The 113,787-nt window shown below is 73.6% G+C and carries 96 protein-coding genes and 5 tRNA genes (2 of these 101 only partly in view); 37 read left to right on the forward strand and 64 right to left on the reverse strand.

Annotated elements, in window-relative coordinates; all coding sequences use genetic code 11:
• The 4 genes from IE219_RS03895 to IE219_RS32205 all read left to right on the forward strand — a co-directional run.
• Positions 1–659, forward strand: the 3' portion of a protein-coding gene (locus IE219_RS03895) for a hypothetical protein (RefSeq protein WP_308434007.1). The gene continues 460 nt to the left of window position 1, outside the view; only the last 659 of its 1,119 coding nucleotides appear in the window; its start codon lies beyond the left edge, outside the window; its stop codon occupies positions 657–659.
• Positions 656–1,846, forward strand: coding sequence for an effector-associated domain 2-containing protein (locus IE219_RS03900; protein ID WP_189975089.1), 1,191 nt, complete (start codon positions 656–658; stop codon positions 1,844–1,846). Before IE219_RS03895 ends, IE219_RS03900 begins: the two co-directional genes overlap by 4 nt.
• 77 nt (positions 1,847–1,923) lie before the next feature.
• Positions 1,924–2,118, forward strand: a complete 195-nt coding sequence (locus tag IE219_RS03905; RefSeq protein ID WP_189975090.1) for an FxSxx-COOH-like cyclophane-containing RiPP peptide — start codon at positions 1,924–1,926, stop codon at positions 2,116–2,118.
• A gap of 24 nt (positions 2,119–2,142) precedes the next feature.
• Positions 2,143–3,960 carry an HEXXH motif domain-containing protein gene (locus IE219_RS32205; RefSeq protein WP_189975091.1) on the forward strand — a complete coding sequence of 606 codons (1,818 nt, stop codon included), beginning with the start codon at positions 2,143–2,145 and terminating at the stop codon, positions 3,958–3,960.
• A 101-nt stretch (positions 3,961–4,061) separates the two neighbouring features.
• Here the strand turns inward: IE219_RS32205 and IE219_RS03915 are convergent.
• The 3 genes from IE219_RS03915 to IE219_RS03925 all read right to left on the reverse strand — a co-directional run bounded on the left by IE219_RS03915 (position 4,062) and on the right by IE219_RS03925 (position 4,456).
• A tRNA-Ile gene (locus IE219_RS03915) sits at positions 4,062–4,138 on the reverse strand.
• 167 nt (positions 4,139–4,305) lie between these two features.
• Positions 4,306–4,378 (reverse strand) — tRNA-Asn (locus IE219_RS03920).
• 5 nt (positions 4,379–4,383) lie between these two features.
• Positions 4,384–4,456: transfer RNA gene (locus IE219_RS03925), tRNA-Asn, on the reverse strand.
• Between the two features lie 135 nt (positions 4,457–4,591).
• Between IE219_RS03925 and IE219_RS03930 the strand changes: the two genes are divergently transcribed.
• The 4 genes from IE219_RS03930 (at position 4,592) to IE219_RS03945 (ending at position 10,161) form a co-directional block, all read left to right on the forward strand.
• Positions 4,592–4,906: a YtxH domain-containing protein gene (locus IE219_RS03930; protein ID WP_189975092.1), complete on the forward strand. Its 315-nt coding sequence runs from the start codon at positions 4,592–4,594 to the stop codon at positions 4,904–4,906.
• Positions 4,907–4,942: 36 nt separating this feature from the next.
• The gene (locus IE219_RS03935) at positions 4,943–6,379 is read left to right on the forward strand and encodes an FGGY family carbohydrate kinase (protein WP_189975093.1); all 1,437 of its coding nucleotides are present in this window, start codon (positions 4,943–4,945) and stop codon (positions 6,377–6,379) included.
• A 120-nt stretch (positions 6,380–6,499) separates the two neighbouring features.
• Positions 6,500–8,233, forward strand: coding sequence for an ABC transporter ATP-binding protein (locus IE219_RS03940; protein WP_189975094.1), 1,734 nt, complete (start codon positions 6,500–6,502; stop codon positions 8,231–8,233).
• On the forward strand, positions 8,233–10,161 hold the full coding sequence (locus tag IE219_RS03945) for an ABC transporter ATP-binding protein (protein WP_189975095.1): 1,929 nt from the start codon (positions 8,233–8,235) through the stop codon (positions 10,159–10,161). The genes IE219_RS03940 and IE219_RS03945 overlap by 1 nt, the downstream gene beginning before the upstream one ends.
• A gap of 56 nt (positions 10,162–10,217) precedes the next feature.
• Here IE219_RS03945 and IE219_RS03950 read toward each other — a convergent pair whose 3' ends face one another.
• The 6 genes from IE219_RS03950 to IE219_RS03975 all read right to left on the reverse strand — a co-directional run bounded on the left by IE219_RS03950 (position 10,218) and on the right by IE219_RS03975 (position 17,877).
• Positions 10,218–11,249 (reverse strand): RNA polymerase sigma factor, encoded by a 1,032-nt coding sequence (locus IE219_RS03950; RefSeq protein ID WP_189975096.1) that lies wholly within the window; start codon positions 11,247–11,249, stop codon positions 10,218–10,220.
• 128 nt (positions 11,250–11,377) lie between these two features.
• Positions 11,378–13,261 carry a DNA primase gene (gene dnaG / locus IE219_RS03955; protein ID WP_189975097.1) on the reverse strand — a complete coding sequence of 628 codons (1,884 nt, stop codon included), beginning with the start codon at positions 13,259–13,261 and terminating at the stop codon, positions 11,378–11,380.
• A gap of 17 nt (positions 13,262–13,278) precedes the next feature.
• Positions 13,279–14,538, reverse strand: coding sequence for an NAD(P)/FAD-dependent oxidoreductase (locus IE219_RS03960; RefSeq protein WP_189975098.1), 1,260 nt, complete (start codon positions 14,536–14,538; stop codon positions 13,279–13,281).
• Between the two features lie 150 nt (positions 14,539–14,688).
• Positions 14,689–16,062, reverse strand: coding sequence for a deoxyguanosinetriphosphate triphosphohydrolase (locus IE219_RS03965; RefSeq protein WP_189975099.1), 1,374 nt, complete (start codon positions 16,060–16,062; stop codon positions 14,689–14,691).
• Positions 16,063–16,097: 35 nt separating this feature from the next.
• Positions 16,098–16,913 (reverse strand): sirohydrochlorin chelatase, encoded by an 816-nt coding sequence (locus tag IE219_RS03970; RefSeq protein WP_189975100.1) that lies wholly within the window; start codon positions 16,911–16,913, stop codon positions 16,098–16,100.
• A gap of 184 nt (positions 16,914–17,097) precedes the next feature.
• On the reverse strand, positions 17,098–17,877 hold the full coding sequence (locus IE219_RS03975; RefSeq protein ID WP_308434008.1) for a hypothetical protein: 780 nt from the start codon (positions 17,875–17,877) through the stop codon (positions 17,098–17,100).
• Between the two features lie 75 nt (positions 17,878–17,952).
• On the opposite strand from IE219_RS03975, the gene IE219_RS03980 reads away from it, so the two are divergent.
• The 3 genes from IE219_RS03980 (at position 17,953) to IE219_RS03990 (ending at position 21,560) form a co-directional block, all read left to right on the forward strand.
• Positions 17,953–18,687: an aquaporin gene (locus IE219_RS03980; protein ID WP_189975101.1), complete on the forward strand. Its 735-nt coding sequence runs from the start codon at positions 17,953–17,955 to the stop codon at positions 18,685–18,687.
• A gap of 32 nt (positions 18,688–18,719) precedes the next feature.
• The gene (locus tag IE219_RS03985) at positions 18,720–19,406 is read left to right on the forward strand and encodes a SanA/YdcF family protein (protein WP_189975102.1); all 687 of its coding nucleotides are present in this window, start codon (positions 18,720–18,722) and stop codon (positions 19,404–19,406) included.
• A gap of 72 nt (positions 19,407–19,478) precedes the next feature.
• On the forward strand, positions 19,479–21,560 hold the full coding sequence (locus IE219_RS03990; protein WP_189975103.1) for a molybdopterin oxidoreductase family protein: 2,082 nt from the start codon (positions 19,479–19,481) through the stop codon (positions 21,558–21,560).
• Positions 21,561–21,859: 299 nt separating this feature from the next.
• On the opposite strand, the gene IE219_RS03995 is transcribed toward IE219_RS03990, so the two are convergent.
• The gene (locus IE219_RS03995; RefSeq protein ID WP_189975104.1) at positions 21,860–22,450 is read right to left on the reverse strand and encodes an NADPH-dependent FMN reductase; all 591 of its coding nucleotides are present in this window, start codon (positions 22,448–22,450) and stop codon (positions 21,860–21,862) included.
• Positions 22,451–22,601: 151 nt separating this feature from the next.
• A complete protein-coding gene (locus tag IE219_RS04000) occupies positions 22,602–23,576 on the reverse strand; it encodes a glycosyltransferase family 2 protein (protein ID WP_189975105.1) in 975 nt (324 codons plus the stop codon).
• Between the two features lie 144 nt (positions 23,577–23,720).
• Here IE219_RS04000 and IE219_RS04005 point away from each other — a divergent pair, with 144 nt between their 5' ends.
• From IE219_RS04005 to IE219_RS04015, 3 genes are all read left to right on the forward strand, one after another.
• Positions 23,721–25,757 carry a GtrA family protein gene (locus IE219_RS04005; protein ID WP_189975106.1) on the forward strand — a complete coding sequence of 679 codons (2,037 nt, stop codon included), beginning with the start codon at positions 23,721–23,723 and terminating at the stop codon, positions 25,755–25,757.
• Between the two features lie 240 nt (positions 25,758–25,997).
• Entirely contained in the window at positions 25,998–26,540 is a 543-nt protein-coding gene (locus IE219_RS04010; protein WP_189975107.1) for a GVDTG sorting domain-containing protein, read from the forward strand.
• 89 nt (positions 26,541–26,629) lie between these two features.
• Positions 26,630–27,250, forward strand: a complete 621-nt coding sequence (locus IE219_RS04015; RefSeq protein ID WP_189975108.1) for a class F sortase — start codon at positions 26,630–26,632, stop codon at positions 27,248–27,250.
• A 22-nt stretch (positions 27,251–27,272) separates the two neighbouring features.
• Here the strand turns inward: IE219_RS04015 and IE219_RS04020 are convergent, their stop codons facing one another.
• From IE219_RS04020 to IE219_RS04030, 3 genes are read right to left on the reverse strand one after another with little or no spacing between them, the layout of a single operon-like run.
• Positions 27,273–28,058, reverse strand: coding sequence for a sulfite exporter TauE/SafE family protein (locus tag IE219_RS04020; protein WP_189975109.1), 786 nt, complete (start codon positions 28,056–28,058; stop codon positions 27,273–27,275).
• Between the two features lie 49 nt (positions 28,059–28,107).
• Positions 28,108–28,329 carry a hypothetical protein gene (locus tag IE219_RS04025; protein WP_189975110.1) on the reverse strand — a complete coding sequence of 74 codons (222 nt, stop codon included), beginning with the start codon at positions 28,327–28,329 and terminating at the stop codon, positions 28,108–28,110.
• A complete protein-coding gene (locus tag IE219_RS04030) occupies positions 28,322–29,971 on the reverse strand; it encodes a ferredoxin reductase family protein (protein ID WP_229849578.1) in 1,650 nt (549 codons plus the stop codon). The genes IE219_RS04025 and IE219_RS04030 overlap by 8 nt, the downstream gene beginning before the upstream one ends.
• A 405-nt stretch (positions 29,972–30,376) precedes the next feature.
• Between IE219_RS04030 and IE219_RS04035 the strand changes: the two genes are divergently transcribed.
• The 3 genes from IE219_RS04035 to nirD are packed head-to-tail and all read left to right on the forward strand — an operon-like array spanning position 30,377 to position 34,400.
• Positions 30,377–31,564 carry an NAD(P)/FAD-dependent oxidoreductase gene (locus IE219_RS04035; protein ID WP_189975111.1) on the forward strand — a complete coding sequence of 396 codons (1,188 nt, stop codon included), beginning with the start codon at positions 30,377–30,379 and terminating at the stop codon, positions 31,562–31,564.
• Entirely contained in the window at positions 31,564–34,074 is a 2,511-nt protein-coding gene (nirB, locus tag IE219_RS04040; protein ID WP_189975112.1) for a nitrite reductase large subunit NirB, read from the forward strand. Before IE219_RS04035 ends, nirB begins: the two co-directional genes overlap by 1 nt.
• Positions 34,071–34,400: a nitrite reductase small subunit NirD gene (gene nirD, locus IE219_RS04045; protein WP_189975113.1), complete on the forward strand. Its 330-nt coding sequence runs from the start codon at positions 34,071–34,073 to the stop codon at positions 34,398–34,400. Before nirB ends, nirD begins: the two co-directional genes overlap by 4 nt.
• A 38-nt stretch (positions 34,401–34,438) precedes the next feature.
• Here nirD and IE219_RS04050 read toward each other — a convergent pair whose 3' ends face one another.
• Positions 34,439–34,855, reverse strand: coding sequence for a VOC family protein (locus IE219_RS04050; protein WP_189975114.1), 417 nt, complete (start codon positions 34,853–34,855; stop codon positions 34,439–34,441).
• 201 nt (positions 34,856–35,056) lie between these two features.
• Entirely contained in the window at positions 35,057–35,524 is a 468-nt protein-coding gene (locus tag IE219_RS04055; RefSeq protein WP_189975115.1) for a group III truncated hemoglobin, read from the reverse strand.
• A 181-nt stretch (positions 35,525–35,705) separates the two neighbouring features.
• On the opposite strand from IE219_RS04055, the gene IE219_RS04060 reads away from it, so the two are divergent.
• On the forward strand, positions 35,706–36,902 hold the full coding sequence (locus IE219_RS04060) for a PhoX family protein (protein WP_189975116.1): 1,197 nt from the start codon (positions 35,706–35,708) through the stop codon (positions 36,900–36,902).
• On the opposite strand, the gene IE219_RS04065 is transcribed toward IE219_RS04060, so the two are convergent.
• From IE219_RS04065 to dusB, 3 genes are all read right to left on the reverse strand, one after another.
• Complete coding sequence (locus IE219_RS04065; protein ID WP_189975117.1) at positions 36,872–37,888, reverse strand: ArsR/SmtB family transcription factor; 1,017 nt, start codon at positions 37,886–37,888, stop codon at positions 36,872–36,874. The two genes, IE219_RS04060 and IE219_RS04065, sit on opposite strands and share 31 nt — an antisense overlap.
• Before the next feature lie 558 nt (positions 37,889–38,446).
• Positions 38,447–41,158, reverse strand: a complete 2,712-nt coding sequence (ppdK, locus tag IE219_RS04070; RefSeq protein ID WP_189975118.1) for a pyruvate, phosphate dikinase — start codon at positions 41,156–41,158, stop codon at positions 38,447–38,449.
• A 357-nt stretch (positions 41,159–41,515) separates the two neighbouring features.
• Positions 41,516–42,652 carry a tRNA dihydrouridine synthase DusB gene (gene dusB / locus IE219_RS04075; RefSeq protein WP_189975119.1) on the reverse strand — a complete coding sequence of 379 codons (1,137 nt, stop codon included), beginning with the start codon at positions 42,650–42,652 and terminating at the stop codon, positions 41,516–41,518.
• A 53-nt stretch (positions 42,653–42,705) separates the two neighbouring features.
• Between dusB and IE219_RS04080 the strand changes: the two genes are divergently transcribed.
• Positions 42,706–44,112: an MFS transporter gene (locus IE219_RS04080; RefSeq protein ID WP_189975120.1), complete on the forward strand. Its 1,407-nt coding sequence runs from the start codon at positions 42,706–42,708 to the stop codon at positions 44,110–44,112.
• A 121-nt stretch (positions 44,113–44,233) separates the two neighbouring features.
• Here the strand turns inward: IE219_RS04080 and IE219_RS04085 are convergent, their stop codons facing one another.
• Positions 44,234–44,407, reverse strand: a complete 174-nt coding sequence (locus tag IE219_RS04085) for a DUF6243 family protein (protein ID WP_189975121.1) — start codon at positions 44,405–44,407, stop codon at positions 44,234–44,236.
• A gap of 282 nt (positions 44,408–44,689) precedes the next feature.
• On the opposite strand from IE219_RS04085, the gene IE219_RS04090 reads away from it, so the two are divergent.
• From IE219_RS04090 to IE219_RS04100, 3 genes are all read left to right on the forward strand, one after another.
• On the forward strand, positions 44,690–45,697 hold the full coding sequence (locus IE219_RS04090; RefSeq protein ID WP_189975122.1) for an aldo/keto reductase: 1,008 nt from the start codon (positions 44,690–44,692) through the stop codon (positions 45,695–45,697).
• A gap of 16 nt (positions 45,698–45,713) precedes the next feature.
• Complete coding sequence (locus tag IE219_RS04095; protein ID WP_189975123.1) at positions 45,714–46,304, forward strand: TetR/AcrR family transcriptional regulator; 591 nt, start codon at positions 45,714–45,716, stop codon at positions 46,302–46,304.
• Between the two features lie 124 nt (positions 46,305–46,428).
• Positions 46,429–47,133 (forward strand): VC0807 family protein, encoded by a 705-nt coding sequence (locus IE219_RS04100; RefSeq protein WP_189975124.1) that lies wholly within the window; start codon positions 46,429–46,431, stop codon positions 47,131–47,133.
• A 93-nt stretch (positions 47,134–47,226) separates the two neighbouring features.
• On the opposite strand, the gene IE219_RS04105 is transcribed toward IE219_RS04100, so the two are convergent.
• On the reverse strand, positions 47,227–48,609 hold the full coding sequence (locus IE219_RS04105; protein WP_189975125.1) for a glycine--tRNA ligase: 1,383 nt from the start codon (positions 48,607–48,609) through the stop codon (positions 47,227–47,229).
• Positions 48,610–48,833: 224 nt separating this feature from the next.
• On the opposite strand from IE219_RS04105, the gene IE219_RS04110 reads away from it, so the two are divergent.
• Genes IE219_RS04110 through IE219_RS04125 form a run of 4 tightly spaced genes read left to right on the forward strand, consistent with a single transcriptional unit; the run spans position 48,834 to position 52,002 of the window.
• Positions 48,834–49,844 carry a metal ABC transporter solute-binding protein, Zn/Mn family gene (locus IE219_RS04110; protein ID WP_189975126.1) on the forward strand — a complete coding sequence of 337 codons (1,011 nt, stop codon included), beginning with the start codon at positions 48,834–48,836 and terminating at the stop codon, positions 49,842–49,844.
• A complete protein-coding gene (locus tag IE219_RS04115; RefSeq protein WP_189975127.1) occupies positions 49,841–50,632 on the forward strand; it encodes a metal ABC transporter ATP-binding protein in 792 nt (263 codons plus the stop codon). The genes IE219_RS04110 and IE219_RS04115 overlap by 4 nt, the downstream gene beginning before the upstream one ends.
• Before the next feature lie 2 nt (positions 50,633–50,634).
• Entirely contained in the window at positions 50,635–51,531 is an 897-nt protein-coding gene (locus tag IE219_RS04120; RefSeq protein ID WP_189975128.1) for a metal ABC transporter permease, read from the forward strand.
• A 60-nt stretch (positions 51,532–51,591) separates the two neighbouring features.
• Positions 51,592–52,002 (forward strand): Fur family transcriptional regulator, encoded by a 411-nt coding sequence (locus IE219_RS04125; protein WP_189975129.1) that lies wholly within the window; start codon positions 51,592–51,594, stop codon positions 52,000–52,002.
• 85 nt (positions 52,003–52,087) lie between these two features.
• On the opposite strand, the gene IE219_RS04130 is transcribed toward IE219_RS04125, so the two are convergent.
• The 4 genes from IE219_RS04130 to IE219_RS04145 form a co-directional block, all read right to left on the reverse strand.
• The gene (locus IE219_RS04130) at positions 52,088–52,594 is read right to left on the reverse strand and encodes a YcxB family protein (protein ID WP_189975130.1); all 507 of its coding nucleotides are present in this window, start codon (positions 52,592–52,594) and stop codon (positions 52,088–52,090) included.
• Positions 52,595–52,615: 21 nt separating this feature from the next.
• On the reverse strand, positions 52,616–53,440 hold the full coding sequence (locus IE219_RS04135) for an isoprenyl transferase (protein WP_189975131.1): 825 nt from the start codon (positions 53,438–53,440) through the stop codon (positions 52,616–52,618).
• A 12-nt stretch (positions 53,441–53,452) separates the two neighbouring features.
• Positions 53,453–54,202: a DNA repair protein RecO gene (recO, locus tag IE219_RS04140; protein WP_189975132.1), complete on the reverse strand. Its 750-nt coding sequence runs from the start codon at positions 54,200–54,202 to the stop codon at positions 53,453–53,455.
• A 186-nt stretch (positions 54,203–54,388) separates the two neighbouring features.
• Positions 54,389–54,604, reverse strand: coding sequence for a hypothetical protein (locus tag IE219_RS04145; protein WP_189975133.1), 216 nt, complete (start codon positions 54,602–54,604; stop codon positions 54,389–54,391).
• A 601-nt stretch (positions 54,605–55,205) separates the two neighbouring features.
• Between IE219_RS04145 and IE219_RS04150 the strand changes: the two genes are divergently transcribed.
• Positions 55,206–55,574, forward strand: coding sequence for a hypothetical protein (locus tag IE219_RS04150; RefSeq protein WP_189975134.1), 369 nt, complete (start codon positions 55,206–55,208; stop codon positions 55,572–55,574).
• 217 nt (positions 55,575–55,791) lie between these two features.
• The gene (locus IE219_RS04155) at positions 55,792–57,159 is read left to right on the forward strand and encodes an FAD-dependent oxidoreductase (protein WP_189975135.1); all 1,368 of its coding nucleotides are present in this window, start codon (positions 55,792–55,794) and stop codon (positions 57,157–57,159) included.
• 69 nt (positions 57,160–57,228) lie between these two features.
• On the opposite strand, the gene IE219_RS04160 is transcribed toward IE219_RS04155, so the two are convergent.
• The 3 genes from IE219_RS04160 to leuA form a co-directional block, all read right to left on the reverse strand.
• Complete coding sequence (locus IE219_RS04160) at positions 57,229–57,921, reverse strand: TerB family tellurite resistance protein (RefSeq protein WP_189975136.1); 693 nt, start codon at positions 57,919–57,921, stop codon at positions 57,229–57,231.
• Between the two features lie 127 nt (positions 57,922–58,048).
• Entirely contained in the window at positions 58,049–59,380 is a 1,332-nt protein-coding gene (locus tag IE219_RS04165) for a choice-of-anchor A family protein (RefSeq protein WP_189975137.1), read from the reverse strand.
• Positions 59,381–59,607: 227 nt separating this feature from the next.
• On the reverse strand, positions 59,608–61,371 hold the full coding sequence (gene leuA, locus IE219_RS04170; protein ID WP_189975138.1) for a 2-isopropylmalate synthase: 1,764 nt from the start codon (positions 61,369–61,371) through the stop codon (positions 59,608–59,610).
• Positions 61,372–61,663: 292 nt separating this feature from the next.
• Between leuA and IE219_RS04175 the strand changes: the two genes are divergently transcribed.
• Positions 61,664–62,704 (forward strand): M4 family metallopeptidase, encoded by a 1,041-nt coding sequence (locus tag IE219_RS04175; RefSeq protein ID WP_189975139.1) that lies wholly within the window; start codon positions 61,664–61,666, stop codon positions 62,702–62,704.
• A gap of 21 nt (positions 62,705–62,725) precedes the next feature.
• On the forward strand, positions 62,726–62,977 hold the full coding sequence (locus tag IE219_RS04180; protein ID WP_189975140.1) for a protealysin inhibitor emfourin: 252 nt from the start codon (positions 62,726–62,728) through the stop codon (positions 62,975–62,977).
• A 32-nt stretch (positions 62,978–63,009) separates the two neighbouring features.
• Here IE219_RS04180 and era read toward each other — a convergent pair whose 3' ends face one another.
• The 6 genes from era to IE219_RS04210 form a co-directional block, all read right to left on the reverse strand.
• Positions 63,010–63,972, reverse strand: coding sequence for a GTPase Era (gene era, locus IE219_RS04185; RefSeq protein WP_189975141.1), 963 nt, complete (start codon positions 63,970–63,972; stop codon positions 63,010–63,012).
• A 29-nt stretch (positions 63,973–64,001) separates the two neighbouring features.
• Positions 64,002–64,946, reverse strand: a complete 945-nt coding sequence (locus IE219_RS04190) for a WxL protein peptidoglycan domain-containing protein (protein ID WP_189975142.1) — start codon at positions 64,944–64,946, stop codon at positions 64,002–64,004.
• Between the two features lie 89 nt (positions 64,947–65,035).
• Entirely contained in the window at positions 65,036–66,376 is a 1,341-nt protein-coding gene (locus IE219_RS04195) for a beta-xylosidase (protein WP_189975143.1), read from the reverse strand.
• Positions 66,377–66,574: 198 nt separating this feature from the next.
• On the reverse strand, positions 66,575–67,057 hold the full coding sequence (locus IE219_RS04200; RefSeq protein ID WP_189975144.1) for a hypothetical protein: 483 nt from the start codon (positions 67,055–67,057) through the stop codon (positions 66,575–66,577).
• A gap of 197 nt (positions 67,058–67,254) precedes the next feature.
• On the reverse strand, positions 67,255–67,617 hold the full coding sequence (locus IE219_RS04205) for a cytidine deaminase-like protein (RefSeq protein ID WP_189975145.1): 363 nt from the start codon (positions 67,615–67,617) through the stop codon (positions 67,255–67,257).
• A gap of 27 nt (positions 67,618–67,644) precedes the next feature.
• Positions 67,645–68,529 carry a helix-turn-helix transcriptional regulator gene (locus IE219_RS04210; RefSeq protein WP_229849579.1) on the reverse strand — a complete coding sequence of 295 codons (885 nt, stop codon included), beginning with the start codon at positions 68,527–68,529 and terminating at the stop codon, positions 67,645–67,647.
• A 91-nt stretch (positions 68,530–68,620) separates the two neighbouring features.
• Here IE219_RS04210 and IE219_RS04215 point away from each other — a divergent pair, with 91 nt between their 5' ends.
• Entirely contained in the window at positions 68,621–70,030 is a 1,410-nt protein-coding gene (locus tag IE219_RS04215; RefSeq protein WP_189975147.1) for an MFS transporter, read from the forward strand.
• A 7-nt stretch (positions 70,031–70,037) separates the two neighbouring features.
• Here the strand turns inward: IE219_RS04215 and IE219_RS04220 are convergent, their stop codons facing one another.
• From IE219_RS04220 to IE219_RS04240, 5 genes are all read right to left on the reverse strand, one after another.
• Positions 70,038–70,391: an MmcQ/YjbR family DNA-binding protein gene (locus IE219_RS04220; protein ID WP_189975148.1), complete on the reverse strand. Its 354-nt coding sequence runs from the start codon at positions 70,389–70,391 to the stop codon at positions 70,038–70,040.
• Positions 70,388–71,692, reverse strand: a complete 1,305-nt coding sequence (locus IE219_RS04225; RefSeq protein WP_189975149.1) for a hemolysin family protein — start codon at positions 71,690–71,692, stop codon at positions 70,388–70,390. Before IE219_RS04225 ends, IE219_RS04220 begins: the two co-directional genes overlap by 4 nt.
• Before the next feature lie 13 nt (positions 71,693–71,705).
• Positions 71,706–72,203: an rRNA maturation RNase YbeY gene (gene ybeY / locus IE219_RS04230; RefSeq protein WP_189975150.1), complete on the reverse strand. Its 498-nt coding sequence runs from the start codon at positions 72,201–72,203 to the stop codon at positions 71,706–71,708.
• Positions 72,204–72,215: 12 nt separating this feature from the next.
• Entirely contained in the window at positions 72,216–73,253 is a 1,038-nt protein-coding gene (locus IE219_RS04235; RefSeq protein ID WP_189975151.1) for a PhoH family protein, read from the reverse strand.
• A 105-nt stretch (positions 73,254–73,358) separates the two neighbouring features.
• Complete coding sequence (locus IE219_RS04240) at positions 73,359–74,423, reverse strand: PfkB family carbohydrate kinase (protein WP_189975496.1); 1,065 nt, start codon at positions 74,421–74,423, stop codon at positions 73,359–73,361.
• 363 nt (positions 74,424–74,786) lie between these two features.
• On the opposite strand from IE219_RS04240, the gene IE219_RS04245 reads away from it, so the two are divergent.
• Positions 74,787–76,124, forward strand: coding sequence for an MFS transporter (locus IE219_RS04245; RefSeq protein ID WP_189975152.1), 1,338 nt, complete (start codon positions 74,787–74,789; stop codon positions 76,122–76,124).
• Between the two features lie 55 nt (positions 76,125–76,179).
• Here IE219_RS04245 and IE219_RS04250 read toward each other — a convergent pair whose 3' ends face one another.
• The 9 genes from IE219_RS04250 to hrcA form a co-directional block, all read right to left on the reverse strand.
• Entirely contained in the window at positions 76,180–77,169 is a 990-nt protein-coding gene (locus IE219_RS04250; RefSeq protein WP_189975497.1) for an adenosine deaminase, read from the reverse strand.
• 2 nt (positions 77,170–77,171) lie between these two features.
• A complete protein-coding gene (locus IE219_RS04255) occupies positions 77,172–78,077 on the reverse strand; it encodes a ribonuclease Z (protein WP_189975153.1) in 906 nt (301 codons plus the stop codon).
• A 6-nt stretch (positions 78,078–78,083) separates the two neighbouring features.
• Positions 78,084–78,443, reverse strand: a complete 360-nt coding sequence (locus IE219_RS04260) for a histidine triad nucleotide-binding protein (RefSeq protein WP_189975154.1) — start codon at positions 78,441–78,443, stop codon at positions 78,084–78,086.
• 228 nt (positions 78,444–78,671) lie between these two features.
• A complete protein-coding gene (locus IE219_RS04265) occupies positions 78,672–79,772 on the reverse strand; it encodes a tetratricopeptide repeat protein (RefSeq protein WP_189975155.1) in 1,101 nt (366 codons plus the stop codon).
• A complete protein-coding gene (locus tag IE219_RS04270) occupies positions 79,769–81,112 on the reverse strand; it encodes an ATP-binding protein (protein WP_189975156.1) in 1,344 nt (447 codons plus the stop codon). Before IE219_RS04270 ends, IE219_RS04265 begins: the two co-directional genes overlap by 4 nt.
• Positions 81,113–81,319: 207 nt before the next feature.
• The gene (locus IE219_RS04275) at positions 81,320–82,063 is read right to left on the reverse strand and encodes a 16S rRNA (uracil(1498)-N(3))-methyltransferase (RefSeq protein WP_189975157.1); all 744 of its coding nucleotides are present in this window, start codon (positions 82,061–82,063) and stop codon (positions 81,320–81,322) included.
• On the reverse strand, positions 82,060–83,139 hold the full coding sequence (locus tag IE219_RS04280) for a nitronate monooxygenase (RefSeq protein ID WP_189975158.1): 1,080 nt from the start codon (positions 83,137–83,139) through the stop codon (positions 82,060–82,062). Before IE219_RS04280 ends, IE219_RS04275 begins: the two co-directional genes overlap by 4 nt.
• 230 nt (positions 83,140–83,369) lie before the next feature.
• Entirely contained in the window at positions 83,370–84,509 is a 1,140-nt protein-coding gene (dnaJ, locus tag IE219_RS04285) for a molecular chaperone DnaJ (RefSeq protein WP_189975159.1), read from the reverse strand.
• Positions 84,510–85,529 carry a heat-inducible transcriptional repressor HrcA gene (gene hrcA / locus IE219_RS04290; RefSeq protein ID WP_189975160.1) on the reverse strand — a complete coding sequence of 340 codons (1,020 nt, stop codon included), beginning with the start codon at positions 85,527–85,529 and terminating at the stop codon, positions 84,510–84,512.
• 136 nt (positions 85,530–85,665) lie between these two features.
• Here hrcA and IE219_RS04295 point away from each other — a divergent pair, with 136 nt between their 5' ends.
• Both IE219_RS04295 and IE219_RS04300 read left to right on the forward strand, forming a co-directional pair.
• Entirely contained in the window at positions 85,666–86,394 is a 729-nt protein-coding gene (locus IE219_RS04295; protein WP_189975161.1) for an MBL fold metallo-hydrolase, read from the forward strand.
• A gap of 10 nt (positions 86,395–86,404) precedes the next feature.
• Complete coding sequence (locus IE219_RS04300; protein ID WP_189975162.1) at positions 86,405–87,211, forward strand: DUF3097 domain-containing protein; 807 nt, start codon at positions 86,405–86,407, stop codon at positions 87,209–87,211.
• Between the two features lie 12 nt (positions 87,212–87,223).
• Here IE219_RS04300 and hemW read toward each other — a convergent pair whose 3' ends face one another.
• From hemW to lepA, 4 genes are all read right to left on the reverse strand, one after another.
• The gene (gene hemW / locus IE219_RS04305) at positions 87,224–88,465 is read right to left on the reverse strand and encodes a radical SAM family heme chaperone HemW (protein ID WP_189975163.1); all 1,242 of its coding nucleotides are present in this window, start codon (positions 88,463–88,465) and stop codon (positions 87,224–87,226) included.
• A 61-nt stretch (positions 88,466–88,526) separates the two neighbouring features.
• The gene (locus IE219_RS04310) at positions 88,527–94,115 is read right to left on the reverse strand and encodes a PDDEXK-like endonuclease domain-containing protein (protein ID WP_189975164.1); all 5,589 of its coding nucleotides are present in this window, start codon (positions 94,113–94,115) and stop codon (positions 88,527–88,529) included.
• Positions 94,116–94,241: 126 nt separating this feature from the next.
• Positions 94,242–96,119 carry an AMP-dependent synthetase/ligase gene (locus IE219_RS04315; protein ID WP_189975165.1) on the reverse strand — a complete coding sequence of 626 codons (1,878 nt, stop codon included), beginning with the start codon at positions 96,117–96,119 and terminating at the stop codon, positions 94,242–94,244.
• Between the two features lie 204 nt (positions 96,120–96,323).
• The gene (gene lepA, locus IE219_RS04320) at positions 96,324–98,192 is read right to left on the reverse strand and encodes a translation elongation factor 4 (protein WP_189975166.1); all 1,869 of its coding nucleotides are present in this window, start codon (positions 98,190–98,192) and stop codon (positions 96,324–96,326) included.
• A 238-nt stretch (positions 98,193–98,430) separates the two neighbouring features.
• Here lepA and rpsT point away from each other — a divergent pair, with 238 nt between their 5' ends.
• Positions 98,431–98,697 (forward strand): 30S ribosomal protein S20, encoded by a 267-nt coding sequence (rpsT, locus tag IE219_RS04325; protein WP_093876150.1) that lies wholly within the window; start codon positions 98,431–98,433, stop codon positions 98,695–98,697.
• Positions 98,698–99,076: 379 nt separating this feature from the next.
• Here the strand turns inward: rpsT and holA are convergent, their stop codons facing one another.
• Positions 99,077–100,066, reverse strand: coding sequence for a DNA polymerase III subunit delta (holA, locus tag IE219_RS04330; RefSeq protein ID WP_189975167.1), 990 nt, complete (start codon positions 100,064–100,066; stop codon positions 99,077–99,079).
• Between the two features lie 55 nt (positions 100,067–100,121).
• On the opposite strand from holA, the gene IE219_RS04335 reads away from it, so the two are divergent.
• Positions 100,122–100,364, forward strand: coding sequence for a hypothetical protein (locus tag IE219_RS04335; protein WP_189975168.1), 243 nt, complete (start codon positions 100,122–100,124; stop codon positions 100,362–100,364).
• 16 nt (positions 100,365–100,380) lie between these two features.
• Here IE219_RS04335 and IE219_RS04340 read toward each other — a convergent pair whose 3' ends face one another.
• From IE219_RS04340 to IE219_RS04390, 11 genes are all read right to left on the reverse strand, one after another.
• The gene (locus tag IE219_RS04340; RefSeq protein WP_189975169.1) at positions 100,381–101,271 is read right to left on the reverse strand and encodes a YceI family protein; all 891 of its coding nucleotides are present in this window, start codon (positions 101,269–101,271) and stop codon (positions 100,381–100,383) included.
• Positions 101,272–101,375: 104 nt separating this feature from the next.
• Entirely contained in the window at positions 101,376–102,239 is an 864-nt protein-coding gene (locus IE219_RS04345; protein WP_189975170.1) for an arylamine N-acetyltransferase family protein, read from the reverse strand.
• A 70-nt stretch (positions 102,240–102,309) separates the two neighbouring features.
• The gene (locus IE219_RS04350; protein WP_189975171.1) at positions 102,310–103,572 is read right to left on the reverse strand and encodes an MFS transporter; all 1,263 of its coding nucleotides are present in this window, start codon (positions 103,570–103,572) and stop codon (positions 102,310–102,312) included.
• Positions 103,573–103,597: 25 nt separating this feature from the next.
• On the reverse strand, positions 103,598–104,260 hold the full coding sequence (locus IE219_RS04355; protein ID WP_189975172.1) for a helix-turn-helix domain-containing protein: 663 nt from the start codon (positions 104,258–104,260) through the stop codon (positions 103,598–103,600).
• 133 nt (positions 104,261–104,393) lie between these two features.
• Positions 104,394–106,940, reverse strand: a complete 2,547-nt coding sequence (locus IE219_RS04360; protein WP_229849580.1) for a ComEC/Rec2 family competence protein — start codon at positions 106,938–106,940, stop codon at positions 104,394–104,396.
• A gap of 71 nt (positions 106,941–107,011) precedes the next feature.
• Positions 107,012–107,857, reverse strand: coding sequence for a ComEA family DNA-binding protein (locus IE219_RS04365; protein ID WP_189975173.1), 846 nt, complete (start codon positions 107,855–107,857; stop codon positions 107,012–107,014).
• A gap of 108 nt (positions 107,858–107,965) precedes the next feature.
• Positions 107,966–108,811 carry a DegV family protein gene (locus tag IE219_RS04370; protein ID WP_189975174.1) on the reverse strand — a complete coding sequence of 282 codons (846 nt, stop codon included), beginning with the start codon at positions 108,809–108,811 and terminating at the stop codon, positions 107,966–107,968.
• Positions 108,812–108,915: 104 nt separating this feature from the next.
• Entirely contained in the window at positions 108,916–109,659 is a 744-nt protein-coding gene (locus tag IE219_RS04375; RefSeq protein ID WP_189975175.1) for a hypothetical protein, read from the reverse strand.
• Positions 109,660–109,837: 178 nt separating this feature from the next.
• Complete coding sequence (gene leuS / locus IE219_RS04380; RefSeq protein WP_189975176.1) at positions 109,838–112,705, reverse strand: leucine--tRNA ligase; 2,868 nt, start codon at positions 112,703–112,705, stop codon at positions 109,838–109,840.
• A 267-nt stretch (positions 112,706–112,972) separates the two neighbouring features.
• Positions 112,973–113,045, reverse strand: a tRNA-Ala gene (locus tag IE219_RS04385).
• Positions 113,046–113,115: 70 nt separating this feature from the next.
• Positions 113,116–113,188: transfer RNA gene (locus IE219_RS04390), tRNA-Ala, on the reverse strand.
• 132 nt (positions 113,189–113,320) lie between these two features.
• On the opposite strand from IE219_RS04390, the gene IE219_RS04395 reads away from it, so the two are divergent.
• A protein-coding gene (locus IE219_RS04395) for a glycosyltransferase 87 family protein (RefSeq protein WP_189975177.1) crosses the window boundary here: on the forward strand, positions 113,321–113,787 show its start. The gene runs 829 nt beyond the window's last position; only the first 467 of its 1,296 coding nucleotides appear in the window; its start codon is at positions 113,321–113,323; its stop codon lies beyond the right edge, outside the window.

Consider the following 113,787-nt stretch of genomic DNA (forward strand, 5'->3'; position numbering starts at 1 on the left):
TGCGCCGCCGGGCCGCCCGGGACGGCGCGGCCCCGGCGCTCGACGGCGCCGCGCGCGACGCGGCCGTGGAGCGGATCGCCGCCCTGCTGCCCGGGGAGCCGGACGGGACGCACCGGGGGCCGGTGGCGCGGCGGGCGAAGCGGCTGGCCGGCCGGCTGGCGCTGGGCCTGGCCTCGGCGCAGGTGGTGAAGCGGCGTTCGGCGCTCACCGACGCGGCCCACCCGGCCGCCGGGGACGTCCTGCTCTACCTGGCCCGGGGCGAGGCGCTCCGGGCGGTCGTGGAGGAGGCGGTGCGGGCCGCCGAGCCGCCGGTCGTCCTGCTCGCGCACAGCCTGGGCGGCATCGCCTGCCTGGACCTGCTGGCGCTGCGGGAGCTGCCGGAGGTGGAGCTGCTGGTCACCGTCGGCTCGCAGGCGCCGTTCCTGTACGAGCTGGGGGCGCTGCCGAGCCTGGAGCACGGCAGTCCGCTGCCCGCCCGCGTACCGCGCTGGATCAACGTGTACGACCGGCGCGACCTCTTGAGCTACGTCGGCGCCGGGGTCTTCCCCGGGCGGGTGGAGGACGTGGCGCTCGACGGGCGGCAGCCGTTCCCGCTCGCGCACAGCGCCTACTTCGGCAATCCGGAGCTGTACCGCCTGCTCGCGGCGGAGCTGCCGTGACGGCGGCCCGCCCGGAGCGGACGCACGCGCTGGTCGTCGGCGTCGAGCGGTACGCGGCGGGGGCGGCCTGGGACCTGCCGGGGCCCGCCGCCGACGCCCGCCGCTTCACCGCCTGGCTGCGCGGGCGCGGCGTGCCCGCCGCCCAGATCTCGCTGCTCCTGGAGCCGCTGCCCGGGGCGGGCGGGCCCGAGGTGGACGTGCCCGCGGGCCCGGCCGGGCGGGAGGCCGTGCAGGAGGTGCTGACGCGCCGGCTGCCGGCCCGGGAGGGCGATCTGCTCTGGGTGTTCTGGGGCGGCCACGGCGTCACCGACCCGCGCGGGCACCGGCGCCTCTTCTACGCCGACGCGGGCCCGGACGACCGGCGCAACCTCGATCTGGACGCGTGGCTGACCGCCTTCACCACCGACCTGGTGCCCGGCTTCGCCCGGCAGATCTGGCTGGTGGACTCCTGCCAGACCTTCGTCGAGGACCTCGGCTTCGCCCGTACGCTGCCCGCCGAGGTGCCGCCGGGCGGCGACCGGCTGCCGGGCCGCGAGCAGTTCGCGCTGCTGGCCTCGGGGCCGGGGCAGCGGGCGGCCAACGATCCGGCGGCGCAGACCGGGGCCTTCTCCCGGGCCGTCCTGGAGGGGCTGGCCGGGTCGGACGGCGCGGCGTGGCCGCCCGACATGGCGGCGCTCGCGGACGGGGTGGTCGGCGCCTTCACCGGCGGCGGGCAGCGGCCCACCTCGCTGCGGTACCAGACCTGGGCGGGCGACGTCCGCCGCTACGAGGCCCCCGCCCCGTCCGTACCCCCGGCGCCGCCCGCACCGGCCGTCCCCGCCGCTTCCGCCGCGCCGCCCGTCGCCTCCGCCGTGCGGACGGCGGTGCGGGCGGTGCCGGACGCGGCGGTGCGGGCACTGGTGGACCTGCTCGCCTCCTGGCCGAGCATGACCGACCAGAACCACCGCCAACTCGTCCTCGGCATGCTCCCGGTGGAGCTGGCCGGTGCCGTCCCCCGGCTGCCGGCGGCGCGCACCGACATCCTCAGCATCGTACGGACCTGCCGGCACCACCCGGGGGGCCTGACCGCCCTCGTGGAGGCCGTCTCCTTCCTCGAACCCGGCTCCCTGGAGCAGGGCGCGCTGGCGGAGTGGGCGGCGCGCTGGCTCCCTCCGGAAGAAGCGGAACAGGGGGGCGCACCCGCCTGATCACGCCCTTCCGGAAGCCAGGAGGCTGCGCCATCATGAAGACAAACGGGGTTCACGGGCATGGCAGGGGGATGTCGATGCACACGTCCGACACGTCCACGGGGCAGGAGTACCTGGGGTCCGAGCTGATCGACCTCAGCGAGGTGCCGCTCGCCGACCTGCGGACACAGAGTCCGCGGCTGCACGCCCGCTCGCTGGAGCGGCTGCTGCGCCAGGTCGAGCGTCCCCGGATCAACTTCGCCGGAGACCCGGGGCCCGGCCGGGCCGACTGACCGTCCGCCCCCGGGAGGAGATCCGTGCAGACCGACGGACGCCACGAAGACGCCGGTACCACGCACCATCTCGTTCCCTCGGCGCACTTCGACGCCCTGGCCTCGGGCCGGGGCGGAGCCGACACGATCCGCTTCCTGCGGACGACCGAGTACAGCAGGCGGCTCCTGCTGCTCCGGGCCCTGCTCGACACGGCGGCCAGGACCCCGGACGCGCTGGGGCCGCTGCCGTCCGTGGACAGCGCCTGGGAGACGCTGACGGCCGCCCAGGAGCGGGCCCCTGAGGAGTTCCGGGAGCTGCTGCTGCACCCGCAGACCGGGGTCTGGCTGGGGCACGGGCTGCGGCGGCTGCACCACACGGCCTGGGGCGACGGCCCGGTCTGGACCGACCTCGGCCACCTGCACGCGGTGTGCGCCGTCGCCGCGCTGCGCGCCGGGCTGCCGCTGCGCACCGCCGTGCCGCTGCGGGACGGTTCCGCGATGTTCCCCACCCTCGGTCTGGCCCGGCTGCCGGGGCGCCCGCGCTGGGGCACGGCGGACGTGGTGGTGGCCGGCGGCCGGCTGCGGATCGGCCCGCACGGCGCCCCCGTCGGCCCGCCCGCGCCCGGCGGGGACGGCGGGGAGCCGGCCGACGCCCCCGGTTGGGCGCCGCTGCGCCGGCTGCGCGCGCGGGCGGCGCGGCGGCGGCTGGACGTCTGGCTGGACGACGTCGGGCCCTACCGGGACCTCAGCGAGCCGCTGCCGCCCCGGCGGCTCTCCCCGGCCGGGGCCGCCCGCTGGCAGGACCGCTTCGCGCGGGCCGTCACCGTGCTCCAGGAGACCGACCCGGAGACGGCCGGGGCCCTCGCCGAGGGGTTACGGAGCCTGACGCCGGTCCCGCCGTCGCCGCACGGGGTGGTGCTGAGCGCCTCCTCGGGCGACGCCTTCGGCGGGGTGCTGACCACGCTGCCGCCGGACCCGGTGACCTTCGCGGTGACCCTGGTCCACGAGTTCCAGCACACCAAACTGGGCGCGCTGCTCCACCTGCTGACGCTGGAACGGGACGGCGGCGCCGAGCGGCACCACGCCCCCTGGCGGGACGATCCCCGGCCGCTGGGCGGGCTGCTCCAGGGGGCGTACGCCTTCCTGGGGATCACCGACTTCTGGGCCCGCTACCTGGGGCGGGCGCCCCGGGCCGAACGGGCCGCCGCGGAGTTCGAGTTCGCCCTCGGCCGGCGGCAGACCCGCGAGGCCGTCCTGACGCTGGCCGCCGATCCCGCGCTGACCGCGCACGGGCGCCGCTTCGTGGCGGGCATGGCGGCCCGGCTCGACGCGCTGCCGGCCGCCGCGCGGGTCCGGCCGGGCGCCGACGCGCTGGCCGCGCTGGCCGCCACCGACCACCGCACCGAGTGGCGGATCCGGCACCTGGTCCCCGCCCCCGAGGACGTCCGCGCCCTGGCCCGCGCCTTCGTCACCGGCGCCCCCGCCGAGGGCACCGGCACCGGCGCCCCGGCCGTCGTCCCGGACCCCACCCCGCGCTGGGCGCACGCCCGCACCGGGCTGATCCGGCACGCCCTCGCCCCCGGCGCCCCCGCGCCCGCCGCCTCGCCCGCCGACCGGGCGCTGCTCGCCGGCGACCCGTCCGCCGCCGGCGCCTACGCCCGCCTGCTGGCCGCGGACCCCGAGTGCCCCGACGCCTGGACGGGCCTGGTCCTCTCCCTCGCCACCGCCGACCCGGCCGCCCGCCCGCTCCTCCACCGCCCCGAACTGCTCCGCCCGCTCCACCGCGAGCTCCGCCTCCTGGGCCGCCCCACTCCCCCGGCCCGCCTGGCCCACTGGCTGGTTTCCGGCGGTCCGTCCGGGTGAGAACCCGGCGTGTCGCGGACGCGGCGCCCGGGCCGGAGGGGCACGGTGGAGCACGAAAAAGCCCGCGTCCGCAGGTGAATCCTTCCTGCGGACACGGGCAGTGGTGGGGCGGGTGGGACTCGAACCCACGGCCGACGGATTATGAGTCCGCTGCTCTAACCGGCTGAGCTACCGCCCCCGACGCTGACGCCGCGTACACGTGTACGCGCCGTCTGCCGCAGCATAGCCGCTCATACGATCTCTTGCCTCGGATGATCGACGCTGCTCGACCAGGAAGACTTCGGCCGGAAGCGGATGGTTCCCCGGAACGCGAAAAAGGACCCGGAAGGGTCCTTTTTCGCTCTGCTCCCCCGACTGGACTCGAACCAGTAACCCTCCGGTTAACAGCCGAATGCTCTGCCAATTGAGCTACAGGGGATCGCGCTCCCCCGACTGGACTCGAACCAGTAACCTGCCGGTTAACAGCCGGCTGCTCTGCCAATTGAGCTACAGGGGATTGCTGCGTTGCACCGAACGGTCCTGCCCGGGGGTTCCCGGGCGGCGGGCGCTCGCTGCGAGACATACATTAGCGCAAGCAGGGGGGTGCTCCGCCAATCGGTATCCCCAGGACCCTTGAGGGAAGGATCGCAGCGTGCGGTACAAGCTGACGTTCGCCGCGGGTCTCGCGCTCGGTTACGTGATCGGTACGCGCGCCGGGCGCGAGCGCTACGAGCGGATGAAGACGGCGGCCCGCGACCTCGCCCGGAACCCGGCCGTGCGCAACGCCGCCGAGTCCGCCGCCCAGACCGGCCGGCAGTTCGCCGGGAAGGCCGCGCACGCCGTGGGCGACAAGGTGGGCGACCGGCTGCCGTCGTCCGTGACCGACCGGGTGTCCGCCCTGCGCGGACGCGCCCACGCCAACGGGCAGGTCACCGAGGACGACGACTGGGGCACCAGCAACACCTGACCCGCGAACGCCCGGCGTGCGGCAGAATCGGGTGTCATGGGGATAGTCGCGGGACTCGACAGTTCTTCGGACGCCACGCGCATCGTGGTCTGTGACACGGACACCGGCGCGGTACTGCGGCAGGGCCATGCCCCGCACCCGGTCGATCCGAAGACCGCGGACATCGATCCGCAGACCTGGCTGCTCTCGCTCGGGGAGGCCGCCACCGGCGGGCTCCTCGAAGGCGTGGAGGCCATCGGCGTCGCCGCGCAGGCGCACGGCGTGGTGCCGCTCGACGCGCAGGGCGGCCTGGTCCGGCCCGCGCTGGTCGGCAACGACAAGCGGGCCCAGGTCGCGGCCGCCGACCTGATCGAGGCGCTCGGCGGGCGGGAGGCGTGGGCCGAGGCCGTCGGCACCGTCCCGCAGTCCGGCCTCCCGGTCGCGAAGCTGCGCTGGCTGGCCCGTACCGAACCCGAGCACGCCCGGCGGGTGGCCGCCGTCCTCCAGCCGCACGACTGGCTGGTCTGGCAGCTGCTCGGCCGGCCGACCCGCCGCACCACCGACCGGGGCGCCGCCTCCGGCACCGGCTACTGGTCCGCCCGCACCGGCACCTACCGCCCCGACCTGGTCGAACTGGCCCTGGGCCACCAGGTCGCGCTGCCCGAGGTGCTCGGTCCCGCCGAGCCCGCCGGGACCACCCCGGAGGGGCTGCTGATCTCGGCCGGCACCGGCGAGACCATGGCCGCCGCCTTCGGCCTCGGCCTGGGGCCGGGCGACGCGGTCGTCTCGCTCGGCGCCTCCGGTTCGGTGATGGCCGTCCACCACGAGGCGCTCACCGAGCCGGGCGGCGCGATCACCTCGTACGCCGACGCCACCGGACGGCACCTGCCGGTCGTCTCCGTGACCAACGCGGTGCGGACGCTGCGCGGCACCGCCGAGATGCTCGGACTGCCCTCCCTGGAGGAGCTGTCCGCCCTCGCCCTGAAGTCCACCCCGGGCGCGTCCGGGCTCGTGCTGCTGCCCTACCTGGAGGGCGAGCGGGTGCCGAACCTGCCGCACGCCGCCGGCACCCTGAGCGGGCTGCGCCGCGAGTCGATGAAGCCCGAGCACCTGGCGCGGGCCGCCTTCGAGGGCATGCTCTGCGGGCTCGCCGATGCGCTGGACGTGGTGCGCGGCCGGGGCGTCGAGGTGCGGCGGATCTTCCTGCTCGGCGCGGCCGGCGCGCTGGCCGCCGTGCAGGCGCTGGCCCCGGCGGTCTTCGGCACGCAGGTCGTCGTCCCCCAGCCGGCCGACTACGCGGCGCTCGGCGCCGCCCGGCAGGCGGCCTGGGCGCTGGGCGCGGCGCGCGGCACCCTGTCGCCGTCGGCTCCCCCGGCCTGGCAGGGGGCCGCCGCCCAGATCCTGGAGCCGGGCGAGGAGCTGGCGGCGGGCCGGGCGGTGCGCCAGCAGTACGCGGCGACCCGGGACCAGCTCCACCCGGGGGCCTTCGCCTGAGGGGCGGAACCGTCTCCGGCGGAACCCGCCGGGGACGGTTCGTAAAGTCTTGCCCAGGGCTCGGCCGGACGCCCCAAACTCAGTCGTAACGGCGCGGGCCCTCGGGCGATAGTGGGAATCGTGCTCATAAGACTTCTCCGAACCCACCTGCGGCCCTATCGAAAACCCATCGCCCTGCTCGTCCTGCTCCAGTTCCTGGCGACCTGCGCGAGCCTCTACCTGCCGACCCTGAACGCGGACATCATCGACGACGGCGTCGTCGAGGGGGACACCGGCTACATCCTGCGGTTCGGCGCGCTGATGATCGGCGTCTCCGTGGTGCAGGTGCTCTGCAACATCGGCGCCGTGTACTACGGCGCGCGGACCGCCTCGGCGGTCGGCCGGGACGTGCGCGGCGCCGTCTACGACCGGGTGCAGTCCTTCTCCGCCCGCGAGCTGGGGCAGTTCGGCGCGCCCTCGCTGATCACCCGGACCACCAACGACGTACAGCAGGTCCAGATGCTGGTCCTGATGGCGTTCACCCTGATGGTCTCCGCGCCCATCATGTGTGTCGGCGGCATCGTGATGGCCCTCGGCCAGGACGTGCCGCTGTCGGGCGTGCTGCTCGCGGTGGTGCCGGTGCTCGGCATCGCGGTCTCGCTGATCGTCCGGCGGATGCGGCCCCTCTTCCGGACCATGCAGGAGCGGCTGGACACGGTGAACCGGGTGCTGCGCGAGCAGATCACCGGCAACCGCGTGATCCGGGCCTTCGTGAAGGACGGGTACGAGGAGGAGCGCTTCCGGGGTGCCAACGGCGAGCTGACCGACGTGTCGGTGGCGACCGGCCGGCTGATGGCGCTGATGTTCCCGACCGTGATGACGGTGGTGAACGTCTCCAGCGTGGCCGTGGTCTGGTTCGGCGCGCACCGCATCGACAGCGGCGGGATGGAGATCGGCGCGCTGACCGCCTTCCTGGCCTATCTGATGCAGATCGTGATGTCGGTGATGATGGCCACCTTCATGTTCATGATGGTGCCCCGGGCCGAGGTCTGCGCCGAGCGCATCGAGGAGGTCCTGGGGACCTCGTCGAGCGTGGTGCCGCCCGCGGAGCCGGTGACCTCGCTGGACCGGCGCGGCCATCTGGAGGTCAGGGGCGCGGACTTCCGCTACCCGGGTGCCGAGGAGTCGGTGCTGCGCGAGGTGGAGCTGGTGGCGCGGCCGGGCGAGACCACCGCGATCATCGGCTCGACCGGCAGCGGCAAGTCGACGCTGCTCGGCCTGGTGCCCCGGCTGTTCGACGTGACCGGCGGCGAGGTCCTCGTCGACGGGGTGGACGTGCGGACGCTGGACCCGGCGCTGATGGCCCGGACGGTGGGGCTCGTCCCGCAGAAGCCGTACCTCTTCTCGGGGACGATCGCCTCGAACCTGCGGTACGGGAAGCCGGACGCGAGCGACGAGGAGTTGTGGCACGCCCTGGAGGTGGCCCAGGCCGCCGACTTCGTACGGAAGCTGGAGCACGGTCTGGAGGCGCCCGTCGCCCAGGGCGGCACCAATGTGTCCGGCGGCCAGCGGCAGCGGCTCGCGATCGCGCGGACGCTGGTGCAGCGGCCGGAGATCTACCTCTTCGACGACTCCTTCTCGGCGCTCGACTACGAGACGGACGCCCGGCTGCGGGCCGCGCTCTCCGAGGAGACCTCGGACTCCACCGTGGTGATCGTCGCCCAGCGGGTGTCGACCATCCGGGACGCCGACCGGATCGTGGTCCTGGACGAGGGCCGGGTCGTCGGCACCGGACGGCACCACGAGCTGATGGCGGAGAACGAGACGTACCGGGAGATCGTGCTCTCCCAGCTGACCGAGGCGGAGGCAGCCTGATGGCCGGTCCTGGCGGACGCATGATGGCCGGGGGCGCCCCGGGTGAGCGGTCGATGGACTTCAAGGGGTCGTCGAAGCGGCTGCTGCGGCAGCTCGCGCCGGAGCGCACCGGGCTCTGGGTGATGCTGCTCGCCGGCGTGCTGTCGGTGGCGGCCTCGGTGGTCGGCCCGAAGATCCTGGGCCGGGCGACGGACCTGATCTTCGCGGGCGTGGTCGGGCGGCGGCTGCCCGAGGGGGTGACGAAGGACCAGGCGCTGGCGAAGCTGCGCGCGGACGGCGAGGGCGGCATGGCCGACATGCTGTCCGGGGTCGACTTCACGCCCGGTCACGGCATCGACTTCGGCGCGGTCGGCGAGGTGCTGCTGATCGCGCTCGGCGTGTACGTGGCGGCGGGGCTGCTGATGCTGGTCTCCACCCGCATGTCGATCATGGTGATCAACCGGACGGTCTTCCGGATGCGGGAGGACGTCCAGACGAAGCTGGCGCGGCTGCCGCTGTCGTACTTCGACCGGGCGAAGCGCGGCGAGGTGCTGTCGCGGGCGACCAACGACATCGACAACATCTCGCAGACGCTCCAGCAGTCGATGGGCCAGCTGGTCAACTCGCTGCTGACGATCGTCGGCGTGCTGGCGATGATGTTCTGGATCTCGCCGCTGCTGGCGCTCGTCGCGCTGGTGACGGTGCCGGTGTCGGTGGTGGTCGCGGCGAAGATCGGCAAGCGCTCGCAGCCGCACTTCGTGCAGCAGTGGAAGTCGACGGGCGCGCTCAACGCGCACGTGGAGGAGATGTACACCGGGCACACCCTGGTGAAGGTCTTCGGCCGGCAGGACGAGGCCGCCGAGGGCTTCCGCGAGCAGAACGAGGCGCTGTACCAGGCCGGTTTCAAGGCCCAGTTCAACAGCGGCATGATGCAGCCGGTGATGTTCTTCGTCTCGAACATCAACTACGTGCTGGTCGCGGTCGTCGGCGGGCTGCGGGTGGCGAGCGGTTCGCTCTCCATCGGTGACGTGCAGGCGTTCATCCAGTACTCGCGCCAGTTCTCGATGCCGCTGACGCAGGTGGCGTCGATGGCGAACCTGGTGCAGTCGGGCGTGGCCTCGGCGGAGCGGATCTTCGAGCTGCTCGACGCCGAGGAGCAGGAGCCGGACGCGCCGGTCTCCGGGCGGAAGCGGGACTTCAAGGGGAAGGTGGCCCTGGAGCACGTCTCGTTCCGCTACGAGGCCGACAAGCCGCTCATCGAGGACCTGTCGCTCACCGTGGAGCCGGGCCAGACGGTCGCGATCGTCGGTCCGACCGGGGCGGGCAAGACGACGCTGGTCAACCTCCTCATGCGGTTCTACGAGGTGACGGGCGGCCGGATCACGCTGGACGGGACGGACGTCGCGTCGATGCCCCGGGAGGAGCTGCGGGCCGGGATCGGCATGGTCCTCCAGGACACCTGGCTGTTCGGCGGGACGATCGCGGAGAACATCGCGTACGGCGCGACCCGCGAGGTGAGCCGGGCGGAGATCGAGGAGGCCGCGCGGGCGGCGCACGCGGACCGCTTCGTGCGCACCCTGCCCGAGGGGTACGACACGGTCATCGACGACGACGGGGCGGGGGTCAGCGCGGGCGAGAAGCAGCTGATCACCATCGCGCGGGCGTTCCTGTCCGACCCGGTGATCCTGGTCCTCGACGAGGCGACGAGTTCGGTGGACACCCGGACCGAGGTGCTGATCCAGAAGGCGATGGCCCGGCTGGCCCAGGGCCGTACCTCCTTCGTGATCGCGCACCGGCTCTCCACCATCCGGGACGCGGACGTGATCCTGGTGATGGAGAACGGCTCGATCGTGGAGCAGGGCACGCACGAGGAGCTGCTCGTCTCGGGCGGTGCCTACGCGCGGCTGTACGCGGCGCAGTTCGCGGAGGCGGTCGCCGAGGTCGACTGACCCGGCGGTCGCCGTACGGACGGCCCGTGTCGCACCCGGTGCGGCACGGGCCGTCCTCAGTCGAGGTAGCCGCGCAGCTGGTCGGCGTAGGCGTGGTGACGGAGCTTGCCCAGGGTCTTCGACTCGATCTGGCGGATGCGTTCGCGCGTCACCCCGAAGATCTGCCCTATCTCCTCCAGGGTGCGGGGCCGGCCGTCCGCGAGGCCGTAGCGGAGCTGGACGACCTTGCGCTCCCGCTCGTTCAGGGTGGACAGGACGTCCTCCAGGTGCCGGCGGAGCAGCAGGAAGGCGGCGGACTCGACGGGCGAGGCGGCGTCGCCGTCCTCGATGAGGTCGCCGAGGGCCACGTCGTCCTCCTCGCCGACCGGGGTGTGCAGCGAGACCGGCTCCTGGGCGAGCCGCAGCACCTCGCCGACGCGCTCCGGGGCGAGGTCCAGGTGGATGGCGACCTCCTCGGCGGTGGGCTCCCTCCCCCACTCCTGGAGCAGTCCGCGCTGGACCCGGACGACCCGGTTGATCAGCTCGACGACGTGGACCGGGACCCGGATGGTGCGGGCCTGGTCGGCCAGGGCCCGGGACATCGCCTGGCGGATCCACCAGGTGGCGTAGGTGGAGAACTTGTAGCCCCGCGCGTAGTCGAACTTCTCGACGGCCCTGATCAGGCCGAGGTTGCCCTCCTGGACGAGGTCGAGCATGGTCAGGCCCCGGCCGACGTACCGCTTGGCGATCGAGACGACGAGCCGGAGGTTGGCCTCGATCAGCTTCCGCTTGGCGATCCGGCCGAGCACCACGAGCCGGTCGAGGTCGTACGCCAGCCGGGAGTCGAGGTCGGGGGTGAGGGCCAGCTTCTCCTCCGCGAAGAGGCCGGCCTCGACGCGGCGGGCCAGCTCGACCTCCTCCTCGGCGGTGAGCAGCGGGATGCGGCCGATCTCGCGGAGGTACTGGCGGAAGAGGTCGGCGGAGGCACCGCCCCCGAAGTCGCCGGTGCGGCGGCGCTGGGCCGGCACCTCGGGCGCCCCGGACGCCCCGGCCTCCGGAGGGAGTCCGTCCCGCTCGTCCGGTTCGGTGGTCTGGATCTCGGTCTGCACGACGGGCGACCTCCAGGAGGGGCGGAAGGGCTCCGTCACCCAGTGTGGGGTACGACACATCGGCGCACGAGGGGCGTGCGGTGACTTTCTGGTTCCGCCCGGTGACGGGCGGGGCGGCCCGGCCGGGGTCAGAGGGCGGCGGCGCCGTGCGACTGGAGGGCCACCTTGTACTGCTGGAGGACGTACAGCTCCTGCGATGCGGCGGTCACCTGGTCCGGGTGGGTGTGTCCCAGCCGCTTCAGCGCGGCGTTGAGCTGGTCGATGCGGCGGTCCACCGCGCGCAGCCGGACCGCGACGAGCTGCGTGGCCGCGTAGACCTCGTCCACGCCCTTGGCCACGAAGATCGCTTCGACGACGAGCTCCCGCACGAGGGCGCGGACCGTGTCGTCGGGCGCGGCTTCGAGGACGGCGTCCACGTAGTCGGCGGGGGCGCCGTCGGCGCCGCCGGCGTCCTGGATGCACTGGCGGACGGCGGCGTAGGGCGGTGCGGTGAACTCGTCCACCCCGTACGCGTCGAAGAAGGGGGAGACCAGTTCGGGCTGCTGGAGCGCCAGCTTCAGGAGTTCGCGCTCGGTGCGGTGGGCGGGGCTGCGCAGGTTGAGCGCGGGTCCGGCGACGGCCTCGGGGGCCCGCACGTCGTCGTAGGTGCGCTGCCGGACGGGCCGCGGGGCGTCCCCCTTGCCGCGCTGCCACTGGGAGATCTGGCTGACCCGCCGCACGACGAACTGGTCCTCCATGATGCCGAGCAGCCCCGCGAGCTTGACCGCGACCCGCTGGCGCACGGACGGGTCCTTCAGCTTCGCGACGACCGGGGCGGCCTCGTTCAGGGCGGCGGCCTGGCCCGCCGGGGTGTCGAGGTCGTAGCGGTCGACGATCTGGCGGAGGGCGAACTCGAAGAGGGGGGTGCGGGGCTCGGCCAGTTCGGCGACGGCCCCGTCGCCCTTGGCGAGCCGCAGCTCGCAGGGGTCCATGCCGTCGGGGGCGATGGCGATGTACGTCTCGGCGGCGAACTTCTGGTCGTCCTCGAAGGCGCGCAGGGCGGCCTTCTGGCCGGCGGCGTCGCCGTCGAAGGTGAAGATGACGCGGGCCGAGCCGTTGTCCATCAGGAGCCGGCGCAGGATCTTGATGTGGTCGCCGCCGAAGGCGGTGCCGCAGGTGGCGATGGCGGTGGTGACGCCGGCCAGGTGGCAGGCCATGACGTCGGTGTAGCCCTCGACGACGACGGCCCGGCTGCTCTTGGCGATCTCCTTCTTGGCGAGGTCGATGCCGTAGAGGACCTGGGACTTCTTGTAGACCGGCGTCTCGGGGGTGTTGAGGTACTTGGGGCCGTTGTCGTCCTCGCGCAGGCGGCGGGCGCCGAAGCCGACGATCTCGCCGCCGACGTCCCGGATCGGCCACATCAGGCGGCCCCGGAAACGGTCGATGGGGCCGCGCCGGCCGTCCTGGGAGAGGCCGGAGAGGATCAGCTCCTTGTCGGAGAAGCCCTTGCCGCGCAGGAAGCGGGTGAGGTGGTCCCAGCCGGCCGGGGAGTAGCCGACGCCGAAGTGGGCGGCGGCGGCCCGGTCGAAGCCGCGCTCGGCGAGGAACCTGCGGCCGATCTCGGCCTCGGGAGAGTCGAGTTGGCCGGCGTAGTAGTCGGCGGCGAACTTGTGGGCCTCGATCAGGCGGATGCGCTCGCCGCGCTGGTGGCCGGGGTTGTAGCCGCCCTCCTCGTAGCGGAGGGTGATGCCGGCCTTGGCGGCGAGGCGCTCGACCGTCTCCGAGAAGGAGAGGTGGTCGATCTTCATCACGAAGGCGATGGTGTCGCCGCCCTCCTGGCAGCCGAAGCAGTGGAAGAGTCCCTTGCTCGGGCTGACCTGGAAGGAGGGCGACTTCTCGTCGTGGAAGGGGCAGAGCCCCTTGAGGTTCCCGCCGCCGGCGTTGCGGAGCTGGAGGTACTCGGACACCACGGAGTCGATCGGGACCGCGTCCCGGACCGCCTTCACGTCGTCATCGTTGATCCTGCCTGCCACGCGGGAAGTCTACGTGGTCAGAGGAGGCTCTCCAGGGCCACGGAGGGGTCGCAGAGGGCGTCCGGGTCCACGGTGGCGCGGGAGCGGATGAGCTTCTGGATGGGGTCTGTGACGTCCCACACGTTCACGTTCATGCCGGCGATCACCCGGCCGCCGTTCAGCCAGAAGGCGATGAACTCGCGCTTGCCGGTGTCGCCGCGCACCACGACCTGGTCGTACGAGCCGGGCGGCGCCCAGCCGGAGTACTCCATGCCCAGGTCGTACTGGTCGGTGAAGAAGTACGGCACCCGGTCGTAGGAGACGTCCCGGCCGAGCATGGCGCGGGCGGCGGCGGGCCCGCCGTTGAGGGCGTTGGACCAGTGCTCGACGCGGATGCGGTGGTGCAGGAAGGGGTGCTCGGCGGCGGCGACGTCGCCGGCGGCGTAGATGTCGGGGTCGGAGGTGCGCAGCGAGGCGTCGACGGCGATGCCGCCGCCGTCGGCGCGGTCGACGAGGGCGAGTCCGGCGTTCTCGGCGAGGGCGGCGCGGGGGGCGGCGCCGACGGCGACGAGGACGGCGTGGGCGGGGTGCTCCTCGCCGTCGTCGGTGCGCACCGCGAGGACCATGCCGTCCTGGCCGGTGAACTCCTGGATGCGGGCGCCGAAGTGGAAGCGGACGCCGTGCGCGGTGTGCAGGTCGGCGAAGAGCTGGCCCAGTTCGGGGCCGAGGACCCGGTGGAGCGGGGTGGGGTCGGGCTCGACGACGGTGACCTCTGCGCCGTAGGTGCGGGCGGCGGCGGCGACCTCCAGGCCGATCCAGCCGGCGCCGGCGATGACCAGGTGGCCGTTGTCCCGGCCGAGGGCCTTCAGCTCGTGGCGGAGCCGCTCGGCGTGGGAGAGGCGGCGCAGGTGGTGCACGCCGGCGAGGCCGGTGCCGGGGACGTCCAGGCGGCGCGGCTCGGAGCCGGTGGCGAGGAGGAGCTTGTCGTAGCGCAGGACGGTGCCGTCGCCGAGGCGGACGGTGTGGGCGTCGCGGTCGAGGCCGGTGACGGTCTGGCCGAGGTGGAGCTCGATGTCGTGGCTCGCGTACCAGGCCGGGTCGTGGACGAGGGCGTCGGTGCGGTCCTTCTCGCCGAGGAGGTACCCCTTGGAGAGCGGGGGGCGCTCGTAGGGGTACTCGCGTTCGTCGCAGACGAGGATGACCCGTCCGCTGAACCCCTCGGCGCGGAGCGTCTCCGCCGCCTTGGCCCCGGCCAGGCCCCCGCCGACGATGACGAAGGTCTGATCTGCGTCGACCACGTTGATTCCTCCTCGTTGCGACCGGTTCTCTACGCTACGCCCCCGGGCCCGGCCCTGGTCGCACCGCCTCGGGACGCGCATGCGAGGGTCCCGCACCGTGCGGGAAGGCGGAAGGGGGCGAACGGCCCCCGGGTCCCGGGCGGGCGGCCCTCAGGGGCGGGGGTGGCGCAGGCGGTGGTGGAGGGTGCGGGCGGAGGCGTCGGTGAGGGAGGCGATCTGGTCGACGATCACCCGCATGCGGGAACGGTCGTCGGGCGCGTCGGCGAAGAGGGCGCGGAACTGCGGTTCGAGCCCGTCGGGGGCGCGGGCGACGAGCGCCTCGGCGAGTTCGGCGACGATGATCCGCTGGTCGGCGCGGAGCGCCTCCTGCTCGGCGCGCTGCATCACGTACCGGTCGGCGACGGCCTTGAGGACGGCGCACTCGTTGCGCGTCTCGCGGGGGACGACGAGCTCGGCGCCGTAGCGGGTGAGGCGGCCGGAGCCTCCCCCGGAGCCCGAGCGGCCCGGGCGGGGCCCCCACGCCTGCCTCGTGGCGGCCTCGGCGGCGAGGCAGAAGCGGCCGATGAGCTGGCTGGTGGCGTCCTTGAGGCGGGCCTGGGCGACGGCGGAGCCGTCGTAGCCGTGCGGCCACCAGTCCTGGGCGAGGAGGCGGTCGAGGGCCTCGGCGAGCTCGGCGGGGTCGGTGTCCCCGGGGACGTAGCGGCCGATGGCGACGGCGAAGACGTCGGCGCGCTCGGGTCCGGCGTACAGCAGATCGGGGTCGATGTGGCCGGCGCGCAGGCCGTCCTCGACGTCGTGGACGGAGTAGGCGACGTCGTCGGACCAGTCCATGACCTGGGCCTCGAAGCAGGTGCGGCCGTCGGGGACGCCGCGCCGGACCCATTCGAAGACGGGCAGGTCGTCCTCGTAGACGCCGAACTTGGGCGAGGCGGGGTCGGTGGGGTGGCCGCCGCGCGGCCAGGGGTACTTGGTGGCGGCGTCGAGGGCGGCGCGGGTGAGGTTGAGTCCGACGCTGACGGGGGCGCCGTCGGGGCCGGGGACGAAGCGCTTGGGCTCGATGCGGGTGAGGAGGCGGAGCGACTGGGCGTTGCCCTCGAAGCCGCCGCAGTCCTTGGCGACGTCGTTGAGCGCCTGCTCGCCGTTGTGCCCGAAGGGCGGGTGGCCCATGTCGTGGGCGAGGCAGGCGGTCTCGACGAGGTCGGGGTCGCAGCCGAGGGCGGCGCCCAGCTCGCGGCCGACCTGGGCGCACTCCAGGGAGTGGGTGAGCCGGGTGCGGGGGCTGGCGTCCCAGGCGTGGACGGGGGTCTCCCCCGCCGGGGCGAAGCCGAACGCCTGGGGGAGGGTGCCGGGGGTGACGACTTGGGTCTTCCCGGCGAGCCGGCGCAGGGCGGCGGAGTGCAGCACGCGGGCGCGGTCGCGCTGGAAGGCGGTGCGGCCGGGCCGTTTGTCGGGCTCGGCCGCCCAGCGCTCGGTGGCGGTCGGGTCGTAGCCCGGGGTCTCGCTGGTGCCGTCGTAGCCTGCCATGCCTCGACGGTAACGGGCGGCGCCGACAAAAGGGGTCAGATGGCGGCGAGTTCCCGCGCGGGGCGGGTGGTGCGGGTGCGGTCGTAGCGGTGCAGGACGAGGCGGGCCAGGTCCGGGTGGGCGCCGAGCGGGGCGGCGGCGATCCAGGGGGCGTGGGCGGCGGCGCGGGCGGCGAAGAGGCCGGGGGCGGTGAAGCAGGAGGCGAGGGCGGCCCGGGGGCGGCCCCGGGCGGCGAGCGCGGCGAGGGCGCCGGGGACGTCGGGGACGGCGGCGGGCAGGACGGGGACGGGGGCGCCGTCGCCGCCGAGGCGGGCGCCGAGGGCGGCGGCGGTGCGGCGCAGGACGGCGGCGGAGCGGGGGTCGCGGGAGCCGGCGGAGGCGAGGACGACGCCGGTGGTGCGGGAGGCGGCGTCGGCGGGGGTCCAGCCCGCCTCGGCCAGCCGTCCGGCGAGGGCCTCGACGAGCAGCGGATGCGGGCCGAGGGGTCCGGCGGCGCGGGCCCGCAGACCGGGCACGGCGGCGAGCGCGGCGGGCAGGTCGTGGCCGGTGTGGTGGCCGGGGGCGAGCAGGAGGGGGACGAGGACGGCCTCGCGGCCCTCGGCGGCGAGCGCTTCGAGCGCCGGGGCGAGGAGCGGGGCGTTCAGCTCGATGTGGGCGAGCCGGACGTCGAGTCCGGGCCGCAGCGCCCGGACGCGGTCGAGCAGCCGCCCGAGGACGGCCCGCGCCCGGGGGTCCCGGCTGCCGTGCCCGACGGCGAGGAGCACGGGCCCGGACCCTCCGGGCGGGGCGGAAACGGCGGGGCCGGCGGGGACGGTAGGCGTGCGGGGGACGGCGGTACGGGACGGGTGCATGGGGGCCTCCTGGCCGGACTTCTCCGGCGGGGCGCCGTACGGACGCACCCGCCGGGGCCGGAGGCCGGACCGGCTCCGCCGTGTGCCGATCCTGGCGGGGCCGTGTTGCCGGCCCGTTGCGCGGCGGTCACGGCCGCCCGCCGGGACCGCGCGCGGGTGTTTCGGCTCCCTCACGGCCGCCGGGTCAGGCGAGCCAGACGCGGAGCGGGCCGAGGGGGCGCAGCCCGGCGGCGAGGGCGGCGGCGAGGTCGTCGCCGGACTCGTAGCCGACGACGGGGAGGGCGGGGTCGGCGGCGGCGAGGACGGCGGCCCAGACGGCGCCGGGCTCCGTGCCGTCGGCGGCGAAGAGGTTGGAGACGCCGGTGGCTCTGGCGCCGGTGGAGAGGACGGCGCCGCCGAGGATCCGCCCGCCGGGCCCCGGGACGGCGAGGACGGTGACGGACGGGTCGTCGAGGAGGTCCGGGCGGAAGAGGGCGGCCTCCGCCGCGTCGCCGCCGCTCCAGGCGAGGGCCCAGGCGGCGAGGTCGGCGGGGGTGCCGGCGCGGACGGCCGGGGCGGCGGCGGGCCCGGCGGGGGCGCCCGCCGGGCGGCCGATCCAGGTGGCGTCGAAGAGGGGGCGGAAGCCCTCGGGGGCGAGGTCGAGGCGGGCGTACGCGTCCTTCACCGAGGCGCCGGGCGCGGTCCGGTCGATGCCCGCGAGGACGTCGGCGGCGGTCGCGTCGCCGGTGAGGGAGACGGCGTCCGGGTAGTAGAGGGGGGTGCGGCGGGGGCTGGTCCAGGCCCGGGGGCCCTCGGCGGTGGCGAGACCGTGGGCCCGGCACATGCTCGCGCACCAGACGGCGTTGTTCCGCACGGCGACGGCCAGCAGCGCGCCGACGTCCGGGGGCCCGTCGGCGGTCGGCGGCGCGGAGGTGCCCGGTGCGGAAGTCGGCGGTTCGGTGGGGTGGAGTTCTTCGTCGGTCACCGGCGGATCGTACGGAAGGAGCACCCCTCTCCTCCCCTCTTTTATCCTTCCGAATCACGGAATATCTTTTCCATTATGAGAATGCCTCCCGCGCCGCTCCCCCGGCGCGTCGCCGCCGAGTTCACCGGCACCGCCGCCCTCGTCGCCGTGATCGTCGGCTCCGGCATCCGCGCCGACCTGCTCAGCGGGGACCTCGGGGTCCGGCTGCTCGGCAACGCCGCCGCCTCCGCGATCGGCCTCGGCCTGCTCATCGCCCTGCTCGGGCCGGTCTCCGGCGCCCACCTCAACCCGGTCGTCACCCTCTCCGCGTGGTGGGACCGCCGCCGGGAGCCGGGCGGGGACGGGGGCCGCGAGGTCCTCGCCTACCTCGCCGCCCAGCTCGCCGGGGCCGTCGGCGGCGCGCTGCTCGCCGAGGCGATGTTCGGCCGGGCCCCCGGCGGCTCCTGGCCGGCCGGACCGGCCGCCTCCCCGCACCTGCTGCTCGGCGAGGCGGTCGCCACCGCCGGTCTGGTCCTCGTCGTGCGCGGACCGGCGCGCGTCGGCCGTCCCGGGCTCGCGCCGGTCGCGGTCGCCGGGTACGTCGGCGCGGCGATCTGGTTCACCTCCTCCGGCGCCTTCGCCAACCCGGCGGCGACCGTGGGCCGTTCCCTCACCGACTCCTTCACCGGCATCGCCCCCGCCTCGGTACCGGCCTACGCCGCCGCCCAGTTCCTCGGCCTGCTGCTCGGCACGGGGCTGGCGGGTGTGCTGTACGGCACGGTTCGCGCCGGGGCAGAACCGGAACCGGCCCCCGCGCGTCGGACCGGGTGACAGCCCGTCCCCGAGCTCCTGGAGACCCCGCGATGCAGCTCCGCCTCCCCCGTACCGTCCGGGCCCGGCGCCGCACCGTCCAGGCCGTGATGGCGGCCGCCGTGCTGGCGCTCGCCCCGGCGACGTGGATGCACGCGGCGGCCGCGGGGAAGCTGCGGACCACCGCCGACGTGCCCGCCGCGGACGTCGCCGTCGTCTTCGGGGCCGGTCTGTGGCAGGGCCGCCCCACCCCGTACCTGGCGCACCGGCTCGACGCCGCCGCCGAGCTGTACCGCACCGGGAAGGTGAAGGTCCTCCTGGTCACCGGCGACAACAGCCGCACCGAGTACGACGAGCCGGGCGCCATGCGCGCCTACCTGGCGGAGCGGGGCGTGCCGGACGGGAAGGTCGTCAGCGACTACGCGGGCTTCGACACCTGGGACAGCTGCGTGCGGGCCCGGGAGGTCTTCGGCGTGGACCGGGCCGTCCTCGTCACCCAGGACTTCCACATCAAGCGGGCGGTGGCGCTGTGCGAGCGGGCCGGGGTCGCCTCGTACGGGGTCGGGGTCGCCGAACCGCAGGACTCCACCTGGTACTACGGCACCACCCGGGAGCTGTTCGCGGCCGGGAAGGCGGCCCTGGACGCGGCCGTCCGGCCCGCCCCGCGCTTCCTCGGCCCGCACGAGCCGGGGGTCACCGAGGCCCTCGCGGCGGCCGCCTCACCCACCGCGCCGCGCTGATCCCGGCACCTGGCACCGTCCCCGTAATACGGCGGGCGCCCCGGCGTAACACGCCCGGCGCACCCTCGTGGCATGTCCGACACCGCCGCCGTCCCCACCCACTGCCCCTACTGCGCCCTCCAGTGCGGCATGGGCCTGCGCCCGACCGGGGGCGCGCAGCCGCCCGTCGAGGTCGTGGAGCGGGCCTCCTTCCCGGTCAACCGGGGCGCCTTGTGCGGCAAGGGCCGTACCGCCCCCGCCGTGCTCTCCTCCCGGGTCCGGCTCACCGGGCCGCTGGTCCGCGACCCCGCCACCGGGGATCTGGCGCCCGCCTCCTGGGAGGAGGCGCTGGACGCGGTCGCGCGGGGGCTGCGGCGGACCCGGGACGGGCACGGGCCGGACGCGGTGGGGGTCTTCGGCGGCGGCGGGCTCACCAACGAGAAGGCGTACGCGCTCGGCAAATTCGCCCGGCTGGTCCTGGCCACCTCGCAGATCGACTACAACGGCCGCTTCTGCATGTCCTCGGCGGCCGCCGCCCACCAGCGGGCCTTCGGCCTCGACCGGGGGCTGCCGTTCCCGCTGGAGGACGTCCCCCGCACCGGCTGCGTGATCCTGGTCGGCTCCAATCCGGCCGAGACCATGCCGCCGGCCCTGCGCCACTTCACCGAACTCCGGGAGAACGGCGGGAAGCTGATCGTCGTGGACCCGCGCCGCACCCGCACCGCCGAGCTGGCCGACCTGCACCTGGCGCCCCGGCCCGGCACCGATCTGGCGCTCGCCCTGGGCCTGTTGCACCTGGTGGTCGCCGAGGGCCGGGTCGACGAGGCGTTCGTCGCGGAGCGCACCACCGGCTGGGAGGCGGCCCGCGCCCCGGTCATGGCCCACTGGCCGGAGCAGGTCGAGCGGATCACCGGGGTGCCGGTGCCGCGCCTGCGGGAGGCGGTCGCGCTGTTCTGCGACGCGGACAGCTCCATGGTGCTGACCGCCCGCGGCCCCGAGCAGCAGTCCAAGGGCACCGACACCGTGGGCGCCTGGATCAACCTCTGCCTGGCCACCGGCCGGGCGGGCCGGCCGCTGTCCGGATACGGCTGCCTCACCGGGCAGGGCAACGGGCAGGGCGGCCGCGAGCACGGCCAGAAGGCCGACCAGCTGCCCGGCTACCGCAAGCTCGACGACCCCGCCGCCCGCGCCCACGTCGCCGGGGTGTGGGGGGTGGCGCCGGAGTCGCTGCCGGGGCCGGGGCGGAGCGCGTACGAGCTGCTCGACGCGCTCGGCGGCGAGGTGCGGGCGCTGCTCCTGATGGGCTCCAACCCGGTCGTCTCCGCGCCGCACGCCGCGCACGTCGAGGAGCGGCTGCGGTCGCTGGACTTCCTGGCCGTCGCCGACGTGGTCCTCTCCGAGACCGCCGCCCTCGCCGACGTGGTGCTGCCGGTGACGCAGTGGGCGGAGGAGACGGGCACGACGACGAACCTGGAGGGCAGGGTGCTGCTGCGGCGGCGCGCCCTCGACCCGCCGCCGGGGGTGCGGACCGATCTGGAGGTGCTGCACGGGCTGGCCGCGCGGCTCGGCTGGGAGAAGGGCTTCCCCACCGACCCGGAGGAGGTCTTCGAGGAGCTGCGGCGGGCCTCCGCGGGCGGGCCCGCCGACTACGCGGGCATCGACTACCGGCGGATCGCGGCGGAGGACGGCGTGTTCTGGCCCTGTCCCGCCGAGGACCATCCGGGCACGCCCCGGCTGTTCCTCGACCGGTTCGCGACCGCCGACGGGCGGGCCCGGTTCGTGCCGGTGACGCACCGTCCGGCGGCCGAGGAGCCCGACGCCGCCTATCCGGTGGTGCTGACCACCGGCCGGGTCGTCGCGCAGTACCAGTCGGGGGCGCAGACCCGGCGGGTGGCGGAGCTGAACGCGGCGGCTCCGGGGCCGTTCGTGGAGCTGCATCCGCGGCTGGCCGCGCGGATCGGGGTCGCGGAGGGCGAGCCGGTCGCGGTGGTGTCGCGGCGCGGGCGGGCGGTGGCGCCGGCCCGGATCACCGGCGCGATCCGCCCGGACACCGTCTTCATGCCCTTCCACTGGCCCGGGGAGGGACGGGCGAACACGGTGGTGAACCCGGCGCTGGACCCGGTCTCCCGGATGCCCGAGTTCAAGGTGTGCGCGGTCCGCCTGGAGCGCGCCTGAGCCCGGTCCCCGCCCGGGTGAGGGGCTTCCCGGGGTGAGGCGTCCTCCTCGGTGGCGGTGCGGCCGAGGAGGAGCCGGCCGTGGGGGCGGGTGCCCGGAGGGTCGGTTGCCTCCCGGGCGGGTGCCGTGGAGGCAGGATGGCAGCCTCAGACGGGCCGGACCTCGTTTTCCAGCCACTCCAGGGCTGCTGGTCACCTCCCCACCGTAGCCGCCGGTACGGCGCCCGGACGGGCCCGCGCGGGAGATCGCGCGGGCCCGTCCGGGGCGTACGGGGGCCTGGCGGGTCGTACGGGTCGTGCCTACGCGGCGTACGGGCGGACGGCCTTGGCGTCCCGGAGGGCGTGGCCCCACCAGGCGAGCTGGTCGAGCATCGACTTGGCGCCCTCCTCCGGCCCGGTCGGGTCCTTGAGGGTGCCGTCCTCCTCGAAGAGGCCGTGCACATAGGGGAAGGCGACGCCGTCGCGGACGGTGACGGTGTGCGTCTCGGCGTAGACCTGGCGGAGCTGCTCGACGGCGCGGATGCCGCCGGAGAGGCCGCCGTAGGAGACGAAGCCGAGGGGCTTGGCGCGCCATTCGGTGTAGTGCCGGTCGATGAGGTTCTTGAGGGAGGCCGGGAAGGAGTGGTTGTACTCGGGGGTGAGGACGACGAACGCCTCGGCGGCCTCCAGGACCGGTGTGACGTCCGCGAGCGCGGCGCGGACGGCCGGATCGGGGTCGTAGGAGAGCGAGGTCGGGAGGGTGAGGTCGGCGAGGTCGAGGACGGTGAGGTCGAAGTCGGTGCGCTCGGCGACGCGGGCGCGGACCCAGTCGGCGACGACGGGGGCGAAACGGCCCTCCCGGTCGCTGGCGACGATGAGGACGAGGTTCAGGGGCTTCAGCGGCGTGTTCATGACGATGATCCTGAGACCTCGACCTAGCTTGAGGTCAAGTGCTTCTTTCGGCCGTCCGCGCGCACACCCCCGGCGTGAAAAAGCCGGTGGGCGGGACGGAGGAGTCCTCCGTCCCGCCCACCGGCCTCGATACCGGGATGCCGGGGTGCGGTCAGGCGTCGCGGCCGGCCGCGTCCCGCATCAGCTCCTGGACCGAGTCCGCGCTGCGGGAGGGCGCCGGGTAGCGCAGGTGCGCCAGGCGGGCCTGCTCCTGCCGCATGTGCATGAACGACTCCAGGATGTAGCCCACCATCAGCACGAGCATCGCGATGATCATGATGGAGGCGGCCAGGATCGCGGTGGGGAAGCGCGGCACGTCGCCGGTGCGGATGAAGTCCGCCACGACCGGGATGCCGAGGACCAGCGAGACCAGGGCCAGCAGGCCGGCGATCACCGAGTGGAACAGCGACGGGCGCTGGCGGCGGGTGAGGCCGAGGATGAGCTTGAGGATGCGCCAGCCGTCGCGGTAGGTGCGGAGCTTGCTCACACTGCCGGCCGGGCGGTCCTTGAAGTCCACCTCCATCTCGGCGGTGGGCAGGCGCAGGCTGAGCGCGTGGACCGTCATCTCGGTCTCGGTCTCGAACTCGTGCGAGAGCGCCGGGAACGACTTGATGTAGCGGCGCGAGAACACACGGTAACCGCTGAGCATATCACTGACATCGTTACCGAACAGCGATCGAACAGCGCCGGTGAGCATCTTGTTGCCGACGGCGTGACCGGCGCGGTAGGCCGTCTCCACGACCTCGCGGCGGGCGCCGACGACCTGGTCGTACGGGCCCTCGAAGAGCAGGTCGACCATCTCGCGGGCGCGCGAGGCGTCGTAGGTGTCGTCGCCGTCGATGATCAGCAGCGCGTCGGCCTCGACGTCGGCGAAGGCCCGCCGTATGACGTTGCCCTTGCCCTTGCGCGGCTCGTGCCGCACGATCGCTCCGGCCTTCTGCGCCTCGGCGACGGTGTTGTCCGTCGAGTTGTTGTCGTAGACGTAGATGAGGGCTTCGGGCAGCGAGGCGCGCAGGTCGCGAACGACCTTAGCGATCGCGGCCTCCTCGTTGTAGCACGGAACGACACACGCGACCGTCGGTTGCATCGGGTCCTCTTGAGGGCTTCGAAGTGGTCTTGGGGGTGGGCGGCTCGCCCGTCCTTCCCGGGGGCAGACGTGCTGCTCGCGCCGGGGCGTCCAAACATTACCTCGATTTGTCTAACCAGGTCTAAGCCGCTTAGGTTGCGCCCCATGGCGCTGTTGACGGGATGGGGGCGACGTCTGCCCTCATGGCTGCGGAACATCTGGCAGGAGGTCGCGGCCTTCGGCATCGTGGGCGCCCTCGCGTTCGTGGTGGAGATCGTCGGGTTCAACCTGCTGGTCTTCGGCCTCACCCCCTCCGGTGACGGGGCCCTGCGCGGTTCGCCCGTGCTGGCCTCCTCGCTGGCGACCCTCCTGGCCATGGTCGTCAGCTGGGTCGGAAACCGCTACTGGACCTACCGCGACCGGCGCGGGCCGATCGACCTGCGCGAGGTCACCCTCTTCATCGGGGTCAATCTCGCGGGCATGGTCGTGACGGCGATCCCCGTCTACCTCTCGCACACCGTGCTGGGCCTCGGTTCCCCGCTCAGCGACAACATCGCCCGTCTGGTCGGCTGGGCCGCCGCGACCGTGCTCCGGTTCGTCGCCTACCGCACCCTCGTGTTCACCTCCGCCGACGCATCCGCCGAGGCCGCTGCCGCAAAGGACGCCACGCCCGTGCCCGGAACCGCCGACCGGTCGACCGCCCCGCTGCGCGAGGCATGGCGGAGCGGGCGCCTCTGGCCGTGGTGCCTGGCCGTCCTCGCCGCCTTCTGCGGCTACTGCGTCGCCACCGTCTTCCACCCCGGCTACGTCACCACCGACAGCATCGACCAGCTGCGCCAGGCGCTGGGCGACTGGCCGGTCAATGACTGGCACCCGCCGGTCATGGCGCTCCTGTGGCGCGTCCTGATCGCGACCACCGGCTCCTTCTCCGCCATGGCGGCCCTCCAGGCGGCCGTGCTGTGGGGCGCCCTGTGGCTGCTGGCCCGGGTGGTCTGGCTGCGCACCCGCAGCCACGGCCTCTCCCTCGCGATGCTCGCCGTCGGCCTCGCCCCGCACGTCGTGAACTTCACCGGCGTGGTCTGGAAGGACGTGCACATGGCCTACGCCATGCTCGCCGTCCTGGCCCTCGCCCTCACCGCCCGCGAACTGCCGGCCGGCCGCACCCGCACCCGCTGGGTCCTCTTCGGCCTGGGCGCGCTGCTGCTCGCGTACTGCGTCCTGGTCCGCAAGAACGGCCTGCCGGCCGTGATCCCGGTCTTCGCCCTGCTGGTCATGGCCGTGTGGCCGTCCCCCGGCCGCCGCCGCTGGCTGCTCACCTCCGGCCTGCTCGTCGCGGTCACCGCCGTCGGCAGCGTCGGCGTCTCCGCGATCACCCAGCCGATCGCCACCAAGCAGGTCGCCCAGCTCCCGCTCGACGACCTGCTGCACGTCCTCACCCCGGCCCAGGTGGGCCGGGCCGCCGAGAAGGCGGGCGCCACCGACGACTTCCGCGACCGGCTGGTCACCGCGGCCACCCGCTGCCAGACCAGGAAGATCGCCTCCGACGCGTACTTCATGTGCTACCCCCGCGAGCGTCCGACCGCGGCCACCACGACGGAGCTGGGCGAGCACTCCGAGGTCCTGTTCCGGATGTGGACGCAGCAGATGCCGAAGCACTGGAAGGGGTACCTGGAGTACCGCACCCGGGTCTACGCCAAGCTGATGTTCCAGAGCAATCAGCAGTTCCAGAGCGGGCACTACCTCTCCCCCGGCATGACGCTCCCCGAGCCGGTGGCGAAGGCCCCGTACAACGAGACGCTCCGGCAGACCCTCCAGGCGTACGTGACGGGCGCGCTGCGCGACCTGTCGATGATCTACCAGGGCTGGTTCTGGACCGCCGTCGCGCTGGTGCTCCTGCTGCGCCGCCGCTGGCCCGGCCCGTACACCCGGGAGCTGCGCCTGCTCGGCGCCAGCACCGTCCTGTACATGCTGGCGTACTTCCCGACCGCGCCGCAGTCGAACTACCGCTACCTCTACTGGCCCGCCGTCTCCGGCACCGTCGCCCTGCTGCTCGTCGCCGTCGGGTACGCGATCCGGCGCCGCGAGGCCCGGCAGGAGGCCGCCGAGGCCGCCGGGACCACCCCTGAGCCGGCCGGACCGGCTGCCGGGACCCCGGACGCGGCCGGACCGGCGCAGCCCCGGGAGGCCGCGGTCACCGGCTGACCGGCACGGCATCACGGGTGAGGGGCGGGACCATGCGGTCCCGCCCCTCACCCGTTCGGCACGGAGTGTCGTACGGGGCCCTCGCACCCGCTCCGGCCTGCGGGAACGTCCGGATTCCAGTCGACGCGCCGTATCGGACGGCGTAATCCTGACACCGCATCAGCAGGCGCCGGGCGCGCCGCGGCCGTTACCTCGGTCCTACGGAAGACCGAACGACCGCGCGCCCCGGAGGACCCCACCATGCGCCCCACCGCCCGCCTGCTCACCGGAACCGCGCTGGCGTTCGCCGCCCTCGGCGCGTTCGCCGCCCCCGGCGCGTTCGCCGCCCCCGGCGCGTTCGCCGCCCCCGGCGCGTACGCGAACAACAACCCCGAGCCGCTGGAGATCTACCCCTCCACCGCCTCCCCCGGCACCACCGTCACCGTCAACACGCTGGCCTGCGGCAAGGACGGGCACGGCGTCGGCGACGCGAACGCGCTGGGCGCCGGGGAGTTCCAGCTCAACCCCGGCACCCACAAGGAGGTCGTGGTCGGGCAGTTCACCGTGCCCGAGCACGCCAAGCCCGGCGTCCACTGGATCGGGGTGACCTGCGACAACGGCCGGACCGCCCGGGGCGAGCTGACCGTCAGGCACCGGGAGCCCAGCGGGCACGTCAAGACGGGCGTCGGCGGCAGCGTCGGCCCCGACACCACCCAGGTCACGGCGGGCGTGGCGGTGCTGACCGCGGCCGCCGTCGGCGGTGTGTGGCTCCTGCGGCGCCGGGCGAGCGGCGCCCAGGGCTGAGCGGCACACCGCCCGTCCCGCCCCCGTCCGGCCGCCGCGCGCGGCCGGACGGGGGCGGGCCCTCTCCCCTCCCCGAATGAGGAATCGACGTGAGCAACAGGAGCAAGGGCTGGGGCGTCGCGGTGGCCGCCTGCGTCGGGATCTGGCTGGTCCAGAACGGCTCGGAGGACGTCACCCCGCCCGTCCCCTCCGCCGCCCAGGCCTTCGCCGCCGGGCCCAGCGTCCACACCGACGCCGCCGCCGACCCGCTGCCGCCGTCCCCGCCGGTGCGGCTGCGCATCCCGGAGACCGACGTGGACGCCCCGATGACCCGGCTCGGGCTGGCCCCCAACGGCTCCCTGGAGGTGCCGCCCGCCGAGGACCGCAACCTGGCCGGCTGGTACGCGGACGGCGTCACCCCCGGCGCCGAGGGCACCGCGATCGTCGCGGGCCACGTCGACAACGCCGGCGGACCGGCCGTCTTCTACACCCTGGGCGCCCTCAAGAAGGGCCACCGCATCGAGATCGACCGCGAGGACGGGAAGACCGCCGTCTTCACCGTGGACGCGGTCGAGGTCTACGACAACGACGCCTTCCCCGACAAGAAGGTGTACGGCGCCACCGACCGGGCCGAGCTGCGGGTGATCACCTGCGGCGGCGGCTTCTCCGCGAAGAAGGGCGGCTACCAGGGGAACGTGGTCGCCTTCGGGCACCTCATCGGGGTGCGCTGAGACGGCGGCGGCCCGGTCCGTCTCACGCCCACTGGTCCCAGCCCAGCTTCGCGACCATCGAGAAGACCACGGCGAGCAGCACCCCCCGGACGAACCCCGAGCCCTTGCTCAGCGCCATCCGGGCCCCGACCGTCCCGCCCACCAGGTTGAACAGGGCCATCAGACCGGCCAGCTGCCAGTAGACGGTGCCCTGGTAGGCGAACATGGCGAGCGCGCCGCCGTTGGTGCAGACGTTGACGACCTTGGCGGTGGCGGAGGCCGTCACCAGGTCCAGGTGGAGGACGGCCGTCAGGGCGAGCACCAGGAAGGTGCCGGTGCCGGGCCCGAACAGGCCGTCGTAGAAGCCGATGCCGCCGCCGACGACCACGATCGCCGTGACGATCCGGGCCCGGGTGAGCCGGGTCCGCTCCTCGCCCTCGGGCCGCGCCCCGAAGGCGGGCCTGAGGATGACGAAGGTCCCCACCGCGAGGAGCACCACCATGATCAGCGGGCGCAGCACCTCCTGGTCGATCATCGTGGCGAAGAGGGCGCCGGCCGAGGAGCCCGCGAGGGCCGCGAGCCCGACCCGCACCGCCGTCCGCACCGGCACCCTGGTCCGGCGGGCGTAGGTGACGGCCGCGCCCGTGGTGCCGACGATCGCGACCGCCTTGTTGGTGCCGAGGACGTAGCCGTTCGGGGCGTGCGGCACGCCGATCAGGAGCGCGGGCAGGAGCAGCAGCCCGCCGCCGCCGACCACGGCGTCGATCCAGCCCGCGGCGAGCGCGGCCAGGCAGAGCAGGACGAGGGTGGTCAGGGCTATGTCGGGCATGGCAGCGAGCCTAGGGACCGCTTGTGTGGCCCGTCCATCGATCACCCGATCATTGAGCAAGGTCTGAGCTTGAATGCCCCGGATCCCGGTCGGGGGCGGGCGGCGCCGCCGGGTTCACCGAGGTCAGGAGGGTCGCGGCGAGCGCTCCGGCGCCGACGAGGACGGCGGCGAGGCGGCGGCGCAGCCGCTCCTCGGTGGGCTGCCGGGGGCGGGCCCGGTGGCGGGGCGCGGAGGCCGGCACGGGGGCGGCGGCGGTGGCGGGTCTAGGCACGGGCGGGCTCCCCGAAGTTCTCGGCGTGGACGCGGGCGGCCGGCACTCCGGCCCGCAGGAGGGAGGCGGTGGCGGCGCGGGCCATCGCGGGCGGGCCGCACAGGTAGACGTCGTGGGCGGCGAGGTCGGGCACCAGCGCCTTCAGGGAGCGCGCGGCGAGCGGGTCGTACGAGCCGTCGGAGGGGCCCAGCAGGTAGTGCAGGGCGGCCTGCCGCTCCCGGGCGATGGCCTCCAGCTCGGCGCGGAGCACCAGGCCGCCCTCCTCGGAGGCCCGGTAGAGCAGGGTCAGGTCGCCGGGGCCGCCCGGCAGCGTCTCGAAGAGGGCCCGCAGCGGGGTGATGCCGACGCCGCCGGCGAGCAGCAGCACCTTGCGGCGGGTGCGGCGGTGCGCGGTCAGGGCGCCGTACGGGCCGGAGGCGAGGACGCGGGTGCCGGGGCGGAGCCGGCGGACCCGGCGGGTGTGGTCGCCGATGGCCTTCACGGTGATCCGCAGGGTGTCGTCCCGGACCGGCGCGGAGAGCGAGAAGGGCAGGGCGGTGGCCCACAGGCCGCGGCGGAGGAAGCGCCAGCGGAAGAACTGGCCGGATTCGGCGCGCAGCCGGGCCACGCCCCGGCCCCGGATCAGGACGGAGACGACGCCGGGGGCCTCGTCGCGGACCTCCACGACCCGCAGGTCGTGCCGGAGCGCGGCCCGGACGGGGACGGCGAAGCGGTACCAGAGGAGGAGGACGGCGACGGTGGCGTGGGCCATCGACCAGAGCCAGCGAGTGAGGAGGCCGCCCGCGATGTCGGGCCCGGCGAGCTGGTGGACGAAGCCGAGGGCGGCGGCGAGCAGGGCGCCGAGGTGGACGGCGTGCCAGGTCTCGTGGCGGATGCGGCCCCGGACGGCGCGGGCGGAGGTGATGCCGACGGCGGTGAAGAGGACGGTGCCGGCGACGGCGGCGGCGAGCGCCCCGTAGCCGAGGAGGTCGCCGGTGGCGGTGACGAGGTCGGTGCGGCTGTGCACGGCGTAGCCGCAGAGGGCGAGGACGGTGTGGGCGGCGATCAGGCCGAGGGTGTAGCGGCCGCCCCGGGAGTGCCAGCGGGCCAGCCGGTCCGCGCCGACGCCGTGCTCGACGGCCGGGATCCGGGCCATCAGCAGGAGCAGGACGAGGACGCCGTATCCGGCGAGGAGGCCGGTGAGGTGGGCGGCGGTGGCGAAGAAGACGTCGAGGCGGGCGGAGGGGCGGGCCTGCACGCCCCACAGCAGGGCGACGGCTCCGGCCCCGGCGATGATGCCGTCCCCCAGGCGGCCGGGGGCGAGACGCGGCGCGGACGCGGGGCGCGCGGCGGAGGCGGACGCGGGCCGGGGGCGGCGGCCGGGTTCCCGGCCGGGGCGGGTCCGGGTCCCGGGGTGACCGGCCCGCCGGGCGGCGCGCAGTCCGGCGTCGTGCCCGGCCCGCCGCCCGGCCGCCCGGCCGCCCGGGGGCGGGGCGTCGTACACCGGAGTGCCCTGGACCGGGGTGTCGTGCACCGGTTCCTCCAGCGGCTCCCCCGCCGGGGATATGAGGGGCGGGACGGGTGCGGAGGGAACGTTCCGCGCGGCGGCGAGCGGAACGGAGACGGGGCTGTAGAGGGGATGGGGGCGAGCCTCGGTGGTCACCTTCGGCACCCTAGGACGGCCCGGCCGCGCGAGTCCCGGCCGCGGGCCCGCCACCACGATCCTTAAGGCGCGCTTGAGGCAAGCCTGATCACGCCTTAACCCCGAAGGCCCCGGGGCCCGCCCGCACGCCGCCACGGGCAGCCCGTCCGTCCGCGACCCGCCCCGCCCGCCCGCCTGTCCGTGCCCCGACCGCCCGCCGGACCCGACCGCCCGTCCGTCCCCACCCCGCTCCGGGCCGCGCCGGGCCGCCCCGGGCCGCCTCGGGCCGCCTCGGGCCGCTCCGGGCGGCTCCGGGCGGCTCCGGTGCCCCCTCACATCCCGTCCCCTCCCCGGCGGAGGTCAGCGTTCCCCGCGGGTAACAGGCGGGATGCCGCCGGGAAACACCCGCCCCGCACGCTTCCTGGCATGCGTACACGGATCGTGGTGGTCGGAGGCGGCACGGCGGGCCTCCGCCTCGCCCAGCGGCTGCCGGTCACCGTCCTCGGGGAGGAGGCGCGCGCCCCGTACAACAGGGTGCTGCTCGCCGATGTGCTCGCCGGGCGGTACGCCCCCGAGGTGATCGCCCTGCCCGCGCCGGACGGCCCGGTGCGGCGCGGGACCCGGGTGGTGCGGATCGACCGGGCGGCCCGGCGGGTGGAGTGCGCGGACGGTTCGTCCGTGGACTACGACCGGCTGGTCCTGGCCACCGGCGCCAATCCGGTGCTGCCGCCGCTGCGCGGTCTGCGCGGGCCGGAACTCCCGGCGGGCGTGCACGCCTTCCGCACCCTCGACGACTGCCTGGCGCTGCGGACGGCCGTCCGGCCCGGGACGCGGGCGGTCGTCGTCGGCGGCGGGCTGCTCGGGGTGTCGGCGGCGCGGGCGCTGGCCGCGCTGGGCGCGGAGGTCGTCCTCGCCCAGCAGGGCGAGGGCCTGATGGAGCGCCAGCTCGACCCGGCCGCCTCGGCGCTGCTGCGGGAGCACCTGGACGGGCTGGGCGTGGAGACGCACACCGAGTGCCGGGTGAGCGGGCTGCGGCGGCGGGACGGGGCGGTGTCGGCGGTCGAACTGGCCGACGGCTTCGTCCTGGAGGCGCGGGTCGTGGTCCTGGCGTGCGGGGTGCGGCCCCGGGTCGCGCTGGCCCGCGCGGCGGGGCTCGACGTGCGGACCGGGATCGTCGTCGACGACGAGCTGCGGACCTCGGACCCGTACGTCCACGCGATCGGGGACTGCGCCGAGCACGCCGGCCGGGTCTACGGCCTGGCGGGCCCGGCGCTGGAACAGGCCGACGTCCTCGCGGACGTGCTCTCCGGGACGGCCGGGGCCCGCTACACCGGCACCCGCGCCCTGACCCGGCTCACCCTCGGCGGGGCCCGGCCGCTGGACCTGGCCGCCTTCGGGGAGGCCGTCCCGCGACCGGGCGACGACGTGGTCCGGCTGACCGACGCGACCCGGGGCGCGTACCGCAAGGTCGTCGTCCGCGGCGACCGGCTCGTCGGGGGCGTCCTCCTCGGCGACCTGGCCGCGGTCGGCGCGCTCGCCCGTGCCTGGGAGGGCGACGAGGCCCTTCCCGAGGCCCCCCTGCTGCACCTGCTCACCCATGACGGAGGCTCCTGATGAACCCCACTCCCACCATCGTCCTGGTCGGCCACGGCATGGTCGGCCAGCGGTTCCTGGAGGCGCTCGCCGAGCGGGGCGTGACCGGGCGGGCCCGGATCGTGGTGCTCGGCGAGGAGCCCCGTCCGGCGTACGACCGCGTCCAGCTGACCTCGTACTTCTCCGGGCGGACCCCGGAGGAGCTGTCGGTGGTCGGGGACGGCTTCCTGGAGCGGCACGGCATCGAGCTGCGCACCGGGGACCCGGTCGTGGCGGTCGACCGGGCGGCGCGGACGGTGGTCACCGGGTCGGGCCGGACCGTCGCCTACGACCACCTGGTGCTGGCCACCGGCTCGTACCCCTTCGTGCCGCCGGTGCCCGGCCGGGACGCGGCCGGCTGCTTCGTCTACCGGACGATCGAGGACCTGCTCGCGATCGAGGAGTACGCGAAGGGGGCGACGACCGGCGCGGTGGTCGGCGGCGGGCTGCTCGGCCTGGAGGCGGCGGGCGCGCTGAAGGGCCTCGGTCTGGCGACGCACGTGGTGGAGTTCGCGCCCCGGCTGATGCCGGTGCAGGTGGACGAGGGCGGCGGCGCGGCGCTGCTGCGGACGATCGAGCGGATGGGGCTGACCGTGCACACCGGCACGGGCACCCAGGAGGTCGTGGCGGACGGCGGGGCGGTGACGGGCATGCGCCTGTCGGACGGCTCCGAACTCGCCGTGGACATGGTGGTGTTCTCGGCGGGCGTACGGCCCCGGGACCAGCTGGCGCGGGAGTGCGGGCTGGCGGTCGGGGAGCGCGGCGGCATCGCCGTCGACGCGCACTGCCGGACCTCCGACCCGGCGGTCTTCGCGATCGGCGAGTGCGCGCTCGCGGCCGACGGGCGGGTGTACGGCCTGGTGGCGCCGGGGTACGAGATGGCGCGGACGGTGGCGGCGGTGCTGGCCGGGGAGGCGGACGGCGGCTTCACCGGCGCGGACCTGTCGACCAAGCTGAAGCTGCTCGGGGTGGACGTGGCCTCCTTCGGCGACGCGCACGGCACCGCCGAGGGCTGCCTCGACGTCGTGTACGCCGACTCCCGGGCGGGCGTGTACAAGAAGCTGGTGGTGGACGCCGAGGGCCGGCTGCTCGGCGGGGTGCTGGTCGGCGACGCCGAGGCGTACGGGCTGCTGCGCCCGATGACCGGCTCCAGGCCGCCGGTCCCGCCGGAGCGGCTGGTGCTGCCGGCGGGGGCGGGCGCGCCGGCGGCGCTCGGCCCGGCCGCGCTGCCGGACGACGCCGTCGTCTGCTCCTGCCACAACGTGACCAAGCACGCGATCGGGCAGTGCTCCACGCTGGCCGAGGTGAAGCGGTGCACCAAGGCGGGCACCGGCTGCGGCGGCTGCGTGAAGGTGATCGAGCAGCTGCTGCCGAGCCCCGCCGAGCAGGGGCTCTGCGGCTGCTTCCCGTACACCCGCAGCGAGTTGTACGAGATCGCCCGCACCCTGCGGACGACGTCCTTCGCGGCGCTGCTCGACTCGCACGGCCGGGAGGCGGCGAAGGGCGGCGAGGGCTGCGAGGTGTGCAAGCCGGCGGTGGGCTCGATCCTGGCCTCGCTGGGCAACGGCTACATCCTGGACGGCGAACAGGCGGCGCTCCAGGACACCAACGACCACCACCTCGCCAACCTCCAGCGCAACGGCTCCTATTCGGTGGTGCCTCGTGTCCCCGGCGGCGAGATCACTCCGGAGAAGCTGATCGTGATCGGCGAGGTGGCCCGCGACTTCGGGCTCTACACGAAGATCACCGGCGGTCAGCGGATCGACCTCTTCGGCGCCCGGGTGGACCAGCTCCCCTCGATCTGGACCCGGCTGGTCGACGCCGGCTTCGAGTCCGGGCACGCCTACGGCAAGGCGCTGCGCACGGTGAAGTCCTGCGTGGGGCAGACCTGGTGCCGGTACGGGGTGCAGGACTCGGTGCGGATGGCGATCCGGCTGGAGCTGCGCTACCGGGGGCTGCGCGCCCCGCACAAGCTGAAGTCGGCGGTCTCCGGCTGCGCCCGCGAGTGCGCCGAGGCCCGCTCGAAGGACTTCGGCGTGATCGCGACGGCGGGCGGCTGGAACCTGTACGTGGGCGGGAACGGCGGCGCCTCCCCGCGCCACGCGGACCTGCTCGCCCAGGACCTGTCGGACGCCGAACTGGTGCGGCTGATCGACCGGTTCCTGATGTTCTACATCCGGACGGCGGAGCGCCTTGAGCGGACGTCGGTGTGGCTGGAGCGCCTGGAGGGCGGGCTCGACCACCTGAGGGAGGTGGTCGTGGACGACTCGCTCGGCCTGGCGGCGGAGCTGGAGTCGCTGATGGCGGCGCACGTCGCCGGCTACCGGGACGAGTGGGCCGAGACCCTGGACGACCCGGAGCGGCTGCGGCGCTTCGTCTCCTTCGTGAACGCCCCGGAGACCCCGGACCCGACCGTCCGCTTCGTGCCGGAGCGCGACCAGATCAAGCCCGACCTGGCCTTTCTCACCCTGGAAGGGGTCACTTCCCGATGACGGTACTGGAACTCTCCACGGCGCCCGGCTCCTGGACGGCGGTCTGCGAGGAGGCCCGGCTGACCCCGGGCCGGGGGCTGGCGGCGCTGCTGCCGGACGGACGGCAGGCGGCGGTCTTCCGGGACCGGGCGGGGCGGGCGTACGCGATCGACAACCGCGACCCGTTCACGGGCGCGCAGGTGCTGTCCCGGGGGCTGGTCGGCTCGGCGGGCGGGCGGCCCTTCGTGGCCTCGCCGCTGCTGAAGCAGCGCTTCGACCTGGCGACGGGGCGGTGCCTGGACGACGAGGCGGTGGTGGTGGCGGTGTACGAGATCCGCGCCAGGTGACGCGCGGGCGGCGGCGGATCCCGTACCGCGCCCGGCGGTCAGCCCTGCTCGACGGCGGCGGGGTCCATCCAGAAGACCTCCCAGTGGTGGCCGTCCGGGTCGGCGAAGGAGCGGCCGTACATGAAGCCCATCTCCAGCGGCTCCTTCGCCGGGGAACCGCCCGCCGCGAGGGCGCGGTCGGCCAGCTCGTCGGCCTTCTCGCGGCTCTCCGCGCTGAGCGAGAACAGCGCCTGGGTGGTGGCGCGGGCGTCGGCGAGGGTCTTGCCGGGGGCGGTGAACTGCTGGAACTTCTCCTCGGTGAGGAGCATGAGGAAGATGGTGTCGCTGATCACCACACAGGCGGTGGAGTCGTCGCTGAACTGCGGGTTGATCGTGTACCCGAGCTTCTCGTAGAAGGCGCGGCTGACGCCGAGGTCCTTCACCGGCAGGTTCACGAAGATCATCTGCGGGGCCATGGCGGTCTCCTCCGTCGGGCGGCGCGGCCGGGCGGTCCGTCGCGCGGCGCGCTGTGCGGTGCTGTCGAGAGGTAGGACGGGCCGGGCGGGCGGAACTCATCGGTCCCGGCACGGAAATCTTCCGGGCGGGGCTCCGCGCGGGGCCGCATGGCGGGAGGGCCGGCCCCGGACCGCCGCGCACCGGACGTGCGGGACCCGCTCTCAGACCGCCGCGCGCAGGGTGAGGGCCGCCAGCGGGACGAAGCCGCCGGTGCCGCCGGTGGCCGCCTCCCGCTCCGCGCCGGGGCCGCCGAGCCGCCGGAGCATGGAGAGCGCGATCCGCTCCCCCATGGCCTTGGCGCGGTCGGCGCGCGGCCCCCGGTGGCGGCCGTCGACGGTGGCGTGCCAGAGCTGGACCCAGCGGCCGAAGTGGGCGGGGGTGAGCGGGCGGGCCGCGTGCAGGGCGGCGTGCGGGGCGAGGGCGTCCCGCCCGTAGGGGGCGGTGCGGAAGAGGGCCCGCTCCCAGAAGTCGCCGATGTGCGGCAGGTGGACCTCCAGGTCGGTGCCGGCGATCTCGGTGAAGAAGGGGCCGATGAGCGGGTCTGCGAAGGCGGCGCCGTAGAAGCGGCGCAGCAGCACGTCGAGGTCGTCGCGGCCGCCGATGTCGGTGAGGTCCCGGGTTTCGCGCATACGCCCAGTGTGCGCCGGAGCGGGCGGCCCGCCCCAGTGCCGAAGGTCCCGTCCCGTCCCGGCCCCGCACCCGTCACCGATTGTTGATGCTCAGTCAACTCTGCGCTCCTAGTCTGACTCCCCGCGCGGCCCCGCCGCCGTCCTCGCGGCGGGCGGTCACCACACCCCTGGAGATGAAGACGTGGAGCGACGCAGTTTCCTGCGCGGAGCGGTCATCGGCACGTCGGCGGCGGCCTTCGGAGGCACCCTGATGCCGGGGGCCGCCCACGCGGCCCCCGCCCAGCCCGGCACCGGCCCCTACGGGGCGCTCGGCCCGGCGGACGCGAACGGCATCCTGCTGCCGGCCGGGTTCACCAGCCGGATCGTCGCCCGCTCGGGACAGACCGTCCCCGGCACCTCGTACACCTGGCACAACGCCCCTGACGGCGGGGCCTGTTTCGCCGAGGATGGGGGTACCTCCCGTTCGAGCGAAGCCGAGAGCGGGGGAGGCTGGATCTACGTCTCGAACTCGGAGGTCAACCCGAGCGGCGGGGCGAGCGCGGTGAGGTTCTCCGCGACCGGCGCGGTCACCGGCGCGTACCGCGTGCTGTCCGGCACCCGGCAGAACTGCGCGGGCGGCCGGACCCCGTGGAACACCTGGCTCTCCTGCGAGGAGGTCAGCCTCGGCTACGTCTACGAGACCGACCCGTACGGCGTGAAGGCGGCCGTCCGCCGCGACGCCCTGGGCCGCTTCAAGCACGAGGCCGCCGCCGCCGACCCGGTCCGCAGGGCGGTCTACCTCACCGAGGACGAGACCGACGGCTGCTTCTACCGCTTCCTGCCCACCACCTGGGGCGACCTGTCCTCCGGCACCCTCCAGGTCCTCAAGGCGGGCACCGCCGCCTCCGGCTCCTTCACCTGGCAGAACGTGCCGGACCCGGACGGCTCCCCCGCCACCACCCGCTCCCAGGTCTCCGGCGCGAAGCGGTTCAACGGCGGCGAGGGCTGCCACTACGCCGACGACAAGGTCTGGTTCACCACCAAGGGCGACAACCGGGTCTGGCGGCTGAACCTCACCGCGAACACCTACGAGCTGGCCTACGACGACTCGCTGGTGCCCGGCGGCGCCGCCCCGCTCACCGGCGTGGACAACGTCACCGGCGCCTCCTCCGGCGACCTGTACGTCGCCGAGGACGGCGGCAACATGGAGATCTGCCTGATCACGCCCGCCGACACCGTGGCGCCCTTCCTGCGGATCACCGGCCAGTCCGGCTCCGAGATCACCGGACCGGCCTTCTCCCCCGACGGCACGCGGCTGTACTTCTCCAGCCAGCGCGGCACCTCGGGCAGCTCCTCGGGCGGCATCACCTACGAGGTGACCGGCCCGTTCCGCGCGTAGCAGCGCTCCTGGGCGCCCCCTCCGCCGAGGAGGGCGGCGCCCAGCGGCGTCAGGGTGTGCAGGACGGCGCCGCCGTGCCGCAGGGTCGCGATCAGCCCGGCCTCGCGCAGCACGCCCGCGTGCTGGCTGGCCGAGGCCGCCGACACCCCGGTCCGGCGGGCCAGCTCGCTGGTCGTCCCGCCGTCCCCGATCGCCTGGAGCACCTCCGCGCGGGTCTGCCCGACCAGCTTGGCCAGCGAGGAGGCGCCCGGCGGCCGGACCGTCGGCGCCTCGCCGTGGGTCACCGGGTAGACGAGCACCGGCGGCAGCGCCGGGTCGCGCAGCATCACCGGCGTCCCCCGGCAGAAGTACGAGGGCTGGAGCAGCAGCCCCCGCCCGTCCAGGTGCACGTCCCGGTCGACCGGGTAGGCGGCCTCCAGGACCGGCGCGCGCCAGCTCAGCATCGGCGGCAGCGAGCCGAGCAGCTCCTCGGCCCCGCCGTCCAGGAGGGCCCGGCCCCGGCGGGCCCGGTCGGCCTCCACCCGGGCCCTGATGTGCGGCCAGTACGGCTCCACCGCCGCCCGGTGGTAGCCGCGCAGCGCGCCGAGGAGCCGGTCGAAGGGCTCGCTCCCGCCGTCGGCGAGGGCCCGCAGCGAGTGCGGCACGGTCCGGCCGCCGGTCCGGTCGGCGGCGAGCAGGGAGAGCTCCGAGCGGAGCCGGCCGGCCGGGGTCGCCCGGAGCGCCTGGAGGCCGTCGTCGAGGCCCTGCAGGCCCTCCGCCGGGGTCAGGAAGTCGGGGAAATAGCCCCGGCTGGGGACGAGCGCGGCGAGCAGCCGGGCCTCCCCGCCGAGCCGCGCGCGCGTTTCCGTGCGCCATCCGCCGAAGACCACCGGCCCGCGCCGGTCCCTTAAACGGTGAAAGCTGAGAATCGTTTCCCAGAGGACGTCAGGACGGGCGGCGATCCGCACCCCCGCCAGATCGTCCGCGGTGAAATGAATACGAAGCATGAAGTCCCCACCTGTGCAACCGCAACCACCCCACGATCGAGTATGCACACCATCACTGCACGTTACCAGGGGGTTTCAGCCACAGTTGAAAAGCATCGCGGCGAACACCCGCCAACGGAAATGCTGTGCGGGTCGGGCAGGAAACCTTCAGGACCGATGGTGACGCCGCGAAGACCGTGGGGGGCTTTGCGCGTCCGGCGGCGGTCGGCGAGGTTGCGGCTCACCTGCCCGGCACAGTGAAAAGGGCACGGCCCCCGGGTGGGGATCCGGGGGCCGTACCCGAAAGGACCGGAAACGCAAATGTTCAATTGCCAATAATTCACATCGACAGTAATCGTGCGTGAACTCGTGCCGCACCCCGCCGGGTCCGGCGTCCCGTCCCGGCCGGTCCGGCGGCCCGCCCCGCCGGATCCGGCGGGCGAACGACGGGACGGACACCCCCGCACAGGGTGTCCGTCCCGTCTCTCTCGGATCCGGTGCCGCCGCCCGCCGGTGAGGGTGGGAGGGGATGGCCGGCGGCGGCTCCGGGGGTTCTCGGGGCCCGCGGGCCCCCTCGGCTCAGCGGCTGTCGCTGCCCTGCGACCCGGCCGCCGCGCGGCCCGCCTCCAGGCGCGCCACCGGGATCCGGAAGGGCGAGCAGGAGACGTAGTCGAGGCCGACCTCGTGGAAGAAGTGCACCGACTCCGGGTCGCCGCCGTGCTCGCCGCAGACGCCGAGCTTGATGTCGGGGCGGGTGGCCCGGCCGGCCTGGACCGCGCTGCGGACCAGGGCGCCGACGCCGTCCTTGTCGATGGTCTCGAAGGGGCTGACGCCGAAGATGCCCTTCTCCAGGTAGGCGGTGAAGAAGCTGGCCTCCACGTCGTCGCGGGAGAAGCCCCAGACCGTCTGGGTGAGGTCGTTGGTGCCGAAGGAGAAGAACTCGGCGGCCTCGGCGATCTGGCCGGCCGTGACGGCGGCGCGGGGCAGCTCGATCATGGTGCCGAGCGCGAGCTTCAGCTCGACGCCGGTGGCGGCCTGGACCTCGGCGATGACGCGCTCGGCGTCCTCGCGGACGATCTCCAGCTCCTGGACGGTGCCGACGAGCGGGATCATGATCTCGACGCGCGGGTCGCCCTTGGCGTCGATCCGCTGGGCGGCGGCCTCGGCGATGGCGCGGACCTGCATGGTGAACAGACCGGGGATGACCAGGCCGAGGCGGACGCCGCGCAGACCCAGCATCGGGTTCTGCTCGTGCAGCCGGTGCACGGCCTGGAGGAGGCGCAGGTCGTTCTCGTGCGGCTCCTTGCGGGACTCGGCGAGGGCGACCCGGACCGACAGCTCGGTGATGTCGGGCAGGAACTCGTGGAGCGGCGGGTCGAGCAGGCGGACGGTGACCGGGAGGCCGTCCATCGCCTCGAAGAGCTCGACGAAGTCGGTCTGCTGGAGCGGCAGGAGGGTGGTGAGGGCCTCCTCGCGCTCCTCCTCGGTGTCCGCGAGGATGAGCCGCTCGACGTGCTGGCGGCGCTCGCCGAGGAACATGTGCTCGGTGCGGCACAGGCCGATGCCCTGGGCGCCGAAGCGGCGGGCGCGCAGCGCGTCCTCGGCGTTGTCGGCGTTGGCGCGGACCCGCAGGCGGCGGACGCGGTCGGCGTAGGCCATGATCCGGTGGACGGCCTGGACCAGCTCGTCGGCGTCGTCGGCGCCGGCGTGCATGCGGCCCTCGAAGTACTCGACGACCGGGGACGGCACGACGGGTACCTCGCCGAGGTAGACCTTGCCGGTGGAGCCGTCGATGGAGACGACGTCGCCCTCCTCGATGACCGCGCCGGAGGCGGTGGTCATGCGGCGGCGCTTGGTGTCGACCTCCAGCTCCTCGGCGCCGCAGACACAGGTCTTGCCCATGCCGCGGGCGACGACGGCGGCGTGCGAGGTCTTGCCGCCGCGCGAGGTGAGGATGCCCTCGGCGGCGATCATGCCGTCCAGGTCGTCGGGGTTGGTCTCGCGGCGGATCAGGATGACCTTCTCGCCGGAGCGGGACCACTTGACGGCGGTGTACGAGTCGAAGACGGCCTTGCCGACGGCGGCGCCCGGGGAGGCGGCGATGCCGCGCCCGATCTGCTCGACCTTGGCCTCGTCGTCGAACTTGGGGAACATCAGCTGGGCGAGCTGGGCGCCGGTGACGCGCTGGAGCGCCTCGGCCTCGTCGATGAGGCCCTGGTCCACGAGCTGGGTGGCGATGCGGAAGGCGGCACCGGCGGTGCGCTTGCCGACGCGGGTCTGGAGCATCCAGAGCTGGCCGCGCTCGATGGTGAACTCGATGTCGCAGAGATCCTTGTAGTGGGTCTCCAGCGTCTCCATGATCTGCATGAGCTGGTCGTACGACGCCTTGTCGATCGACTCCAGGTCGGCCAGCGGCACCGTGTTGCGGATGCCGGCGACGACGTCCTCGCCCTGCGCGTTCTGGAGGTAGTCGCCGTAGACGCCCTGGTGGCCGGAGGCGGGGTCGCGGGTGAAGGCGACGCCGGTGCCGGAGTCCGGGCCGAGGTTGCCGAAGACCATGGAGCAGACGTTGACGGCGGTGCCGAGGTCGTGCGGGATGCGCTCCTGGCGGCGGTACAGCTTGGCGCGGTCGCCGTTCCAGGAGTCGAAGACGGCCTTGATGGCCAGGTCCATCTGCTCGCGCGGGTCCTGCGGGAAGTCGCGGCCGGTGTCGGCCTTCACGATCCCCTTGAACCGCTGGACGAGCTCCTTGAGGTCGGCGGCGTCCAGGTCGGTGTCGCTGGCGGCCTTCTTGGCGGCCTTGGCCTCGTCGAGGGCGTCCTCGAAGTGCTCGCCGTCGACGCCGAGCACGGTCTTGCCGAACATCTGGATGAGGCGGCGGTACGAGTCCCAGGCGAAGCGCTCGTTGCCGGCCTGCTTGGCGAGGCCCTCGACGGAGAGGTCGGAGAGGCCGATGTTGAGGACGGTGTCCATCATGCCCGGCATGGAGAACTTGGCACCGGAGCGGACGGAGACCAGCAGCGGGTCGTCGGCCTGGCCGAGCTTCTTGCCCATCGTCGCCTCAAGGGCGTCGAGGTGGGCGGAGACCTCGTCGCGCAGGGCGACCGGCTCCGCACCGCTGTCGAGGTAGACCTTGCACGCCTCGGTGGTGATCGTGAAGCCCGGAGGGACCGGCAGGCCGAGATTGGTCATCTCGGCGAGGTTGGCCCCCTTGCCACCGAGCAGGTCTTTCAGGTCCCTGTTGCCCTCGGTGAAGTCGTACACGAACTTCTGATCATTGTTTTCCGACACGGGTCCCGACTCCTCGACGACTCGGTTGGCTGCCCTGACGGCGAGGAACATACCCAGATCGAAGGCTTCTGGGGAGGTACGCCTACCGGTCACGTGGGCTTAACCACCCGTCCGCCCCCACTTCGAAAGTTACCGAGGCGAAGCTTCCGTTTTCACGGCCCGAAGGCCGCTTGACCCAATCCAGGGACTATCCGCTCAGATGAGCACCCCTTCGCCACATTTGCGTTCAACTCTTGAACGCAAAAAGGGTGGCACCCCGTGCCACCCTTCAAGCGGTACACCCTCCCATAACCTGCTCATCTGAGCACCACCCCCCTCAGGGGTGGCGAGGATCACTCCTCCGGAGGGCCCGACATCTCAGCCTCCGGACGTGTCCAGTTCGGCGTCCTCGCTCACCCCGGCGCAGTCGTAGGGGTCCTTCAGCCACCCGTCCGGCAGGACAACCCGGTTGTTTCCGGACGTACGGCCCCGGGGACCGTCCGCACCCTCCGGCCACGGCTGGTCCAGGTCCAGCTCGCTCAACTGAGCGCGCAGCGCCTCCAGGGACGAGGTGACCGCCAGCCGCTTGCGCATCTCCGAGCCGACCGAGAACCCCTTCAGGTACCAGGCCACGTGCTTGCGGAAGTCGACGACACCGCGCCGCTCGTCGCCCAGCCACTCCCCCAGCAGCGTCGCGTGCCGCACCATCACGTCGGCGACCTCCCGCAGCCCCGGCGTCCGGTACCCCCCGGTCCCCTCCAGACCCGCCACCAGATCCGCGAAGAGCCACGGCCGGCCCAGGCAGCCGCGCCCCACGACCACGCCGTCGCAGCCGGTCTCGCGCATCATCCGCGCCGCGTCGTCCGCCGACCAGATGTCGCCGTTGCCGAGCACCGGGATCTCCGGCACGTGCTCCTTGAGCCGCGCGATGGCGTCCCAGTCGGCCGTGCCGCCGTAGTGCTGCGCCGCCGTCCGCCCGTGCAGGGCGATCGCCGTCACGCCCTCCTCGACCGCGATCCGCCCGGCGTCGAGGTAGGTGATGTGGTCGTCGTCGATGCCCTTGCGCATCTTCATGGTGACCGGCAGGTCGCCCGCGTTGGCCACCGCCTCGTGCAGGATCGCCCGCAGCAGCGGCCGCTTGTACGGCAGCGCGGAGCCGCCGCCCTTCCGGGTCACCTTGGGGACCGGGCAGCCGAAGTTCAGGTCGACGTGGTCCGCGAGGTCCTCGTCGACGATCATCCGCACCGCCTTGCCGACGGTGACCGGGTCCACCCCGTACAGCTGGATCGACCGGGGCGTCTCGCTCGCGTCGAACCGGATGAGCTGCATCGTCTTCTCGTTGCGCTCGACCAGCGCCCGCGTCGTGATCATCTCGCTCACGAAGAGGCCCTTGCCGCCGCTGAACTCGCGGCAGAGGGTCCGGAAGGGGGCGTTGGTGATGCCGGCCATGGGCGCGAGCACCACCGGGGGCCGCACCGTGTGCGGGCCGATGGAGAGGGGGGAGAACGCGGTCATGGCCCCATTGTCCCGCACCCGCGGGAATCGTTAGGCAGCCGTACGATCGGCCCATGCCCGAGCTCACCCGGAGGCGCCGGCTCACCGTCCTCGCCGTCTGCTGCATGAGCCTGCTCATCGTCAGCCTCGACAACACCGCCCTGAACGTCGCGCTGCCCTCCATGCGCCGCGAGTTCGACGCCACCGTCTCCGGGATGCAGTGGACGATCGACGCCTACACCCTGGTCCTCGCCTCGCTGCTGATGCTCGCCGGCTCCACCGCCGACCGGATCGGCCGCCGCAGGGTCTTCACCACCGGTCTGGTCGTCTTCGCCCTCGGCTCGCTGCTCTGCTCGCTGGCGCCCAGCCTGGAGGCGCTGGTCGCCTTCCGCGCGGTGCAGGCCGTCGGCGGCTCGATGCTCAACCCGGTCGCCATGTCCATCATCACCAACACCTTCACAAAACCCGCCGCACGCGCGCGTGCCATCGGCGTCTGGGGCGCCGTCGTCGGCGTCTCCCTCGCCGCCGGGCCGCTGGTGGGCGGGGCGCTCGTGGAGTCGGTCGGCTGGCGGGCGATCTTCTGGGTCAACCTGCCGGTGGCCCTGGCCGCCCTCCTCCTCACCCTGCGGTACGTCCCCGAGTCCCGCGCGCCCCGGCCCCGCCGCCCCGACCCGGTCGGGCAGGTCCTGGTGGCGCTGCTGCTGGGCTCGCTCACGTACGCGATCATCGAGACGGACCCGCTCTTCGCCGGGATCGCCGTCCTCGCCCTCGCCGGACTGCTGCGCTACGAGCCCCGCCGCCGCGAACCCCTGATCGACCTGCGGTTCTTCCGCAGCGCGCCCTTCTCAGGGGCCACCGTGATCGCGGTCTCGGCCTTCGCCGCGCTCGGCGGCTTCCTCTTCCTGAACACCCTCTACCTCCAGGACGTGCGCGGTCTGGACGCCCTGCGCGCCGGCCTCTTCATGCTCCCGATGGCCGGCATGACCTTCGTCTGCGCGCCCCTGTCGGGCCGGCTGACGGGATCGCGCGGCCCCCGGCTGCCGCTGCTGCTCGCCGGGACGGCGATGGCGGCGGGCGCCCTCCTCTTCGCCGCCTTCGAGGCGGAGACCGACGACGTCCTCCTCCTCACCGGGTACGTCGTCTTCGGCATCGGCTTCGGCCTGGTGAACGCGCCGATCACCGACACGGCCGTCTCCGGGATGCCCCGCGCCCAGGCCGGGGTGGCGGCGGCGGTCGCCTCGACCAGCCGGCAGATCGGGCAGACGCTCGGCGTCGCGGTGATCGGGACGGTCCTCGCGGCGGGCGCGGGCCCGGACCCGGCCGCGGCGGACTTCACGGCGGCGGCCCGGCCCGGCTACTGGGTGGTGACCGGCTGCGGCCTCGTGGTCCTGCTGGTCGGGGCGCTGACCACGGGCGGCTGGGCCCGGGGCACGGCGCGGCGGACGGCCCGCCGGCTGGAGATCGAGGAGGCCCCGGCCTGATCCGGGGCGTGGCACGCGGTGCCGCCGCCCGCCCGGCCCCTTCACTGCTCGACGGCACGGGGCGGTGGACGGAGAGGGGCCCGGACCGCGTGGCGGTCCGGGCCCCTCGGGGTGCGGGGTGCTATTCGGCGGCGTCCTGGGTGCGCTCGCGCATCTTCCGCAGCAGCTCCTGCTTGTGCTCCTCGGCGGAGCGGCGGTCGGCGGCGCCTTCGGGTCCTGCGCCGTTCCGTTCGGCGCGGGACAGCTTGCGGCGCTGCCCGCCGACGCCGAGAAGGTTGTTACGGCTCTTGGCCACGGGGTTCTCCCCTTCGGTGAGGTGTGCGGTGGTCGTCGTCCGGCCGGGGCCGCGACGCTCTCACTCGTAGATCGGGAGGTGAGCGAACATACCCCGCACGGTAGCGGGCCGACCGGACGGCCCGCACCCGGTTTTCCCCGCCGCCGCGCGCCCCACCGCGTACCTGCCGCGCCCCCCACCACGCACCTCACCGCGCCACGGAATGACAAATATTGAAATCTGTCATCGGTCATGTCATTCTTGAGGAGCATCCTTCCCGTACCCCTCCCCCAGGAGTCCCTCATGCTCCCCACCCGCTCCCTCGGCACCACCGGCCCCGCCGTCTCCGCCCTCGGCCTCGGCTGCATGGGCATGTCCGCGCTCTACGGCGAGGCCGACCGGACCGAGTCGATCGCCACCCTCCACGCCGCCCTGGACGCCGGCGTCACCCTGCTCGACACCGGCGACTTCTACGGCATGGGCCACAACGAGCTGCTGATCAACGAGGCCCTGCGCACCGCCCCCGCCGCCCTGCGCGAGCGGGCCCTCGTCAGCGTGAAGTTCGGCGCGCTGCGGACCGTCGAGGGCGGCTTCACCGGCTACGACGGCCGCCCGGCGGCGGTGAAGAACTTCGCCGCGTACTCCCTCCAGCGCCTGGGCACCGGCCACATCGACGTCTACCGGATCGCCCGCGTCGACCCCGACGTGCCGATCGAGGAGACCGTCGGCGCCATCGCCGAGCTGGTCGAGGCCGGGCACGTCCGGCACATCGGCCTCTCCGAGGTCGGCGCGGACACCCTGCGCCGGGCCGCCGCCGTCGCCCCGATCACCGACCTCCAGATCGAGTACTCGCTGGTCTCCCGGGGCATCGAGGAGAAGATCCTGCCGACCGCCCGCGAGCTGGGCATCGGCGTCACCGCGTACGGCGTCCTCTCCCGCGGCCTGATCAGCGGCCACTTCACCCGGGACCGCGAGCTGGCCGCCGGTGACTTCCGCGGCATGAGCCCCCGCTTCCAGGGCGCCAACCTGGAGCGGAACCTCGACCTGGTGGACCGGCTGCGGGCGGTCGCGGAGGCCAAGGGCGTCTCGGTCGCGCAGACCGCCATCGCCTGGGTCCTCTCCCGGGGCGAGGACATCGTGCCGCTGGTCGGCGCCCGCACCCGGACCCGGCTCACCGAGGCCCTCGGCGCCCTGGACGTCGTGCTCGACGCCGCCGACCTGGCCGCGATCGAGGAGGCCGTCCCGGCCGGAGCGGTGGCCGGCGACCGCTACCCCGCCGCGCAGATGGCCCACCTGGACAGCGAGCACTGACGGGTACTGTCCTTCCATGGCCGCCACCGAAACCCTCACCGCCGAGCGCATCCTCGAAGCCACCGAGGAGGTGCTGCGGCGGTACGGCCCCGCGAAGGCGACGGTCGTGGACGTGGCCCGCGCCCTCGGGGTGAGCCACGGCAGCGTCTACCGCCACTTCCGCACCAAGGCGGCCCTGCGCGAGGCGGTCACGGAGCGGTGGCTGGAGCGGAACGTGACGGAGCTGCGCCCGTACGCCGAGGGCCCCGGCCCCGCCGCCGAGCGACTGACCGGCTGGCTGGAGCACCTCTTCGCGCTCAAGCGGCAGAAGGCGGGCGGCGATCCGGAGCTGATGGCCACCTTCCAGGTCCTCATCGGCGAGAACAGCGCGGTGGTCGACCGGCACGTGGAGCACCTGGTGGCGCAGATCGCCGCCGTCCTCGCGGACGGCGTCCGGGACGGCGTCTTCGCCGCCGGGGACCACGGGGTCACCGCGACCGCGCGGGCGGTCTTCGACGCCACGGACCGCTTCCACGACCCGGCGCACGCGGCCGACTGGGCCGCCCCCGGCATCGAGGACGACTTCCGCGCCGTCGTCTCCCTCGTGACGCGCGGCCTGCGGGCCTGAACCCCCGCGCCCGCCGGGCGCTTTGGTGATCATTTGGCCCGGACTTTTCCCTTCCCTGTCCGGAAACCTCCCCCGGTCTGGCTAGCGTGCCGTACCGCACATCCGCACGCTTCCAGGGGGAACCATGTCCGCAACCGACCGGCAGGCCGGACCGCCGGCCCGCTCGGGGAAGGCCGCCGCGCTCGGCTGGATCCTGACCATCGGCCTCAACGTGGTGGCGCCGATCGTCACCTACGACGTCCTGACCGGGGACCGGGGCTGGTCCGAGTTCGCCGCGCTGCTGGCCGGCAGCGCCTGGCCGGTGCTCGACAGCGCGATCATGATGGCGTGGCGGCGCAAGGTCGACGAGTTCGCCGTCGTCACCCTGGTCTTCCTGGTGATCACCGCGCTGGTCTCGCTGATCGGCGCGCACACCGCCCGCGCGCTGCTGGTCAAGGACTCCGGCGTGACCGGCCTGTTCGGGCTGCTCTGCCTGGCCACCCTGCTCGCCTCGCGCCCGCTGATGTTCTACTTCGGCCGGAAGTTCGCCACGGACGGCACCCCGGAGTCCACGGCCTGGTGGAACGGCATGTGGCAGTACGAGGGCTTCCGCTCCACCATGCGCACGATGACGCTGGTGTGGGGCGTGGCGTACCTGGCGGAGGCGCTGACGCGGATCGCGCTGGCGTACGTCCTGCCGACCGACACCATGGTGGTGGTCAGCCCGGTGATGATCTACGGGGTGCTGGGGGCGCTCGGCGTCTGGACGGCCTGGTTCGGCAGGCGGCGGGCGGCCGAGGGCCGGCGCCGGGCCGCCGAGGCGGAGGCGGAGGCGGCGGCCGCGGCCTGAGCCCCGTACCCGTACCCGTACACAGAAAAAGGGGAGAGCCCCCGGTCCGAGTGCGTCTCGGACCGGGGGCTCTCCCGTGGGCGGTGCGGCGGTTCAGCAGCCGATGAGGCGGGTGGCCAGGTAGCCCTGGATCTGGTCCAGGGAGACCCGCTCCTGCTTCATGGTGTCGCGCTCGCGCACGGTCACCGCGTTGTCGTCGAGGGTGTCGAAGTCGACGGTGATGCAGTACGGGGTGCCGATCTCGTCCTGACGGCGGTAGCGGCGGCCGATGGCGCCGGCGTCGTCGAAGTCGATGTTCCAGTTCTGCCGCAGGTCGGCCGCGAGGCCCTTGGCCTTCGGGGAGAGCTGCGGGTTGCGGGAGAGCGGCAGGACCGCGGCCTTGACCGGGGCCAGGCGGTGGTCGAGGCGCAGCACGACGCGCTTCTCCATGACGCCCTTGGCGTTGGGGGCCTCGTCCTCGGTGTAGGCGTCGAGGAGGAAGGCGAGCATGGTGCGGCCGACACCGGCGGCGGGCTCGATGACGTACGGCGTGTAGCGCTCGCCGGACTCCTGGTCCAGGTACGTCAGGTTGGCGCCGGACGCCTGGGAGTGGGCGTTCAGGTCGTAGTCGGTGCGGTTGGCGACGCCCTCCAGCTCGCCCCACTCGCTGCCGCCGAAGGAGAAGCGGTACTCGATGTCGGCGGTGCGCTTCGAGTAGTGGGAGAGCTTCTCCTGCGGGTGCTCGAACCAGCGCATGTTCTCCTCGCGCAGGCCGAGGTTGGTGTACCAGTTCCAGCGCTGCTGCATCCAGTACTCCTGCCACTCCTCGTCCTCGCCCGGCTTGACGAAGAACTCCATCTCCATCTGCTCGAACTCGCGGGTCCGGAAGATGAAGTTGCCCGGAGTGATCTCGTTCCGGAAGGACTTGCCCATCTGCGCGATGCCGAACGGGGGCTTCTTGCGCGCGGTGGTCTGCACCTGGGAGAAGTTGGTGAAGATGCCCTGGGCGGTCTCGGGGCGCAGGTAGGCGACGGAGCCGCTGTCCTGGGTCGGGCCGAGGTGGGTGGCGAGCAGGCCGGAGAAGTTCTTGGGCTCGGTGAAGGTGCCCTTGTTGCCGCAGTTGGGGCAGTTGAGGTCGGCGAGGCCGTTCTCGGGGAGGCGGCCGTGCTTCTCCTCGTACGCCTCCTCCAGGTGGTCGGCGCGGAAGCGCTTGTGGCAGGAGGTGCACTCGGTCAGCGGGTCGGTGAAGGTGGCGACGTGACCGGACGCCTCCCAGACCTCGGTCGCCAGGATGACCGACGAGTCGATGCCGACGACGTCCTCGCGCGAGGTGACCATGTAACGCCACCACTGGCGCTTGATGTTCTCCTTGAGCTCGACGCCCAGGTGCCCGTAGTCCCAGGCGGCGCGCTGGCCGCCGTAGATCTCGCTACAGGGGAAAACGAAGCCACGGCGCTTGCTCAGGCTGACGATGGTGTCGATCTTGTCGGCGGCCACGGTGCTCTCTTCATTACGACGACGGAAAGGACGGGAACTGCGGCGCGAAGCGCCTCTGTGGGGGGTGGTGGTCAGGAGACGGGTGGGCGAATGCCTCAGGTTACCGGCGCCCCTGGGGCCGGTATCAAATCGGTATCCCCACCGGCCCGGGGTGGCCCGGACCACACCTCCGGCCACCCGAAGGCAATTGACAACCGTTTCCAGTTTTGTTGAAAATGAGTGTCATGAACGCACGCCGTCCGATAGCCGTGACCCTCACCGCCGGAGCCGTCTCCCTCGGTCTCCTCACCCTCTCCGCCTGCGGCACGAGCCCATCGGACGCGGCCGAGGGGAAGGGCGGCCGGCTGGACGTCGTCGCGTCGTTCTACCCCATGCAGTACCTCGCCGAGGAGATAGGCGGCGGCCACGTGGCCGTCCGCACCCTGACCGCCCCCGGCGTCGAACCCCACGACCTGGAGCTCAAGCCCCGGCAGATCGGCGAGCTCGGCGAGGCCGACGTCCTCCTCTACCTCAAGGGCCTCCAGCCCGCCGTCGACGACGCCGTCGCCCAGGCCGGCGTGCGGCACACCGTCGACGCCGCGACCCTCACCAGCCTCGACTCCCCCGCCGCCGAGGAGCACGACCACGCCGCCGAGGGCGGGGAGCACGCGGACGAGCACGCCGAGGAGCCCGCGGGCGACTCCCACGACGGCCACGACCACGGCACCTCCGAGGGCCTCGACCCGCACGTCTGGCTCGACCCGGTGAAGTACGCCGAGATCGCCCGGGGCGTCGGCGCCGCCCTCGGCAAGGCCGACCCGGCGCACGCCGCCGACTACGACAAGAACACCGCCGCCCTGGTGAAGAAGCTCGGCGACCTGGACACCGCCTTCGCGACCGGCCTGAAGAACACCGCGACCCGCACCTTCATCACCACCCACTCCGCCTTCGGCCACCTCGCCCAGCGCTACCACCTGGAGCAGGAGGGCATCACCGGCGTCGACCCCGAGTCCGAGCCGAGCCCCGCCCGCGTCAAGCAGCTCCAGGACATCGCGAAGGCCGACAAGGTCACCACCGTCTTCTTCGAGACCCTCGCCAGCGACAAGACCGCGAAGACCCTCGCCCGCGACACCGGTCTGAAGACCGACGTGCTCGACCCGCTGGAGGGCATCACCGACCAGTCGAAGGGCTCCGACTACCTCGCCGTCATGCGGGCCAACCTGGCCGCCCTGCAGAAGGCCCTCGGCGCCAAGTGACCACCGCACCCCAGGAGGCCGTCGTGAACGGCGAACCCGTCATCTCCGTCCGGGGCGCCACCGCCGCCCTCGGCGCCCGCCCCGTCCTGCGCGGCGTCGATCTGACCGTCCACCGGGGCGAGGTCGTCGCCCTGCTCGGCGCCAACGGCTCCGGCAAGTCCACCGCCGTCCGCTCGCTCATCGGCCAGGTGCCGCTGACCGGCGGCACCGTCGAACTCTTCGGCACCGAGCGGAAGCGGTTCCGCGACTGGGCCCGCGTCGGCTACGTGCCGCAGCGCACCACCGCCGCCTCCGGGGTCCCCGCCACCGTCCGCGAGGTCGTCGCCTCCGGCCGGCTCTCCCGCCGCCGGTTCGGCTGGACGACCGGGGCCGACCGGGCCGCCGTCGACCGGGCCATCGCCCTCGTCGGCCTCGCCGACCGGGCCGGGGACGCCGTCTCCGCCCTCTCCGGCGGCCAGCACCAGCGGGTCCTCATCGCCCGCGCGCTCGCCTCCGAACCCGAACTCCTCATCATGGACGAGCCGATGGCCGGCGTGGACCTCGCCAGCCAGGAGATCCTCGCCGCGACCCTGCGCGAACAGGTCGCCGCCGGCACCTCCGTCCTCCTCGTCCTGCACGAACTCGGCCCGCTGGAGCCGCTGATCGACCGCGCGATCGTCCTGCGCGACGGCTGCGTCGTCCACGACGGCCCGCCGCCCGAGGCCGTCGGCCAGCACTCGCTGCCCGGCCACGACCACGTCCATCCGCACGCGGCCGGCGAGCCGCTCCGTACGGGACTGCTGAGCTGACCATGGAATTCCTCCAGTACGCCTTCATGCAGCGGGCCCTGCTCGCCGCCGTCCTCGTCGGCGTCACCGCGCCCGCCGTCGGCATCTACCTCGTCCAGCGCCGCCAGGCCCTGATGGGCGACGGCATCGGCCACGTGGCGATGACCGGCGTCGGCCTCGGCTTCCTGCTCAACGCCAGCCCGGTCTGGATGGCGACCCTCGTCGCCGTCGCAGGATCGGTGGCGATGGAGCTGATCAGGGCCTACGGCAGGACCCGCGGCGACATCGCCCTCGCGCTCCTCTTCTACGGCGGCATGGCCGGCGGCGTGCTGCTCATCAACCTCGCGCCGAGCGGCTCCAACGCCAACCTGAGCACGTACCTCTTCGGCTCGCTCTCCACGGTCTCCCCCGCGGACGTCACCGCGATCAGCCTGCTGGCCGCCTTCGTCGTCCTGGTCACCGTCGGCCTGCGGCGGCAGTTCTTCGCCGTCAGCCAGGACGAGGAGTTCGCCCGGGTCACCGGCCTGCCGGTGCGGCTGCTCAACCTGCTCATCGCGGTCACCGCCGCCGTCACCGTCACCGTCGCCATGCGGGTCGTCGGCCTGCTCCTGGTGAGCGCGCTGATGGTGGTGCCGGTCGCCGCCGCCCAGCAGCTGACGAAGTCCTTCCGGGCCACCTTCGTGCTCGCCGTCGCGACGGGCATCACCGTCACCCTGGCCGGCACGGTCACCTCGTACTACCAGGACGTCCCGCCCGGCGCGACGATCGTCCTGTACGCGATCGGCGTCTTCCTCCTCATGGCGCTGCTGGCCGCCCCGCTCGCCCGGCGCCGGGCGCGGGCCGCCGAGGCCGCGGCCCTGGACGGCTGCTCGCCCGTGGTCCCGGCGGGCCGGAAGCCCGCCGACGACGTCAAGGTCTGACCGGCGCACAGGGGGGACTGGCAGAATGGCGGGGGCAACGGATACATCAAGGAGGCCCCCGTGGCGACGGCAGGACCCCCCGTACGCGGCCGATCCACCCGACAGCGCGCCGCCGTGTCGGCCGCGCTGAGCGAGGTGGACGAGTTCCGCAGCGCGCAGGAGCTGCACGACATGCTCAAGCACCGCGGCGACTCCGTCGGCCTGACCACCGTCTACCGCACCCTCCAGTCACTGGCGGACGCGGGCGAGGTCGACGCGCTGCGCACCAGCGACGGCGAGACGGTCTACCGCCGCTGCTCGTCCGGCGACCACCACCACCACCTGGTCTGCCGCGCCTGCGGCAAGGCCGTCGAGGTGGAGGGACCGATGGTGGAGCAGTGGGCCGAGGCGGTCGCCGCCGAGCACGGCTTCGTCAACGTGGCGCACACCGTCGAGATCTTCGGCACCTGCGCGGAGTGCGCGAGCCGCTGAGCGTCCCGCCCGAGCCGTGACCTGACACACGTGGGGCCCGTACCGGAGGAGATCCGGTACGGGCCCCGCCGTGTTCGCGCGCGCCTCACATACGGGTGATGTTGCGGTCCAGCAGGGTGCGGAGCCGGTCGACGTCGGCGGGGTCGGCGAGGCCCCTCTTGGGGAGCGCCGCGAAGCCGACCCGGCCCTTGTCGCCGGAGAGCAGCACGAACTGCGTCGGGGTCTCGACGTACCGCGGCGTCAGCCGCCAGCGGGCCGTCACCTCGCTGACCCCGGTCGTCCAGCGGACCTCCTCCTCGCCGACCTCGGCCCGGTGCTCGCCCTGCCGCTCGACCATCGCGTACACCTGCCGGACGGTGATCCGGGCCGCGACCGGCAGGAGGACCAGGGTGAGCAGGCCGAGCCCGCCCATCAGGACCGCGCCGCCGACGTCCGGCCGGCCGGGCGAGGTCAGCAGCAGCACGACGGCCAGGGCCGCCAGTGCGGAGGCGGCCGGCAGCACCCGCCGCAGCACCCGGAAGGTGCCGTGCCGCAGCTGCACCCGCACCGCGTCGGCGATGTCCTCGCGCGTCGGCGTGTAGACCAGTTCCACCGTCACTCCCCCGCCCCCGGGTCAGCCCTTGTCGAGGACCGCGAGGTCCGCCGGGTCGACCCCGCCGAAGCGGCGGTCGCGCTGGGCGTACTCGACGCAGGCCCGCCACAGGTCGCGGCGGTCGAAGTCGGGCCACAGCACGTCCTGGAAGACCATCTCGGCGTACGCGCTCTGCCAGATCAGGTAGTTCGAGGTGCGCTGCTCGCCGCTGGGCCGCAGGAAGAGGTCCACGTCCGGCATGTCCGGGTAGTAGAGGTACTTCTGGATGGTCTTCTCGGTGATCTTCGCCGGGTCGAGCCGGCCCGCCCTCACGTCCTCCGCCAGCGCCTGCGCGGCGTCCGTCAGCTCCGCGCGGCCGCCGTAGTTCATGCAGAAGTACAGCGTCAGCTTCGTGTTGTCCTTGGTCTGCTCCTGGGCGACCTGGAGCTCCTTCGCCACCGACTTCCACAGCTTCGGCATCCGGCCCACCCAGCGGACCCGGACGCCGAGCGAGTCGAGCTGGTCGCGGGACTTGCGGATGAAGTCGCGGTTGAAGTTCATCAGGAAGCGGACCTCTTCGGGCGAGCGCTTCCAGTTCTCCGTGGAGAAGGCGTACAGCGAGATCGAGCCGACGCCCATCTCGATCGCGCCCTGGAGGACGTCGAGCACCTGCTCGGCGCCGACCTTGTGGCCCTCGGTGCGCGGCAGGCCCCGCTCCTTGGCCCAGCGGCCGTTGCCGTCCATGACGATCGCGACGTGCTCCGGGACCAGCTCCGGCTGGAGCCTCGGCGGGCGGGCGCCGGACGGGTGCGGCTCGGGGGTCGCGTACTCCCGGCGCTGGCGTCCGAGCAGTCGTGCGATGGCCATGGCTGGTGTCTCCTAGCTGTTCTCTACGTAACGCAGGGAGCGCAGGCCGCGCTCCAGGTGCCAGTGCAGATAGGCGGACACGAGCCCGCTGCCCTCCCTGACGTGACGCGGCTCGCACGCGTCCGCAGTCGCCCAGTCGCCGGTGAGCAGCGCGCCGAGCAGGCCGATGGCCTCCGCCGAGGGTACGACGCTTCCGGGCACCCGGCAGTCGCCGCAGACCACTCCGCCCGCCGCGACCGAGAAGAACCGGTTGGGCCCGTCGAGTCCGCACTTGGCGCAGTTGTCGAAGGAGGGGGCGTAGCCGTTCACGGCGAGCGAGCGCAGCAGGAAGGCGTCGAGGATCAGGTGCGGGGCGTGCTCGGCGCGGGCGAGCGTCCGCAGCCCGCCGACGAGCAGCAGGTACTGCTGCACGGCCGGCTCGCCCTCGTGCTCGGTGAACCGCTCCGCCGTCTCCAGCATGGCGGTGCCGGCGGTGTAGCGGGCGTAGTCGGTGACGATGCCGCCGCCGTACGCGGCGATGGTCTCGCTCTGTGTGCACAGCGGCAGCCCGCGGCCCACCAGTTCGCTGCCCCGCGCGAAGAACTGCACGTCCACGTGGGAGAACGGCTCCAACCGCGCCCCGAACTTGGACTTCGTCCGCCGCACCCCCCGCGCCACGGCCCGCACCCGCCCGTGCCCGCGGGTGAGGATCGTGATGATCCGGTCCGCCTCGCCCAGCTTCTGGGTCCGCAGCACGACGCCGTCATCCCGGAACAAACTCATGCCGCCCATTCTCCCCCACCCCTCGGACACCCCTCGGACGCCCCGGGGCCCGTCCCGGACGGAGCCGGGTGCGGGAAGCCGGGTGCGGGAAGCCGGGTGCGAGGGGGTGCGGGCGCCGGGCCCGGGGGGCTCGGGCTCAGGGGCGGAGGGGGTCGCGGGGTGCGGGGGGCCGCGGGAGCCCGGGTTTCAGGGGACCTCGCCGCGGCTGCGGGCGTTGGCGTGGGCCGTGGCGGCGCTGAGCCGCTCCGACGAGGTGGCCTCGCGGACCGCTTCCGGTTCCACGTCCCACTCGCGGCCGCCGCCGAGCGGGCGGAGCTGGACGTAGGGGCCGTCGCAGCCCATGACCCTGGCGACCCGCCCGGTGCGGATCTCCACCACGTACGCCCCGATCTGCAGTGCCATGACCGGCCTCCTCCCCGACGGCCGGGGCCGCCGTGCGGTGTCGCTCTCGAACGGGCCGGCGCGGCGGCGGCGGGCGGGCCGGGACCGCGGACCGGCCGGGAGGGAATCCCTCCGCGCCGGTCCCGCGCTTTTCCGTCCCGCGCGCCGCGCCGCTCCGACTTCCCCGTGGCCGTTCTTCTCCGATGTCTTCCTTCACCAACGTATGCCTTTCTGAATCCATTTCCCGCTTCCCCACTCCCGGGTGGCCGGTGATCCGTAGAATCGGGGCACGCATCAAGGGAGTTCGGCCCGGTCCCGCGCCCTGCGACGGGTCGGGATGTTCGAGCGGATAATTCGATTCGGGGCCGCCGGTACGGGCGTTCGTCCGGCGAAATCCCGTAAATCCGGGGGATTGTCGAACGGCCGTCCCGACGCCTTTCCGGATGCGCGCCCCCTATTCGCCCCGGCGCACACGGGGGCGCGCGGAACGGGCGGACGGGCCGGGTCCGGCGGCCGGGCATGGTGCGGGGCGGGCCGGTGCCCCTACCATCGGCGCGGAAGCGTCTCCCTGTCGCCCGGGGGCGCACCGGGACGCACCGACGGCGGCGGAGGAACGCGGACGATGACCACCCCCCCTTCCCTGGTCCTGCCCGGTGGCGAATCGGTTCTTCGCTTCGCGGGCGGCCCGGTCACCCTGGACCGCAGGGACAAGGCGCACCGCATACCGCTGGAGGCGATCTCCTTCGTCCACGCGGAGGGCCCCTCCCTGGCGATCGTGCTCACCGCCTCGGGCGCGAACGAGCCGACGATCTACCGCGTCGCGGGCGTGGACGAGGCCGCCGCGCTGGCCTTCGCGGAGGCGGTGACCGCCGCCCTGCCCGCGACCCCGGCCCCGGACGGCGCCGCGCTCGTCACGACCAGCCTCCTGGGGGCCCCGGAGCCCCGCCCCGCCCTCTGGCGCCGCCTGTGGCCCCGCAGGACGTCCTCCTGACCCCTCCGCGCTCCCCGGGCCCCCTCCGCCCCCCTTCGGGCGACCCCGCCCCGCCCCCGTACGATCACCTCGACCCCAGCCCACACTTTGAGAAGTCATAAGTTCGCCTTATGGGGGCATAGACCGGGGTCGGGTACCTCTTCGCGCTCCGGGATAATTAGGGTGGCCTAAGTGTCGGCGGCCTCGCCGCCACCCCGTATGCGAAGGGAATCCAGACATGCCCCGCCCCCTCCGGGTCGCGATCGTCGGCGCCGGCCCCGCCGGCATCTACGCCGCCGACGCGCTGCTGAAGTCCGACACCGCCGCCGAGCCGGGCGTGTCCATCGACATCTTCGAGCGGATGCCCGCCCCCTTCGGCCTCATCCGCTACGGCGTCGCCCCCGACCACCCCCGCATCAAGGGCATCATCACCGCCCTGCACCAGGTCCTCGACAAGCCGCAGGTCCGCCTCTTCGGCCATGTGAACTACGGCACCGACGTCCACCTCGACGACCTGCGGTCCTTCTACGACGCGGTGGTCTTCTCCACCGGCGCCATGTTCGACCGCGAGCTGAGGATCCCCGGCGTCGAGCTGGACGGCTCCTTCGGCGCCGCCGACTTCGCCTCCTGGTACGACGGCCACCCGGACGTCCCGCGCACCTGGGACCTGTCCGCCGGGAAGGTCGCCGTCCTCGGCGTCGGCAACGTGGCCCTCGACGTCGCCCGCATCCTCGCCAAGACCGCCGAGGAGCTGCTGCCGACCGAGATCCCGGCCAACGTCCACGAGGGCCTGAAGGCCAACAAGGCCGTCGAGGTCCACGTCTTCGGCCGCCGCGGCCCCGCCCAGGCCAAGTTCAGCCCCATGGAGCTGCGCGAGCTGGACCACTCGCCGAACATCGAGGTCATCGTCAACCCCGAGGACATCGACTACGACGAGGGCTCGATCGCCGAGCGCCGCAAGAACAAGCAGACCGACATGGTCGCCAAGACCCTGGAGAACTGGGCGATCCGCGACGTCGGCGACCGCCCGCACAAGCTCTTCCTGCACTTCTTCGAGTCGCCCGTCGAGATCCTCGGCGAGGACGGCCGGGTCGTCGGCCTGCGCACCGAGCGCACCGAGCTGGACGGCACCGGGAACGTGACGGGCACCGGCCGCACCACCGACTGGGACGTCAGCTCCGTCTACCGCGCCGTCGGCTACCTCTCCGACGAGCTGCCCAAGCTCCCCTGGGACACCGTCAGCGGCACCGTGCCGGACGAGGGCGGCCGCGTGATGGAGGGCGAGGAGCACATGGCCTCCACCTACGTCACCGGCTGGATCCGCCGCGGCCCCGTCGGCCTCATCGGCCACACCAAGGGCGACGCCAACGAGACCGTCGCCAACCTGCTGGCCGACTTCGCCGCCGGCCGGCTCCTCACCCCGTCGCACCCGGAGGAGGACGCCGTCGTCGCCTTCCTGGAGGGCAAGGGCGTCACCTACACGACGTGGGACGGCTGGTACAAGCTGGACGCCGCCGAGAAGGCGCTGGGCGAGTCGCAGGGCCGCGAGCGCGTGAAGCTCGTCGAGCGCGAGGAGATGCTCCGCGCGAGCGGCGCCATCGACTGACCCCGTACGCGGGAAGGGGGCACCCGGCGGGTGCCCCCTTTTTCCGTGCCCGCCCCGTACGGGTGGTGCTCAGCGCACCGTGCGGGCGGACTCCATGAGCCGCAGGACGTCCTCCGGGGCGAGGCCCAGCGCGGTCCCCACGGTGCCGATGACCTCCTGCTCGGCCGGGCTGTACCCGGCGTCGGCCAGGGCGATCCGGGCGGCCTGGAAGAGGATCGCCTCCCGCCCGGCGGCCTCCAGGTGCGGGGTGAGCGGTTCGAGGGCCTCGTGGATCTCGATGGCGAGGAGCGCGCCCTCGGGATTGATCTCGGGCATGAAGCGGCCGGTGTCGGCCTCCAGCGCCTCGACCAGGTCGACGAGCTGGACGGCCGTGCAGTCGGCGTACCCGGCGGAGCGCACCGCGTGCACGGCCCGGTCCAGGACCTCGCGGGAGGCGGTGCCGCCGGCGGCGAGGACCGCGAGGGCGACGGTGTGGACCGCGTCCCGCAGCATCGCGGAGAAGCGGGCGGTGGTGGGCCGCTCCAGCACCTCGGTGCCGAAGCGGCCGTGACACGCGGCGCACTCCACGACGGGCCCGGTGCTGCCCCGGGACAGCAGCGGGACGCCGAGGACGGCGAACCGGCGGCGGCCGGTGCGCCGCCGGTAGTTGCGGTCCCCGCCGCACTCCTCGCAGAAGAACTCGCCGTCGCCGACGGTGTTCCAGGAGGTGCGGACGCCGCACAGCGTCGGCTTCCCCTCACGCGGTTTCCGGGCTGAACGCACGCGCACCTCCTCGACGGTCCGGCTGCACTGCCGGTGCGTGGGCGTGATGTTAGCCACATCGATGATGCGGCGTCAGCACCTCGTCCGTACTTCGCACCGGAGATGGCCGAGACGCGCCACCGGAGTCTCAGGCCCGGCGGCGGCGCTTCGCGAAGGCCAGGAAGCCTCCGCCGAGCAGGACGGCGGCGACGGCGGCGGCGATGACGCCGGGGCCGATGGCCGAACCCGTCGTGGCGAGATCACCCTCCGGGGTGGTGGCGGAGGGGGCGGGGGTCTCCCCGGTCGCGTCCGGGGTGGCACCGGCCGACGGCGTCCCGGAGGGGGCCGTGGAGGGGCTCTCGGAGCCCTCCGGGGTGGGCTCCGAGGGCGGGGTGGTGCCCGGGACGGAGGAGGTGGCCGACGGGGTCGGGGTCGGGGTGTGGCTGGGGACCGGGGTGTCGGTCGGCTTCGGCGTCTCCGGGGTGACGACCGGGCCGGGGGTGGTCTCCTTGGGGAGGCAGCCGGCGAAGGTCATCTGGTGGGTCTCGGCGCCGGGCACGGTGACGAGGTTCTTGGCGATGACGGCGCCGTTGACGTGGCCGGGGCCGACGCCGGGGCCGCCCATGTGGACGGTGGCGCGGGGCGCGAGGATCGTGCCGGGCCAGGAGGTGTAGTTCTTCTTGACCGTGGTGGCCTGGGGGAAGTTCCACAGCAGCTTGGAGCGGATCGTCCGGTAGGCCTGGTCCGGCACGTTGTAGTCGTCGACGACGGGCAGGCCGCCGGAGAGGTTCTTGTAGTACACGCCGTAGGTGGCGTGGGCGTTCATGTCGTACGTGGCGCCGAGCACGTTCACCAGGGTGGAGGCGCCGACCGGCACGTCCAGGGTGATGGCGCGGGCCTTCTGGAGGTCGGCGGCGGCCACGGCGAAGACGTTGAGCTGCTTGTCGGTGCCGGTGAGGAAGATGCCGTCACCGGCGGCGGAGACCGTGCCGTTGGGCTTCTCGCCCGCCCAGCCGGCGGAGAGGGTGCGCAGGCCGGCGAACTCCTTGCCGAAGTCGACCGGGGAGGCGCCCTCGGTGATCGGGCCGTCCACGCCGAAGTTCTTGCCGCCGGAGGCGTTCACGACCTTGCCGGCGATGCCGGTGCCCTTGGTGATGACGACCTGGTTGGCGGAGAGGGTGCCGCCGACGACGAGGCTGTGGCCGCCGGGGAGCTTCCCGAGGTCGCCGGGGGTGAGCTGGTAGCCGACGGAGAAGCCGGAGGGGTGCTTCGGGTCGCCGAAGGTGGCGTCGCCGCCGACCGCGACCGCGCCCTCGGAGTCGGAGTGGCGGACCGAGTCCTGCTCGACGAACTCCGCGTAGAGGCCGGCGGTGCCGAGCGGATTGGCGGCGCACTCCGTGGTGGCGGAAGCGGCGGGGGCCCAGGCGAGGGCGGCTCCGGTCACCGCGAGGACGGTGGCCGCGGCAGCGGTCGTACGCATACGGAACTCCAGGTCAGGGAGTGCGGGGAGGGAAGGCGTGGGGGGCCGAGGGGGGAGTGGTCTGAACCATTCATCACACCTTGATGTGCCGTCAACCCATCCGATAACGCGCTAATCCGTCATCCCTGTACGATCTTCCTTAAGTAAGACTCAAACTGTGATGGGTCTCACACGCAAAAGCGCCCCACCCCCCAGAAAAAGGGGCGGGGCGCCGTGGTGCGGGAGGGTCAGCGCGCGGCGCGGTTGACCGCCGAGATGACCGCCTTCAGGGAGGCGCGGGTGGTGTTGGCGTCGATGCCGATGCCCCACAGGACCCGGCCGTCGATGGCGCACTCGATGTACGAGGCGGCCTGCGCGGAGGCGCCCTCGCTCATGGTGTGCTCCTGGTAGTCCAGCAGGCGGGCGTCCACGCCGATCGACTGCAGGGCGTCGAAGAAGGCGGAGATCGGGCCGTTGCCGGAGCCGGTCAGGACGGTGTCCGCGCCGTCGACGACCGCCTCGACGCGCAGGGTGTCGGTGCCGTCCGTGTCCGAGGTGGACTGGCCGGAACGCAGCTGGACGCGGCCCCAGGCGTTCTCCGGGTTGGGCAGGTACTCGTCCTGGAAGACGGACCAGATCGCGGCCGGGGTGACCTCGCCGCCCTCGGCGTCGGTCTTGGCCTGGATGATCCGGGAGAACTCGATCTGCATCCGGCGGGGCAGGTCCAGCTTGTGGTCGTTCTTCAGGACGTACGCGATGCCGCCCTTGCCGGACTGCGAGTTGACCCGGATGACCGCCTCGTAGGAGCGGCCGACGTCCTTGGGGTCGATGGGCAGGTACGGCACGGCCCACTCGATGTCGTCGACGGTCTTCCCCCGGGCGGCCGCGTCGGCCTCCATGGCGTCGAAGCCCTTCTTGATGGCGTCCTGGTGGGAGCCGGAGAAGGCGGTGTAGACCAGGTCGCCCGCGTAGGGGTGGCGCGGGTGGACCTCCATCTGGTTGCAGTACTCGCTGGTGCGGCGGATCTCGTCGATCTGCGAGAAGTCGATCTGCGGGTCGACGCCCTGGCTGAACAGGTTCATGCCCAGGGTGACCAGGTCGACGTTGCCGGTGCGCTCGCCCTGGCCGAACAGGCAGCCCTCGATGCGGTCGGCGCCGGCCATGATCGCCAGCTCGGCGGCGGCGACGGCGGTGCCCCGGTCGTTGTGCGGGTGGACCGACAGGCAGACGTGCTCGCGGCGGGTCAGGTGGCGGGACATCCACTCGAAGCGGTCCGCGTGGGTGGAGGGCGTCGAACGCTCCACGGTGGCGGGCAGGTTCAGGATGATCTCGCGGCCGGGGCCGGGCTGCCAGACGTCGCAGACCGCCTCGCAGACCTCCAGGGCGAAGTCCAGCTCGGTGTCGGTGAAGATCTCCGGGCTGTACTGGTAGCCGAAGGCGGTCTCCGGGCCCAGCAGCTTCTCGGCGTACTCCATCACCAGGCGGGTGCCGTCGACGGCGATCTGCTTGATGTCGTCCTTGGAGCCGCGGAAGACCACCCGGCGGAAGGTGGGCGCGGTGGCGTTGTACAGGTGGACGGTGGCGCGCTTCGCGCCGACCAGGGACTCCACGGTCCGCTCGATCAGGTCCTCGCGGGCCTGGGTCAGGACGGAGATGGTGACGTCGTCCGGGATCGCGCCCTCTTCGATGATGGAGCGGACGAAGGCGAAGTCGGTCTCGCCGGAGGACGGGAAGCCGACCTCGATCTCCTTGTAGCCCAGGCGTACCAGCAGGTCGAACATCTCCCGCTTGCGGGCGGGGGACATCGGGTCGATCAGGGCCTGGTTGCCGTCGCGCAGGTCGGTGGAGAGCCAGCGGGGCGCCTCGGTGATGCGCCGCTCGGGCCAGGTGCGGTCGGGGATCTCGACGGCCTCGTACGCGCCGTACTTGTGGATCGGCATCCCGGACGGCCGCTGCGCGTGCGTCGCGTTGGTGACGGGCGTCGGACGGCTGACGAACGGGGACTGGGACATGACGTGGGCTCCTCGGCTCCTGAAGGTAGGACGGCCGACTGTCGAACGCAGCACCGAAACCCGCGGGGAGGGGGTCGGCCTACGACTACAGGCCCTCGCCGCGGCAGCTAAGGAGAAGCAGCCCGAAACGCATGATGTGCGTCACCATAGCCCAGGACCGGCGGAGGCGGACGTCCCGTTTCAGTATGCGGGACGGCCGCACAGTCAAGAGCGAAAGGTGACTCATCACTCCATTTCGCCAATCCTCGTCGCAAGCCGTGACACGGCCGTCACAGCCTGCCACATTGCCGTCATGACTCCCTCCTTCTGCACCATCGTGCCGCCCCACCTCCTGGAGCACCTGGCGGCCTCGGAGAACCCCTCCGTCGCGGCGGCCGCCCGCCGCACCCTGCTCGCCGACGCCACCGCCCGCACCGCCCGGACGCGGCCCCGCCCGGACGCTCCCGCCCCCGGCGCCGAGGCGCCCGCCGAGCCCCGCCGCACCATCCACGACGCCCGCAACCGCACCGCCCTGCCCGGCGCGAAGGTCCGCGACGAGGGCGAGGAGCCCGTCGCCGACGCCACCGTCAACCGCGCCTACACCGGCCTGGGCGCCACCTTCGCCCTCTTCCGCGACGCCTTCGGCCGCGACTCGATGGACGGGGCCGGACTGCCGCTGATCGCCTCCGTCCACTACGACGAGAAGTACGGCAACGCCTTCTGGAACGGCGAGCAGATGGTGTTCGGCGACGGCGACGGCGAGATCTTCCTCGACTTCACCCTTCCGGTGGACGTCATCGGCCACGAGCTGGCCCACGGCTTCACCCAGTACACGGCGAACCTGGAGTACTTCAGCCAGTCCGGGGCGCTCAACGAGTCGGTCTCGGACGTCTTCGGCTCCCTGGTGAAGCAGTACGCGCTGGGGCAGAGCGCCGACCAGGCCGACTGGCTGATCGGCGCGGGCCTCTTCCACCCGGACGTGCAGGGCGCCGCGCTGCGCTCGATGAAGGCGCCGGGGACCGCGTACGACGACGACGTCCTCGGCAAGGACCCGCAGCCCGCCCACATGGACGACTACGTGCGCACCGGGCAGGACAACGGCGGGGTGCACATCAACTCGGGCATCCCCAACCACGCCTTCTACCTGGCGGCGACCGAACTGGGCGGCAACGCCTGGGAGCGGGCCGGGCGGATCTGGTACGACGTGCTGACCGGCGGCACCCTCACCCCCGACACCCGCTTCACCGAGTTCGCGGCGGCGACGGTGCGGGCGGCGCGGGCCCGGTACGGCGACGCGGCGGAGATCCAGGCCGTCACCAAGGCGTGGGCGGCCGTGGGCGTGCCCACCGACTGACCCGGCTGGTAGACAGGGCCCATGCGGATTCGAGTGCGGCGCACCGGTGGTTTCGCGGGGATCGAGCGGTCGGCGGAGGTGGAGGCCGACGGGCCCGGCTGGGAGGCGCTGGCCGCCGCCGTCCTCGCCGGGGACGGCGCGGCCGGCCGGGGCGTCCCGGACGGCTTCGCGTACGAGATCACGATCGACGGCCGGACGGTGCGCTGCGCCGACCCCCACCTGACGGAGGCCCAGCGGACCCTGGTCTCCCGGGTCCTGCGGGAGGGCGCCTGACCCCGGGGCGGCCCGGGGCCGGGGCCCGGGGGTCAGAAGCCGAGGCGGCGCAGCTGCTTGGGGTCGCGCTGCCAGTCCTTGGCGACCTTGACGTGCAGGTCGAGGAAGACCGGGGTGCCGAGGAGCGCCTCGATGTGCTTGCGGGACTTCATGCCGACCTCCTTCAGGCGGCTGCCCTTGGGGCCGATGATGATGCCCTTCTGGCTGGGGCGCTCGATGTACACGTTGGCGTGGATGTCGAGCAGCGGCCGGTCGGCGGGGCGGTCCTCGCGCGGGATCATCTCCTCGACGACGACCGCGATGGAGTGCGGCAGCTCGTCGCGGACGCCTTCGAGGGCGGCCTCGCGGATCAGCTCGGCGACCATGACCTGCTCGGGCTCGTCGGTGAGGTCGCCCTCGGGGTAGAGCGGCGGGGACTCCGGCAGCAGCGGGATGAGCAGGTCGGCGACGAGCTGGACCTGCTTGTTGCCGACGGCCGAGACCGGGACGATCTCCGCCCACTCGAAGCCCAGCTCCTTGCCGAGCTGGTCGATCGCGATCAGCTGCTCGGCGAGGGTCTTGGAGTCGACCAGGTCGGTCTTGGTGATGATCGCGACCTTGGGGGTCTTCCGGATCCCGGCGAGCTCCTTGGCGATGAAGCGGTCGCCGGGGCCGAGCTTCTGGTCGGCGGGCAGGCAGAAGCCGATGACGTCGACCTCGGCCCAGGTGGTGCGGACGACGTCGTTGAGCCGCTCGCCGAGGAGGGTGCGCGGCTTGTGGAGGCCGGGGGTGTCCACCAGGATCAGCTGGGCGTCCGGGCGGTGCACGATGCCGCGCACGGTGTGCCGGGTGGTCTGGGGGCGGTTGGAGGTGATCGCCACCTTCTGGCCGACCAGAGCGTTGGTGAGGGTGGACTTGCCCGCGTTGGGGCGCCCGACGAAGCAGGCGAAGCCCGCCCGGTGGGGGGCGGTGTTCTTCTCATCGGTCTCATCACGGCGCACGCTCATGGGGGCCATTGTCCCCGATGAGCGGGCCGGTCACGCACTCAGTGCCCCGGGCGGGTCCGGCGGCGCCGGATCCGCCACCCGGCGAGGGACGCGGCGGCGGCGAGGAGGACCCCGGAGGCGAGCTGCCAGGGCAGGGCGAAGAAGGAGGCGGAGCCGGTCTCCCGGAGGTCCCGGGCGGTGGCCGTGAGGACGACCTCGCCCCAGTCGAGCTGCGGCGATCCGTTCCACCGCTCGGTGAGCCGGATGCTCTGCCGGGGCAGCAGCTCGGAGGGGACCTTGGCGAGGTCGCGCTCCAGCAGGGTGCGGCCGAAGAGCCCCTCGGCGGTGAGGACGACCTTGGGGTCGAGGGTGACGTTGCCCCGGTTGCTGAGGGTGTACGAGACGAGGGTGGTGCCGGTCCGGGTGCCCGGGACGACCGGCCGGTCCTGCTCCAGGGTGACGTCCTCGACGGCGAGCGCGGGCACGGCAGGGCCGCTGACCTTGAGGTAGACGCGGGCGGCGACGGCCCGCTGGACGCCCATGGCGACCGTGCCGCCGCCGGGGGTGACCCGCTCGTCGAGGGCGACGAGGGCGCCGGGGTGGTCCCCCGGGTCGGCGTCGGCGGGGACGGTGAGGGTGAAGGGGACGGTGACGGTGGAGCGCGGCGGGACGGTGACCTCGGTGCGCTCGGGCCGGATCCAGGCACCGGCGCCGGTCCTCGGCTCCTTGAGGGTGCGGACGGCGAAGCCGCCGTCGCGCTCGGTGTTGTAGGCGTCGGCGGCGTAGAGCCGGAAGGTGAGCGGGGCGGCGGTCCTGTTGGCGACGGTGACCGCGTCGCGCAGGGTGGCGCCGGGGTCGGCGGTGAGGAAGAAGTAGGGGCGCTCGCCGAGCCGGGCGGCGGCCGGGTAGACGGCCCACTCCCCGTTGTCGGCGGCGCGGGCGGCGGGGGCCCCGAGGAGCAGCAGGGCGGCGCTCAGGAGGAGGACGTACAGCTTGCGACGCACGGTGCGGTACCCCCGGGTGCGGTGGGAGGGAGTGGGCGCGGGGCGCCGGGGGCCGGCCGGGGGTGCGCCCGGCCGGCCCCCGGCCGCCGTCAGGACAGGGTCAGCGTGAGCACGCCCGCGTAGGAGCCGGGGGCGGTGAAGGCCGGGACGTCCAGCGCGAGCTGGGCGTCGACGGTGAACTCGCCGCCGGTGACCGTGCCGTTCGCCGTGGAGGCGAGGGTGGCGCCGGTGCCGACGGGTCCGGCGGTGCCGGCCGCGCAGGCGCTGGGGCTGCCCTCCTTGGCGACGCAGGCGGGGGTCCAGCTGAGCCGGTCGGCGCCGATGGCGCCGCCGGGGCCCGCGAAGTCGGTGACCTTGCCGGTCAGGGACCAGCCCGCGGGGCCGCCGCGGAAGTCCTTGACCGTCACCGTCTGGAGGGCTCCGGTGGCCGCGCCGCCGGTGCCGAAGTCGACGGCGGAGAGCTGGACGGCGTCGCCGGCCTGGCTCATCGACAGTTCGCCCGCGGTGACGGAGGCGGTGAGCCGCTGGCTGCCCGGCGGGGCCGGGGTGTCGTCGATCACCTGGTACGGGAGGGGGCCCGCGCCCTTCTCGGCGTCCCAGGTGGCGCCCTCGTAGGCGACGATGCCGGTGGTGGCCTTGTCGTTCACCTTGAGCCGGGCGGTGAAGCCGCCCTCGCTGTCGGTGGTGAGGGTCATCCGGTCGGCGGTCTCCGCGCCGCCGGCCCGGCCGACGACGGTCACCTCGGCGAGCGGGGTGAACTTCCCGCCGGTGACGGTGACGCGGGCCCCGGGGGCGCCGGAGGCGGCGCCGAGTTCCAGGGTCCGCGCGTTGGGCTGGGGCTGGTCGTCACCGGCCTGGACCGTCTCGGAGACGGGGGCGGGCGGGTTCAGCACCGTGCAGGGGGTGTCCAGCTCCATGAGGTAGCTGGTGTGGATGTTGTAGTCGCCGGGCGCGAGGGTGATGGCGCCCGCCTGGGAGACGGTGAAGGAGCCCGTCATGGAGAAGCCCGGGAAGGAGCCCTTGCCGGGGACCGGCGGGTTCTTCTTGGGGCCGGTGACGGAGACCGTGCCGGTCTGCGCGCCGCCGAGGACGACCTTGCCGGTCGGGGTCAGGATGTCGGCCGGGAGGGCGAGGTCCACCGGGTTCGACGCGGCGGGCCGGGTGACCGAGTAGGTCACCTTGACCGTGTCGCCGACCTTCGGGTTCGCGTTGTCGACCGAGACCACGGCGGTGGTGGTGCCCTCGATGGGCGGGATGCCGGCGATCGGCGGCGGGACGCAGCGGGTGGCGAAGTCCACCGACTGCGCGGAGCCGAGCGCGGTCGCCGGGGCGGCGAGCGCGCCGCCCGCCGCGGCCACGAGGGCGGTGGCGCCGAGGACGGCGGTCCAGCGCCGTCTTCGGGTCGCCGCCCGGGTACGGGTGAGTGCCATGGGTGCCCCTCCTGAGGGTCGGGAGGGCGCCATTGACGGCTGGTGGCCGAAAGAAGTCAAGGGAGACGGACCCCATCGACTGATGGGCCATCAGATAATGGCAGGATCGGCCGATGTGCCGACTTCTCCGGAATGCCGGCGGGCACGGCGAGGACCGGTGCCGCCCCAGGCGGCACCGGTCGACGGGTGGTGCGGGGATCAGCTGATGACGAACGACCCCGGCGACTGCGAGGTCACCGCGTCGCAGTTCACCGTGACGCCGAAGATCACCAGCTTGAGCGCGGTGCCGGCGAAGTACGAGTTGAGCTTGTCGCCGGCCACCACGGGCGTGGCGGTGAGCGGGCCGAGCTTCGCGGTGCCGCCGGCCGGGATCGCCGGGTTCTTCTTGCCGGTGAAGACCCGGTTGGGACCGGTCGAGTTGGCCAGGGTCAGCGAGGAGGTGATGCTGTCCGCGCCGACCGCGATCGGCGTGGTCACCGGGGCCGTGATGGTCACCTGGGCGGTGGTGCCCGAGTGGGTCATGACGAGCGTGGCGACACCGCCGCCCCAGCTCCCGCAGTCGTACGTGGCCGTCGCCGTGCCCGGCGAGACGGCCGCGGCGGCGGTGGGGGCGAAGGCGAGGGACGCGGTGGCGATTCCTGCGGCGAGCGCGCCGGCCGCTCCCAGAGTGCTTCTTCTCATGACGGGTTCGTACCCCTTCCGATGACGAACGCAGGGGTGCGGGCACTGCGTGGAGTGGCGCAGATCTGACGGTCCGTCGGACCGCCCGGGCCTATTGACGCGCAGACCGCATGGGAAGGCAAGAGAAGGCACGGAGATCCTTCACAAACGCGCAAGGGCCCGGCCGCGGCCGGACCCCCTCCACCGCCGGGCGGCGCTCAGCCCGCGGTGACCGCCGCGCGCAGCACCCCGTCCGGACCCGCGAGCAGCACCGGGGTCTCCGGCCCGCCCAGGTCCCGTACGGCCGCGCGGTCCTCGGCCGACGCCTCCCCGGCGGCGGAGACCACGGCCGCCGCCTCCAGCGACCGCGCGCCGCTCGCCACGGCCATCGCCACGGCGGTGCGCAGCGCGCTCAGCCGCAGCGACTCCAGCTCCACCGTGCCCGCCACATAGGTGCGGCCGGTCTCGTCGCGCACGGCCGCGCCCTCGGCCACGCCGTTGCGGGCACGGGCGCTGCGCGCCAGCGTGATGATCTTGAGGTCCTCGGCGCCGAGGTCGCCGTGCTCACTGCTGAGTGTCATGCACCGAGCATAGGTCGGGGCGGCGGCTCAGCCCGCCAGCGGGTGCATCGCCCCGCGCCGCCCCTCCGGCGACACCAGCCACTCCAGCTTCCGCGCCGTGTCCGCCTCCGGCAGCGGGGTGTGCAGCACGATCACCAGGTCCGGCCGGGCCGGCACCCGCAGCTGGGTGGCCTCCACCACCAGCAGCCCCGCCAGCGGATGGTCGATCTCCTTGCGGTTCTGGCCGCCCGGCCGGACGTCCCGCCGCTCCCACAGCGCGGCGAACTCCGCGCTGGCCGCCTTCGCCTCCTCGACCACCGCCCGGAAGCCGTCGTCGTCCGGGCACTCCGAACAGGCCGACCGGAACTGCGCCACGACCTTCGGCGCCAACTCCTCCCAGCCCGGCATCCGCGCCCGGTACCGCTCGTCGGTGAAGAAGTCGATCAGACAGTTCCGGGTCGTGTCCGACCGCATCCCGAGCACGGCCGCCGCCGCGTCGTTGTACATCACCGCGTTCCAGTACACGTCCATGATGTGCGCCGGGAAGGGCATCCACGCGTCGATCAGCCGCCGCAGCCCCTGGCACATGTCCCGGTCCTCCGGCGCCGGCTCCAGCGCCGGCGGGTTCAGCCCCGCCAGGACGTACAGGTGGCGGCGCTCGGCCGGGCTCAGCCGCAGCACCCGCGCCACCGAGTCCAGCACCTGCGGGGAGACCGTGATGTCCCGCCCCTGCTCCAGCCACTGGTACCAGCTCACCCCGACCCCGGCGAGCACCGCGACCTCCTCGCGGCGCAGCCCCGGCGTCCGCCGCCGGCCGCCGTCCGGCAGCCCCGCCTCGGCCGGCGTGACCCTGGCCCGCCGGCTCCTCAGGAACTCCCGCAGCTCGGCCAGCCGGTGCCGCTTGGCCGGATCGCCCTCCACCGCTGTCGCCACGTCTGCTTCCTCCCCCTGGACGCCTGGTGGTACGGGCAACAGGATAAGTTCCCGCTCCCCGCGCCCGGCCCCGCCCGCCGAGGGTGGGGCCATGACAACGCTCACCCCCGCCCGCGACACGGCCCCCGGCCGGACCGCTCCCCCGGCCCTCACCGGCCGCGCCCGGCTCGTCCTCCTCGTGCTGTGCGCCGCCCAGTTCATGGTCTCGCTGGACTTCTCCGTCCTGAACGTCGCCCTGCCCGCGCTCGGCACCGACCTCGGCCTCGGCCCCTCCGCCCTCCCCTGGGCGGTCACCGCCTTCGCCCTGCCGTCCGGCGGCTTCCTGCTCCTCTTCGGCCGGGTCGGCGACCTCCACGGCCGCAAGCGCCTCTTCCTCGCCGGCCTGGCCGTCTTCGGCGCCGCCTCCCTGCTCGCCGCCCTCGCCTGGAACCCGGCCTCCTTCCTCGCCGGCCGCGCCCTCCAGGGCCTCGGCGCCGCCGCGATCGTGCCCACCGGCATGTCCCTGCTCACCACCACCTTCCCCGAGGGCCCGCAGCGCGACCGGGCACTCGGCATCTCCGGCACCCTGCTGTCGCTCGGCTTCACCGTCGGCATGGTCCTCGGCGGCGTCATGACCGACACCCTCGGCTGGCGCTCCACCATGGGCCTGCTCGCCCTCTTCGCCGCGCTGGTGCTGCCCTTCGCGCCCCGGCTGCTCACCGAGTCCCGCTCCCCCGCCCCCGAGCGGCCCCGGCTCGACGTGCCCGGCGCGGTGACCGTCACCGGCGGCCTGCTGGCCCTCATCTACGCCCTGTCCACGGCCGCCGAGCGCGGCTTCGCCGGCACCGACGTCCGGGCCGCCCTGACCGCCGGGATCGTGCTGCTCGCCGCCTTCGCGGTGGTGGAGTCCCGCAGCGCCGCCCCGCTGGTGTCGCTGCCGATGCTGCGGCGGCGGACCGTCGCCTTCGGGAACCTGGGCGGCCTCGTCACCTTCTCGATGATGTCGACGCTCGTCTTCGCGCTGACCCTCTACCTCCAGGAGACCCTCGGCCTGTCCGGCTTCGCCACCGGCCTGGTCTTCGGCGTCCAGGGCCTCCTGTCGGTCCTCGCCGGGACCCTCGCGCCCCGCCTGATCGGCCGCTTCGGCGCCCGCCGCGCCCTGGCCGCCGGGCTCGCCGGGCAGGGCCTGTGCGGCACCGCCCTGCTGGGCGTCGGCCCGTCCTCGGGCGCGCTCCTGGCCACCGTCGCCGTCTCGATCGCCTCCATGTTCCACCTGGTCGCGATCGTCTCGTACGGCGTGACCGTCACCTCCGGCGTCCCCGACGCGGACCAGGGCCTGGCGACCGGCCTGGTCACCACCACCCAGCAGGTCGGCCTGACCGTCGGCATCCCGCTGCTCGGCACCCTCGCCACCACCGGCGGCGACCTGTACGAGGGGGTGCGCACGGTCGTCGTCCTGGACGCGGCGATCGTGCTGGGCGCGGCGGTCCTGGTCGCCCTGGGCCTGCGGAAGCGGACCTGAGCCGGGGTCAGGGCCGGTCGAGGCGGAGCCGTACCGCCTTCGGCAGGCCGGCGACGACCAGGTCGTACGAGTCCTCGATCAGCTCCCGGACCATCCGGTCCGGGAGCCCGGTCACGTCCACGGTGTTCCAGTGGCGCTTGTTCATGTGGTAGCCGGGGGTGATCGCCGGGTGCTCCTCGCGGAGCCGTACGGCGTCGTCCGGATCGCACTTGAGATTGACCTTCAGCGGCTCGGCGTCGAGCGAGGAGAGCGCGAACAGCTTGCCCTCCACCCGGAAGACCGAGGTGTCGGGGCCGAAGGGGAAGTCCTCCACGGCGCCGTTCTGCTCCAGGCACAGGGCGCGCAGCCGCTCCGGGGTCATTCCCCGCCCTCCTCCGCGCCGGCCGGGGCGACCGGCTCGACGAGCACGGTGACGATCTTGTTGCGGCGGCCGGCCGGGGCCTCCGCGGTGAGCCGCAGCTCCCGGCCGTCCGGCAGCGCGACGACCGCCGAGGCACCGGAGATCGGCACCCGGCCGAGGGCCTTGGCGAGCAGGCCGCCGACGGTCTCCACGTCCTCGTCGTCGAACTCGTCCGGGCCGAAGCCGTACAGCTCGCCGAGGTCGCCGATGTCGAGGCGGGCGGTGACCCGGTGCCGGTCGTCGCCGAGGTCCTGGACCGGCGGCAGCTCCCGGTCGTACTCGTCGGTGATCTCGCCGACGATCTCCTCCAGGATGTCCTCGATGGTGACGATGCCGGCGGTGCCGCCGTACTCGTCGATGACGACGGCAACGTGGTTGCGCTCCTGCTGCATCTCGCGCAGCAGGTCGCCCGCGTTCTTGGTGTCGGGGACGAAGACCGCGGCCCGCATCGCCGTGGAGACCAGGTCGGCCTCGGCGTCGCGGCTGATGTGCGTCTTGCGGACCATGTCCTTCAGGTACACGATGCCGACGATGTCGTCCTCGTTCTCCCCGGTCACCGGGATGCGGGAGAAGCCGGAGCGCAGCGCGAGGGTGAGGGCCTGCCGGACGGTCTTGTACCGCTCGATGCAGACCAGGTCGGTGCGCGGCACCATCACCTCGCGGACCAGGGTGTCGCCCAGCTCGAAGACGGAGTGCACCATGCGGCGCTCCTCGTCCTCGATGAGCGACTCCCGCTCGGCCAGGTCCACCAGGGCGCGCAGCTCGGCCTCGGAGGCGAAGGGGCCCTTGCGGAAGCCCTTGCCGGGGGTGAGCGCGTTGCCGATGAGGATCAGCAGCTGCGGGATCGGGCCCATGACCCGGGCCAGCGGCAGCAGGACGTACGCGGCGGCGGTCGCCGTGTTCAGCGGGTGCTGGCGGCCGATGGTGCGCGGCGAGACGCCGACCGCCACGTAGGAGACCAGCACCATCACGGCGATGGCGACGAGGAGCGCCTCCCAGGTCTCCGGGAAGTACTCCAGGCAGGCGTAGGTGACCAGGACGCCGGCCGCCATCTCGCAGGCGACGCGGACCAGCAGCGCCACGTTGAGGTAGCGGGTCGGGTCGGCGGCGATCTGGGCGAGTTTCGCGGCCCCGCGCCGTCCGGAGCGGACGGCCTCGGCGGCGCGGAAGCTGGTGACGCGGGCGAGCCCGGCCTCGGCGCAGGCGGCGAGCCAGGCGACGACGACCAGGGCGACCGCGCCCAGGATCAGCTGGATGCTCATCGGGCGCGCGGGGTCAGTTGACGGTCGGGGCCGGGGAGGGGCCGGTGAGGCCCCGCTCCGCGCGCCAGCCGTCCACGATCGCCGCCTGGAGGCCGAACATCTCGGCCTTCTCGTCGGGCTCCTCGTGGTCGTAGCCGAGCAGGTGGAGGACGCCGTGGACGGTGAGGAGCTGGAGCTCCTCGTCCATGGAGTGCCCGGTGGGCGCGTCCTCGCCCTGCTTCTTGGCGACCTCGGGGCAGAGCACGATGTCGCCGAGGAGCCCCTGCGGGGGCTCCTCGTCGTCCTTGGCCGGCGGGCGCAGCTCGTCCATCGGGAAGGACATGACGTCCGTGGGTCCGGGGAGGTCCATCCACTGGATGTGGAGCTGCTCCATCGCCTCCGCGTCCACGACGATCACCGAGAGCTCGGAGAGCGGGTGGATGCGCATGCGTCCGAGGGCGTAGCGGGCGACATCGAGGATCGCCTGCTCGTCGACCTCGGTGCCGGACTCGTTGTTGACGTCGATCGACATGTGCGGTTGCTTCTACTTCCCGTTGCGGCCGGTGCGCTGCTCGTTGGCGCTGTCGTACTTCTCGTACGCGTCGACGATACGGCCGACGAGCCGGTGCCGGACGACATCCTGCGACGTGAGGGTGGAGAAGTGCACGTCGGGCACCCCGTCGAGGATGTCCCGCACCTGCCGCAGACCGCTCTTGGTGCCGCCCGGGAGGTCGACCTGGGTGATGTCACCGGTGATGACGATCTTCGAGTCGAAGCCGAGGCGGGTGAGGAACATCTTCATCTGCTCGGGGTTCGTGTTCTGCGCCTCGTCGAGGATGATGAACGCGTCGTTCAGGGTACGGCCCCGCATGTAGGCCAGCGGCGCGACCTCGATCGTCCCGCTCGCCATGAGCTTGGGGATGGAGTCGGGGTCGAGCATGTCGTGCAGGGCGTCGTAGAGGGGGCGCAGGTAGGGGTCGATCTTCTCGTAGAGGGTGCCGGGCAGGAAGCCGAGGCGCTCGCCGGCCTCGACGGCGGGGCGGGTCAGGATGATGCGGGTGACCTGCTTGGACTGGAGGGCCTGCACGGCCTTGGCCATGGCCAGGTAGGTCTTGCCGGTGCCGGCGGGGCCGATGCCGAAGACGATCGTGTGCTTGTCGATCGCGTCGACGTACCGCTTCTGGTTGAGGGTCTTGGGGCGGATGGTGCGGCCGCGGCTGGAGAGGATGTTCTGGGTGAGCACCTCGGCCGGGGTCTCGGCGCCGTCCGCGCCGTCCTCGCTCGCCTTGAGCATCGCGATGGAGCGTTCCACTGCGTCCTCCGTCATCGGCTGTCCGGTGCGGAGCACCAGCATCATCTCGTCGAACAGGCGCTGGATGAGGGCGACTTCCGCGGCGTCGCCGACCGCGCTGACCTGGTTGCCCCGGACGTGGATGTCGGCGCGCGGGAAGGCGCGCTCGATCACGCGGAGCAGGGAGTCGCCGGAACCGAGGACGGTCACCATGGGGTGCTTGGCCGGCACCGCGAAGTGGGCGCGGGCCTCGCCCGGCGTTCCGTTGGGGGCTGTGGGTGTCTGCGTCATGGGCCGGCACTCTGGCCTGCGCACACCTCCTGCTGCGGGGTTCTCGTCTGTTCGACAACCTCTCGCCCCCAGCCTACGACCTGGGACCGGTGAGCCCGAAGCGGTTTACGGGACCGACGACCGGAAGCCGATGGTGGGGACCGCCCTGCGGGGCGGCCAGGGGCGGGCGGGGGCCGGGAGGAGTCCTTCGAGGAAGGCGTAGCGGGCGCGCAGGGCCTCGGGGTCCTGCCGGTCGTCGTGCTGGACGTGCTGCCACCAGGCGGCGATCTCGGTCCAGGTGGGGGCGGAGAGGGAGCCGCCGAACTCCTGGACGGAGAGGGCGGCGGTGAGGCCGGCGAAGGCGAGCCGGTCGGCGAGCGGCCAGTCGGCGAGGGTGCCGGTGACGAAGCCGGCGACGAAGACGTCGCCGGCGCCGGTGGGGTCGAGGGCCTCGACGCGGATGGCGGGGACCTCGGCGGTCTCGCCGGTGGCGCCGTCCACGGCGTAGGCGCCCTCGGCGCCGAGGGTGACGACGGCGTAGCGGACCTTGTCGGCCAGCGCGCGGGCGGCGGCGCGGGGGCAGTCGGTGCGGGTGTAGCGCATGGCCTCGGCGGCGTTGGGCAGGAAGGCTTCGCAGTGTTCCAGGTCGGCGAGTCCGGCGAGGTCCCAGCGGCCGGTGTCGTCCCAGCCGACGTCGGCGAAGACGCGGGTGCCGGAGCGGGCGGCGCGGGCGACCCATTCCTCGGCGCGGCCGGGCACCAGGGAGGCGACGGCGGCGCGGGCGGGCGGCGGGTCGGCGAGGGCGCCGTCGGGGTGGGGGGCCTCGTGGCCGTGGGAGACCATCGTGCGCTCGCCCTCGTAGGCCATGGAGACGGTGACCGGGGAGTGCCAGCCGGGGACGGTGCGGGAGAGGGAGAGGTCGATGCCCTCGCCCTGTTCGAGGGCGTCCCAGCAGTATTCGCCGTAGTGGTCGTCGCCGAAGGCGGCGGCGAGCGAGGTGCGCAGGCCGAGGCGGGCGAGGGCGGTGGCCATGTTGGCGACGCCGCCGGGGCTGGAGCCCATGCCGCGGGCCCAGGACTCGGTGCCGCGGACGGGGGCGCTGTCGAGGCCGGTGAAGATGATGTCGAGGAAGACGGTGCCGGTGAGGAAGACGTCGCGGGCGGGGTCGGCGGGGCCGCGGACGGTCTCCAGCGGGTCGAGGCCGGGCTCGCGCCGGTCCGCGGGCGGGGCCCCGTGGGGGGCTCCGTCCTGCTGTCCGCGCTGGTCTCCGCTGGGTGTGGTCACGTCGAACTCCCGGTCGTGGTGCGGCGGGACCGGCACGCGGGTGCCGGTCCGGACAGTGTGCCCGACGGGGCGGGGGTGACGGGGGTGACGCGGCCAGGTCGCGCGTGAATACCCCGCTCCTCCGATTCCAAACCGATTGTGTCCCGTATCACAGGTCGAATCGGGGGATCGTCCCTTCTCCGCCCATTCGGTTGCTTGATACACATGGTGCCGCGACCCCGTGGTTCACCGGGCGCCGTCTCATTCCCCCGTTCAGTTCCTGGAACGCCCATGTCCGCGCGCCCGCGCGCCCGGGGGCCGCTCGCCGCCCTCGTCGCCCTCTTCACGGCCGGCTACCTCGCCCCGTACCTCCTGCCCACCGTCGTCGGCCGGCTCGCCGCCGGGCTCGGCCTGGGACCGGCCCAGGCCGGCCTGGTCGGCTCGGTGCTGCTGCTCGGCTCCGCCTCCGCCGGTCTCACGCTCGCCGCCCGCGTGGAGCGGGTCGGCCCGCGCCGGGCGGCCCGCCTCGGACTCCTCGCGATGGTGCTGGGGTACGGCTCCGCCGCCGCGACCGGCAGCCTGCCGCTGGTGGTCGCCGGGGTGGTCCTCGGCGGCTTCGGCTCGGGCTCGGCGACGGCGGTGGCCGCCTCCGGCATCGCCGGCCGCCCCGATCCGCAGCGGGCCTCCACGCTCGGCCTGCTGTCGGTCTCGGCCGCGGCGGGTGTCCTGTACCTGACGCTGCCGAGGCTCGGCGGCGGCCACTCTCTGCCGCTGCTGGCGCTCGCGGGGGCGGCGGTCCTGGTGTGGCCGGTGACGGGGCGGCTGCCGGGCGCCACGCGCGCGTACCGGGGCGTCGCGGTGGCGGAGGCCGCCGGGCCGCTGCCGTACCGGCGGGCGGGGGCGGTGCTGGCGGGCTGCGTGCTGGCCTGGTCGATGGCGCAGAACGCCCTGTGGGGCGTGAGCGGCCGGATCGGCACCGGGCAGGCGGGGCTCTCCGAGGTGACCGCCGGGGCCGTCTTCGCGGTGGCGCTCGGCGGCGGGCTTGCCGGGGTGACGGCCGCCGGGGCGCTCGGCTCGCGGCTGGGCCGGGCGGTCCCGATCGGGGCGGGCACGGTCCTGATCGCGGCCTGCGTGCTGCTCAGCGCGAACGCGGACGGCCTCGCGTCCTTCGCGACCGGCGAGGTGCTGTGGAACACCGTCTATCCGGTGGTCCTCTCCTACCTGCTGGGCCTGGCCGCCTCGCTCGACCCGCGCGGGCGCTGGGCGGTCCTGGTCGGCTCGGCGTCCTCGCTGGGCACCGCCTGCGGGCCGGTGGTCGGCAGCGTGCTGTCCCAGGCGGCCGGCTTCCCGGTGATGGGCGCGGTCCTCGCCGGTCTGCTGCTGGCGGTGGCCGGGCCGATGGCGGTGGTGGCCCGGCACGCGTCGGGGCGGCCGCTGGTGCCCGGTTCGATCCGCCGCAGGGGCGGTGCCCCGGCGGCGTTCGTGGCGGGCGCGGCCCCGGCGACGACGGCGCTGCTGCCGCAGGTCGGTGCCCCGGAGCAGGAGATCGCCGCGATCCCGGCGCCGGTGGCGGGCCGCCGCCGGCCGGTCCGCTCGGCCTTCCGGCTGGCCCGCCCGGGGCGCGGCTGAGCCGGGCGGGGCCGGGCCGGGCGGGGATCGGGAGACGGGCGGCGGAGGGCGGGGGTCAGAAGGTGTACGCCTCGACCTCGGCCAGGTAGCGGGCCCGGCGCGGTTCGTCGTCCTCCAGGAAGGAGGCTTCGAAGGAGTGCCGGGCCAGGGTGCGGAGCTGGTCCGGGGTGAGGCCGAGGGCGTCGCGGACGCCGTCGTAGTTGTCGCCCGCGTAGCCGCCGAAGTAGGCGGGGTCGTCGGAGTTGACGGTGACCAGGAGGCCGGCGTCGAGCATCTGCCGCAGCGGGTGGTCGGCGAGGGTGTCGATGACGCGGAGCCGGACGTTCGACAGCGGGCAGAGGGTGAGCGGGATCCGCTCGCGGGCCAGCCGCTCGACCAGCCCGGGGTCCTCCATGCAGCGCAGTCCGTGGTCGATCCGCTCCACGCCGAGGACGTCGAGGGCCTCGCGGACGTAGGCGGCCGGGCCCTCCTCGCCGGCGTGCGCGACCCGGCGCAGGCCGAGCCGGGCGGCCTCCTCGTACACGGCGGCGAACTTGGCCGGCGGGTGGCCGATCTCGGCCGAGTCGAGGCCGACGCCGGTGATCCGGTCCAGGTACGGCTTCGCCTCCTCCAGGGTGGCGAGGGCCGACTCGGCGGACTCGTCGCGCAGGAAGCACAGGATGAGCCGGGTGGAGACGCCGTACCGCTCCTCGGCGCGGTCGAGGGAGGCGGCCAGGCCCTCGATCACGGTGCCGATCGGGACGCCGCGGGCGGTGTGGGCCTGCGGGTCGAAGAAGATCTCGGCGTGCCGGACGCCCTGGGCGGCGGCCCGCTCCAGGTAGGCGTCGGCGAGGTCGGTGAAGTCCCGGGGCGTCCGCAGCACCGCCATCAGCGCGTAGTAGAGGTCCAGGAAGGACTGGAGGTCGCTGAAGCGGTACGCCTCCCGCAGGGCGGCGGTGTCGGCGTGGGGCAGGGTGACGCCGTTGCGGGCGGCGAGGGCGAAGGCCAGTTCGGGTTCGAGGGTGCCTTCGATGTGGAGGTGCAGTTCGGCCTTGGGGACGGGCATGTTCACGTTCGTTTCGGTACGGGGACCCGCATGAGGTCCTGGGCGACGCTCAGTTCGCCCTCGAAGCCGGCGGCCCTGGCCTGCCGTTCGAACTCGGAGGGGTCGGAGTAGCGCTGGGAGAAGTGGGTGAGGACGAGGTGGCGGACGCCGGCGTCGCGGGCGACGGCGGCGGCCTGTCCGGCGGTCAGGTGGCCGTGGTCGGTGGCGAGCCGCTCGTCCTCGTCGAGGAAGGTCGACTCGATGACCAGCAGGTCGACGCCGTCCGCGAGGGCGTGCACGCCGTCGCAGAGCCGGGTGTCCATGACGAAGGCGAAGCGCTGGCCGCGCCGGACCTCGCTGACCTCGTCGAGAAGGACCCCGCCGAGGGAGCCCTCGCGCTGGATGCGGCCGACGTCGGGGCCCGCGATGCCGTGCGCGGCGAGCCGCTCGGGCAGCAGGCGGCGGCCGTCGGGCTCGACCAGGCGGTAGCCGAAGGACTCGACGGGGTGGGAGAGCCGGCGGGCCTCCAGGGTGAAGGCGCCGGTGACGGCGAGGACGCCGTCCGCCGCCACCGGCTCCTCGGTGATCTCGACGCTCTCGCGGTAGGCGGTGGCGTACCGGAGCCGGTCGAAGAAGTCCTGTCCGCTCGCCGGGTAGTGGGCGGTGACCGGGTGCGCGACCTGGTCGAGGTTGATCCGCTGGATCACCCCGGCCAGGCCGAGCGAGTGGTCGCCGTGGAAGTGCGTGACGCAGATCCGGTTCAGGTCGTGGGCGGCGACCCCGGCCCGCAGCATCTGCCGCTGGGTGCCCTCCCCGGGGTCGAAGAGGAGGCCGTGGCCGTCCCAGCGGAGCACGTAGCCGTTGTGGTTGCGGTGGCGGGTCGGGACCTGGCTGGCGGTGCCGAGGACGACCAGTTCGCGGGCGGACACGGGGGGCTATCCGGGGGGCCAGTTGAGGCCGCGGCCGCCCAGCACGTGCGCGTGCGCGTGGAAGACGGTCTGTCCGGCGCCCGCGCCGGTGTTCAGGACGATGCGGTAGCCGCTGTCGTCGGTCTTCTCCTGGGCGGCGACCTCGCCGGCCTCGCGCAGCACGTCGGCGGCGACGCTCGGCGCGGCGGCGGCGAGCGAGGCGGCGTCCGGGTAGTGCAGGCGCGGGATGACCAGGACGTGGCTGGGCGCCTGCGGGTTGATGTCGCGGAAGGCCAGCGTGGTCTCGGTCTCGCGGACGATCGTCGCCGGCACCTCCCCCGCCACGATCTTGCAGAACAGGCAGTCGTCCTGTGGCTCTCCGGCCATGGCCTGGGGCCTCCTCGTCTCGGCTGGTCCGTACGGGGGCATGCTATCCGGCGGTCCCGACCGGCCCCCGGGCATTTGCCGATCGGGGCCGGGGCCGGTCGCGGATCGGGCACCCGGCGGCCGGGGCCGGGCCGGTCCTCGCGCATCCGGTGGCCGGAGCCCCCGCCACCGGCCGCCGGGTGCCCGGTGGCGGGGGCTCCGGTGGCGGGGGCTCCGGCCGGGCTCGGGTCAGTCCTTGGGCATCCGCCGGTTGAGGGCGGAGCGGCTCACCCAGTACGTGATGATCACGGCCCAGAACAGGGGGGTGCCGAGGCCGCCGACGAGGGCCGAGTCGAGGGACCACAGGGCGAGGACGGCGAAGGAGTACAGGCTGAGCAGGGCGACGGCGCCGGCCATGTAGAGCACGGGCGGGCAGTTGCGCGCCACCAGGAGCAGGGGGCGGCGCAGCCGGGGCGGCACCCGGCGGGCCATCCACACGCCCCAGACGGCCCAGGCGGCGACGAGGACGGCGCCGCCGGTGAGGAGCGGGACGACCGCCTCGGAGGCGGACGCGTCGGAGGGGACCCAGGCGAGGGCGATCACGGAGGCGACGAAGCCGACCAGCGCGACCCAGCGGGCCCCGGCGGCGGTCCCCCAGGCCATCGCCTCCAGGTTGTAGCGGGCCTTGCGGTCGGTGAGGTCGAGGGCGGCGGAGGCGACGAAGCCCTCGGCGGCCTGGGTCCAGGCCCCGCGCCGCAGCCAGCGGCGGCGCAGCCGCAGCAGGGAGAGGTTGTTGTGGGCCTCGCTGGACTGCGGGTTGAGCCGCAGGGTCGTCTCGTACGCCCGCCGGGCGGTGGCGTGGTCGCCGCGCCGCTGGGCGGTGAGGCCGACGAGGAAGTGGGCGGCGTCCTCCTCGGGGCCGAGGGCGACGGCGGTCCTGGCGGCCTCGTAGGCGGCGGTGACGCGGGCCCGGTCGCGGCCGCCGCCGTACTCGGCGGTCTCGGCGAGCGCGGTGCCCAGCGCGTAGTGGCTGCCCCAGAAGGAGGGGGCGAGCTGGACGGTGCGGTGGGCGGACGCCTCGGCGTCGCCGAAGCGCTTGAGGGCGAGCAGGATCTGGGTGCGCATGAGGTGGCCCATGACCAGCTCGGGCTGGGCGCGCAGGGCCCGCTCGACGGCGGTGAGCGCGGCCGGGTGGTCGCCGGCCCGGTGCAGGCAGCGGGCGAGGAGGACGAGCGCGTCGGCGTCCTCGGGGTCGGTCGCCAGGTGGCGGGCGGCCAGCTCGCCGGCCTGTTCGAAGCGCCCGGCGTCGTAGAGCGCCTCGGCGCGGGCGAGTGCGGTGGGCGTGGTCACAGCTTGCGCTTCCGCTTCAGGTAGGCGAGGAGGTCGTCGTAGAGACCGCCCTCGTTGGCGAACATGGCGACGTTCCGGGCGGCGGCGAACCAGGGTTCGGTGGACGGCCTGAGCTGCTTGGCGGCGTTCAGGAGGTCCTTGGTGCCGATGAGGCGGACGGTGCCGGTGCGGGCGGAGTCGAGGAGCGCGGCCTCGGCGGCGGTCTCGCACAGGTGGGCGAGGTCGGCGCCGGAGAAGTCTTCGGTGGCCTTGACGATCCGGCCGAGGTCGACGGCCTCGATGGGGCGCTCGCGCAGGTGGTAGCGGAGGATCGCCTCGCGGGCGGGGGCGTCGGGCGGCAGCACCAGGAGGGTGCGGTCGAGGCGGCCGGGGCGGCGCAGGGCGATGTCCACGTCCCAGGGCACGTTGGTGGCGGCGAGGACGAAGACGCCCTCGTTGCCGGTGCCGGAGGCGATGCCGTCGAGCTCGGTGAGGAGCTGGTTGACGACGTTGCGGAGCCCGTTGTTGTGGGTGCGGGAGCGCTTGCCGCCGAGGGCGTCCAGCTCGTCGAGGAAGACCACGCAGGGGGCCTGGCGGCGGGCCGTCTCGAAGATGTCGTGGATGTTCTTCTCGGAGGCGCCGATCCACATGTCGAGGACGTCGGAGAGCGAGACGGTGAGGAAGTTCGCGCCGAGCTCGCCCGCGACGGCGCGGGCGATGAAGGTCTTGCCGCAGCCGGGGGGACCGTAGAGCAGCAGGCCGCCGCGGAGGGACTTGCCGTAGAGGCGGCGCAGCTCGGGGTTGCGCATGGGGGCGAGGAAGGCGGCTTCGAGGCGTTCCTTGACGTCGGTCATACCACCGACGTCGGCGAGGCGTACGGCTCCGGGGGCGTCGACGTCCCAGGCTGCGGCGTCCCCGTCGAGGCCGTCCCCGCCGTCGGTCTGCGCCTCCTCCAGGAACCTCGGCCCGACGAGGTCGGACACCTGTTCCTCGGCGGCGGCCCAGTCGAAGGCGGGCGCGTCGGGGGGCCGGGGGGCCTCGGGAGCGGGCGTCTCGTGGACGGCCGGGGGCGCGGGAGGGGCGGGCGCGGGGGTCGTGGGCACGGCGGGAGGCCCGGGGACGGTCGGAGTGGTGGGCACGGTCGGCGGCGCGGGCGGCATGCCCATGGCGCGGACCATCAGCGCGCGGGCGGCCGCGTCCCCCGGCGCGTGCTGGAGGGCGGCGGCCGCCTCCGCGACGGCCTCGTCGTTCCGTCCCTCGGAGAGGAGGAGTTCGGCGAAGTGGAGGCGGAGCGGCACGTCGCCGGGCGCGGCGGCGACCGCGGCGCGCAGACTGCGGATCAAGGGGGACTCGTCGGCCATACGGGTCAGCCTAGAAAAGATCCGCCCCGAAGGAACAGCCGGTCCCCCGCCGGAACCCCGCCGACCCGTCACCGGCCCCGCGCCGGACCCGTGCGAGAACCCCGCCGGCCCTGCGCCGGACCGCCGCCGACCGTCCCGCCGGGCCGCCGCCGGTCCCTGCCGGACCGCCGCCGACCGTCCCGCCGGGCCGTGCGCGGGTCCGGTTCTTCAGCCCCAGCGGCCGGTGCGGGCGAGGACGACCGCGGTGGCCGCCGTGCCCGCCGTGGAGGTGCGCAGCACGCTGGGCCCGAGCCGGTACGGCCGCGCGCCCGCCTCGGCGAAGGCGGCCAGTTCCTCCGGGGAGACCCCGCCCTCGGGGCCGACGACGAGCACGATCGAACCGCTCGCGGGCAGTTCGGCCGTGGCGAGGGCGCCGCTCGGGTGGTCGCGGTCCTCGTGCAGCACGGCCGCGAAGTCGGCGGTGGCGAGGAGCGCGGCGACCTGCTTGGTGGTCATCGGGTCGGTGACCTCGGGGAAGCGGGTGCGGCGGGACTGCTTGCCGGCCTCGCGGGCGGTGGAGCGCCACTTGGCGAGCGCCTTCCCGGCCCGCTCGCCGCGCCACTGGGTGATGCAGCGGGAGGCGGACCAGGGCACGATCGCGTCCACGCCGGTCTCGGTCATCGTCTCGACGGCGAGCTCGCCCCGGTCGCCCTTGGGGAGGGCCTGGACGACGGTGACGTACGGCCGCTCCTCCGGGTCCTGGTGGACGGTGGAGAGTTCGAGGGTGAGCCGGTCCTTGCCCTCGGCGGCGAGGACGACGCAGTCGGCCCAGCCGCCCCGCCCGTCGACGAGGACGACGTCCTCGCCCTCGCGCAGCCGCTTCACGGAGACGGCGTGCCGGCCCTCCGGCCCGTCGAGGACGAAGGTCCGGCCGGTGGGGAGGGTGTCCACGACGAAGACGGGTGCGGTCATGAGGCGTTCCTGAGGTCGAGTCCGGTGCGGGCGATGTCGAGTTCGGCGGCGAGCAGCGCGACCAGTTCCCCGGCGGGCAGCTCGCGGGCGAGCCGGTGCCCCTGGCCGGCCCACAGGGCCATGCCCTGGGCGTCGCCCGCGGTGGCGGCGGCCTTGCGCAGCGGGGCGGTGAGGTGGTGCAGCTCGGGGTAGGCGGCGGGGGCGTACGGGCCGTGCTCGCGCATGAAGCGGTTGACGAGGCCGCGGGCCGGCCGCCCGGAGAAGGCCCGGGTGAGGGCGGTGCGGTGGAAGAGCGGGTCGGTGAGGGCCCGCTTGTGCAGGGGGTGCGCGCCGGACTCGGGGCAGCCGAGGAAGGCGGTGCCGAGCTGCGCGGCGGCGGCCCCGGCGGCGAGGACGGCGGCGATCTGCGCGCCCCGCATGATGCCGCCGGCGGCGATCAGCGGCAGCGCGGTGGTCTCGCGGACCTGGGTGAGGAGGGTGAGCAGGCCGGTGCCGGGCTGTTCCTCGGCGGGGTCGTCGCGGTACGAGCCCTGGTGGCCGCCCGCCTCGACGCCCTGGACGCAGAGCGCCCCGGCCCCGGCGGCCTCGGCCGTGCGGGCCTCCTCGGCGGAGGTGACGGTGACGATCGTGAACGTACCGGCGCGGGCGAAGGCGGCGAGGGTCTCGGGGCGCGGGCAGCCGAAGGTGAAGGAGACGACGGGGACCGGGTCCTCCAGGAGGATCGCCAGCTTGGACTCGTACCCGTCGTCGCGGCCCTCGTCGGTCTCGCCGAGCGGGGTCTCGTACCAGCCGGACTCGCCCGCGAGCTGGTGGCGGTAGACCTCGACGGCGGCGGGGTCGGCGGTGGGGCCGTCCTGGGGCATGAAGACGTTGACGCCGAAGGGCCGTCCGGTCAGCCTCCGGGCCTGCTTGACCTCCTGGTAGAGGCTTCCGGCGGTCTTGTAGCCCGCGGCCAGGAAACCGAGCCCGCCGGCCGCGCAGACGGCGCCGACGAGTTCGGGACAGGAGGCGCCACCCGCCATGGGGGCCTGCACGATCGGGTACCGGAAGAGATCGTTCAGTGGGGTGGTGGACATATGGGCATCGTGTCATGCCCGATCCCGGGCAGCGGAGAGGGGCGGCACTCTCCGTGCCGCCCCTCTCACGCACCGGTCACACGCGTCCGCTCGGCGAACAGTGGGAACGGCCTTCGGCTCAGCGCCCGTTGAACGCGTCCTTCAGCCGCGAGAACAGCCCCTGCTGCCCCGGCTGGCCGTGCTGACCCGGGGGACGACCCCCGGACCCCCGGCAGCACGGGCCCCTCCGCTCAGCGCCCGTTGAACGCGTCCTTCAACCGCGAGAACAGCCCCTGCTGCCCCGGCTGGAACTGGCCCGTGGGGCGCTCCTCGCCGCGCAGCTTGGCCAGTTCGCGCAGGAGGCGTTCCTGCTCCGCGTCGAGCTTGCCCGGGGTCTGGACCTCGACGTGCACGATGAGGTCGCCGCGCCCGTTGCCCCGCAGGTGGGTGACGCCGCGCCCGTGCAGCGGGACCGACTGGCCGGACTGGGTGCCGGGCCGGATGTCGATCTCCTCCATGCCGTCGAGCGTCTGGAGCGGCACCTTGGTGCCGAGCGCGCCCGCCGTCATCGGGATGGTGACCGTGCAGTGCAGGTCGTCGCCGCGCCGCTGGAAGACCTCGTGCGGGGTCTCCTGGATCTCGACGTAGAGGTCGCCGGCCGGGCCGCCGCCGGGGCCGACCTCGCCCTCCCCGGCGAGCTGGATCCGGGTGCCGTTGTCGACACCGGCCGGGATCTTGACCGTGAGGGTGCGGCGGGACCGGACCCGGCCGTCGCCCGCGCACTCGGGGCACGGCGTCGGGACGACGGTGCCGAAGCCCTGGCACTGGGGGCAGGGCCGGGAGGTCATGACCTGGCCGAGGAAGGACCGGGTGACCTGGGAGACCTCGCCGCGGCCGTGGCACATGTCGCAGGTCTGCGCGGAGGTGCCGGGCGCCGCGCCCTCACCCGAACAGGTGGTGCAGACGACGGCCGTGTCGACCTGGAGGTCCTTGGTGGTGCCGAAGGCCGCCTCGTTGAGGTCGATCTCCAGGCGGATCATGGCGTCCTGGCCGCGGCGGGTCCGCGAGCGCGGCCCGCGCTGCCCGGCCGTGCCGAAGAAGGCGTCCATGATGTCGGAGAAGTTGCCGAAGCCGCCGGCTCCGAAGCCGCCCGCGCCGCCGCCCATGCCGCCGGAGGAGAGCGGGTCGCCGCCGAGGTCGTAGACCTGCTTCTTCTGCGGGTCCGAGAGGACCTCGTAGGCGGCGTTGATCTCCTTGAACCGCTCCTGCGTCTTCGGGTCCGGGTTCACGTCCGGGTGAAGTTCGCGGGCCAGGCGCCGGAACGCCTTCTTGATCTCGTCCTGGGACGCGTCGCGGCGCACGCCGAGCACGGCGTAGTAGTCGGTGGCCACTTACGACTCCGCCAGGATCTGTCCGACGTAACGTGCCACTGCGCGTACCGCTCCCATCGTTCCGGGGTAGTCCATGCGGGTCGGTCCGACCACGCCGAGTTTGGCGACTGCCTCGCCGCCCGAACCGTAGCCGACCGAGACGACGGACGTGGAGTTCAGCCCTTCATAGGCGTTCTCGTGCCCGATCCGTACGGTCATGCCCGATTCCTTGACCTCGCCGAGCAGCCTGAGGAGCACGACCTGCTCCTCAAGGGCTTCCAGGACGGGTCTGATCGTCAGGGGGAAATCATGCCCGAAGCGGGTGAGATTGGCGGTGCCGCCGATCATCAGCCGCTCCTCGTGCTCCTCCACCAGGGTCTCCAGCAGGGTCGCGAGCACGGTGGAGACCGTGGCGCGGTCCTCGGACTCCTCGAAGGACTCGGGGAGGTCCTGCACCAGCTGCGGCACGTCGGCGAAGCGCCGCCCGGCGACCCGGCTGTTGAGCCGGGCCCGCAGATCGGCGAGGGAGGTCTCGCCGAACGGCACGGGGCAGTCGATGACCCGCTGCTCGACCCGCCCGGTGTCCGTGATGAGCACGAGCATCAGCCGGGCCGGGGAGAGCGCGAGGAGTTCGACGTGCCGGATGGAGGAGCGGGTCAGGGACGGGTACTGGACGACGGCGACCTGCCGGGTCAGCTGCGCGAGCAGCCGCACCGTGCGGCTCACGACGTCGTCGAGGTCCACGGCCCCGTCGAGGAAGTTGTGGATGGCGCGCCGCTCGGGGGTGGACAGCGGCTTGACGCCGGCGAGCCGGTCGACGAAGAGGCGGTAGCCCCGGTCGGTCGGGATGCGACCGGCGCTGGTGTGGGGCTGGGCGATGTAGCCCTCCTCCTCCAGCACCGCCATGTCGTTGCGCACGGTGGCCGGGGACACGCCGAGCTGGTGGCGCTCGGTGAGCGCCTTGGAGCCGACCGGCTCCTCCGTCCCGACGTAGTCCTGGACGATGGCGCGCAGCACCTCGAGTCTGCGTTCGCTCAGCACGCTCCCACCTCCGCTCCAGCCGTTCCGGTTGCTCCGCTTTTGGCACTCGCCCCGCCCGAGTGCCAGCGATCCCCGGCCAGTGTACGGCCGGGCCGGTCGTTCCTGGCAAGGAGGCGGACCCGCTAGCGTCGGCGGCATGCGCATCGACTGGACGGCTCAGGGGTGGGAACGGCTGGCGGACGGGGTGGGGCGGCGGCGGCTGCCCGGCTGGGACGCGACCACCGGACTGGTCGTGGGGGACAAGGCCGTACTGCTGTACGACACCGGCTCCTCGCTCGCCGAGGGAGCCGCGATCCGGGCCCAGACGGAGGCCCTGACCGGCGGCCGGCGCGTGACGCACATCGCACTCGGCCACCCCCACTTCGACCACGTCCTGGGCACCGCCGCCTTCGCCGGCGCGGAGGTCTTCGGCGCGGTCGGCACCGAGGAGCTGCTGGCCTCCGCCCGGACCCGCGAGGAGCTGTACGAGGACGCGGTGCGGCAGGGCGCCGGCGAGCGGGCCTCGGCGGAGGCGGCCGAGGCGCTGGTGGCCCCGCGGCACGCGGTCACCGGCGAGCGGACCCTCGACCTGGGCGGACGGCAGGTCCTGCTGGCCAACCTGGGCCCCGCCCACACCGGCCACGACCTGGCCGTCCTCGTGCCCGGCGAGCGCGAGGTGGTCTTCTGCGGCGACCTGGTGGAGGAGTCCGGCGAGCCGCAGGCGGGGCCGGACGCGGTCGGCGCCCGCTGGCCCGACGCCCTCGACCGGCTGCTCGCCCTCGGCGGCGAGGACGCGCTGTACGTCCCCGGGCACGGCGCGGTCGTCGACGCGGCCTTCGTCCGGCGCCAGCGCGATGAACTGGCACGCCGCTTCCCGGTGTCGTAGCGTCCCCGGAATGCGCAGCTACGAACCGGATCTGACGCCCCCGTGGAAGAAGCGGGCCCCCGTGCCGGAGGTCCCGGCCGATCCCGACCTGGTCGTGGAGGAGGTGTCCACCGGCTTCTGCGGGGCGGTGATCCGCTGCGAGGCGGGCACGGTGACGCTGGAGGACCGCTTCGGCAAGCACCGGGTCTTCCCGCTGGAGCCGCGCGGCTTCCTCCTGGAGGGCCGGACGGTGACCCTGGTCCGCCCCGCGTCCGGCGGCCCGGTCCGGCCCGCCCGGACGGCCTCCGGCTCGCTCGCGGTGCCGACCGCCCGCGCCCGCGTGGCGCGCGCCGGGCGGATCTACGTCGAGGGCCGCCACGACGCCGAGCTGGTCGAGCGGGTCTGGGGCGACGACCTGCGGATCGAGGGCGTGGTGGTGGAGTACCTGGAGGGCGTCGACCACCTGCCGGACGTGGTCGCGGCCTTCGGTCCCGGCCCCGACGCCCGGCTCGGCGTCCTCGTCGACCACCTGGTGCCGGGCTCCAAGGAGTCGCGGATCGCCGCCGCGGTCGCCTCCCCCGACGTGCTGGTGGTGGGGCACCCGTACATCGACGTGTGGCAGGCGGTGAAGCCGTCCGTCCTGGGCATCCCGGCCTGGCCGGAGGTGCCCCGGGGGCAGGACTGGAAGACCGGCGTCTGCCGCGCCCTGGGCTGGCCCGCCGACAACACGGGCGCGGTCTGGCAGGCCGTTCTGAAGCGGGTGACGTCGTACAAGGACCTGGAGCCGGAGCTGCTGGGCCGGGTCGAGCACCTGATCGACTTCGTGACGGTGGGCTGACCCCACCGTCCCTCAGTCGACCAGGTCGCGGACGACCGCGTCGGCGAGCAGCCGTCCCCGCAGGGTGAGGACGGCCCGCCCGGCGGCGTACGGCTCCGGGTCGAGCAGCCCGTCGGCCAGGGCCCGGCGGGAGGCGGCCAGCCCCTCGGGCCGGAGCAGGTCCAGCGGGCAGCCCTCGCGCAGTCGCAGCTCCAGCAGGATCCGCTCGACCCGGCGGTCCTCCTCGGAGAGCAGTTCGCGGCCGGCGCCGGGGGACTTCCCGGCGCCGAGGGCGGCGGCGTAGGCGCCGGGGTGCTTGACGTTCCACCACCGCACGCCGCCGACGTGGGAGTGGGCGCCGGGTCCGGCGCCCCACCAGTCGGCGCCGCGCCAGTACAGCTCGTTGTGGAGGCAGCGCCCAGCCTCGGAGGTGGCCCAGTTGGAGACCTCGTACCAGTCGAAACCGGCCCGGGAGAGCAGTTCCTCCGCGATCAGGTACCGGTCGGCGTGGACGTCGTCGTCGGTCATCGGCACCTCGCCGCGCCGGATGCGGCGGGCGAGCTGGGTGCCCTCCTCGACGATCAGGGCGTAGGCGCTGACGTGGTCGGGCCCGGCACCGACCGCGGCCTCCAGGGAGGCCCGCCAGTCGTCGTCGGACTCGCCGGGGGTGCCGTAGATCAGGTCGAGGTTGACGTGCGCGAAGCCGGCGGCCCGCGCCTCGGCGACGCACGCCTCCGGCCGTCCCGGGGTGTGGGTGCGGTCGAGGATCTTGAGGACGTGCGGGCGGGCGCTCTGCATGCCGAAGGAGATCCGGTTGAAGCCGCCGGCCCGGAGTTCCTCCAGGTAGGCGGGGTCGACCGACTCGGGGTTGGCCTCGGTGGTCACCTCGGCGTCGTCGGCGAGTCCGAACTCGTCGCGGATCGCGCCGAGCATCCGGACCAGGTCCCCGGCGGCGAGCAGCGTCGGGGTGCCGCCGCCGACGAAGACGGTGCGGACCGGCCGGGGGTCGTCGCCGAGGACCTTCCGGGCGAGCCGGATCTCCTCGGCGACCTGTCCGGCGTAGTTGTCCCGGGAGGCGAGCACGCCCCCGGCACCGCGCAGCTCGCTCGCGGTGTACGTGTTGAAGTCGCAGTAGCCGCACCGCGTGGCGCAGTACGGCACGTGCAGGTAGAACCCGAGCGGCCGGTCCCCGGCCCCCTCCAGGGCGCGCGCGGGCAGCGCCCCGTCCTCGGGCACGGGCTCACCATCGGGCAGTACGGAAGGCATGGGCCCCATTGTCCCGCACCGCCCGGGGCACCCAGTCCGGTGCCGCCCCGCGCCCCGGTCCGGGACCGGATCAGTCCTCCACCCGTCGGATGATCGCTCTGTGGGCGCGGTCGTCCGCCGAACGCCACTCGACGGTGTCGCCGGCCTCCCGCCACATCAGGGCCTGCCCGAGGGGGGTGTCGGGGCTCAGCCGCTCGGCGTCGCCTCCTGCTCTCAGGGCGATCTCGTAGGTTGTGATTCCGGCCGCACCGGAGTGCTCGACCCCGACGAGGCATCCCGGGGTGACGTACCGACCGCCGGCGCGGGGGTCCAGCTCGGCCTCATCCAGGAGGGTCCTCAGGAAGTCCTTGCGGTCGTGCAGGGTGTCCAGCAGCTGCTCGCGCGCGGCCTGCTGGGACCGCCATGACGCCGAGTCCACCGCGATGATCTCCGGCTCCGGCCGTTCCAGTTCGTCCCGGATGCGGTCCAGCTCCCGCTGGACTCTCTGGTACGCCCTCACGGACAGACGCCGGATCCGTTCCTCCGGCAGTCGCCGCCCGGGTCCGGCCGTCAGCTCCTCCACCGGGGCCACCGGGGATGCCGCTCGTCCCTGAAAGACCGGCTCAGCCACCGGACGCATGAGTTCCGTGGAGGACCCGTGCAAGGCCGCTTCCGGCGTCTGCCGACCGTGATACCGGACCAGGGCTGTCTGGTGGCCTGCCTGGAGCACAGGAACATCGGTCCTGGCGATGCCGGCCCGGATGAGCCCCTGTACCTCGTCGTGGTTCAGCCGGACCAGAGGCTCCCCCTCCCGGACGACCTCGACCATGTCACCGCCCGACGGGTCCGCACCGGGCAGGAAGCGCGCCTTGCTCCGGCGCTCCTCGGCATTGGGCGCGGTGCGTCTCATGCTGAAGGAGTGCTGGGCCGCGTTCACCTCCCCGCGTCGCAGCCAGGCTGCGGTCCTGAACCCCGCCGGGTCGGTCGTCCACACCGCCTCCTTCGACCGTTCCTGAGGCTCTGCCCGGTCCTGCGGCTCTGCCGGCATCTGAACCAGGGGCTCCACCTTGTCCTGCGGCTCTGCCGGAACCTGGATCGGGATCGGGGCCTGCGGTCCGCCGATGGATGCCGTGGCAGGCGCGAGAGCCGGGTCCGCTGGACCCTGGTCCTGCGTCCGGGCAGGGACTTCGACCGTCTCCGGATCCGTCCACTCGTCCATCGCCTTCTCGATGCCCAACCTGTCGAGCTCCGCCCAGAGCGGTTCCAGTGCCAGGTCAGGGTCGAAAAAGAAACGGCTGCCCCTGATGCGTACGAAGGTCCAGCCCACCCGCTCCAGCTCGCGCTGGCGGGCCGCGTCCGCGTCCGCGTTCTCCTCCGTGTGGAACGCGTCTCCGTCGCACTCGACGGCGAGCCGCCGTGTACCGCCTTCGACGACGAGGTCGATCCGGTACCGCCCGGCCGGGTACTGCGGACGGACGCGGTACCCCTTCCGCCTCAAGGCCAGGAAGACCCGCTGCTCGAAGAGACTGTCGAAGGCATCGTGGGGCTCATCCTCCGTGACGTCACCGAGGCCCAGACCGTCCAGCTGCTCCGCAGGCCGGGAGAACCAGTCGAGGTATCGGCGCCGAAAGTCCGACTCGGCCAGCTCAGTCAGGGTCACGCTGTGGAAGAGCCAGACCTGGTCCCGTGCCCGGGAAGCCGCCACATTGATGTGCTGCTGGTACAGGGTGCTGCTGTAGGAACCGATCCGGCGCGGGCCGTCCGGGCCGGTGAGCGAGGCCACGGTGGACACGAAGACGACGTCTCGCTCGTCACCCTGGAACTCCTCCGCGCTGCCGACCCTGAGCCGGCGGCGCTGCCGCTCGTCGAGGGGGACGCGGTCGGCGAGCAGATCCTCGATGCGGAACTTCTGCCCGTTTCCGAGGAGGGTGATCACCCCCATGGTCCGGCCCGCGTAGGCCGGGTCCTGGATGCACCGGACCACTTCCTCCACGAGGCGTTCAGCCTCCAGGTGGTTGGCCTGTTTCTGCCCGGTGCCCTCCACGTATCCGTCGGCGACGTGGACCGAGCGCAGCGGAGGCAGCCGGTCCGCGCCGTACTGCCGCAGCGGCTGAAGCTTGCCTCCGTAGCAGAGCTCGTTGGAGAACCCGATGATCTCCGGCATGCAGCGGAAGTGTTCGCGCAGCATGAGCCGGCCCCTCCCGCCGGCGAGTCCCGAGGCGATGTCGAAAAAGCTCGCCGTGGGTGCGAAGAGGTTGCGACGGAAGTCGGGGAGCCCGCCGAGGACCCGTCGCTGGACGGCGAACAGCTGGTCGTGGTCGATGCCGACGTTGGCCGGACTGACCTGCTTGTCGTCGCCCACCACGACGATCTTGGCTCCGAGCCAGGCCAGAAGCAGGGCCTCCGGGCCGGACTGGCTCGCCTCGTCGATGATGACCACGTCGAAGCGGCCGGCCCGGTCCATCGGAACGGTGTCCGTGACCGCGTGCAGAGGCATGATCCACGCGGGGACGGCCTCCTGGCTCCCCTTGAGGCTCTCCCGGGCCTGCTGCCGGTACTGATGCGCGTACTTTCCCGTTCCCTTCCCCAGCCGCTTGACGCTCTGCTGGTATGAGGTGAGGGCGACGGCCTGGTCGTCGGTGAGCCGGGAGAGGCAGCCGTACCACGCCTTGTCCGCCGCGAGCCGCTCCAAGCCGATACGGATATCGGCATCGGCCTGGGCGAGGCGGGCCAGAGTGCGCTTCTCGGCGGCGGGATCGGTCAGCTCCTCCATCCGGCTGCACCAGGCCGACCACGCCCAGGCTTCCTCGTAGCGGCGCAGCCGCTCGCCCCAGACCGGGGCCTCCGCCTCGGCCTCCAGTTGATCCGCGAGCTCGGGCAGCTGGTCGGCGACGGCGGAGTAGGCCAGATCACAGGCATGCTTGCGGGCCAACGCCTCCCTCAGTTCCTCCATCTCTCCGACCGCCTCGGCGTAGGCCCGCACGTCCTGCTCCTCCGCGGCGCGCCGGGCCCGCTCCACGGCGGACGGGACGCCGCGCTGCAGGGCGGCCGCACCAAGGACGGCAGCGGTGTCCGCCAGGCTTCGGCGCGGTGCGGCGGCACGGCGGCTGGCGGCGTGGGCGCGCAGCAGGGCCACCACGGTGGTCCGAGGTTCGTCGTGCTGCCAGGCGAGGCCCGCGAAGGCGGGAAACCCTGATGCGGAGCGCACCAGGGCCGCGCGGCGGTCCGCGAGCGCCACGAGAGTCTCCAGGGCCTGGACGTGCTGCCGGAGCCGGGCCAGCCTGCGGGAGGGCGACTGCCAGGGCTCCGGGGTGCCGTACTCCTCCTCGGTGTCCTGGAGGTGGCGCTCCAGCCGTACCCGCTGGAGCACGGTCTCGGCGGCGGCCGGCGTCTGCACCGTCTGTCCGTCGACCTTCACCGTCTCCGGAAAGTCGCCCACCGCCTTGCGCAGCCGGGTCTTGAGGCCGAGGGGGCCGCGTAGCTTCTCGCCGGCGGCAAGGCCGTCGCGGAGCGTGGTCGACAGGCCGAGCGCGTCTGCCACGGTCAGCTTCTCCAGGCCGCTGACCAGGGCGTTCCCGCAGGAATCCATCGCTTGCAGGGCCGCCTCCAGCGCCGCGTGGGAGCGGTCGGACTGCGCCCTCGCTTCGTGTTCCCTTCCGTCGAGGGTCTCTTGGCGCAGGGCGGTGAACCACGACGCCTGCTCCTGCGCGCTTTCGGCCATCGCCGTAAGGAAGTCCTCCAGCGCCTGCGCCAATCCCTCCTGCCGGTCCACGGGCAGGCCGACGACGTGGCCGTCGAGGAGGGACGACTGCGAAGTCGCACGCAGGGTGGCCAGGTCGGCCTCGGCCTCCCGGACTGCGGTGACGGCCTCGGCGAACTCCGGTCCGGACAGAAGCTGCTGGACGGCGGGGAGCTTCGCCGAAACAGAGGCTGCCAGTGCCCGGTGCCGTGCGGTGAAGGCAAGGGCGGCCCGCCGGAGTCCGGCCACCGCATCGGCGCTCACGACGGTTTCCGGGGCCGGGACCACGCCGATCCACTCGTGGACGGGTCGCTCGTCGTGGAGACGGCTCGCGATCTGCGCGAGGGTTCCCTGGTAGTCGCCTATGTCCATGGGGTGGCGGTAGGTCTCCCGCTCACGGATCGCGCGCAGTTCCTTGAGGGAGACGGCCTGGATGGAGCGGGCGGTGCGCAGCTTCTCCTCATGGTCCTTGATCCGCCGCTGGTAGTCGCGCGGGGAGAACTCGCCCTGACGGTCGAGAATCGCCTTCACCGACTGCTCCAGCTCCTGCTGGGCAGTCAGTTCGTCCGTACGGCTCACGCAGAGTTCCCGCACGGAGAGGGGGAGCTTCTCTTTGAGGACCCTGAGAGCACGTGAAGTGTGGCTGGTGATCAGCACACGTTGTCCGTGGGCGAGCAGATCGGTGACGAGGTTGGCGATGGTGTGCGTCTTGCCGGTGCCGGGCGGACCCTGGACGACGACGAGGCTGCGGTCCCGCAGCCGCTCGGCGATCGTACGCTGCTCGTCGTTGGAGGGGAGCGCGAAGTAGAGCTCCTGCGGCGGGGCGCTCGCTCCGCTCCTGTCCGGGTCGTGGGGGCGGCCGGATCCGTCGAACCCCGCAGAGTCGTCCGTGCCCGCGATCGCCCTCAGCAACCGGGTCGGTTCGGCCCCGTTCTCGATGAGGCGGGCGACGTTCTGAAGGGCTTCCTGCATGCTGCGGCGTGTGCGCTCGCGCAGGAGAAGAACCGGAGCGAACCGGACGACGGGCGCGTCCCCGTGCGCGCTCCGGCCCGGGCGGTCCGGTCGGGGGATGTACTCCCCCGATTGATGAGCCGCGATCGCCCAGGTGTTGAGGGCCCGGTGCAGCAGGTCACGGCCCTCCGGCTCGGTGGCGTCACCGGCCGCTTCGAGGTCCTTCAGGACGAGTTCCCGGGTGTGAGCACGCGCCTTCTGATCGGAGTCGATCATCGATTCGTCGAGTGCAAACGCCCCGTGCTCGGGGTCAGGGGCGACGGTGATGGCACCGCTGTCCGGGTCGAGAGCGATGACAGCGCGACAGGTGACGAGATGACGCCGGACGGGTTCGTCGCCCGACTGCCAGGCCAGATGACCGAGGCCGAGGAGGAGTTCATAGCTCTCGCCGAGATCGCTGACGTCCTCATGGACACGGTAGAGGCGGTCGTAGGCCCGCACCACAGGCTTGACGGCACGGTCGTACCGAGCCCAGCTGGTCCAGAGCGCGGCCCACTCACCGTACTGGGCCCCCACCTCGTCGCGTCGCTGGTACTCGCCGAGGGGGACGGTGCGGGTGCGGCGGAGGGTGCTGCCGTCGGGGGTCACCTCGGAGACGGACAGCTCCGCAGTGGCGCGCAACCGGGGGGCTTCCTCGGGCTCCGAGTCGTGCACAAGGGCTGCGTCCAGCCAGAGGGCAAGCGGCTGGGGCGGGAGGGGAGGCGCGCTCCTCAGCGGCCGCTCGGCCCGCAGCCACAGCGGACGGTCGCCGGGTATCGGTTCCCGGATGAAGTTCTGGAACTGCGGAGGGAGTTCGTCGAACCACAGGGTGTGCCGGGCACCGTCGTCGTGACGCACGGGCTTTGTCCGGGTTCCGCCGACCTCGGCGAGGTAGCGGAAGATCTGCCGGACGCGCGCGGCATCCTCGGGCACAACGGCGGGGTCGGGCACGGTTACCTCGCTGACGGACGGCCGACGTGAAGATCTCGTGGAGATCCTATGTGTCGGCGCCGACAGCGGGGGCCCGGATGCCCGATCCCACCGCTTCCCGGAGCGGCACGCTCCGGGAACACCCGGTCAGGACTCCCTGGCCCCCGTGTACATCCCGTCGATGAGGTCCTTGTAGGTGCGCTCGACGACGGGGCGCTTGAGCTTGAGGGAGGGGGTGAGCTCGCCGTGCTCGATGTCGAGGTCGCGGGGCAGGAGGCGGAACTTCTTGATGGTCTGCCAGCGCTGGAGGCCCTCGTTGAGGCGGTCGACGTAGCCCTGGACCATCTTCTCGGTCTGCGGGGCGGCGACGATCTCGGCGTAGGACTTGCCGGCGAGGCCGTGCTCGGCGGCCCAGCCGAGGAGGGAGGGCTCGTCGAGGGCGATGAGGGCGGTGCAGTAGTTCCGGTCGGCGCCGTGGACGAGGATGTTGGAGACGAAGGGGCAGACGGCCTTGAACTGGCCCTCGACCTCGGCGGGGGCGATGTACTTGCCGCCGGAGGTCTTGATCAGGTCCTTCTTGCGGTCGGTGATCTTGAGGTAGCCGTCGGCGGAGAGCTCGCCGATGTCGCCGGTGTGGAACCAGCCGTCGGCCTCCAGGACCTCGGCGGTCTTCTCGGGCAGGCCGTGGTAGCCCTCCATGATGCCGGGGCCGCGGAGCAGGATCTCGCCGTCGTCGGCGATGCGGACCTCGGTGCCGGGGAGCGGCTTGCCGACGGTGCCGGTGCGGTAGGCCTCGCCGGGGTTGACGAAGGAGGCGGCGGAGGACTCGGTGAGGCCGTACCCCTCCAGGATGTGGATGCCGGCGCCGGCGAAGAAGTAGCCGATCTCGGGGGCGAGGGCGGCGGAGCCGGAGATGCAGGCGCGCAGGTTGCCGCCGAATGCCTCGCGGATCTTGGCGTAGACGAGGGCGTCGGCGACCTTGTGCTTGGCGGTGAGGCCGAAGGGCGCGGAGGCGGTGCCGGTGCGGCGGAAGGTGTCCTGGGTGGCCTTGGCGTAGTCGCGGGAGACGCCGGCCGCCCACTGGAAGATCTTGTACTTGGCGCCGCCGCCGGCGCGGGCCTTGGCGGCGACCCCGTTGTAGACCTTCTCGAAGATGCGGGGGACGGCCGCCATGTAGGTGGGCCGGACCACCGGCAGGTTCTCGATGATCTTGTCGACGCGGCCGTCGACGGCGGTGACGTGGCCGACCTCGATCTGGCCGGAGGTGAGGACCTTGCCGAAGACGTGGGCGAGCGGCAGCCACAGGTACTGGACGTCGTCCCGGGTGACGAGGCCGGTGGCGGCGATGGCCTTGGCCATGTAGGACCAGTTGTCGTGCGGCAGGCGGACGCCCTTGGGGCGGCCGGTGGTGCCGGAGGTGTAGATGAGGGTGGCGAGCTGGTCGGCGGTGATCGCGGAGACCCGCTCCTTGACCGCCTCGGGGTGCTCCTTGAGGTACGCGGCTCCGCGCGCCTCCAGGTCGGCGAGGGTGAGGACCCAGTCGTCGGAGGTGTCGGCGCCCTCGGCGTCGATGACGACGACGTGGTGGAGGCCGGGCAGGTCGGCGCGGCGCTCGACGGCCTTGGCGAGCTGGGCGGCGTCCTCGGCGATGAGGACCTTCGACTCGGAGTCGGAGAGGATGAACGCGGACTCGTCGGCGTTGGTCTGCGGGTAGACCGTGGTGGTCGCGGCGCCGGCGCACATGACGCCGAGGTCGGCGAGGATCCACTCGACGCGGGTGGCGGAGGCGAGGGCGACCCGCTGCTCCGGCTCGACGCCGAGGTCGATCAGGCCGGCGGCGATGGCGTAGACCCGCTCGGCGGCCTGCCCCCAGGTGAGCGACTTCCAGTCGTCCGGGCCGCTGCCCGAGGCGGCGGGCACCGGATGGCGGTACGCCTCGGCGTCGGGAGTGCGCTCGACCCGTTCGAGGAAGAGCGTCGCGACGGACGGCGGCCGGTTGTCGATCGGGGTCTGCTTGTCGCTCACGTCGTCCTCCGGGCGGCGGCTGTGCCTGTTGGGGTGCAACTGCGGATGCGTAACTAACTCGCGAGTAACCTCTGGGGGGCTCTCAGAGTAGAGCGCCGACGTCCGGTACGTAAGGGCCTGTGGATAACGAACGGGTCCGCGCGCCGTCGGCACGCGGACCCGTTCCCACCCTGCGGGGCTTGCCAGCCCTTGACCTGGGCCTGACTACTTCTTGGCCTTGCCGCCGGACTCGTCGCTCGACAGGACGGCGATGAACGCCTCCTGCGGGACCTCCACGGAGCCGACCATCTTCATCCGCTTCTTGCCCTCCTTCTGCTTCTCCAGCAGCTTGCGCTTGCGGGAGATGTCGCCGCCGTAGCACTTGGCGAGGACGTCCTTGCGGATGGCGCGGATGGTCTCGCGGGCGATGACCCGGGAGCCGATGGCCGCCTGGATCGGCACCTCGAACGCCTGGCGCGGGATGAGCTCGCGCAGCTTGGCGACGAGCCGCACGCCGTAGGCGTACGCGGCGTCCTTGTGGGTGATCGCCGAAAAGGCGTCCACCTTGTCGCCGTGCAGCAGGATGTCGACCTTGACCAGGCTGGAGACCTGCTCGCCGGTGGGCTCGTAGTCGAGCGAGGCGTAGCCGCGGGTCTTGGACTTCAGCTGGTCGAAGAAGTCGAAGACGATCTCGGCGAGGGGGAGGGTGTAGCGGATCTCCACCCGGTCCTCGGAGAGGTAGTCCATGCCGATGAGGGTGCCGCGCCGGGTCTGGCACAGCTCCATGATCGCGCCGATGAACTCGCTGGGGGCGAGGATCGTGGCGCGGACGACCGGCTCGTAGACCTCGTCGATCTTGCCTTCGGGGAACTCGCTCGGGTTGGTGACCGTGTGCTCGGCGCCGTCCTCCATGACCACGCGGTAGACCACGTTGGGGGCGGTGGCGATCAGGTCGAGGCCGAACTCGCGCTCCAGCCGCTCGCGGATCACGTCGAGGTGCAGCAGGCCGAGGAAGCCGACGCGGAAGCCGAAGCCGAGGGCGGCGGAGGTCTCCGGCTCGTAGACCAGCGCGGCGTCGTTGAGCTGGAGCTTGTCGAGCGCGTCGCGCAGCTCCGGGTAGTCCGAGCCGTCCAGCGGGTACAGACCGGAGAAGACCATCGGCTTCGGGTCCTTGTAGCCGCCGAGCGCCTCGGTGGCGCCCTTGTGCTGCGAGGTGATCGTGTCGCCGACCTTGGACTGGCGGACGTCCTTCACGCCGGTGATCAGGTAGCCCACCTCGCCGACGCCGAGGCCGTCGGCCGGCAGCATCTCGGGCGAGTTGGTGCCGATCTCCAGGAGCTCGTGGGTGGCGCCGGTCGACATCATCTTGATGCGCTCGCGCTTGTTGAGCTGGCCGTCGATCACACGCACGTAGGTGACGACGCCCCGGTAGGAGTCGTAGACCGAGTCGAAGATCATCGCGCGGGCGGGCGCGTCCGCGTCGCCGACGGGGGCCGGGACGTCGCGGACGACGCGGTCGAGGAGCGCCTCGACGCCCATGCCGGTCTTCGCCGAGACCTTGAGGACGTCCTCCGGCTGACAGCCGATGAGGTTCGCCAGCTCCTCGGAGAACTTCTCCGGCTGGGCGGCCGGCAGGTCGATCTTGTTGAGGACCGGGACGATGGTGAGGTCGTTCTCCATCGCCAGGTAGAGGTTGGCGAGGGTCTGCGCCTCGATGCCCTGGGCCGCGTCGACGAGGAGGATCGTGCCCTCGCAGGCCGCGAGCGAGCGCGAGACCTCGTAGGTGAAGTCGACGTGCCCGGGGGTGTCGATCATGTTGAGGATGTGCGTCCGGCCCTGCTCCGGCCCCTCGGTGGGCGACCAGGGCAGGCGGACCGCCTGGGACTTGATCGTGATGCCGCGCTCACGCTCGATGTCCATCCGGTCGAGGTACTGGGCGCGCATCTGCCGCTGGTCGACCACACCGGTCAGCTGGAGCATCCGGTCGGCGAGCGTGGACTTGCCGTGGTCGATGTGCGCGATGATGCAGAAGTTGCGGATCAGTGCCGGGTCGGTACGGCTCGGCTCGGGCACGTTGGTAGGAGTCGCGGGCACGCAGGGTTCTCGTCTCGGGCGATGTTCGGAACGGACACGTAACCCCCATCGTCCCATGCCCGCCGCCGGGCGTCCGGTTTGGGCGGTGCGCCGGGGGGCCTTCGGCGGCCGGGCGGTGATCTCCCGCTCGGTTTGGGGGCCGGGAGGCCGCCTGATACCGTGGACAGCTGTGTCTCGTGTGCCCTCTCAGCTGCGTGGCACATCCTGAGGAAACATCGAACCTGTAAAGGCTCTTTCAGTGGCGAACATCAAGTCCCAGATCAAGCGGAACAAGACCAACGAGAAGGCGCGCCTGCGCAACAAGGCCGTCAAGTCGTCGCTCAAGACCGCGATCCGCAAGGCCCGTGAGGCTGTCGCCGCCGGCGACCTCGAGAAGGCCACCGTGGCCACCCGTGCCGCCTCGCGTCAGCTCGACAAGGCCGTCTCGAAGGGCGTCATCCACAAGAACGCCGCCGCCAACAAGAAGTCGGCGCTGGCGATCAAGGTTGCCTCCCTCCAGGGCTGAGTCCGGATCCCCTGATCTCAGGCTGATCCCCGTGCCGTGACCGCTCCCCCACCGGGGAGGGCCGGCACCTACGGCCGCACGGGACCCAAGCGGACCCTCTCTCCCGCTCCCGCCCGGCCACCCGGCCCGTACGCGAGACGCGTTCGCCACGCGTGTACGGGACAGCGAGCAGTGCACCGAGGCCCCGGCCGCTCCTTCCCCAGGAGCCCCGGGGCCTTCGGCATGCCCGCCCCCACCCGCCGCAGCCCGCCCACGAGCACCCCACCGCCCGGCCCCACACCCCCAGAAACAGGGTGTACGACCTCCGGAACGCGTCGCGCGGACCCCGCCGGGCGCGCGAGGGCGTGCCCGGCGGGGTCCCAGGGGGAGGGTGCCCGCCCTACTCGCGCCGGGCCCGGGCCGCCCGCGCCACGGCGACGACCGCCTTCTCCAGGGCGTACTCGGGGTCGTCCCCGCCACCCTTCACCCCCGCGTCGGCCTCCGCGACGGCCCGCAGCGCGATGGCCACCCCGTCGGGGGTCCAGCCCCGCATCTGCTGCCGGACGCGGTCGATCTTCCACGGCGGCATGCCCAGCTCGCGCGCGAGGTCGGCGGGCCGGCCGCCGCGCGCGGAGGAGAGCTTGCCGATGGCCCGGACGCCCTGCGCGAGGGCGCTGGTGATGAGGACCGGCGCGACGCCGGTCGACAGCGACCAGCGCAGGGCCTCCAGTGCCTCCGCCGCCCGGCCCTCGACGGCCCGGTCGGCGACGTTGAAGGAGGACGCCTCGGCGCGGCCGGTGTAGTACCGCCCGACGACCGCCTCGTCGATCGTCCCGTCGACATCGGCGGTGAGCTGGGTGACCGCCGAGGCCAGCTCCCGCAGGTCGCTGCCGATGGAGTCGACGAGGGCCTGGCACGCCTCGGGGGTGGCGGACCGGCCGAGCGTCCGGAACTCCTGCCGAACGAAGGACAGCCGCTCCGCGGGCTTGGTGGTCTTGGGGCAGGCGACCTCCCGCGCGCCCGCCTTGCGGGCCGCGTCGAGGAGTCCCTTGCCCTTGGCTCCGCCCGCGTGGAGCAGGACGAGGCTGATGTCCTCGACGGGTGCGTCGAGGTAGCCCTTGACGTCCTTGACGCTCTCCGCCGAGAGGTCCTGCGCGTTGCGCACGATCAGCACCTTGCGCTCGGCGAAGAGCGAGGGGCTGGTCAGTTCGGCGAGGGAGCCGGGCTGGAGCTGGTCGGAGGTGAGGTCCCGCACGTCCGTGTCGGCGTCGGCGGCCCGCGCGGCCGCCACCACCTCCCGGACGGCGCGGTCGAGGAGCAGGTCCTCCTGGCCCACGGCGAGCGTGACGGGGCCGAGGAGGTCGTCGCTGGAAGTCTTTCTGGTGGCCATCGCGCTCCAGCATCCCACGCCCCGCCGACAACGGGTCCCGGGCGAGAATGGCGGGGTGAGTGAACGACACGTACTGGTGCTCCCCGACCGCGACGCCGCCGAGGAGCTGTCCGAGGAGTTGTCCGGCCGCTTCGGGGTGGCCGAGGAACCGCAGTTGGTCCGGGACGCGCTGGCCGGCGAGGACGACGCGGAGGACGCGCAGTGGCTGGTGGTGGTCGAGGACCCGGAGGGCCGGCTCGACCCGGCGGCGCTGGACGCCTTCGCCGCCGAGTACGAGGGCTGGCTGGAGTCCCCGTGACCACCCCGGACCGAACCTAGGCGGCGGTCTTCGGCACGATCTGGACGTCGAGGTCGATGGAGATGCTGGAGCCGACCACCGCGATGCCCCGCGCGAGCAGGGTCTGCCAGGTGAGGGTGAAGTCCTCGCGGTGGAGTTCGGTGGTGGCCCGGCAGGCGCAGCGGGTCTCGCCCTCCAGGCCGCTGCCGAGGCCCAGGTACTGGGTGTCGAGCGTCACGGTGCGGCTCACGCCGTGCAGGCTGAGCGCGCCGGTGACGTTCCAGCGGCTGCCGCCCCGGTGGGTGAAGCGGTCGCCGAAGAACTCGATGGTCGGATAGGCGCCGACGTCGAGGAAGTCCCCGGAGCGCAGGTGGTCGTCGCGCATCTGGACGCCGGTGTCGATGGAGGCGGCGTCGATCACGACGTGCATCGCCGAGTGCTCCATGTCGTCGGCGATCCGGAGGGCGCCGGCGAAGCTGTTGAACCGGCCGTGGATCCGGGCCAGTCCGATGTGCCGGGCGGTGAAGCCGATCTGGGAGTGGGTGGGGTCGATCTCCCAGTCGCCCGCGGCGGGCAGCGGCGGCTGCTGGGCGACCTGGAGTAGGACGTCGCCGAGCTCGGTGGGGACCCCCTCGGCGACGACGGCCGTGGCGTGGTGCGGCGTGTAGCCCTCGGAGGTGAGGGCGAGCCGGTACTCACCGGCCGGGACGGTCGCGAGGAGGGTGCCGTACGGGTCGGTCTCACCGGCCAGGACCTTGCGGCCGGCCGCGTCGGCGAGGACGAACTCGGCCTGCCGCAGCGGTTCGTGCACGGGGTCGAGGACCCGGCAGCTCACCACGCCCGCCGAGGCCGGTACGGAGATTCCGGCGAGGGCGCCGCCCCGGCCGCCACCGCCGCCGCCCCACTTCCCGAAGAGACCACCGAACATCTTCCACGCACCCCCGTGCGACTAGTTCACCGTACAACGACTTCGCATTCGACCATCCATGGGGCGTTCGAGGCAAACGCGCTCTTCTTACCGGTGAGTCCGAATTACGCTCGCGCCTCGTCTCCTCCTCCCTTCCCTCCTCGTACGACGGGCAGCTCGTCGAGCACGATGCCGAAGAGATCCCGGTACGCCTCGCGCAGCTCCGCGTCGGTGCCGAGCTCCCGCTCGGTGCGCCCGTCGGCCGAGGTCCGCAGGAGCCTGCGGTCGGAGATGCTGACCCGGCCGTCGCCGGTGAGCCGGGAGCAGATCACCTTGCGGGTGAAGTGCGACTCGGGCGAGGTCCGGTGGTACCAGGCGCCCGCCGTGAAGTCCGCGAGCCGCCGGGGCCGGGGCTCCAGCCGGTACCGGGGCACCCCGTCCCGCACCACGTCGAGGTCGCCCGCCGCCCCGTCCGGTCCTTCGGCGGGACGGACCAGGAAGGTCCCGGCGGGGTCGTCCTGCTCGCCGCGCGCGTCGAGGAGGAGCGGGCGGTGGCTGTGGTCGCCGAAGCCGACGTCGGCCAGCCACCGCGTCCCGTCCTCGGTCTCCACCAGCAGCGCCATGTGGTCGTACGGGATGCCCGGCCGCCCCCGGTCGTCGAGCACCCGCGCCTGGAGCGGCTCCACCCGGTAACCGAGCGCCCGCAGGAGCGCGCCGAACGCGGTGTTCAGTTCGTAGCAGAAGCCGCCCCGCCGGGCCACGGCCACCTTGTCGACCAGCGCCCGCTCGTCGAGGACGATGTCCTCCCCGAGGTGGATCGAGAGGTTCTCGAAGGGGACGGTCCGCAGGTGCCGCAGGTGCAGCTCCCGCAGGGCCCCGGCGTCCGGCCGGGCGGGCCGCTCGGCGCCGATGCGCCGCAGGTAGGTGTCGACGAGGCCGTCCGGCAGTACGGCCCCGGTCGGGTCGGCGCTTCGCTCGTGATCGGTCATGGGGGCAGTCTGCCCCGGCCCCGCCGCCGACCCCGCTCCTGGCCCCGCTCCTGGCTCCGCTCCCGGGCCGCTACGCGGCGGGGGCGGTCTCCCGGGCGGTCGTCGGCAGCTCGCGCGTCCGGGGCAGCGGCGAGGGGAACAGCCACAGCACCGCGAAGACGCCGCCGACGGTGGCGATCCAGAGAGTCGGCCGCAGTCCGATCGTCGAGCCGAGCAGCCCGCCGACGAGGGCCCCGACGGGCCGGAAGCCGTGGTTGAGGGTGCGGAAGGCCCCCATGACCCTGGCGCGCAGGGCGTCGGGTATGAGCGCGAGCTGGAACGCCCCGGCGGCCACGTCGACGATCATCACGCCGACGCAGGAGAGGAACTCGGCGAGGAAGAGCACGCCCGCCACCAGCGGCAGGGGGCCGCTCGCGAGCGGGACGAGGATCAGCGGCAGGGAGAAGCCGAGGAAGCCGGTGACGAGGGAGCCGCCGATGCCGATGCGGCGGACCACCGCCCCGCTGCACGCCGCGCCCAGCAGGCCGCCGACGGCCCCGGCGCCGAGGATCGCCCCGAGCAGGCCCGCGCTCAGGCCGAGCTCGGTGGTCACGTAGAGGACGAAGAGGGTGTGGAACATGTAGTTGAAGAACTGGATGGTGCCGGACGAGGCGAACAGCGCCCGCATCGACGGCTCCCGCACCGTCCAGCGCAGCCCCTCCGTGAAGTGCCCCTTGGTGACCGGTTCCGGGGCGGGTTCGGCCGGCGCGATCCTGGCCAGGTAACCGGCGGACACCAGGTAGGTGAGGGCGTCCGCGAGCAGTGCCACGGGGGCGGTGAGCACCTGGACGAGGACACCGCCGATGCCGGGCCCGGCGAGCCAGGCCATCGAGCGGCTGCCGCTCACCAGGGAGTTGGCCTGCACGAAGCCCTCGGCGGGGACCAGGGCGGCGAAGAGGGTGACGTTGCACGCCTCGAAGAGCACCGACAGGACGCCCATGCCGAGGGCGACCGCGTAGAGCTGGCCGAGCGTCAGCACGTCGAGGAGGTAGGCGACGGGGAGGGTCAGCAGCAGCACGGCCCGCCCCAGGTCGGTGGCGATCATGATGCGCCGGCGGTGCGGCCGCCGGTCGACCCAGGCCCCGAAGGGGATGTTGAGCAGGAGGGCGGGGAGGAGTTCGAGGGTCTTGAGCCAGCCCATCTGGGCGGCGTCGGCACCGAGCACGAGGACGGCGGCGAGCGGCAGCGCCATCAGGGAGATCTGGTCGCCGATCAGCGAGACGGTCTGCCCCGTCCAGTAGCGGCGGAACGTCCGTTCGCGCAGCAGGGCCGGGATCCGTGCGGTGAGCCCCATCCTTCTCCTTCCTTCTCCTCGCCGGTCATCTCCGGTCGTCGTCGGTGTTCCGTTCTTCCCCGGCGTCCCGCTCCGCGTCGACGTCCGGGTCCAGGTAGGCGATCTGGAGGAAGCTGACGGGCATCGTGTCCGCCGGCCGGCGCGCGGGCGCGCCCTCCCGTTCCGTGTAGGGCCGGAGGAGTTCGGTGATCCGCTCGCCCAGTTCGGCCAGTTCGGCGGGGGTGACGTAGAGCAGGGCGTCGCCGAACAGCTCGGCCTCGCGCCACTCCTTCGGGACGTCCGTCCGGCTCTCCACGGCCTGGGCGAGCCGTCCGAACCAGCGCTCGGCGACGGCCACGTTCAGCTCGTCGGCCGCCTGCGCGACGGCGGGGTCGTCGCTGTGGCCGGGCCATTCGGTGTACCGGGCGGTGGCCCGCCACGGCTTCTCCCGCCCCCGCCCGCCCGGCGCCTCCTCCACGAGCCCGTACTTGGCGAGTATCCGCAGGTGGTACGAGCAGCTGGCGACCGATTCACCGGTCAGCTCGGCGGCCCGGGTGGCGGTGCAGGGCCCGTACCGGCGCAGCAGTCCGACCAGGGTCAGCCGCAGCGGATGGGCGTAGGCCCGCAGGGCGCGGGGGTCCGTGAGCCTGACGCTGTGGGGCTGTTCGTCCCCGGGGGACGGTGCGCTGTTCCGCTCGTTCTCCACCATGGTCTAAAGCTATCTATAGAAAGACTCCTTTACAAGGATTCGTTTACAACCACTTCTTTACAAGCGCTTGTAAAGAAACGCTTCCCTACGGACATCCCTCCCTCCGCACAGCCGCCTCCCCGCCGTCGCCGCCTCACCGGCCCCGCGCCACGGCCGCCAACTCCCCTCCCGCGCCCACCACCGCGATCGCCCCGTCCCGGTCGGTGCTCAGCACCCGCGCCCCGCCGGCCCGCAACACGGCCAGCGTCCGGGGAGCCGGATGGCCGTACGGGTTGTCGCGCCCGGCGGAGACCAGCGCCAGCCTCGGCCGGACCACCGCCGCCAGCCCGGGGTCCTGGTGCGCCGAGCCGTGATGGGCCACCTTCAGCACGTCCACCGCCCCCAGTTCCGGGTGCGCCCGCCACAGGGCCCGCTGCGCCGGTGGCTCCAGGTCACCGGGCAGCAGCACGCTCACCCCGCCCCGCGCCCGCACCAGCAACGTCACACTCGCGTCGTTCGCCCCGCCACCCGGACCTCCCGACGCTCCCGGTCCCGTCCCTTCTCCCGCACCTCCCGGCGGCCACAGCACGGTCCACTCCAGCGGTCCGATCCGGCGCCGCTCCCCCGCCACCGCCCTGACCACCGGCACCCCGGCCGCCTTCGCCACCCGCCGGACGAACTCCGCCTGCCCCTGCGGCTCGTCGAGCCCCGTGACCTGGATCGCCCCCACCGCCCTCCCCCGCAGCACCCCGGGGAGCCCGGCCACGTGGTCGGCGTGGAAGTGGGTGAGGACCAGCAGCGGCACCCGCTCGATCCCCAGCTCGCGCAGGCAGCGGTCCACCGCCGCCGGGTCGGGCCCGGCGTCCACCACCACCCCTGCGTCCCCGCCCGCCGCCAGCACGGTCGCGTCCCCCTGCCCCACCTGGCACATCGCGAACACCCAGCCGGGCGGCGGCCACCCGGTGAACCAGCGCACCACCGGCGCCGGCCGCGCCACCGCGAGCACCAGCAGCACCGCCGCCCCGGCCAGCGGCCACGCCCGGCGCCGCAGCCTCCGCACCACCACGACGACCACGACCGTGACGAGGGCCAGCGCGCCCCCTCCCCACCAGCCGCCCGGCCACGCCACCTCCGCCCCCGGCAGCGCCGCCCCCGTCCGGGCCACCCCCGCGATCCACCCGGCCGGCCACCCCGCCACCCACGCCAGTCCCGCCGCACCGCCCGGCCACAGCGGCGCCACGGCGAGCGCCGCGAAGCCGAGGACCGTCGCCGGTGCCACCGCCAGTTCCGCGAACAGGTTCGCCGGGATCGCCACCAGGCTCATCCGGGCCGCGAAGACCGCCACCACCGGCGCGCTCACCGCCTGCGCCGCGAGCGCGGCCGCCAGCGCCTCCGCGAGCCGCCCCGGCACCCCGCGCCGCCGCAGCGCGTCGCTCCACCCGGGCGCCACCACCAGCAGCGCCCCGGTGGCCAGCACCGACAGCAGGAACCCGTAGCTCCGCGCCAGCCAGGGGTCGTACAGCACGAGCAGCAGCACCGCCCCGGCCAGTGCGGGGACCAGCGAACGCCTGCGGCCGGTGGCGATCGCCAGCAGCGCGACCAGCCCGCAGGCCGCCGCCCGCAGCACGCTCGGGTCCGGCCGGCACACCACCACGAAGGCCAGCGTGAGCCCGGCGCCCGCCACCGCCGTCCCCCGCAGCGAGAGCCCGATCCGGGGCGCCAGCCCGCCCCGCTCCACCTGCCGCGCCCGCCCCGGCCGCCCGACGAGCAGCAGCAGGACGATGGACAGATTGCTTCCCGAGACGGCCAGCAGGTGCGTGAGGTCCGTCGCCTCGAACGCCTCGCGCAGGTCGGTCCCGATCCGCGAGGTGTCCCCGACCACCAGCCCCGGGAGCAGCGCCCGCGCGTCCGGCGCCAGTCCCCCGGTCGCCTCCCGCAGCCCGGCCCGCAGGGAGCCCGCGGTCCGCTGGAGCGCGCTCGGCGGCGCCACGACCACCGGCGGCCCCGCCCTCGCCTTGAGGACGGCCGCGAACGGATCGCCCGGGTCCATCGGCGGGGCGAAGCGGGCGGCGATCCGCAGCCGCGTCGAGGGCAGCAGCCGCAGCCACGCCTCCCGCCCCTCCTCCGAGGGCACGATCAGCAGCACGGGCGCGCGCGTCCGGTGGGCCGGGCCGCCGGGCCGCTCCACCCGGGTCACCTCGGCGCCCACCACCACCGACACCGGCGCCATTCCCGATCCCCGCACCCGGGGCCGGGTCAGCCGGGGGTCCGCCGTGACGGTGACCTCCACCCAGGCCCGGCCGTACTCCCGCGCCAGCACGGGCACCGGTCCCCGCCGCAGGTCCGCCGCGTGCAGCCCCGCCGAGGCGGCGCCCGCCGCCGCGCACAACAGCACCCCAGCCCACGCGGTGGCCCGCAACCGCCACCCCGCCGTCCGCCCCCGCGCCCCGGCCCGCACCGACCCGGCGTCCCCCGCCCCGGCGTCCCCCGGCGCGGCCTCCCTCCTTCCGGCGACCCGTCGCGCCACTCCCGGTACGAGCAGCGCGGCGGCCCCGGCCAGACAGACGCCCACCCCGGCGACCGTCCACCAGCCGGCGACGCCCAGACCCACCGCGGCGGCCGCCCAGGCGCCGAGCGCGAGCGGCACGAGCCGCAGATCAGCCGCCTCCGCCCCTCCCTTCTCCGCCCCTCCCCTCTCCACCCCGTTCTCCCCCGCATCCGCCTCCGCCTCCGTCTCCACCTCCCGTCCGGCCCCCACCGCTCCGCCCCGCGTCACGGCCGCACCAGCGGGCGGAGGTCGGCGAAGCGCCGTTCGCCGATTCCGTTCACTTCCCGCAGCTCCTCGACCGAGCGGAATCCGCCGTGCTCCGTGCGGTGGTCGACGATCCTCCGGGCGAGCACCGGCCCCACCCCGGGCAGGGCGTCGAACTGCTCGGCCGTCCCCGCGTTGAGGCTCACCGGCGCACCGCCCCCGCCGGACCCCGCACCGGGCGCACCGCCCGGCGGCGGCGCGGGCGCTCCGGGCACGCCGACGAGCACCTGCTCCCCGTCGAGGAGGACCCTGGCCCGGTTGACGCCCGTCAGGTCCGCCCCGGGCCGTACGCCGCCGGCGGCCCGCAGCGCGTCCGCGACCCGTGACCCGGCGGGCAGCGTCAGCACCCCCGGCTCGCGGACCTTTCCTCCCACGTCCACCACGACCTCCGCCGGGGCGCGGGCCGGGGCCGTCGTCCCGTCGGCCGGGGCCGGGGCCGGTGCGGGCGAGGGCGCCTCCGGTGCGGCCCGGACGACCTCCGGCGCGCTCACCGCCTCGGGCCGTCCCGCCCAGAAGGAGCCGCCCGCCGCGCAGGCCGCCACCACCAGGACCACACCGAGCGCGGCCAGGGTCCTCGGTTCGAGCCCGCACCGCGTCTGCGTCCACAGCGGCAGCCGCTCCCGCCCCGCGGCGCGCCACCTCCGCTCCGCCACCGGCGCCTCGGTGGGCGCGGCGGGCGACTCGACGGCCGCGTCCTGCGGGGCCGCACCCGGGAAGAGGGCGTCGCCCCGCTCCCGGGCCCGCCGCCCGGCGAGCCCGGAGCCACCGCCGGAAACAAAGGGAGGAGAACTCGTACGAAGGTCCATGCCTGCGACGGTAGGGTCCGCCACCGGCCCGTGCCGTCCCCCGGCAACTTCCGTGGACGACGGCTCACTTGTGGACAACTCCGTCACCCACACGGGTGAGGACAGGGGTCAGCGCGGTGAGACGACCACCGCGAGCAGTCCCGGCCCCGTGTGCGCGCCGATCACCGCGCCGACCTCGCTGACGTGCAGTTCCACCAGTCCCGGCAGCCGTTCCCCGAGCCGCTCCGCGAGCGCCTCGGCCCGCTCCGGCGCGGAGAGGTGGTGGACGGCGATGTCCACGGGCCCGGAGCCCGCCCGTTCGACGGCCAGCTCCTCCAGCCGGGCGATCGCCTTCGACGCGGTCCGCACCTTCTCCCTCAGTTCGATGCGGCCCCCGTCGAGTTCGAGCAGCGGCTTCACCGCGAGCGCGGAGCCGAGCAGGGCCTGGGCGGTCCCGATCCGCCCGCCCCGGCGCAGATAGTCCAGGGTGTCCACGTAGAAGTAGCCGGCGGTGTTCCCGGCCCGCTTCTCGGCCGCCGCGACCGCCTCGTCGAGCGAACCCCCGCCCTCGACGACCTCCGCCGCCGCGAGGGCGCAGAAGCCGAGGGCCATCCCGATCATGCGGGTGTCCACGACCCGTACCGGGACGGGCGCGTCCTTGGCCGCGAGCACAGCGGCGTCGTAGGTGCCGGAGACCTCGGCGGAGAGGTGGAGGGAGACGACGCCCCGGGCTCCGGCCTCCGCCGCCGCGCGGTAGGCGTCGGCGAAGACCTCGGGGCTCGGCCGCGAGGTGGTGACGGGCCGCCGCTTCTGCAGCGCCTCGGCGAGCGCTCCGGCCGAGATCTCGGTGCCTTCGAGGAAGGCGCGGTCGCCGATGACGACGGTCAGCGGGACCGTGGTGATGGCGTGCCGCTCCCTCGTCCGGGGTGGCAGGTAGGCCGTGGAATCGGTGACGATCGCGACATGCCGGGACATGAGCGGGAGGTTACCCGCCGCGACCGCCGCACGGCAGCCCGACCCCGGCCGCGGCCGGACGCGTCCGGTTCCGCGCTCCCGCCGGACAGGGCCCAGGTGGGCGGTCAGCCCGCCGAGGACTCCGGGCGGGCCGTCTTCTCCCACGGGTAGGCGGCCGGCCGGGGCTCCGGTGCGGTGAGGGCCTGCGGCCCCTCGGCGGTGCCCGGCCGCCGGGCCCCCTGGTCCGCCGTCCCGGGCGCCGCCTCGTACCAGGCGGGGTCCGGCGCCGCGGTGCCCGCCGTGCCGGTCCCGGTCCGCTCGGTGGTGGTCCAGTGGCGCAGCGCGCCGGCCTCGACGTCGATCTGGGCGCTCAGCGTCTCCAGGTCGTCCTCGGCGAACCTGCGGGCCCGGTCGCGGGCGGCCCGGCGCAGCGCGTCGGCCGAGTCGGTGATCCGCTCCGTCCGCTCGGTGAGCGCGGGCAGCTGCCCGGCCACGTACGCCTTGTCGGGCTCCCGCTCCAGGCGCTTGAGGTCCTCGTCCAGCTCGCGTCCGTGGGCGCTGAGCCGGGCGAAGAGGTCGAGGGACTCCCGCAGCGAAGCGTCCTCCACCGCGCCCGCCTGGAGCGCGTCCTGGGTGGCGCGCATCGAGGTCCGCAGCGCCAGTCGCAGTCGGGCCAGCTCGGCGGCGGCGCCGAGCTGGCCGAAGCTCTTGGCCCGCAGCGTGGTGTCCTCGACGGTGCGGCGCGCCTGGTCGATGGTGCGGTCGACACCCCGCTTGGCGGCCTTGACGACCTTCACCGCGGCGTAGGTCCCGAGCGCCACGAACGAGAGGAAGAGCAGCGCCAGGATCGTGACAATCGTGGCTTCCATGTACGTCGCTCCTCGGTTCGGCCGGCGTCCCACGGCTGTGGTTCTTCCACGGTAAACGGAACGGGCAGGCCGCGGGTTCCCTCGGAACCCCCAACCTGCCCGTAGGGGAAACCCCTGGGTCCTGTCCGGAAAAACCCACCAGGGTCTTTCCGGACAGGACCTGATGCCGCCGCGGCACTCAGGCCACGATGTTCACCAGCTTCGGCGCGCGCACGATCACCTTGCGGATCTCGGCGCCGCCGAGGGCCGTGACGACGTGCGGATCGGCCAGGGCCAGCGCCTCCAGGTCGGCGTCGGAGATCGACGGGGAGACCTCCAGGCGGGCCTTGACCTTGCCCTTGATCTGCACGACGCAGGTGACGGTCTCGTCGACCACGTACGCCGGGTCGGCGACCGGGAAGTCCTGGTGGACGACCGAGTCGGTGTGGCCCAGGCGGCGCCACAGCTCCTCCGCGATGTGCGGGGCGAGCGGGGCGACCAGCAGCACCAGCTGTTCGGCGACCGTCCGGGAGAGGGGACCACCGGTCTTGGTCAGGTGGTTGTTCAGCTCGGTGATCTTGGCGATGGCGGTGTTGAAGCGCATCGCGACCATGTCCTGGGAGACGCCGTCGATCGCCTTGTGCAGGGCGCGCAGCGTGTCCTCGTCGGCGGCGGCGTCGACGACGGTGACCTCGCCGGTCGCCTCGTCGACGATGTTGCGCCACAGCCGCTGGAGCAGCCGGTACTGGCCTACGACGGCGCGGGTGTCCCAGGGGCGGGAGACGTCCAGCGGGCCCATCGCCATCTCGTACAGGCGCAGGGTGTCGGCGCCGTACTCGGTGCAGATCTCGTCGGGCGTGACGGCGTTCTTCAGGGACTTGCCCATCTTGCCGAGGACGCGGCTGACCTTCTCGCCCTCGTACCAGAACGCGCCGTCGCGCTCCTCGACCTCGGCCGCCGGGACCGCGATGCCGCGGGCGTCCCGGTAGACGAAGGCCTGGATCATGCCCTGGTTGTAGAGCTTGTGGAAGGGCTCGGCCGACGAGATGTGGCCCAGGTCGAAGAGGATCTTGGACCAGAAGCGGGCGTACAGCAGGTGCAGCACGGCGTGCTCGGCGCCGCCGACGTACAGGTCGACGCCGCCGGTGGGCATGCCCTCGCGCGGCCCCATCCAGTACTGCTCGATGGCCGGGTCGACCAGCTTCTCCTCGTTGTGCGGGTCGAGGTAGCGCAGCTCGTACCAGCAGGAACCGGCCCAGTTGGGCATGGTGTTGGTCTCACGGCGGTACTTCTTCGGCCCGTCGCCCAGGTCCAGGGTGACGTGGACCCAGTCCGCGTTGCGGGAGAGCGGGGTCTCCGGCTGGGTGTCGGCGTCGTCCGGGTCGAAGGTGCGCGGCGAGTAGTCCTCGACCTCGGGCAGCTCCAGCGGGAGCATCGACTCGGGCAGCGCGTGGGCGACGCCGTCCTCGTCGTAGACGATCGGGAAGGGCTCGCCCCAGTACCGCTGGCGGCTGAACAGCCAGTCGCGCAGCCGGAAGTTGACGGTGCCCTCGCCGATGCCGCGCTCGGCCAGCCAGGCGGTGATCCGGGCCTTGGCCTCGACGACGCCCAGGCCGTCCAGCGAGATCTCGTCGTTGGCGGAGTTGATCAGCTTCGCCTCGTAGGAGGAGAAGGCGTCGTCCCAGGCGGCCGGGTCGGTGCCGCGGTCGTCGCTCGGCTCGACGACGCAGCGCATCGGCAGCTCGAAGGCGCGCGCGAAGGCGAAGTCGCGGGAGTCGTGCGCCGGGACGGCCATGATGGCGCCGGTGCCGTAACCCATGAGGACGTAGTCGGCGATGAAGACGGGGACCCGCTCGCCGCTGACCGGGTTGGTGGCGTACGCGCCGGTGAAGACGCCGGTCTTCTCCTTGGCGTCGGCCTGGCGCTCGACGTCGGACTTGGAGGCGGCCTGCTTGCGGTAGGCGGCGACGGCCTCGGCGGGGGTGGCGTGGCCGCCGGTCCACACCGCGTGGGCGTCCTCGGGCCACTCGGCCGGGACGATCGCGTCGACCAGGTCGTGCTCGGGCGCCAGGACCATGTAGGTGGCGCCGAACAGGGTGTCCTGGCGGGTGGTGAAGACCGTGATGGCGCCGGCCCCGTCGACCGGGAAGTCGACGCGGGCGCCCTCGGAGCGGCCGATCCAGTTCCGCTGCTGCAGCTTGATGGCCTCGGGCCAGTCCAGGGCGTCGAGGTCGTCCAGCAGACGGTCCGCGTAGGCGGTGATGCGCATGTTCCACTGGCGCAGCTTGGCCTTGAAGACGGGGAAGTTGCCGCGCTCGGAGCGGCCGTCGGCGGTGACCTCCTCGTTGGCCAGGACGGTGCCCAGGCCGGGGCACCAGTTGACCGGCGCGTCGGAGGCGTACGCCAGGCGGTACTCGCCCAGGACGTCGGCGCGCTCGGCGGCGGTCAGCGCGCTCCACGCGCGCGTGGTGCCGGGAACCTCGCGGGTGCCGTTCTCGAACTGCTCGATCAGCTCGGCGATCGGGCGGGCCTTGGCGGCCTCGGTGTCGTACCAGGAGTTGTAGATCTGCAGGAAGATCCACTGGGTCCACTTGTAGTAGTCCGCGTCGATGGTGGCGAACGAGCGGCGCTTGTCGTGGCCCAGGCCGAGCCGGCGCAGCTGGGCCTTCATGTTCTCCATGTTGGCCTCGGTGGACACGCGGGGGTGCGTGCCGGTCTGCACCGCGTACTGCTCGGCGGGCAGGCCGAAGGCGTCGAAGCCCAGGGTGTGCAGCACGTTGTGGCCGCTCATGCGCGCGTGACGGGCGAAGACGTCCGTGGCGATGTAGCCGAGCGGGTGGCCGACGTGCAGGCCCGCGCCCGAGGGGTACGGGAACATGTCCATGATGAACTTCTTGGGGCGGGCGGCGACCTCGGGGTCACCGGCCAGGTCGCCGGAGGGGTTCGGCGCCTCGTAGGTGCCCTCGGCGTCCCAGACGTCCTGCCAGCGTGCCTCGATGTCGGCGGCCATGGCCGCCGTGTAGCGATGCGGGGCCGCCGTCTCGGCGGCCGTGTTGATCTCGGTCATGGTCCTAGAAGCTCCATCGATCGTCTCTGCCCACTGCCACGAACTGCCACGAAATGAAAAATCCCCTCGCACAGGAGGGGACGCCGCGCCGACTCCGACGGGGAGGGCTTCCGCCCGTCGGGACTGGTCAGCGCGGCTCGATAAGCAGGAGGCGTACGGCACGCATGGCGCCAGGGTACCGCAGGGCCCCCGCGGGCCGCATCGGCGTTCACGGCGGCGGGAACGACGAAGCGGGCCATCCGATCCGGATGACCCGCTTCTCTTCTGTGGAGCTAAGGAGAATTGAACTCCTGACCTCCTGCATGCCATGCAGGCGCTCTACCAACTGAGCTATAGCCCCTCATTGCGACACTCAGCGTACCGCAGAAGTGCGGCGAGCCATCCGCTACGGATGACTCGCTTGCCTTCTGTGGAGCTAAGGAGAATTGAACTCCTGACCTCCTGCATGCCATGCAGGCGCTCTACCAACTGAGCTATAGCCCCTCGTGTCGTCCCCGCCCGGCTCCCTCTCGGGGTGCTCCTCGCGGCGACGGACAGAACAGTAACCGGCGGCCGGGCAGAACTCCAAATCCGTTTCTCCGGCCCCGTCGGGGGCTCCGGGTAGGGTCGCCGTCTGTGCCTTCCTCCGCTTCCCTCTCCCCGCCCCGCGCCCGCCTCCGGCCCCTGATCGCCGCCGCCGCGGTCTGCCTGTTCTCGTTCGCGGCCTTCTGGGTGGCGCAGCGCGTCGCCCGCGTGAACATGCTCGACGTGATGGTCTACCGGGCCGAGGCCGAGACGCTGCGGGCCGGAGCCGACCTGTACGCGATGCGCGCCACCTCGGCGGACCTCGCGATGACCTATCCGCCGTTCGCGGCCGTGCTGTTCCTGCCGCTGACGCTGGTGGGCGTCCCGCTGATGCGGACGCTGTCCACGGCGGGGAACCTGGTGCTGGTGGTGGCGCTGGTGCAGCTGTCGCTCCAGCTGGTCCGCCCGGCCCTGGCCGCACCCGCGCGACGGGTCGATCTGTGGCGTACGACACTGTGGATAGCCGCGGTCGTCGTCTGGTCCGAGCCGGTGTGGACGACGCTGCGGTACGGGCAGAT

The organism is Streptomyces termitum (assembly GCF_014650175.1).
Taxonomy (GTDB): domain Bacteria; phylum Actinomycetota; class Actinomycetes; order Streptomycetales; family Streptomycetaceae; genus Streptomyces; species Streptomyces termitum.

Bases quoted from the DNA above. Each gene is read 5' to 3' on its own strand.
- IE219_RS03905 (WP_189975090.1), top strand. From the start codon at position 1,924: ATGCACACGTCCGACACGTCCACGGGGCAGGAGTACCTGGGGTCCGAG.
- IE219_RS03935 (WP_189975093.1), top strand. From the start codon at position 4,943: ATGGGGATAGTCGCGGGACTCGACAGTTCTTCGGACGCCACGCGCATC.
- IE219_RS03945 (WP_189975095.1), top strand. From the start codon at position 8,233: ATGGCCGGTCCTGGCGGACGCATGATGGCCGGGGGCGCCCCGGGTGAG.
- IE219_RS03965 (WP_189975099.1), bottom strand. From the start codon at position 16,062: ATGGCAGGCTACGACGGCACCAGCGAGACCCCGGGCTACGACCCGACC.
- IE219_RS03970 (WP_189975100.1), bottom strand. From the start codon at position 16,913: ATGCACCCGTCCCGTACCGCCGTCCCCCGCACGCCTACCGTCCCCGCC.
- IE219_RS03980 (WP_189975101.1), top strand. From the start codon at position 17,953: ATGAGAATGCCTCCCGCGCCGCTCCCCCGGCGCGTCGCCGCCGAGTTC.
- IE219_RS03985 (WP_189975102.1), top strand. From the start codon at position 18,720: ATGCAGCTCCGCCTCCCCCGTACCGTCCGGGCCCGGCGCCGCACCGTC.
- IE219_RS03990 (WP_189975103.1), top strand. From the start codon at position 19,479: ATGTCCGACACCGCCGCCGTCCCCACCCACTGCCCCTACTGCGCCCTC.
- IE219_RS03995 (WP_189975104.1), bottom strand. From the start codon at position 22,450: ATGAACACGCCGCTGAAGCCCCTGAACCTCGTCCTCATCGTCGCCAGC.
- IE219_RS04000 (WP_189975105.1), bottom strand. From the start codon at position 23,576: ATGCAACCGACGGTCGCGTGTGTCGTTCCGTGCTACAACGAGGAGGCC.
- IE219_RS04005 (WP_189975106.1), top strand. From the start codon at position 23,721: ATGGCGCTGTTGACGGGATGGGGGCGACGTCTGCCCTCATGGCTGCGG.
- IE219_RS04010 (WP_189975107.1), top strand. From the start codon at position 25,998: ATGCGCCCCACCGCCCGCCTGCTCACCGGAACCGCGCTGGCGTTCGCC.
- IE219_RS04020 (WP_189975109.1), bottom strand. From the start codon at position 28,058: ATGCCCGACATAGCCCTGACCACCCTCGTCCTGCTCTGCCTGGCCGCG.
- IE219_RS04035 (WP_189975111.1), top strand. From the start codon at position 30,377: ATGCGTACACGGATCGTGGTGGTCGGAGGCGGCACGGCGGGCCTCCGC.
- nirB (WP_189975112.1), top strand. From the start codon at position 31,564: ATGAACCCCACTCCCACCATCGTCCTGGTCGGCCACGGCATGGTCGGC.
- nirD (WP_189975113.1), top strand. From the start codon at position 34,071: ATGACGGTACTGGAACTCTCCACGGCGCCCGGCTCCTGGACGGCGGTC.
- IE219_RS04050 (WP_189975114.1), bottom strand. From the start codon at position 34,855: ATGGCCCCGCAGATGATCTTCGTGAACCTGCCGGTGAAGGACCTCGGC.
- IE219_RS04055 (WP_189975115.1), bottom strand. From the start codon at position 35,524: ATGCGCGAAACCCGGGACCTCACCGACATCGGCGGCCGCGACGACCTC.
- IE219_RS04065 (WP_189975117.1), bottom strand. From the start codon at position 37,888: ATGCTTCGTATTCATTTCACCGCGGACGATCTGGCGGGGGTGCGGATC.
- dusB (WP_189975119.1), bottom strand. From the start codon at position 42,652: ATGACCGCGTTCTCCCCCCTCTCCATCGGCCCGCACACGGTGCGGCCC.
- IE219_RS04080 (WP_189975120.1), top strand. From the start codon at position 42,706: ATGCCCGAGCTCACCCGGAGGCGCCGGCTCACCGTCCTCGCCGTCTGC.
- IE219_RS04090 (WP_189975122.1), top strand. From the start codon at position 44,690: ATGCTCCCCACCCGCTCCCTCGGCACCACCGGCCCCGCCGTCTCCGCC.
- IE219_RS04095 (WP_189975123.1), top strand. From the start codon at position 45,714: ATGGCCGCCACCGAAACCCTCACCGCCGAGCGCATCCTCGAAGCCACC.
- IE219_RS04100 (WP_189975124.1), top strand. From the start codon at position 46,429: ATGTCCGCAACCGACCGGCAGGCCGGACCGCCGGCCCGCTCGGGGAAG.
- IE219_RS04110 (WP_189975126.1), top strand. From the start codon at position 48,834: ATGAACGCACGCCGTCCGATAGCCGTGACCCTCACCGCCGGAGCCGTC.
- IE219_RS04120 (WP_189975128.1), top strand. From the start codon at position 50,635: ATGGAATTCCTCCAGTACGCCTTCATGCAGCGGGCCCTGCTCGCCGCC.
- IE219_RS04135 (WP_189975131.1), bottom strand. From the start codon at position 53,440: ATGGCCATCGCACGACTGCTCGGACGCCAGCGCCGGGAGTACGCGACC.
- recO (WP_189975132.1), bottom strand. From the start codon at position 54,202: ATGAGTTTGTTCCGGGATGACGGCGTCGTGCTGCGGACCCAGAAGCTG.
- IE219_RS04145 (WP_189975133.1), bottom strand. From the start codon at position 54,604: ATGGCACTGCAGATCGGGGCGTACGTGGTGGAGATCCGCACCGGGCGG.
- IE219_RS04150 (WP_189975134.1), top strand. From the start codon at position 55,206: ATGACCACCCCCCCTTCCCTGGTCCTGCCCGGTGGCGAATCGGTTCTT.
- IE219_RS04155 (WP_189975135.1), top strand. From the start codon at position 55,792: ATGCCCCGCCCCCTCCGGGTCGCGATCGTCGGCGCCGGCCCCGCCGGC.
- IE219_RS04165 (WP_189975137.1), bottom strand. From the start codon at position 59,380: ATGCGTACGACCGCTGCCGCGGCCACCGTCCTCGCGGTGACCGGAGCC.
- leuA (WP_189975138.1), bottom strand. From the start codon at position 61,371: ATGTCCCAGTCCCCGTTCGTCAGCCGTCCGACGCCCGTCACCAACGCG.
- IE219_RS04175 (WP_189975139.1), top strand. From the start codon at position 61,664: ATGACTCCCTCCTTCTGCACCATCGTGCCGCCCCACCTCCTGGAGCAC.
- IE219_RS04180 (WP_189975140.1), top strand. From the start codon at position 62,726: ATGCGGATTCGAGTGCGGCGCACCGGTGGTTTCGCGGGGATCGAGCGG.
- era (WP_189975141.1), bottom strand. From the start codon at position 63,972: ATGGCCCCCATGAGCGTGCGCCGTGATGAGACCGATGAGAAGAACACC.
- IE219_RS04195 (WP_189975143.1), bottom strand. From the start codon at position 66,376: ATGGCACTCACCCGTACCCGGGCGGCGACCCGAAGACGGCGCTGGACC.
- IE219_RS04200 (WP_189975144.1), bottom strand. From the start codon at position 67,057: ATGAGAAGAAGCACTCTGGGAGCGGCCGGCGCGCTCGCCGCAGGAATC.
- IE219_RS04205 (WP_189975145.1), bottom strand. From the start codon at position 67,617: ATGACACTCAGCAGTGAGCACGGCGACCTCGGCGCCGAGGACCTCAAG.
- IE219_RS04215 (WP_189975147.1), top strand. From the start codon at position 68,621: ATGACAACGCTCACCCCCGCCCGCGACACGGCCCCCGGCCGGACCGCT.
- IE219_RS04220 (WP_189975148.1), bottom strand. From the start codon at position 70,391: ATGACCCCGGAGCGGCTGCGCGCCCTGTGCCTGGAGCAGAACGGCGCC.
- IE219_RS04225 (WP_189975149.1), bottom strand. From the start codon at position 71,692: ATGAGCATCCAGCTGATCCTGGGCGCGGTCGCCCTGGTCGTCGTCGCC.
- ybeY (WP_189975150.1), bottom strand. From the start codon at position 72,203: ATGTCGATCGACGTCAACAACGAGTCCGGCACCGAGGTCGACGAGCAG.
- IE219_RS04235 (WP_189975151.1), bottom strand. From the start codon at position 73,253: ATGACGCAGACACCCACAGCCCCCAACGGAACGCCGGGCGAGGCCCGC.
- IE219_RS04245 (WP_189975152.1), top strand. From the start codon at position 74,787: ATGTCCGCGCGCCCGCGCGCCCGGGGGCCGCTCGCCGCCCTCGTCGCC.
- IE219_RS04250 (WP_189975497.1), bottom strand. From the start codon at position 77,169: ATGCCCGTCCCCAAGGCCGAACTGCACCTCCACATCGAAGGCACCCTC.
- IE219_RS04260 (WP_189975154.1), bottom strand. From the start codon at position 78,443: ATGGCCGGAGAGCCACAGGACGACTGCCTGTTCTGCAAGATCGTGGCG.
- IE219_RS04270 (WP_189975156.1), bottom strand. From the start codon at position 81,112: ATGGCCGACGAGTCCCCCTTGATCCGCAGTCTGCGCGCCGCGGTCGCC.
- IE219_RS04275 (WP_189975157.1), bottom strand. From the start codon at position 82,063: ATGACCGCACCCGTCTTCGTCGTGGACACCCTCCCCACCGGCCGGACC.
- IE219_RS04280 (WP_189975158.1), bottom strand. From the start codon at position 83,139: ATGTCCACCACCCCACTGAACGATCTCTTCCGGTACCCGATCGTGCAG.
- IE219_RS04295 (WP_189975161.1), top strand. From the start codon at position 85,666: ATGCGCATCGACTGGACGGCTCAGGGGTGGGAACGGCTGGCGGACGGG.
- IE219_RS04300 (WP_189975162.1), top strand. From the start codon at position 86,405: ATGCGCAGCTACGAACCGGATCTGACGCCCCCGTGGAAGAAGCGGGCC.
- hemW (WP_189975163.1), bottom strand. From the start codon at position 88,465: ATGGGGCCCATGCCTTCCGTACTGCCCGATGGTGAGCCCGTGCCCGAG.
- holA (WP_189975167.1), bottom strand. From the start codon at position 100,066: ATGGCCACCAGAAAGACTTCCAGCGACGACCTCCTCGGCCCCGTCACG.
- IE219_RS04340 (WP_189975169.1), bottom strand. From the start codon at position 101,271: ATGTTCGGTGGTCTCTTCGGGAAGTGGGGCGGCGGCGGTGGCGGCCGG.
- IE219_RS04345 (WP_189975170.1), bottom strand. From the start codon at position 102,239: ATGACCGATCACGAGCGAAGCGCCGACCCGACCGGGGCCGTACTGCCG.
- IE219_RS04350 (WP_189975171.1), bottom strand. From the start codon at position 103,572: ATGGGGCTCACCGCACGGATCCCGGCCCTGCTGCGCGAACGGACGTTC.
- IE219_RS04355 (WP_189975172.1), bottom strand. From the start codon at position 104,260: ATGGTGGAGAACGAGCGGAACAGCGCACCGTCCCCCGGGGACGAACAG.
- IE219_RS04365 (WP_189975173.1), bottom strand. From the start codon at position 107,857: ATGGACCTTCGTACGAGTTCTCCTCCCTTTGTTTCCGGCGGTGGCTCC.
- IE219_RS04370 (WP_189975174.1), bottom strand. From the start codon at position 108,811: ATGTCCCGGCATGTCGCGATCGTCACCGATTCCACGGCCTACCTGCCA.
- IE219_RS04375 (WP_189975175.1), bottom strand. From the start codon at position 109,659: ATGGAAGCCACGATTGTCACGATCCTGGCGCTGCTCTTCCTCTCGTTC.
- leuS (WP_189975176.1), bottom strand. From the start codon at position 112,705: ATGACCGAGATCAACACGGCCGCCGAGACGGCGGCCCCGCATCGCTAC.